Source organism: Pseudomonas azerbaijanoccidentalis (assembly GCF_019145495.1).
GTDB lineage: Bacteria > Pseudomonadota > Gammaproteobacteria > Pseudomonadales > Pseudomonadaceae > Aquipseudomonas > Aquipseudomonas azerbaijanoccidentalis.
Genome location: NZ_JAHSTU010000008.1, coordinates 54293 through 167848, shown reverse-complemented (window position 1 = coordinate 167848; position 113556 = coordinate 54293). Strand labels below are relative to the sequence as shown.

Below are 113556 nucleotides of genomic sequence, written 5' to 3'. Positions count from 1 at the left end.
AGGTGCAAGGGGTTTGCTCAGGGTCGCTGACATGGGGGCGTCAATCAGTCAGGGACGACTTCAGGGGCTTCCCGGGGAGCGGGCGCCGTCAATGAAGTGATCTTGATCAGCAGGCCGAGGTGGCCATTGTCGAGGAAATTCAACTGGCCGTTTTTGGTGTGGCTTTCCTGTTTCAGGCGTTCGCTGGCAGTCACGGTGCCATTGGCATCGAACTGATTGACCCAGAAATCGGCGTCGACGTCGGTAAAGCGTCCCAGCTTCATGCTCAGTGTGCCCTCGATCGGGAACTGACCATACTGCTCCTTGCCGTCGCTGATCGCCACTTTGCTGGCATTTTCACCGAGGGTCTGTTGCCAGGCTTTGTGCAGCAACACGGTGTAGTCGGCGCTGCTGGTAAGCTTTTCTACTTCGCCATTCAGGCTTGGCGTGCGCAGGCTGTCGGGGCTGATGGGCTGCGCGCCGGCATTCCAGTCTTCCGGTGCGGCACGGCTGACAATCGCAGGCACGGCGTTCTGCCGCACCAGAATCATTTCTACCTGATACAGATCATCGGCAAATACCGATGGGGCGACCAACGTCATCAACAAGGTCAGTGAGCGAAACAGGCGCATGCGGCGTCCTTCAAGCAGTTTTCGGAATGAGGCGCTCGAACAGCGCCTCTACAGTATTAAAGCGCTCTTCCGAGCGCTCCATCGGAACCTGGAATTTAAACATCGTGGCGCCTTCGAATTTGTAGCGTTTAGGCTGGCTCTGGATCAGTTTGATCAGGGTCAGCGGATCCACCGGTGTTTGCGCCGCGAACTCGATGCGTCCGCCTTGCGGGCCGCCATCGACTTTCTTGATGCCCAGCAACTCGGCCTGTAATTTCAGGGCGGTGATGCGCATCAGGTTCTTGGTCGGTTCCGGCAGCAAGCCGAAGCGGTCGATCATCTCCACCTGCAAATCCTTGAGGCCTTCCTCATCGGTGGCCGAGGCAATGCGCTTGTAGAGAATCAGCCTGGCGTGAACGTCCGGCAGATAGTCTTCGGGAATCAACGCCGGTACGCGCAAGTTGACTTCCGGGCCACCGCCCAAAGGCTGATCGAGGTTTGGCTGTTCGCCCTTGCGGATCGACTTCACCGCGCGCTCAAGCATTTCCATGTACAGCGTGAAGCCGACGGCCTGGATCTGGCCGCTCTGGCCATCGCCGAGCAATTCACCGGCGCCACGGATTTCCAGGTCGTTGGTGGCGAGCACGAAGCCCGCGCCGAGGTCCTGGGTGTTGGCAATCGCTTCGAGGCGCTTTTCCGCGTCCGTGGTTATTTGCTGGCGCGGAGGCGTCAGCAGGTAGGCGTAAGCCTGGTGGTGACTGCGCCCGACCCGGCCGCGCAACTGGTGCAGCTGCGCCAGGCCGAACTTGTCGGCGCGCTCGATGATGATGGTGTTGGCGCTCGGCACGTCGATGCCGGTCTCGATGATGGTCGAGGCGATCAGTACGTTGAAACGCTTGTGATAGAAGTCGCTCATCACCTGTTCGAGTTCGCGCTCACGCATCTGCCCGTGGCCGATGCCGATCCGCGCTTCCGGGACCAGTTCAGCCAGATCGGCGGCGCATTTCTCGATGGTCTTCACGTCGTTGTGCAGGTAATAGACCTGGCCGCCACGCAGCAACTCACGCAGCAGGGCTTCCTTGACCGTGCTCTTGTTCTGCTCCATGACGAAGGTGCGCACCGACAGGCGACGGGCCGGCGGCGTGGCGATGATCGACAGGTCGCGCATGCCCGACACCGCCATGTTCAGCGTACGCGGGATCGGCGTGGCGGTCAGCGTAAGGATGTCGACTTCACTGCGCAGAGCCTTTAACTGCTCTTTCTGGCGCACCCCGAAACGGTGCTCTTCGTCGATGATCACCAGCCCGAGGTTTTTGATCTTCACGTCATCCTGCAGCAGCTTGTGCGTGCCGATGACGATGTCGATCTTGCCTTCCGCCAAGTCGGCAACGGCTGCGTTCACTTCCTTGGTCGACTTGAAGCGGCTCATCACTTCCACGGTTACCGGCCAGTCGGCGAAGCGGTCGCGGAAACTGTTGTAGTGCTGCTGGGCGAGCAGGGTGGTCGGCACCAGAATCGCTACCTGGCGACCGCCATGCACGGCGATGAACGCCGCGCGCATCGCCACTTCGGTCTTGCCGAAACCCACGTCGCCGCACACCAGTCGATCCATCGGTTTTGGCGCGAGCATGTCTTCGCGCACGGCTTCGATGGTGGTCTGCTGGTCGGGGGTTTCTTCGAACGGGAAGCCGGCGCTGAACGTGGCGTAGTCGGCTTTCGGGTCGGCAAAGGCATAGCCTTCGCGCGCGGCGCGGCGTGCATAGATGTCGAGCAACTCGGCAGCCACGTCACGCACCTGTTCGGCAGCTTTGCGCTTGGCTTTCTGCCAAGTCTCGGAGCCGAGGCGGTGCAGCGGGGCCAGGGCGTCGTCGCTGCCGGTGTAGCGCGCGATCAGATGCAGGTTGGCCACCGGCACGTAGAGCTTGGCGCCCTCGGCATACTCCAGGGCGAGAAATTCGGCGGCCTGGTTGTCGATCTCCAGCGTGGCGAGACCGAGGTAGCGACCGACACCGTGGTCGATGTGCACCACGGGCGCGCCTTCGCGCAGCTCGGTGAGGTTCTTGATGACGGCGTCGTTGTTGGCGTCGGCGCGTTTTTCGCGGCGACGGCGTTGCATCACGCGCTGACCAAACAGCGGGCTTTCAGCAACCAGCGCCAAGGCTGGATCATCCAGCAACAAACCTTCATCCAGCGGTGCGATGGTGATCGCCAGGCGTTCTTTGCCGGCGACGAAATCAGGCCAGCTGTCGACGGTTTTCGGCCGCAGCTTCAGGCGCTCCAGCAATTCCAGCAGTACTTCGCGACGGCCTGCGGATTCGGCGGTGAACAGCACCCGGCCGGGGAACTGGTCGAGGAAGTCCGCCAGCGCTGCCAGTGGTTGGGTGGCCTTGGCTTCGATCGCCAGATTGGGCAACTCACGCGCCGGGAAGCGCTCGCGACCGCCGCCGCTTTCTACATCCTGTTGGCTGGCCACCACGCGTGGCCAGCTTTTCAGGCGCGCGAAGCAGTCTTCCACCGGCAGGAACAGCTCGGCGGGCGGTAATAAAGGACGGGACGGGTCGACGCGGCGTTCTTCATAGCGATTGCGTACGTCATTCCAGAAGTTTTCCGCGGCTTGTTCGATGCCGGGCAACGAGAACACTTGCGTGTCCTGGGGCAGGTAATCGAACAGCGTCGAGGTTTCCTCGAAGAACAGCGGCAGGTAGTACTCGATGCCGGCCGGGGTAATCCCGCTGCTCAAGTCCTGGAAGATCGGGCAGCGACGGAAGTCGACGTCGAAGCGCTCGCGAAAACGCGCCTTGAAGCGGGTGACCGCTTCTTTTTGCAACGGGAATTCCTTGGCCGGCAACAGCTTGACCGAATCGACCTTGTCGATGGAGCGCTGGTTCTCGGGGTCGAAGGTGCGCAGGGTTTCGATTTCGTCGTCGAACAGGTCGATGCGGTACGGCAGCTTGCTGCCCATCGGGAACAAGTCGATCAGCGAACCGCGCACGGTGAACTCGCCGTGTTCGTACACCGTGTCGACATAGCGATAGCCAGTGGCTTCAAGCCGCGTGCGCATTTGCTCGACGTCGAGTTTTTGTCCGACATCCAGCACCAGGCTGCTGCCGAGCAGGAACTTGGTCGGCGCCAGGCGGTGCAGGGCGGTGGTGATCGGCACCACCAGCACGCCATGGCTCAATTCCGGTAGCCGATACAGGCTGGCGATACGCTGGGAAATGATGTCCTGGTGCGGCGAGAACAGGTCGTAGGGCAGGGTTTCCCAGTCGGGGAAATGCAGCACGGGCAAATCCGGGGCGAAGAAACCCAGCTCCTGTTCCAGCCGTTCGGCACTTTGGCTGTCGGCTGTAAGCAGCAGGGTAAAGCGCTTGGCAGCGCTGGCAGCCTCGGCGATGGCCAGGCTCAGGGCGGCACCGGGCAGGTTGCCCCAGTGCTGTTTACCTGCCGCGGCAGGGAGAATCGGTAGACGCAGAACGGGCACGGAAGGTTGAGCTCCAAGCGTTGCGACAAAGTCGGTAATTGTAGCGGTCCGGAGTGCCGCCTGTCAGTTGCTGACTGTGTCTATTACGCAGGTTTGGCGAAATGTAGTGGTAAAGATAAAAAACCGCTGTTTTTTACCTGAAAAAGCCGATTATGTAGTGGTAAAACGAACGAGTGTTACGGAGGGTTACGGATAAGGTAGCGATGTCTCCAAAAAATTGACTCTTCTGGAAGCCCCGGTTTTACTGGGCTTTAGCGAGGCGTAATTTTTTTGAACGAGAAATTGTTACGGATCGCACGACAGGCGCGCATTGCTACACGCGTCACTCGGCGGCATAATGTAGCCCCTTTTTTCTGCCCCTACATGTGGAAGGTTCCCGTGACTCAGAAGCCCGACCAGTGTCTTGGTGAATGGATCGACCGTGAAGCACTCGCAGAAGCGATGATCCCGCTTATCGGTCAGCTCTACCGCAATAACAACGTGGTGAGCTCGATCTATGGCCGCAGCCTGATCAATCGTTCAGTCATTGCGATTCTCAAAGCTCACCGCTTTGCTCGTCACCGTCAGTCCGACGATTCCGAGCTGTCCGTCCACGAAACATTCCCGTTGATCAAAGCGATGAGCGAGCTCAAGCTCGGCGCCGCTTCGGTTGACCTGGGCAAGCTGGCGGCCAAATTCAAGGCCGAAGGCAATGGCCGTACTGCCGAGCAGTTCGTCCGCGAAGAACTGGCTGACGTGGTTGGTCAGCAGAACGCTTCCGCCCGCAAAGGCACCGACGTTGTCCTGTACGGCTTCGGTCGTATCGGCCGTCTGCTGGCGCGCATCCTGATCGAGAAAACCGGTGGTGGCGACGGCCTGCGACTGCGCGCCATCGTGGTCCGCAAGGGCGCCGAGAACGACCTGGTCAAGCGTGCCAGCCTGTTGCGTCGCGACTCGGTGCATGGTCCGTTCGATGGCACCATCACCATTGATGAAGCCAACAACACCATCACCGCCAACGGCAACCTGATCCAGGTGATCTACGCCAAGAGCCCGGCCGAAGTCGACTACACCCAGTACGGCATCGAAAACGCTCTGATCGTCGACAACACCGGTGTATGGCGTGACGCCGATGGCCTGGGCCAGCACCTGGCCTGCCCGGGCGCCGCCCGCGTGATCCTCACCGCACCAGGCAAGGGCGCGCTGAAGAACATCGTGCACGGTATCAACCACGGCGAAATCACCGCAGACGACAAGATCATCTCGGCGGCTTCCTGCACCACCAACGCCATCGTGCCGGTGCTCAAGGCAGTCAACGACAAGTTCGGCATCGTCAACGGCCACGTCGAAACCGTTCACTCGTTCACCAACGACCAGAACCTGATCGACAACTTCCACAAGGGCAGCCGTCGTGGCCGCGCCGCGCCGCTGAACATGGTTATCACCGAAACCGGTGCTGCCACCGCAGCCGCCAAGGCGCTGCCAGTGCTCAAGGGCAAGCTGACCGGTAACGCGATTCGCGTTCCTACGCCGAACGTGTCGATGGCCATCCTGAACCTGAACCTGGAAAAGGCCACCACTCGCGAAGAGATCAACGAGTACCTGCGTCAGATGGCCATGCACTCGGATCTGCACAAGCAGATCGACTACGTGAGCTCCCAGGAAGTGGTTTCCACCGACTTCGTTGGCTCGCGCCACGCAGGCGTTGTGGACGCTGAAGCGACCATCACCCAAGACAACCGCGTTGTTCTGTACGTTTGGTACGACAACGAATTCGGTTACAGCTGCCAGGTGGTTCGCGTGATGGAAGACATGGCCGGTGTAAACCCGCCAGCTTTCCCGCGCTAAGCCTTAGCCGCACATGAAACGCCCCGACTTTGGTCGGGGCGTTTTTGTTTGTAACATCAAAAGATCGCAGCCTTCGGCAGCTCCTACAAAGGTACATTCGTATGCAATCCTGTAGGAACTGCCGAAGGCTGCGATCTTTTATCAGGGCATCAGAAAATGTGAGATTGTTTTTGAGCGGATGGAAGTTTTTTTTTCTGGCGCTGATGGGGGTTTTATCCGCCTGCGGCAACGGCGACACGCTGGAAAGCTTCGGCGGCCCGACCATGGGCAGCACTTATTCGATCAAGTATGTGCGCCATGCCGGCCTTCCGGCGCCGGATGAAGTTCGCGTCAAGGTTGAGCAGATCCTCGCCGACATTGACCGGCAAATGTCGACCTACCGCAGCGACTCGGACATCGAACGCTTCAACCAGTTGCCCGCCAATCACTGTCAGAAAATGCCCGCGCCGGTCCTCGAATTGGTTCGCGTGGGTGAGCAACTGGCGGTGCAAAGCGATGGTTCCTACGATCTGACGGTGGAGCCATTGCTAAACCTTTGGGGGTTTGGTCCGCAGGCTCGTGGGGAAAAAATCCCGACAGCCGAAGCGCTCGCCGAAGCCCGCAAGCGTGTCGGTCACCAACACTTGCGAATCGAGGGCGATCGGTTGTGCAAGGACACCGCCGTCGAGGTTGACTTCGACAGCATCGCTGCCGGTTATGCGGTGGACACGATTGCCGCCAGTCTCGAGGCGATGGGCATCCATGACTACCTCGCCGAGGCTACGGGTGAGCTCAAGGCGTCCGGCAAGAAACCCGATGGCTCGCCGTGGCGCATCGCTCTGGAAGAGCCTCGCGACGATCAACAGGTGGCCGAACGCATTATCACCGTCGACGGTTACGGTGTTTCCACGTCCGGTGACTACCGTAATTATTTCGAACAGGGCGGCCGGCGTTTTTCCCACACCTTCGATGCCCTCACCGGTGCACCGGTCTCACACACGCTGGCGTCCGTCACGGTCATTCATCCTTCAGCGTTGATGGCCGATGGCTTATCCACGTTGTTGCTGATTCTCGGCCCGCAGCGCGGCTGGGACTACGCAGAAAAACACGATGTCGGCGCATTTTTTGTGATTCGTGCCGATACAGGTTTCGTCACACGCAGTAATCATGCTTTTGAGCGCCTCAGTGGCAAAAAGACCGAGTGATTGTGGCGATTCAAGCATTGAGAACTGGCGTTGTAGCGCAGGCAAAAGTAGCCTACGACGCGACCAAGGGTTAATGTGCGCGGCGTTGACGCTTCTATAGACTGTGTCCGGGTTCTGCACTGGCCCCAAATTGTTCCTTCACGCCACAGATCGGCGTGATTTAGCCGCAGGTGCCGATGGCGCCGCGGCCTGTTCTGAGGAGTACGCATGGCTGTCTACAACTACGACGTGGTGGTGTTGGGTTCCGGCCCGGCGGGAGAAGGCGCGGCAATGAACGCCGCCAAAGCAGGGCGCAAGGTGGCGATGGTCGATAGCCGTCGCCAGGTCGGCGGCAACTGCACTCACTTGGGCACCATCCCGTCCAAGGCACTGCGTCACTCGGTCCGGCAGATCATGCAGTTCAACACCAACCCGATGTTCCGGGCGATTGGTGAGCCGCGCTGGTTCTCGTTCCCGGACGTTCTGAAAAGCGCCGAGAAAGTCATCTCCAAGCAAGTCGCCTCGCGCACCGGATATTACGCCCGTAACCGCGTCGACGTGTTCTTCGGCACCGGCAGTTTCGCTGACGAGCAAACCATCGAAGTAGTCTGCGCCAACGGTGTGGTCGAAAAACTGGTGGCCAAGCACATCATCATTGCCACCGGTTCGCGCCCTTATCGCCCGGCGGACATCGATTTCCATCACCCGCGTATCTACGATAGCGACACCATCCTCAGCCTCGGCCACACCCCGCGCAAACTCATCGTTTACGGCGCCGGCGTGATCGGTTGCGAATACGCCTCGATCTTCAGTGGTCTGGGTGTATTGGTTGAATTGGTGGACAACCGTGGTCAGTTGCTGAGCTTCCTCGACTCGGAAATTTCCCAGGCGCTGAGCTACCACTTCAGCAACAACAACATCACGGTTCGCCACAACGAAGATTATGACCGCGTCGAAGGCGTGGACAACGGCGTGATCCTGCACCTCAAGTCCGGCAAGAAGATCAAGGCAGACGCCTTGCTCTGGTGCAACGGCCGTACCGGTAACACCGATCAGCTGGGGTTGGAAAACATTGGCGTGAAGGTCAATGGCCGTGGCCAGATCGAAGTTGACGAAAACTATCGCACCGGGATCCAGAACATTTATGGCGCCGGTGATGTGATCGGCTGGCCTAGCCTGGCCAGCGCCGCACACGACCAGGGTCGTTCGGCGGCGGGCAGCATCGTCGATAACGGCAGCTGGCGCTTCGTCAATGACGTGCCGACTGGCATCTACACCATCCCGGAGATCAGCTCGATCGGCAAGAACGAGCAAGAGCTGACCCAGGCCAAGGTGCCGTACGAAGTGGGCAAGGCGTTCTTCAAGAGCATGGCGCGTGCGCAGATCGCCGGCGAGCCGCAAGGCATGCTGAAGATCCTGTTCCACCGTGAAACCCTGGAAGTGCTGGGCGTTCACTGCTTCGGTTATCAGGCGTCGGAAATCGTGCACATCGGCCAGGCGATCATGAACCAGCCGGGCGAATTGAACACGCTGAAGTACTTCGTCAACACCACGTTCAACTACCCGACCATGGCCGAAGCCTATCGGGTAGCGGCGTACGACGGCCTCAACCGGCTTTTTTGACGGGCTCCGGCCGGTGGCCTGAGCCGGCCGGGGAGACCGATTTCAGCAATTCTCGAGCGTGGCAGTGGCCAAACCGGGAAAGTCTGTAATCAGGCTGTCAACGCCGAAGTCGGCGAGTCTGCGCATCAGCGCGGGCTCGTTGACTGTCCACACCGACACATGCAGCCCCTGACGCTGCGCCTTCTGCAGGCGTTCCGGTGTGCACAAGGTCCAGTTCAACGCCAGAATCTCACAGCCATAGCTTTGCGCGACCTTCAGCGGGTCGAGCCAGGCGTACTCGGCTACCAGTCCTCGGGAAACGTCCGGCACCAGGTCCAGCGCCGCCTTCAGCACTTCACGCGAGCTTGAGGTGATCGTCACCTTATCCAGCAAACCATGCCGTTGCGCCATTTCGCGAATCGCCAGTACAGTGGTTGCGGCGCGGGTGCGTGACGCACTTTTGACTTCCAGTTGCCAGTGCTCGAAATCGCATTGCTCGAACAATTGCTCCAGCGTCGGGATCGGGCAAGGCTTGATCCAGCCCGGGCCACCCTTGCGCGCGTCGTAAGTCACCAGCTCCGCCGCCGTGTGTTCGGCGACCTTGCCACGCCGGTCGGTGGTGCGCTTGAGTGTCGGGTCGTGAATGACCATCAACTCGCCGTCCTTGGACAGGTGCAAGTCCAGTTCGCAACGGCGCACGCCGTGCTTGAGACATTCCTGAAAACCGGTCAGGGTATTTTCCGGTGCTTCGCCCTTGGCGCCGCGATGGCCGTAGATGAGGGTCACGGTTCTTCCTTAAATTAATTGCCTGATTCGAGTTGTTCGCGGGCCAGACGTCGTTCCTGGGCCTGCTTCTGCAAGATATGGCGGGCCAACAGTTGCCGCTGGGCGTCGGTCAGGTGCTCGAACTCGGTGCCGACATCAAAGCCATCGCCCTTTCGGTCGCAGTGAGTGACCCGCGCGCGCAGCAACAAACCCAGGGCCTGCGGCATCAGCACCAGTTTGACCGACAGGCGTGAGCCGGCGGCGATAGGGGTGGGGTGCTGAAAGTCGATGCCGCCCTCGGAGATGATCACCGGTTGCGGTTCGCCAATTTGCCCGAGCACCGTCAGCGCGATGACCTGGCTCAGCAGATCGATGCGTTTGTTCTGGGATTTCAAGAATGCGGCAATATTGCGGTCGCGCTCATTGATCTGGCGCAACAGGTGCTGCGACTCGAATTCGCTCAGGTGCAATTCACTGAGCAGGTTGAAGAGGGGGGAAGCATCCTGCAACACTTCCTGGCCTGTGGCTTCGGTAGCGGACAGGGGCCGAATTTCCAGTGCGATCGTGTCCTCGATACGGTAGTATTCGCGGCGATCTTCTTCATCTAATGTCGACATGGCGAACCCATGGTAGCGGCGGTGGTCTGAGTGTAAAGCTGGTTATCAACCCCCGCCACAAGGACGTTCCTTTTCCCTCCGAACAAGCCCCGACATGTTCAGACCTCTCTTCGTATTTATCGGCACGCGTTACACCCGTGCAAAGCGTCGCAATCATTTTGTGTCATTCATTTCCCTGACTTCGATGATCGGGCTCGCCCTTGGCGTGGTCGTGATGATCGTCGTGCTGTCGGTGATGAATGGCTTCGATCATGAGATGCGCACCCGCGTGCTGGGCATGGTGCCCCACGCCACCCTCGAATCCGGTGAAGCCATCAGTGATTGGCAAAGCCTGGCTGCCAAGGTCAAGCAGAACCCGCAGGTGACGGCCGTCGCGCCGTTTACGCAAATGCAGGGGTTGCTGACCAATAACGGCAAAGTCTCCAAAGTGCTGCTCAATGCCATCGACCCGGCGCTGGAACGCCAGGTCTCGATCATTGATAACTTCATGACGCAGGGCAAACTCGACGATCTGGTGCCGGGCGAGTTCGGTATCGTGATCGGTGACAAGGCAGCGGCGAAGCTCGGTGCGGCGATCGGCGACAAGTTGACGTTCGTGGCGCCGGAAGTCACCGTGACGCCGGCCGGGATGTTCCCGCGCATGAAGCGCTTTACCGTCGTGGGCATCTTCCACGTTGGCGCGGGCGAGCTCGATGGCTACCTGGGTGTTACCAACCTTCAGGACCTGGCCCGTTTGCATCGCTGGAAACCCGATCAGGTCCAGGGCCTGCGCCTGAAGTTCGATGACCTGTTCCAGGCACCGCGTACGGCGTGGAATATTGCCCGGGATCTCGGCGAGGATCATTTCTACGCCCGCGACTGGACGCGCACCCACGGCAATCTGTATCAGGCGATCCGCATGGAAAAGGCCATGATCGGCCTGTTGTTGCTGCTGATCGTTGCTGTCGCCGCCTTCAACATCATTTCCACGCTGGTGATGGTGGTGAACGACAAGAAGGGCGACATCGCGATCCTGCGCACACTGGGCGCCACGCCGGGCACGATCATGCGCACGTTCATGGTGCAAGGCACGGTGATTGGCGTGGTCGGCACGGCGATCGGTGCCGTGGTCGGCATCTTCGCCGCGTTGAACGTCAGTGCCGCGATCTCGGCCCTCGAAGGCTTGATCGGGCACAAATTCCTCAACGCTGACGTGTACTTCATTGATTACCTGCCGTCGCAAGTGCAGAGCCAGGACGTTGTGATGGTCTGTTCTGCGGCGTTGGTCCTGAGTTTCCTCGCCACCCTGTATCCAGCCTGGCGTGCTGCGCGCACCCAGCCTGCGGAGGCGCTACGTTATGAGTGAGTCGGGCATGAGTGAAAAAGCAATCCTGAGCTGCCGCAGCCTGGGCAAATCCTACGAGGAAGGCCCGGAGTCGGTGGAAGTGTTGGCCGGTCTTCAACTGGAGTTGCACCCGGGTGAGCGTGTGGCGATTGTCGGCAAATCGGGTTCGGGCAAAAGTACCTTGCTCAACCTGCTGGGCGGTCTGGACACACCGACCCAGGGCAGCGTCTGGCTCGACGGCGAAGAACTCTCGGCACTGAGCGAGAAGAAGCGTGGCCTGCTGCGTAACCGCGCCCTCGGCTTCGTGTACCAGTTCCACCACTTGCTGCCGGAATTCACTGCGCTGGAAAACGTCTGCATGCCGTTGCTGATCGGCAAGACGCCGATTCCAGAAGCGCGCCAGCGTGCCACGGCGTTGCTGGAGCGGGTAGGGCTGGGCCATCGCCTGGAACACAAACCGGCTGAACTGTCCGGTGGCGAGCGTCAGCGTGTCGCCATCGCCCGGGCGCTGGTGAACAATCCTGGCCTGGTGATGCTCGACGAGCCGACCGGCAATCTCGACTCCCACACCGCCCAGGGCATTCAGGACTTGATGCTGGAACTCAGCACCTCAATGCGCACGGCGTTCCTGGTGGTGACCCACGACATGAACCTGGCCCGCCAGATGGACCGCGTCCTGCATTTGCAGGAAGGCTGCCTGACTCCTATCTAACGGATTGAAACCCGAGGCCTGAAAAGGCCTCGGGTCTTTTATTTTTATACGGTGCCCCAGCGAATGTTCAGACCGTTATCGATCTTTATCGGCACGCGCTATACCCGCGCCAAGCGCCGCAATCGCTTCGTTTCCTTCATCTCGATGACTTCGATGATCGGCCTCGCCCTGGGTGTGCTGGCGATGATCGTGGTGCTGTCGGTGATGAACGGCTTCCAGCGTGAAATGAGCTCGCGGATCCTCGGCATGGTGCCGCATGCGACCATCGTCGGTGTAAACCCGATTGATGACTGGCAGCCTGTCGCGGCGGCTGCGATGAAAAACCCCGAAGTGACCGCGGCCGTACCGTTTACCGAGATGGAAGGCATGCTGTCCTACAAGGGCACGATGCAGCCGATCCAGGTCAGCGGCGTTGATCCGGCACTGGAAGGGCAGGTGTCGATCGTCGCCAAGCACATCGTCCAGGGGCGTCTCGATGCCTTGAAACCGGGTGAGTTCGGCGTGGTGATCGGCGAGATCACGGCGCGCCGCTTCCGCTTGAACGTGGGCGACAAGATCACCCTGATCGTGCCGGAAGTCAGCACTGCGCCAGGCGGTATTACGCCACGCATGCAACGCTTGAACGTGGTCGGTGTGTTCAAGGTGGGTGCCGAGCTCGATGGCAGCATGGCGCTGATCCACATGGCCGATGCCGCGCAAATGCAACACTGGGAACCGAACCAGGTACAGAGCGTGCGCTTGGCGGTGAAGGATTTGTACGCGGCACCAAAGGTGTCGAGTGACATCGCCACCGGGCTCGGCGCGGCTTACAAGGCGGATGACTGGACCCACACCCAGGGCAGCCTGTTCAGCGCGATGAAAATGGAAAAAACCATGATCGGCCTGCTGTTGCTGATGATCGTTGCCGTGGCGGCGTTTAACATCATCGCCACCCTGATCATGGTGGTGAACGACAAGGGCGCGGACATCGCGATCCTGCGCACCATCGGCGCCACGCCACGGCAGATCATGGCCATCTTCATGGTGCAGGGCACAGTGATCGGCATCGTCGGCACCTTGATTGGCGGGGTGCTCGGCGTGATCGCAGCGCTGAACGTCAGCGAGATGGTAGGCTGGGTGGAGCGGGTCACCGGGCAGCACATTTTCAGCTCCGACGTGTATTTCGTCAGCAACTTGCCGTCTGAGCTGCAGGGTGCGGATGTGGCGTTGATCTGCTCGGCAGGGTTTATCTTGAGCTTCCTGGCGACGGTTTACCCGGCATGGCGGGCGGCGAAGATCGAGCCGGCTCACGCGTTGAGATATTCATAAGCCTCTCGACCGCAATCGCTAGCAGGCTAGCTCCTACAGGGTTTTGAGTTGTTCACACAGGTGAGATTCAACCCGTACATTGTGGGAGCTAGCCTGCTAGCGATGAGGCCGGAGCGGCTGGCCTCAATCCTTCTTGGGTAACTCCATCACAAACCGCGTCCATCCCTCAGCCGATTCGCAACGAATCTGCCCGCCATGGGCACGGATGATCGACTGAGTAATCGCCAACCCCAACCCTGCATGTTCACTGCTACCTTCCTGCCGCGCGGGATCAGCTCGGTAAAACCGATCGAACAACCGTGGCAACAACTCCGCTGAAATGCCCTTGCCGCTGTTCTGCACCGACACGCTCACGCCTTTTGGCTGATCGAGAATGGATACGCTCACATAGCCCTCAACCGGGGTAAACCGAAGCGCGTTATCCAGTAAGTTCGACAAGGCCCGGCGCAACATGCTGCGATCACCCTCGATCCGTGCATTGCCGTCACGGCTCAGTTTTACCTGCGCGTCTTCCGCCAACGGCGCAAAGAACTCCAGCAAAAGGTCTGCTTCTTCCGCCAGTTGTAGCGGCTCGCATTTGGGCATCAACAAGCCGTGATCGGCTTTCGCCAGATAAAGCATGTCATTGACCAGTTGCGCCATCCATTGCAGCTCTTCGAGATTGCTGTGCAGTGCTTCGCGATAGTCTTCGATGGGCCGGGGGCGGGTGAGGGTGACTTGAGTGTGGGTCAGCAGGTTCGACAGCGGCGTGCGCAGTTCATGGGCGATGTCGGCGGAAAACGCGGACAGCCGTTGGAAAGAGTCGTCGAGGCGTCCGAGCATGGCGTTGAAGTTGTGGGCCATTTCCGCCAACTCCGGCGGCATGTTTTCTTCCGGCAGGCGCGCATTGAGCGATTGTGCTGATACGCCGCTGGCAACCGCACTGATGCGCCGCAATGGGCGCAACCCGCTGCGCGCCGCCCAGGCACCGAGCAGGGCAGTGGCCAGGGCCGACAGGCCAACGGTCAGCCAGATCAAGTGCTGCATGCGTTGCAGGAAATGCTGGTGATGGGTGATGTCCAGCAACAGCGTCAGTTGCGGCGAATCGGGTTTGTCAGCGAGCAGCGGTGCGTTGAGCACGCGGTAATCGGTGCCGTCGTCGTTGAGCTTCGACAGGCCTGGTGTTTGCGGGAGTTTGTCCGGCAGCTGCGGCGAGCTGTCGTACCAGCGCCGACCGTCGCTGCCGGTGATGCGCAACGAAAGATCCGCTTGCCGGCTCAACTCATCGGCGAGTTTGACTTGGCTGTCGCTCGATTGAAGATCGTGCAATGCCCGCCGCAGGCCCAGTAGCTTGCTGTCCAGCAGTTGCTGATCAAGCTCAATGAAATGCGCCTCGCTGGCGCGGCTGAACAACACCCCGGCAAACAGTGAAACAACGGCGGTGCAGGCCGCAAACAGCAACGCCAGGCGACTGCTCAAGGACAATCGGCGCATCAGGCGGGGCGCTCTTCGAGCACATAACCCATGCCACGCACGGTGTGGATCAGTTTGTTGGGGAACTCGTCGTCGATCTTCAGGCGCAATCGGCGGATCGCAACCTCGATGACATTGGTGTCGCTGTCGAAATTCATGTCCCAGACCTGGGAGGCGATCAACGATTTGGACAGGACTTCGCCCTGGCGACGCAGGAGCATTTCCAGCAGGGCGAATTCCTTGGCCGTCAGATCGATGCGCTGGCCGTTGCGTTCTACCCGGCGGCGAATCAGATCCAGGCGCAGGTCAGCCAGTTGCAGGCTGGTTTCCTGGGGCGATGCGCTGCCTCGGCGCAATAGGCTGCGCACCCTCGCCAGCAGCTCGGAGAACGCAAATGGCTTGACCAGATAGTCGTCGGCGCCCAGTTCGAGGCCGTGAACCCGGTCTTCCACCGCGTCCCGCGCGGTGAGGAACAGCACCGGCGTATCAAGGCCCGCATTGCGCACGGCTTGCAGAATCTGCCAGCCATCGCGGCCAGGCAGCATCACGTCGAGGATCAGCAAGGCGTACTCGCCGCTCAATGCCAGTTGCTGGCCGGTGTTGCCGTCGGCCACCAGTTCGGTGTTGAACCCGGCCTCAGCCAGGCCCTGGCGCAAGTAGTGGCCGGTTTTCGGTTGGTCTTCGACGATCAGCAGTTTCATGGGCGGCTCGGGGCAATGGAACGAACGCTTTATACCGTGGGCGCCGACGGTGCGGGCCAACCTGACAAAGTTGTAATCTGGCTGTCAGGTTACGGGCAGTGATCGCAGTTTAGAGTTTTCCACAGGCTGAACCTTATCTTGTTGGAGTACGACTATGTTTTTGCGCAAATCGCTGGTGACCATCGCGTGTCTGTTCACGCTGAGCTCGCCTGCATGGGCTGACCCGGCGCACACCTACGACTTTGGCCAGTCAGCCCCGGCCACCAAGGCAAGCCGCAGTGTCGAAGTGGTGATGGGCGACATGTCGTTCAACCCCAAGGCCATCGAGATCAAGGCCGGTGAAACCGTGCGTTTCGTGCTGGTGAACAAAGGCCAATTGCTGCACGAATTCAACCTGGGTGACGCCGCGATGCATGCCCGGCACCAGCAGGAAATGTTGCAGATGCAACAAAGCGGCATGCTGACGCCGACAGGCGTGAAGGCAATGGACCACGGCGCCATGGCCGGTATGGATCACGGTTCAATGGGGCACGACATGAAACACGATGACCCTAACAGCGTACTCGTCGAACCGGGTCAAACGGCGGAACTGACCTGGACCTTCAGCAAGGCCACCAGCCTTGAATTTGCCTGCAACATCCCCGGCCATTATCAGGCGGGCATGGTTGGCAAATTGACTGTCAGTCAGTAAGCACTCAAAGGCGGGCACAAAGGCTGATAGAATCCGCTGATTCTTCAGTCAGGTTTCCGCCATGCATCCCGCAGCCGAACACTCGCCGCTGGGCAAATCCAGCGAATACATCGCCACTTACACGCCGTCCTTGCTGTTCCCGATCCCGCGTACCGCGAAGTGGGCAGAGCTGGGCCTGACGGCTGAAACCCTGCCTTATAAAGGCGTCGACTTCTGGAATTGCTTCGAGCTGTCGTGGCTGTTGCCTTCGGGCAAGCCGGTGGTGGCGATTGGCGAGTTCAGCATCCCGGCGGACTCGCCGAACATCATTGAGTCGAAGTCGTTCAAGCTGTACCTCAACTCGTTGAACCAGACGCCGTTTGCCGACACTGCCACCCTCGAAGCGACGCTGGTCAAAGACCTGTCGGCCGCCGCCGGCAAACCGGTTGGCGTACGCATTCGCAGCCTCAAGGATGTCGAGAACGAAGGCGTCGTGGCCTTGCCGGGCTTATGCATCGATGAGCTGGATATCAGCGTCAGCAACTACGAGCATCCACGGCCGGAACTGCTGCGTTGCGATGATTCGCGCATTGTCGAGGAGAGCGTGCACAGCCATTTGCTCAAGTCCAACTGCCCGGTCACCAGCCAGCCAGACTGGGGCAGCGTGGCGGTGGAATACCGCGGCGCGGCACTGGATCACGCCAGCCTGCTGGAATACATCGTCAGCTTCCGCCAACACTCGGACTTCCATGAGCAATGCGTGGAGCGGATTTTCCTCGATCTGCAGCGGTTGCTGAAACCGGAAAAGCTGACCGTGTATGCACGTTACGTGCGCCGTGGCGGGTTGGATATCAACCCGTATCGCAGCACTGAAAACGTACAGCTGCCGAACCATCGACTGGTCCGCCAGTAACATCAAAAGATCGCAGCCTTCGGCAGCTCCTACTCTGCATTTCTCAGGTAGGAGTTGCCGAAGGCTGCGATCCTTTTCTAGTAAATGAAAAAGCCCCGCTATCGCTAGCGGGGCTTTTTGTGTCTGGCGGGTTCAGATTCCCATGCTGTGCAGGGCCGTGCCAATACGGCGCAGGGCGTCGGCGAGGGTAGGGTGTTCGAGTTCGAAGCGTTCGACGGCAAGGTTGACGTTATCGGCGAGGTTGGTGTCCTTGGTTCTGTTTTCGAGATCAAGTTCCAGTTCGATCTGCTGCATCAGTAGGTGCAGTTCTTCGCGCTCGGGTTCGGACAGCGGAGGATTCTTATCCAATTGCTCGCGCAGGGCATTGAGCTGTTCTTGCAGTTCGCGGGCAGGCATGGCGTTCTTCCTTCTCTCGATTGGCACTGGCATAGACCGCAGCGACACGCCAAAGGTCTATGGCTGACCTTAAGATTAATCCACTCCTGCATAACCTGCATGCTTGATAAGTGCGAAGCCGCGATCAGGGCTTTTCACCTTTGAGCCGGCGCAGGCTGATGTCCGCCAGACAGGTGTCGAGTTCACCGAGGTGATCGATCACTGAATGCACGCCCAGGCCGAACAGCTGCACGGTGGCCTTGCCGCGTTTGATGTCTCTTTCCTGCGGCGAAAGGGCTTGCCATTGCGCAGGCGACAAACCGCACAGCGAACCGCAGGACGCCAGGCCGATGGTCCACAGGCCGGCGTTGAGTCCCGATTGCAGCAGGCGCGGTTCGCCACTGACCAATACGCAGCCATCGAGGCGGGCGACGTTCAGGGCCATCAAGGCTTGCCAGCACGCATGGGGTGCCGGCCAAGGAATGTTTGTTGCAAGGTGTTGCGAGGGTCTGATCCATTCCGGCAAAGCGACTGCCAGGGATTGGCTGACGGCAGGCGGCAGTTCATCGAGCCATGCGCACGGTATTTGCTGGCGCTGCAAGCTGTGCAGGCTGTCGAGAGCGCCCGGGGTGGCCTCGCTGTGCTCGGCCGAATGAGCGCCGTTCAGACGCGTGTGAGCGCCGAAATCCACCAGGCAACCACTGAGCCCGAACAGCACGGCAGTCAGGTTTGGCGTAGTTTGAGGCTTGGTTTCGGCGTGCGGCATGTCAACGTCCCTGAAATAGCCTCGAGGCTAGTGGGTGGCGATGACAGTTGAGTGACACGGATGTGAACCGATCACAAACAGCCAAATCCCGAATCAGCCCTTGGGGGCATGCTGCCTAAAGCGACCTTTCCGTCTTATACTATCGGTCTTTGCGCCAGGCTCAGCGCCCGGCAACGGAACAATCCAAGGAGTTTTTATATGCGCTGGAGCAATCATTTCGCTCAGCTATGTGTGTGTGCCAGCGTGTTGCTGGTTCCGTTCGTTGCCCAGGCAGCGTCGGAAGACGATCCTTGGGAAAGCATCAACCGTCCGATCTACAAATTCAACGACGTGCTCGACACCTATGCCCTGAAGCCATTGGCCCAAGGGTATCAATTCGTGACGCCGCAGTTCCTTGAAGACGGCATCCACAACATGTTCCGCAACGTCGGCGATGTCACCAACCTCGCCAACGATATCTTGCAGGCCAAGCCTGCGGCGGCCGGTGTCGACACCGCGCGTTTGATCTTCAACACCACCTTCGGCCTGCTGGGCTTCTTCGACGTCGGGACCAAGATGGGCCTGCAGCGTAACGACGAAGACTTCGGCCAAACGCTCGGTTACTGGGGTGTCGGCAGTGGTCCGTACGTGATGCTGCCACTGTTGGGGCCAAGCACCGTGCGTGATGCACCTTCGAAATTCGTCGACGGTTACACCGGCCCGTACCGCTACATCAACGATGTGCCGGTGCGTAACTCGATCTTCGCCCTGAACATTGTCGATACCCGTGCGAACTTGCTGTCGTCCGAGAAGTTGATCACCGGTGACAAGTACACGTTCATCCGAAACGCTTACCTGCAGAACCGCGAATTCAAGGTGAAAGACGGCCAGGTTGAAGACGATTTTTAATCTTTAGCGGTCAATAAAGAAGGCGGCCATCGGGCCGCCTTCTGCATTTTTCGAGGGTGGCGGTCCTTACATTGAGTTTCTGTTTTGCCGGTTCTTATAACTCCCGGTGATTTGACACAGATGGATGTCAAGCGACCATCGGCGTGAGCTTGAAACGCCTCGCGGATGGGAGTACCGTCTGCGCCTTAGAAGGGCACCTCTGGTGTACATGTGTGTAGGGCAAATGCTCGATAACAGTGCGACAGAGAGGCTAGAAAGCGAATCCAGTAGTGTGAGCCGGGCGAAAATCCGGGCCCCTACGCCAACCTAATTCTGGCGCCGTTTGCCCACATGCCAAAAACCAGTGCCACGCTGCTGATAATCGATGATGACGAAGTAGTGCGCGCGAGCCTCGCCGCCTATTTGGAAGACAGTGGTTTCAGCGTCTTGCAGGCCAGCAATGGTCAGCAGGGTCTTCAGGTATTCGAGCAAGACAAGCCCGACTTGGTCATCTGCGATCTGCGCATGCCGCAGATGGGCGGACTCGAACTCATTCGCCAGGTCACCGAACTGTCGCCGCAAACGCCGGTGATCGTTGTTTCCGGTGCCGGCGTGATGAACGACGCGGTCGAGGCCTTGCGCCTGGGGGCGGCGGATTACCTGATCAAACCTCTCGAAGATCTGGCTGTGCTTGAGCACTCGGTGCGTCGGGCCCTGGATCGAGCGCGCCTGCTGCTGGAAAACCAGCGTTATCGTGAGAAGTTGGAAAAGGCCAACCGCGAGCTCGCCGCCAGCCTGAACCTGCTCCAGGAAGACCAGAATGCCGGTCGCCAGGTGCAGATGAACATGCTGCCGGTCAGCCCCTGGACCATCGACGAGTTCAAGTTTGCTCACCAGATCATCCCGTCGCTGTACCTGTCGGGTGATTTCGTCGACTACTTCCGTGTCGATGAGCGTCGGGTAGCGTTCTACCTGGCGGACGTTTCCGGTCATGGCGCCTCTTCAGCCTTCGTCACGGTGCTGTTGAAGTTCATGACCACGCGCTTGCTGTTCGAATCCAAGCGCAGCGGCACATTACCGGAATTCAAGCCTTCAGAAGTCCTTGGTCATATCAACCGGGGCCTGATCAGTTGTAAGCTGGGTAAACACGTCACAATGGTCGGTGGAGTCATCGACGAGGAGACAGGTTTGTTGACCTATAGCATCGGTGGTCATTTGCCGTTGCCAGTGTTGTACACACCCGACAGTGTTCGTTATCTGGAAGGGCGTGGTTTGCCGGTTGGCCTCTTCAACGAAGCCACCTACGAAGACCACGTGCTGGAATTGCCGCCGACGTTCAGCCTGACGCTGATGTCTGATGGCATTCTGGACCTTTTGCCAGAACCCACACTCAAAGAAAAAGAAGCTGCGTTGCCCCAACGGGTCAAGGCAGCGGGCGGCAGCCTGGATGGTCTGCGGCAGGTTTTTGGATTGGCCACGCTAGGGGAGATGCCGGATGATATCGCCCTGTTGGTGTTGAGCAGGAATCTTCAATGAGTACCGGTAGAATCCAGTTCGCCGAGCAGGACGGCACCTTCGTCCTGAAGTTCGTCGGTGAAGTTCGCCTGACCCTGTGTTCGGCGTTGGATGCGACTATTGATCGGATCTTCACCGCGTTGAATTTCAACGCCATCGTGATCGACCTGACCGAAACCCGCAGCATCGACAGCACCACCCTTGGCCTTTTGGCCAAGTTGTCGATCCTTTCGCGGCAAAAGGTCGGCCTGTTGCCGACTGTCGTCACCACCCACGAAGACATCACCCGTCTTCTGCAATCGATGGGTTTCGAGCAGGTGTTCAACATCGTTGACAAGCCTGTGCCGTGCCCGGAGTGCCTGGACGACCTGCCAGACCAGGACCAGTCCGAAGAAGTGGTGCGGATCAAAGTGCTCGAAGCGCACAAGATCCTCATGGGCCTGAACGACTCCAACCGGGAAGCGTTCCATGACCTGGTGAATGCGCTGGAGCGGCATTGATTTCCTCAGGTGATGGGATGGCCGTAAAGGCCCCATCGCTAGCAGGCTAGCTCCCACCTTTTAAGACGCTATCCCTTGTGGGAGCTAGCCTGCTAGCGATGGCGTCGGCAATGACAGCACATTACCCGGCAGCCACAAAAAAGGGCGAACCCACCAAGGTTCGCCCTTTTTGCGTTTCGAATCAGATCACAGCTTGGCTTGCAGCAGCGCCTCAAGCTTTTCCTGATCACGAGCGAACTGACGAATGCCTTCGGCCAGTTTCTCGGTTGCCATGGCGTCCTCGTTGGACAACCAGCGGAACTGCGCTTCGTTCAGGTTCAGGCGCGCTTCACCGGTGTGCCCCGGAGCCAGTTTGCGTTCCAGCTTGCCGGTATCCGCTGCCAGTTTGTCGATCAGGTCCGGGCTGATGGTCAGGCGGTCGCAGCCGGCCAGTTGTTCGATCTGGCTCAGGTTGCGGAAGCTGGCGCCCATGACCACGGTTTTGTAGTCGTTGGCCTTGTAGTAGTTGTAAATGCGCGTCACCGATTGCACGCCCGGATCTTCCGCGCCGGTGTAGTCGGTGCCGTTGGCTTTCTTGTACCAGTCGTAGATGCGGCCCACGAACGGCGAAATCAGGAACACCCCGGCGTCAGCGCAGGCGGCGGCCTGAGCGAAGGAGAACAGCAGGGTCAGGTTGGTCTGGATGCCTTCTTTTTCCAGGATCTCGGCAGCGCGGATGCCTTCCCAGGTGGAGGCGATCTTGATCAGTACGCGGTCGCGGCCAATGCCGGCCTTTTCATAGAGCTCGATCAGGCGGTGCGCACGCTTGAGCACGGCGTCGGTGTCGAACGACAGGCGTGCATCCACTTCAGTGGAAATACGTCCCGGGATCACCTTGAGGATTTCTTGCCCTACCGCGACGCCAAAACGGTCGCTGGCCAGGCCGACATCGCCCTTGCAGTCGTTGACACACGCGTTCAGCAGCTCGGCGTAAGCGGGGATGGCTGCGGCCTTGAGCAGCAGGGAAGGGTTGGTGGTCGCGTCTACCGGCTTAACGCGGGCGATCGCTTCGAAGTCGCCAGTGTCGGCAACCACGGTGGTCATTTGTTTGAGTTGTTCCAGCTTGGAAGTCATGGGCGTGCTCTGTCCTATGGGTCTGATGACATTACCCGAGCGCTGACAGCCACTCAAGGGTGTGTACGTGTATCGATGGCCCCTGCGGCAACAACCTGAAAACGATTGTTTGAAAGGTGGGGCGCGGTGTCGATGAATACGATGCCAAAACAGCTCACAGGTTCAAAGCAACCGACCTGCGCACAGATCGGTTGAGCAGGCTTACTCTGCATTGAATTGACTTTCGACGATGATTCTTGCCGGTTTTGGCTGCCCGTCGGAGGTCAGCAAACCGAAATTCTTCTCCCGGTCGTTGCTGCCCGAGTCGCTGTTTTTCCATTCATAAATGGAGGTCAGCGGGATGTTGAGCTTTTTCACATCGGCAATAAATGTACCGATTTTGCTGGCTTGTCCTTCGGCGCCGCCATTGGAGGCGAGCGCCGAGACGCCCCATTCACTGATCACGCCAGGCAGATGGAAGTTCTGCTGGATAAACGCCTGCGCGTTGCTGATCTGTGTGCTCGTCATGCCATAGGGGTGGTAGGAAATGGCGTTCAGGCATTTGGGGTATTCGCTGACGATGCGGTTCAGCGCCACGGTCGATGCAGAACCGGCCGTCGGTGGGCGGGCGAAGCCGAAGCCCACCCGGGGCGTCGCTTGCGGTTTGTCTTGCAGCGACTTGCACATGGCGCTCATGAACGGCACGAAGGTCGTGTCGAAATTGCGCGTCGGCCAATAGGTTTCGAGATCCGGTTCATTCCAGATTTCGATGGCCACGAGTTGAGTGCTGTAGGAGGTTTCCAGCTTTGTCACGGTGTTGGCAAAGGATTCGCCAGCGGTTGCCAGTTCACTGATGTTACCTGACGCGGCCATCAACGGCTTGATGGCGCGCACGGTCAGCAGCACCGGCAGGCCAGCCGACTTGGCCGTCGCAAAGGCATCGCTGACCTGTTTCTGATACTTCGCGCTGCCCAGGCTGTCGCTCCATACGCCGAAGCGCACAAAACTGAAACCGGCCGCTTTGATCTGCCCGGCGTCGGCGGCGGAAAAGTTCTGAATCTTGACCTGGATGCCAACGGTCCGGGTGGGGAGGTTAGGGAACAGTTCGCTGGCTTGAAGCTGTGTCGTCGCACCCAGCGCTATCAGTGTCAGCGCGCCGAGTCCTTTGAGATGTGCTGATTTCATGTCTGCTCTCCTGATGAGACGTGACAACTGCGAATAGATATCTCTTTACTCATCTTTCGATAATGGCGAAGGCATGAAGTGCACGAATGTTATTTTTTGTCGGAAAACCATCAGCCGAAAATCACAGTTATTTTTAGTCCGGTAATTGTGGTTGGGGGGCTTTTAAACGCTGTGGTACTTAATGCTTCGGTACTAACAGGGCGAATCTATTTCTGAGTGCAGGAAGATCTTGAGGGTTCATTAAAACCCTCTCGGCATGTTGGCTGTTTGACATTACACGGGAAAGTAAAACCTTGTTCAGAAAGATCCTTGTCGTCTGCGTAGGCAATATCTGCCGAAGTCCGACAGCAGAGCTTTTGCTGCGTAACGCGCTGGACTCTTCGGCGATCACAGTGACCTCCGCAGGCCTGTCCGCAAGGGTGGGTGAGTCCATGGAAGCGTCGGCCCGGCAGATTCTCGAAGACCGCGGGCACTGTGCAGAAGCCTTCAAGGCGCGGCAACTGACACCGGACATCGTTAATGAATCAGACCTGATTCTGGTCATGGAAAAAGAGCACGTTAAACAAGTGCTGAAGATTGCTTCGCACGCGCGGGGCAAAGTGTTTCTGCTCGGCAAGTGGCAAAGCGAGCGAGAAATACAAGACCCTTATCGTCAAGGCAAGGCCGCTTTTATTCATGCCCATGCATTGATTGAAGATGCTGTTAGCTCATGGGCGCAACGCCTCGCGCGTTGATGAATATTCTTCAGATCAATGAATGGTAAGAACAGACTTATGCAGTTACCGTCAGTAATCGGCACCCGTGACAACGATCAAGACAGTATTGATCTTCTCGGTATATTCGGCAGTTTGATTGACCAGAAATGGTTGATCGGCGCGCTCACCGGTGCCTTCATGGTCACCGGCGTTGCCTATGCGGTTTTGGCGACACCGGTATACCTGGCGAATGCGCTGGTGCAGGTCGAACCGAAGAAGAACGACATGCTCGGGTTTTCCGACCTCAACAGCATGCTCGGTGGGCAATCGCCCTCGGTGACCGAGATCGGCATCATCAAGTCCCGCGCAGTGATCGGCAAAACCGTCGATGACTTGCGCCTTGATATCGATGTCACCCCCAACACCTTCCCGATCATTGGCGGCTTTCTCGCCCGGCGTTATCGCGGCGAGACCGAGTTCAGTGTCGCGCCGCCGCGCCTGGGCCTGAACAGCTACGCCTGGGGCGGTGAGCGTCTGGAGATCAGCCGGCTCAATCTGCCAAAAGAGCTGCTGGGCAAAAAGCTCACGCTGGTCGCCGGCGAGCAACATCGCTTCCAGTTGTTCGATGAAAACGACAACGTGCTGGCCGAAGGTGTCGCGGGCGAAGCGTTCAAGCAAGACGATGTAGAAGGGCTGATCACTCAGCTGTCGGCCAACCCCGGCACCCGTTTCGAGGTAGTGCGCAACCCGCGGATCGTGACCATCCAGAGTTATCAGGACGCGCTGGATATTTCCGAGCAGGGCAAGGAATCGGGGATCATCCGTTTGGCCCTGGCCAGCTCCGATGCGGCCGAGGCAGTCAGAATCCTCAACAAGATTGCTGCGTTGTATGTGCAGCAGAACGTGCAGCGCACCTCGGCGGAAGCGGCGCAGAGCCTGCAATTCCTGCAAGGTCAGTTGCCGCAGGTGAAACGCGATCTGGCCAAGGCCAGCGATGCGCTCAACGGTTATCAAACCCGTGGCAAGACGGTCAATATTTCCCTCGAAACCCAATCGGTGCTCGAGCAGGTTGTCAGCCTCGACACGCGTATCTCTGAACTGAAGATGCAACAGGCGGAACTCGACCGCAAGTTCACCAAGCAGCACCCGGCGTACCGCGCGCTGATGACCCAGCTCGGCGAGCTGACCCAGCAACAGAAGGCGCTGGAGAGCAAAGCCCAGGACTTGCCCGCCACGCAACAAGAGTTGCTCAACCTGACCCGCGATGTCGAAGTGGCGTCGCAGATCTACACGCAACTGCTGAACAAATCCCAGGAGCTGGACATCGTCCGCGCTGGCGCCGTGGGTAACGTGCGCTTGATCGACACTGCGGACGTCGACCTGACCAGCCCGGTCAAACCGAAAAAAGCCCTGATCGTTCTGATTGCCACGTTCCTCGGTGCCTTTTTCGGGGTCGCGCTGGTGCTGCTGCGCAAATCCCTGAGTCGCGGTCTGGAGGGGCCGGAAGCCATCGAGCAACTCGGTTTGCCGGTGTACGCGTCGATTCCCTACAGCGCCTTGCAACAGGAAGAGGACAGCAAAAAAGGTCGCGCCCGGGACGGCGTGGACAAGCCTGCCTATCTGCTGGCCCTGCGCAACCCGACAGACCTGTCCATCGAGTCGATTCGCAGCTTGCGTACCTGCCTGCACTTTGCCGGGCTCGACTCGACCAACAACCGCATCATGATTTCCGGGCCGAGCCCGCAGGTCGGCAAGACTTTCGTTTCTTCCAACCTCGCGGCGGTCATGGCGCAAAGCGGACAGCGCGTGGTGCTGATCGATGCCGACATGCGCAAAGGCCATCTGCACAAAACCCTGAACACGCCGATCACCAACGGTTTGTCGGACCTGCTGGTCAAGCGCTGCAGCATCGAGCAGGCCATCAACAGGGTCGAAGTCGACAACCTGCACTTCATCAGCCGCGGCCAGGTTCCGCCCAATCCTTCCGAGCTGTTGATGCACGCCAACTTCCGCGAGCTGCTGGCGCAACTCAGCGAACTGTATGACCTGGTGATCATCGATACACCGCCGCTGCTGGCCGTGACCGATGCAGCGATTGTCGGTCGTGAAGCGGGCATCAGCCTGATTGTCACGCGCTTCGGGGTGAACCCGGCCAAAGAGATCGAACTGACGATTCGTCGCTTCGCCCAGAACGGCATCGAGTTGAAAGGCGCGGTGTTCAACGGTGTCGAGAAGCGCGCGGCCAGCTACTACGGCAACGGCGGCTACGGCTATTACAACTACGAATACGCGTCCGACAAATCCTGAGTGTCAGCGATTTTTCTTTCATGTTTGAAGTGGGTGACTTGTGAAAAAAATATTGCACGTGGCAGAGACGATCAAAGGTGGCGTCGCGACGGTTATCCGCACGATTTCGGCTTCTCCCGAAGGCGACGCGGCCAACTATGAGCTGGTCTATCTGGTCCCGCAGGACCAGGAAAAGGAACTGCACGGGATTGCCGGGCAGCAGATCCGAACTTTCCCCCGGACCGGGCGCAATGTGCCTTCGTTGCTGCGCTTCGCCTGGCGACTGACCCAGGTGATGCTCAAGGAAAAACCCGATGTCGTGCATTTGCACAGCACCTTTTCCGGCGTTATCGGGCGTAGCGTGTGTGTACTGTTGCGACCTTGGCGCAAGCCGCAAATCGTCTACTGCCCCCATGCCTTTTCGTTCCTGATGGAAAGCTCGCCGATCAAGCAGAAAGTCTATGCGGGGATTGAGCGGGTGTTGCAGAAAGTCACCGACGTGATCATCTGCGTCAGCCAGTACGAGCTCGACAAGGCCGCGCGGTTCGGCATTCAGCGCAAGCGTATGAAGCTGATCTACAACGGCATTCATCACAAGGATGACGCGCCGAAAGTGAACAGTCCCGAGCCGATTCATCTGCTCTTCGTCGGCCGTCTCGATTATCAGAAAGGCTTCGACGTGTTGCTCAAGGCATTCGCCAAAGTCCAGCGCAGCGACCTGAAACTGACGGTGGTTGGCAGTGCCGTGAACGAGGATTCAGTCGAGTGCCCGCCGATGGAAGGGGTTGAATACCTGCCGTGGGTAACGCCCAGCGAGGTCCAGGCGCTGTACCGCAAAGCCGATGCGCTGATCGTCCCGAGTCGCTGGGAAGGCTTTGCCATGGTGCCGCTCGAAGGCATGGCCATGGGCTTGCCGGTGATTGCCAGCAACTGCACGTCGTTGCCCGAATTGGTCACCAACGAGGTGTCCGGCTACGTCTTCCCCAGCGGGGATCACCAGGCGCTGGCCGATGTGCTGAAGAAAATCCAGAAGCCACGGTTGCTCGACCTTGGCAGCGAAGGGCGCAGCATCGTCCGCGAGCGCTTCAGCGCCGCGTTGATGATCCGCCAGACCTATGACCTGTATCGCGCCCCCTCTTTTTAAGTAGAACTCAAGCTTATGAACGTAACGATTTTGCATGGCTACAGTGCGTCCAATTCCGGTGACGGTCTGCTCGTCGATCTGGCCATTGCCTTGGTACAGCGCAATTTTGGCGATGACACTTCGATCAGTGTCGTGGCCTCCGATCCTGACTCCTTCAGCTATCTGCCGCATCCGCGCTTTGATGCGCCGGTGATGGCAGCCAAGGGTTTGGGCCGGGTCAAGCAGGCTGTGTTTCTCAATCAGTCATACGCCGGACTGGCTGACCTGTTGAAGAAAACCGATCTGATCGTCGGCGTTGGTGGCGGCTACATGCGCTCCAAAAGTGCCTTTGAACACATCAAGCTGAAACTCGGCCACGCCAAGCAACTGGAAACGGCGATCCTCAGCAAAGTGCCGTCGGTGTACCTGCCGCAGAGCATCGGGCCGTTCCACGGTGAGAGCAGCAAAATCGTTGAGCATTACGCCAGCGCCGATGCGGTGTTCGTGCGTGACAATCGCTCCTCAGCGATTTTCGATGCCTGTGAAAACGTCTACCGCGCGCCCGATCTCGCAGTGCAGTCGCTAGCAAGCAAAATCCTCCAGCAACCCAAGTTCACCCGCTGCGCCTCTTCGCCGGCCACGGTGTGCGTGGTGCTGCGCAAGCCGCCGGAGTGGAGCAAGGAAAAGAAGGTCGCCTATGTCGCCAACTTGAAGTTGCTGCTGCAGCGCCTGAAGAACAAAAGCAAAGTGGTTTGCGCGGTGCAGAGCGCGGTTCGCGGCAACGATGACGGCGCGTTCTATCGCGAGCTGGGCATCACCGAAGACTTGCTGCCGTTGAAAGCGACGCTGGCCAAGTATCAACCGGACCTGGTGATTTCCGTGCGCCTGCATGGCGCCATCGAGTCGCTGCTGTCCGGCGTCCCGGCGTACCACATCAGCTACGAGCGCAAAGGCTTCGGCGCCTATCAGGACATGGGCGTGGAGGACTGGGTGATCAATGGCGGCGATATCGATGTCGACACCATCATCAACACGGTCTATGCGCCGAATGCGCTGTCGAATTTCGGCAAACGCCTGACCGACACCTGCCGTGAGATCGAGGCAAAAACCGTGGCCATGGACGACATCATCAAAGGGATCGTTCGATGATATTTCGGCTGTTGCTTCGCGGCGGGGCATTGGGCGCGAAGTTTTTGCTGGTGTTGGCCATCACCCATTACCTGGGTTATGAGGCGTTGGGTTTTTACGGCGTGGTGGTCGCGGCGTCGTTGATCGCATCGAAGTTCTACAGCGTCGGTTTCAGCTCCGAGATCAATCGGCTGATCAGCGTTGGCGGCAGTTCGCGCCGGGTGGTCGATAAGGTCCTGCTGCTGTATCTGGCCGTGGGGCTGCTGTTGTCGGTGGTGACGGTACTGGTGTATTCGCTGTTCCAGGCGGTCGAAGCGACGACTGCGCTGATCCTCTGCGTGACCCTGGTCTTGCTCACCGAGCACCTGTCGTTCGAAATCAATTCCTTCGTGTTTTCCGCGCAGAAAGCCACGGCGGGTGCGCTGCTGTTTTTCATCAAGACCGGCCTCTGGGCGGTGTTGGCGGTGGGCGGGATGATGCTCGGCTGGGTGTCGGGAATCGCCAGCGTGTTGTGGCTCTGGGTGGCCGCTAACGTACTGGTGATCGTCGCCGGTTACCTGATTGTGGTGAGCGTGCACAAAGGTCGGGTCAGTGGCACGCTGGCCACGGCAACCGTGTGGAAGGCCGGATTGCCGTTCTATCTCGGTACAGGGCTGATCGCTTTGAGTCAGTACGCCGAGCGCTTTCTGATCATCGACCTGGAACCCTACGCCAGCCTCGGTAAATACGTGTACGCGTGGTCGGCGGCGAACACCTTGCAAGCGCTGTCCTACGCGGTGGTGGCAGTGGTTGGAATTCCGGTGCTGGCCAAGCGTTTCCAGGCAGATCAACAGCCGTTCACAGTCCGGCAATTGTTCGTCAATAAATGGGTCATGCGCTCGCTGGTGGTGTCTGCTGCGGTGGCGGTGCTGATTTATCTGTTCTTCAACGTGGTGCTCGATTATGTCGGCGCGGCCGTTCCGCGACCGGACAATGCAATCCTCGCTGTGCTGATTTTTTCGTTTGCGCTGCGTGCGATTGGCGACATCGTCTGGGGCGGTTTGATTGCCTCGAAAAACAGTCGCGTGTCACTGGCGAGCGCGGTCATTTGCTTGCTGGTTTCGGTGCCGGTCAGTTACCTGTTGATCAAACACTATTCGATTTATGGCGCCGCCTGGGGCAACGTTTTTGCGATCATCGTGCAGCTGGGCGTGATTGCCGTGCTGACCCGTGTGACCCGGCCGAAAGGGGCACTGGCATGGGGTTGAAGCTGCCCTGCATCGAGTTTCGCGGCAAGAAACTCGACTCGTCGATCTCGTTCCTGATTTTATTCACCGGGTTGTTTCTGTCGGTGGCCATGCCGCTGTTGATCCCCCGTGATCCAGGCCCGGATGCCATGACCTTGTGGTCGTCCTACGCGCGAGCCGACAACTGCAATTTCTGGAACCCGTTCTCGCCGGATCGCTCTTCCTATGAGTGTTCGGCGTTCCTGCTGCGGCCCACCGGGATCAATCTGACCAACGCCTGGGCCTACGGCATGTTCTGCAATTTTTTCCTCACAGCGATTCCGGTGGTGGTCTTTCGGCGCATGCCGTTGGCGATCTTCGGCACGCTGTGTCTATGGGGCATCGTCCGCTCGTTTTTCCTTGAGAACCTGACCAAGGAAATCATTGTGTCGGTGGCGGTGTTGAGCATTTTGCTCAGCTCGCTGACGCACAAATATCGCGGCGGCTTTTTCCTCTCGGCGGTGATCTACGGCGTGCTGATCCGGCCTTACTGGATTCTGTTTTCACTGTCCTGGGTCGGCGTCTGCGTGATGAAGAAGTACGTCTCGCGCTTCACTTTCTTCCTGATGCTGTTCCTGTTCTACCTGGCGGTCGCCATGGCGATCCAGGTGGCGCTCGGCTTTCCGGTGTCATCGATTCGCGCCAGCAACAACGAACTGCGCACGGCGGGCGAGGAGGGGTCGAAGTCGTTGATCGTTTCGTGGCTCAGCGGCAGTGATTTTGTCTCGCAAGCCCTGGACTCGATGATCATTTTCTTCCGTCTGTCGTTTCCCGTGGAGCTGATCCTGCTCTCCGGGCCGGGCCAGGTGATCTTCGTCGCGTTGATGATCATGACCGCGTTGCTGCTGTTCAAAGTCATCACCTCGACCGATTACAAAGGCGCACCGATCCAGACCAAACCCAAGGAACTGATTGCGATCCCGCTGGCGTTCCTGCTGGTTCAAGGCCTGTTCGAACCGGACTTCGGCTCCTTCGCACGGCACTTCTCGATGGTGGTACCGGTGTTGTTCGTGGGCCTGGGATTGATGTTGCGGGCAAACAAACCGGTGCAGGTTGAATCAAGAATTCTGAATTGAGGCAGGTGCTTTATGTCGAGCAAAAAAAAGTCCCTGGAGATAGAAACCCTGCGTGGCCTGGCGTGCCTGTTGCTGGTGCTCTACCACGTTATCGGCCCGTTGGGCGGCGGTTTGAAAATTGACCTGGGCTCGCCGTTCCGGGTGATCGCCGACTCGATGGTGTACGTGCGCATGCCGCTGTTCACCTTCATCTCGGGCTATATCTATTCCATCTACAAAATCCGCGGCAATGACTTTTCGACGTTCTTCAGCGGCAAGGTGCGACGGTTGATCGTGCCGCTGTTTTGCGTGGGCGTGCCGTTTTCCGTATTGCAAGCGGTTGGCCCGGGCGTGAACAAGGACGTCGGGGTGATCGACGCTTTGTTGTCGTTCTGGGTGCCGATCAACCACTTCTGGTTCCTGCAGGCGGTGTTCATCATTTTCATGTTCGTCGGCTTGTTGGAGTGGCGCGGATTGCTTCGGTCGGCGACACGCTTGTACCTGTTGTTTGCCTTTGCGGCGGTGGTGTTCCTGCTGCCGCCGTTCAAGGTCGATGCATTCGGCATCAACGGCGCGATCTACCTGCTGCCGTTTTTTGTGGCGGGGATGATTGGCCAGGAAAACGTCGACGCACTGAAGCAGCGGTTCAAGGTGATCGGTCCGCTGGTGTTCGTGGTGATCTCGCTGACGCTGCTGTACGTGGCGGCTGTGGATCGCGAGCTGATCGTCGACCGTCGCAGCCTGATCGGTTTGACGGTGGGTTGCGTGTCCTGCATTGCGCTACTGTCGAGTGACATGCGCTCGAAAGCGCTGACCTGGCTGGGCGGCTATTCCTATGCGATCTTCCTGTTCCATGTACTGTTCGCGGCCACGTCGCGGTTTGTCCTGGGGCGGTTGGGCGTGAAGGATGAAAGCCTTCTGGTGTTCGGTGGCGTGGCCTGTGGTTTGCTCGGACCGGTGGTGTTGTCGATGATTTTCAGTCGGTTCAACTTCACTTCCGTGCTGTTTCTCGGTGAGCGCGCAGCGACTAAAAAAGCCCCGGCGAACATCGCTCCGGTGGCGCAGACTTAATGATTGTCCGAGGGAAGGAAGCAGCGCATGTTGGCAGTTGATGACGTCCAGCCTGTTGCGGCGTCGGTGGTCGAGGTGGGAGACGCCCGCGAGCGTTTTGCTCAGTGGCGCGAAGGCAAGGCCGGTAAGGTTCTGTCGATCTCGGTGATCGGCGACAGCTACAGCGCCGGGCAGGATTTCTATCTGAATAAGCTGGTGCAGCGCGTGTCCGGGGAGGTCGGTTTTGCCGGCCCTGGCTACGTAGGCTTCAACCACGGTGCGGCCCTCGGTGGTACGCATTTCAAGTACACGCGCAGCAGCGAAAAGTACTTCGGCGGTGACTGGCAGGTGTCCGGCCTCGGCCAGGCCAGCCCCGACAGCCGCACGGTGACGGGGCGGCCGGGCGCATGGCTGCAGATCGATGCCAGCCCGACGCCGGCCATCAACACCGCTGTGACCCAGGCAAAACTGCTTTACCTCGGCAACGGCGAGCCCAGTGAAATTCGCTATCGCTGGACGCCATCCCAAGACTGGCGACCATTGACCCTCGGCGGCTCTGGGGTGCAGGAAGTGCCGTTGCCCGGCGCATCACAGGCGACGGATTGGACATTCAGGCTGGAGGTGGTGAAGGGCGCGCCGACCCTGTTCGGCCTGTGGATGAGCAACGATCAGGGCGGTGTGCGGGTATCCAAACTGGCGGCGTCCGGTGCGGCATCCGCTGACTTCTACCACAGCGACAGCCTTTGGCAGACGCAGTGGAAAGCGGCGGTGTCGAAGATCCCGGCGGATATCTATCTGATCATGCTCGGTGGCAACGATCAGGGTTTCGGCGTGAAGCCCGAGCAGTATCTGAAGAACGTTCAAGGGCTGGTGGGGATGATTCGCGAGATCCAGCCGGCGGCGAGCGTTAACCTGATCCTGCGTCAGGAAACCACACGCTCCAGTGCGTATCCGATGTCGGCTTATGCGCAGGTGTTGGCGCCATGGGCGAGCGCGGAGCATCTCGGTTACGCCGATCTGCAATGCGCGTTCGGCAGCGACGTCAAACGCTACGCCGCCTCCATGATCGGTCCGGACAAGATTCATCCGGTTCCGGCCACGGGTGGGCGAGTGATTGCCGACTACTTCTATCGCTGGATGGTGGGCGGGCAGCAAACCGTTTCGCCCCAGGGCCGTTGTGGCGCGGCACCGTCTTTGTAGGCGCTGTCGAGTGAAACGAGGCGGCGATCCTTTGATTTTTTAAGAGCAACGTCAAAAGATCGCAGCCTGCGGCAGCTCCTACAGGGAGCTGCGGCAATTTTCGAAAGATTCCAGATGACCCAGCAGCTCTGCGGTTTTGAGCGGCATCAACTGCGTTGCACAACGGGTTTCGACATTGATGATGATGGCCGGGTCGTTGCAGCAAATGCGCACCCGGAATCGCCAGTCGCTGAAAATCACTTTCAGGCCGTCACGGTCATCCATTTCCAGCGCCTGCCCGCGATAAAGCCTTTTCAGGTGTGCGAGCAGGGGATAGGGGTCGAGCATTGGCCGGCGGATGTCTCCCGAAGAGGGAAACATACCGATTCGTTCCACCAGCAGAGTGGGGCCGAGCCAGGATTCGTTGGCGCTCGGCAACCGCTGATGACGCGAAAGCGAGGACATCACTCCGAGGTTGCCCACCTCCATTGCAATGTATGCCGAGAGTTTTCCAATGTTCATGGTTGGCCTGCCTGAATGAAAAGTGGGCGTTGGGTGTATGAGGTGTCTCAGAGACCCTTGAGGTACACGTTGTCGTAGCAAAAATTGGTCGCTTCGAGATAACCCTCTGCGCCGCCGCAATCGAAACGCATGCCCTTGAATTTGTAAGCCAGCACGCAGCCGTTCTGCGCCTGTTTCATCAGGGCATCGGTGATCTGGATTTCGCCACCTTTGCCGGGTTGGGTATCGGCGATCAGGTCAAAGATGTCCGGCGTCAGGATGTAGCGGCCGATGATCGCCAGGTTGGACGGGGCGTCTTGCGGGCTGGGCTTTTCCACCATGTTGTTGACCCGGTAGATGCCGTCCGAGATCAGCTCGCCGGCGATCACGCCGTACTTGTGGGTCTGGTCGCGGGGCACTTCCTGAATGGCCACGATCGAGCAACGGAATTTCTTGTAGAGCTGGATCATCTGCGTGAGCACGCCGTCACCTTCAAGGTTCAGGCACAGGTCATCGGCCAGCACCACGGCGAAAGGTTCATCGCCAATCAACGGGCGGCCGCTGAGGATCGCGTGGCCCAGGCCTTTCATTTCAACCTGGCGGGTGTACGAAAACGTGCAGGTGTCGATCAGCTCGCGGGTGCCTGCCAGGAACTTCTCTTTTTCGGTGCCGCGAATCTGGTGTTCGAGTTCGTAGCTGATGTCGAAGTGGTCTTCCAGTGCGCGTTTGCCCCGCCCGGTCACGATGGCCATGTGTTGCAGGCCGGCGTCCCGCGCTTCTTCAACGGCGTACTCGATCAACGGCTTGTTGACGATCGGCAGCATTTCCTTGGGCATGGCTTTGGTCGCCGGCAAGAAACGCGTGCCATAGCCCGCAGCGGGGAACAAACATTTACGAATCATAAAGTATCCTGGACAGTCACGGCACGCCGTTAACGGCTGCGCGCAATAACGAGTGATTGCAAGTTTCAATGAATATTGAAGGCGTACTTTAATACCCGAGTCAGGTTGTTAATGGCAATTAGTAGTGTGGCCAGAAAGCGTCAATGTTATGAGATGTCGGTTTGATACTTGTTAGTTATTTTTAGTCGGTATCTGTTGATAGTGAGGAAAGCATCGGAGTGCTAATAAGTACCGGGCAATACAGTTTGACCTGCAAAAATATTTATTGCCAGTCGTTGAACTAAATTTGTTTTAGGTTGTTGTCGCCCTTGTTTGTGTGGTGCATCACGCATCTTCAATACATGGGGCTTGACACGCTACTGAGTACTTATCTCTCAATGGACCGCACTATGAAAATTCTGGTAACGGGTGGAGCCGGATATATCGGCTCGCACACCACACTCGCGCTGCTTGAAGCAGGCTATGAAGTTGTAGTGCTGGATAATCTTTGCAACAGCAGCGATGCGGCCTTGCATGCGGTGGAAGCCATATGCGGCAAGCGTGCACTGATGATTCGCGGCGATGTGTGCGACCGGGCTTTGCTGGACCGGATTTTTCGGGAGCACGCAATTGATGCGGTCCTGCATTTTGCCGGGCTCAAGGCGGTGGGTGAGAGCGTGCGCAAGCCGCTTGAGTATTACGAGACTAACGTCAGCGGCAGCATCACCCTGTGCCAGGCGATGGCCGCTGCGGGGGTGTTTCGCCTGGTGTTCAGCTCGTCGGCCACGGTCTATGGCGCGCCAGAGCAGATGCCGATCCGCGAAGACTTCCCGACCGGTAATCCGACCAACCCCTATGGCCAATCGAAGCTGATCGTCGAAAACGTGCTGCGCGACTTGAGCCAGGCGGAGCCGCGCTGGAGCATCGCCCTGTTGCGTTACTTCAACCCGATCGGCGCTCATGACAGTGGTCACATGGGTGAAGACCCCAACGGCATTCCCAATAACCTGGTGCCTTATATCAGCCAGGTGGCGGTCGGCAGCCTGCAGGAGTTGTCGATCTTCGGCGACGATTACCCTACGGTCGACGGCACTGGCGTACGCGACTACATCCACGTCGTGGACCTGGCGGATGGGCACATCAAGGCATTGCAGTCCATCGCCGGGCGCACCGGTATCCATACCTGGAACCTCGGTACGGGCGATGGCTACAGCGTGATGCAAGTGCTGCGGGCATTCGAGGAGGCGAGTGGGCAACCGGTGCCGTTTCGCATGATGCCGCGTCGTTCGGGTGATGTTGCGCAATGTTGGGCTGACCCTTCCAAGGCGGCGAAAGAACTGGGTTGGAAGGCAACGCGCAATTTGCAGGAAATGATGACTGACACTTGGCGCTGGCAATCGAATCATCCCAAGGGTTATCTCGGATGATGTCGTTTTGGCCTAATGTTATTTCCAGTCAGGTTGTTAGATATCGTCGGGAAAATACACTGGAAATGCCTTTTGCATATCCGTAGATATAAACCTGCCGTTTGACGTTTATCAGTCAGGTAGGACTGTGAATGAATGACGGATCTTGTTCGCACTTTTCGCGACTTGAACTCTACCAACTCTAACGGAACATCCGGTTTTAATCGGGTCGAATGTTAGAAAGGAGTTGATATGAAAAAAGTGATGGCGATTGCCTTGTTGACGATGTTGAGCAACTGGGCTGCCGCAGCTGAAACGCCGCTGACTGCGGTGACCAATGTTGGTGGCAGTGTAGCGGCTTCTCAAGCCCCTGCAGCCAGTACTGCCATGGTTGCCAGTGCAATAGCGGCGTCCAATAGTGGTGGCAGTGCCAACGGCGGTACCACCGGTACGACCGGTACCACCGGCACCACCGGCACGCATAACTAACAGACGTTTTTGTTAGTGCAGTACAGGGTCGCCCGACGCAAGTCGGGTGACTTCTTTTTTAGATTCGCCCTTGAATAGCGTAGTGCCATTATGACTCGTAGTTTTTCTCTTTTAATGTTGGCAAGTCTCGCTTTACAAGGTTGCATGTTTTCCCCCGGCCAATACCTGAGCACCAGTGATATCACCCGCCAAGGGGCCAGTGAAAGCAGCCGGGTCGAGCTGATCCCGATTACCCCCAAGCTGATTTCCACCACCCGCACCACGCAAAAGCGTGAGTCGCTGCCGGCGGAACTGTTGGCGACTCCGGCCGAGTACCGCATCGGTAACAACGATGTCTTGTACATCACGGTCTGGGATCACCCTGAGCTGACAGCCCCGTCCGGCGCGCAACAACAGATCGATGCCAACGGCCGGCTGGTGCGCTCCGACGGCACGCTGTATTACCCGTACATCAAGGAAGTCCAGGCCGCCGGGCGTACGATCCAGCAACTGCGCGCTGACATCGAGCAACGCCTGTCGGCGTTCATCGCCGAGCCGCAGGTAGATGTCGCGGTGCTGCGTTTCGCCAGTCAGAAAGTCGTGGTGACCGGCGCCGTGGCCAAGGGCGGTCCGCAAGCGATTTCCACCAATCCCCTGAGCGTGGTCGAGGCCCTCGGTTCCGCTGGAATTGATACCAACAACGCTGACTTGTCCGGCCTGACGCTGACGCGCAACGGACGGGTGTATCCGCTCAATCTCGACTCGCTCAACCAGCAGGATTCCGAGTTGCAGGGCGTTTATCTCAAGGGTGGCGATCAGTTGTATCTGCCATACAACGACAACAAGCGCATCTACGTCATGGGCGAGGTCAACCAGCCGCGCGCATTGAGCTTCAAGACCGCCACCATGAACCTGTCCGATGTCCTCGGCTCGGTTGGCGGCTTGAGCCAGACCACTTCCAACGGCAACGCGGTGTACGTCATCCGCGGGGTTGAAAACCTGGACGTGGAGCCGGCGAAAATCTACCAATTGAACGCTGAATCGCCGACCGCCATGGCGCTTGCCACGCACTTCGAAGTGCGCCCCCAGGACGTTGTCTATGTCGGGCCTGCCAATGTGACTCGCTGGAACCGCTTCATCAGCCAATTGGTGCCATCGGCGTCGATTGTCGGTACGGGTGCTTCCGCTGCGAAGAACTGGAGCGAATACAGTAACAACAGCAAATAAGGTCGCCGACTGTGAACACGTTGAAAGTTGGCGTCTGCCTGAGCGCGGCCCTGTTGTTGTGTGGCTGCAACCCGCTGATGAGCGCTTCGTTGAACAACCTCAAATCGGCGGTGATCGGACCGGATGAGGTGGACGTGACTCCAGCCCAAGTGGCCGAGGTCAACTATCCGCAGATCAAACTGACCACGCCGACCGGCTCCGGGGTGTTGGCGCTGGTGCGCGAGCGTGAAGACCTGCAGTTCTGGGTCGCTTCCGGCAAACAAGTGCTGTTGCTGCGCGATGGCCTTGCCGTGCGCAGCATCGGCCTGGGCCTGGAGGGTGACCTGGACGGCACGCGTCTATCGGATACCTCACCGTTCAAGCAAGGCCTTCATCAAGTCGCCGATGGCTACACCTCCCGGCGCTGGATCGATCTCTACAAGGGCCAGGAAGTGGGGGTGATCGTTAACAGTCGCTTCTCCCGAAAATCCATGGACACCTTGACCATTCTCAACAAGGAATACAGCGTGCTGCGTGTCGATGAGCAGATTGATGCCCCGGCCATCGGCCTGCGGGCGACCAATCGTTATTGGGTCGATCCCGTCGACGGTTTCATTGTGCAGAGCGAGCAACAGCTGACGTCGCAGTTGCGCGTCAGGATCGTGCAATTGACCCCCAACCGCAGGCATGTCCCGTGAAGCGCTTGGGAACGCTATCGGCGTGTTTACTGTTGATCACCAGCTTCAGTCAGGCCGCTGTCACTGTCAGCGGTGACGTCGCCAACCCCGGGCCGGTCGAGTTGCCGGCTGGCGGGCGCTTGCTCGATGTCATCAACGTGGCCGTGCCCAATGCCGAAGGGTATTGGCTGGCGGGTGTCCTGTTGCGTCAGTCGTTGCTGGAAAAGCAGGCGCGACTCAAGGCGGGCGTGTTGTTTGATCTGGACGTTTTGCAGCGCATGGCTTCGCTCTTCGACAAACCAAGCCGTGCAGCGCTGGCACTGCGTTTGTCTGAGCAAGTACGGCAGATGCCCGTTACCGGGCGTCAGATCGCCAATCTCGATCCGGTCGCGGTGGAAGTCGGCTTCGCGCGCAACATTCGTCTCGACGATGGCGACCGCCTGATTTACCCGAAACGTGTCGATGAAGTCGAAGTGCTCGGTGCTGTCGCTGAAACCTGCCACTTGCCATATCAGCCGTTACTGGAGGCTCGCGAGTATCTGCAAGGTTGCACACCGCTGGCCGATGCCGAGGCCGATTACCTGTGGCTGATTCAGCCTGACGGTGGGGTCCGGCGAGTCGGTATTGCGCACTGGAATCGCGAGAGCGGGCACTTTCCCGTTGCCGGCAGCAAGATTCTGGTACCGGTGAAAAATGATGATCTTGATCCGCCTGTCCCTGAGCTGAATCAGCAGTTGGCCGAATTTATTGCCACGCAACTGGCTGAGGTGGTTCGTTGAATTTACGTTTTGCAGCCGTATTGTTATTGCCGTGTGGCCTGGCCCATGCAGAGCCACGCATTACTCAAAATGATTTCGGTGGCGCGGGTCTGTGGCAAACCCCGACGGCGCGGATGGCGCCGGCCGGTGAGATAAGCGTGAATGCCAACCGCACCGATCCTTACAGCCGTTATAGCGTGTCGCTTCAGCCGTTTGAATGGCTGGAAGGCTCGTTTCGCTATACCGCCATTACCAACCGACCTTACGGCCCTGACTCGCTGAGTGGCAGCCAGAGCTATAAGGACAAGGCGGTCGACCTCAAGGCCCGTTTGTGGGAAGAGAGCCATTGGGCGCCCGAAGTAGCGCTGGGCTTTCGAGACATTGGCGGTACGGGTTTGTTCTCCAGTGAATTTGTGGTCGCCAACAAGCGCTACGACAATTTCGATTTCAGCGCCGGTATTGCCTGGGGCTACATCGGCAATCGCGGCGACTTCGATAACCCGCTGGGTGCGCTCGGTGATCGCTTCAAGACCCGACCTGAGAGTGAAGGTACCGGTGACGTCAACGCCGGGTCGTACTTTCGCGGCAAGCCTTCGTTGTTCGGTGGCGTGAGCTACCAGACGCCATGGGATCGGCTCAGCCTGAAACTGGAATACGAAGGTAACGATTACAAGCACGAACCGAAGGACAACGAGATCAAACAGGACTCGCCGATCAACCTCGGCGCGGTGTTCAAGCTGACCGACTCGATCGACGTCAGCGCGGCGTGGGAGCGCGGCAACACCGCGATGTTCGGCGTCACCTTCCACACCAACTTCGTCAGCCGCAAAGCACCGGCAAAAAACTTCGACCCACCGGCCGAACCGCTGCCGGCGAAGTCGCCAAGCACGAATATGGAGGAGGTCAACTGGCCCGATGTGTCCCGTCGCCTGCAACAAAATGCCGGCTATAAAGTCGAGCGCATCAGTCAGCGCGGATCCGAGTTGTTTGTCTATGGCGAACAGCAGCGGTATTTCCATTCGGCTAAAGCGGTGGGCCGTGCGAGCCGGATTCTGGACAACAGCGTCAGCGACGATATCGACTGGTTCACCGTGGTCAACAAGCGCTACGACCTGCCGCTGGAAGAGACCAGTGTGCCGCGGCAAACCTTCCGTGAAGTGATCAACAACGAGGAGCCATTGCAATCGTTGCACCGCACCACCGAGATCAATCCGGCGATGCCGCACAACGAAAAAACTCTCTACACCGAAGCGCCACAGCCTTTCAGTTACGGCGTGGGGCTGGGCTTCAAGCAGAACGTCGGCGGCCCGGATGGCTTGCTCTATCAATTCAGTGCCGACGCGGACGCCGAATACCGCTTCAACCGCAACACCTGGTGGAACGGTTTGCTCAGCGCCAACCTGGCGAACAACTTTGACAAATTCACCTATGACGCACCCAGCGGTTTGCCCCGTGTGCGAACGGATTTGCGTCAATACCTGACGACCTCCGAAGTGACCATGCCGCTGTTCCAGGTCAGCCACGCCGAGCAGTTGGACAAAGACCTGTACGGCATGGTTTACGGTGGCTATCTGGAGTCGATGTTCGCCGGGGTTGGGGGCGAGGTGCTATTCCGTCCGACTGGCCAGCGCTGGTCGTTGGGGGCGGACCTGAACTACGTCCGTCAGCGTGAATTCGACCAGGGTTTTGGCCTGCGTGATTATTCGGTCGTCACCGGCCACATCACCGGCTACACCGACTTGCCGTTCGATACGCTCGCGGCGGTCAGCGTCGGGCGTTACCTGGCTGGGGACTGGGGCGGCACGCTGGATATCTCGCGGGAGTTTTCCAACGGTGTGCGGTTTGGCGCCTGGGCAACGATCACCACCGCCAGCGGCAACGAGTATGGCGAAGGTAGTTTCGACAAAGGCATCTACCTGTCCATCCCGTTCGACGAGTTGATGAGCATGTCGACCATGCGCCGCGCCAACCTCGTCTGGTCGCCATTGACCCGAGACGGCGGCGCACGCCTGAATCGCAGCTTCCAGCTGCATTCGATGACCGACAGCCGCGACGACGACATGTTCTATCGCAACTTCGAGAAGATCACCGAATAACGACCGACTCGTACCTTGGGAGCAAGTTTGCTCGCGCTAGCGTCAGTACATCCAGCCTCAATGCCGGCTGACCTGACGCCATCGCCTGCAGGCTGGCTCCCACCCCTGATCAGCATCGAACCCAATACCAAACCCAACCCAAATCCCTTATGGGGTCCAGCAGGCTGGCTCCCACCCTGATCAGCATCGAACCCAATACCAAACCCAACCCAATCCCTTGTGGGAGCCAGCCTGCTGGCGATGGCGTCAGCCCAGTCAATACACCTGTGTCTGGCACTCCGTCGTCCCCAAATCGCGCCCACAAAAAAGGGGACTTGCGTCCCCTTGCGGTGTTGCGTCGTGCAACGCTAAACCCTCAGTAGATGTCCTTCGACAGCAACGTGAACGGTGTCTTCACCAAGATCTTCAGGTCCAGCCACAGTGACCAGTTGTTGATGTACTTCAGATCGATCTCTACACGCTTCTGCATCTTGTCGATGGTGTCAGTCTCGCCGCGGCAGCCGTTGATCTGCGCCAGGCCGGTGATGCCCGGTTTGATTCGGTGACGTGCCATGTAGGCGAGGATTTTCCCGGAGTAGTAGTGGTTGTGCGCGATGGCGTGAGGTCGCGGGCCGACCAGTGCCATGTGCCCTTGCAGCACGTTGAACAATTGCGGCAGTTCATCGAGCGAAGTGCGGCGGATAAAGCGACCGACTGCGGTGATGCGAGAGTCATTGCGGCTGGCCTGTTTCACCTCCTTATCATCGTGCACACGCATCGAGCGGAACTTCCAGACCTGAATCACCTTGCCGTTCCAGCCATGGCGGTCTTGCTTGAAGAACACCGGGCCAGGCGAATTGAGCTTCACGGCCAACGCAATGACCAGCAACACCGGGCTCAGCAGGATAATGGCCAGCAGCGCCACGCTTTTTTCCACCAGGCTTTTGCTCAGTGCCGCGGTCGGGCGGCTGGTCAGCGGACTTTCGTTCAAGTAGATCGCCGGCAGGCCGTCCACGACTTTCACCGAGTGATTGAGCAGCGTCAGACTGTTCAAGTCCGGCACCCACACCACGTCAACGTTGGCACCGAGCAAATCGACGTACATGGCTTCGATTTTTGCCGCTTCCGACAAGGGCAGGGTGATGTACAGACGACGGATGTCATGGGTTTTGATCAGATCGAGCAGGTCTTCCTGAGCACCGACGATGCGCGGCGCACCTGGCTCAAGCGAGGGCACGCTGCCGTTACTGACCAGGCCCACCAGTGGCAGGTTTTCCAGATGACTCAGCTTATTTGCCAAACCCAGGGCCAGTTCGCCAGTGCCGACGATCAGGGTTTTATGCTCGCTTTTACGAGAGCGCTGATAGAACTTGGAGAACGCGTGCAGCGGCGCGTACAGGAGTGCCTGACCGAGGAAACCGTACACCGCCCAGCCAAGAATCACTTCCCGGGAAAACAACGCATCGGCCTTGCAGATAAATGCGATGCAAGCCAGCGCAGCCATGGTCATGGACCAGCCCATGAACAAGCGTCCCAGACCCGTCAGATAGTTGTCTCTTTTTCGATAAACACCACTGAAGGTGTAAGCCGGAACCGAGGCCAGCACCGCCAGCGTTGCGCACATTCGATAGTAGAACTCGACCGAGCCCGTTTGCCGTTCAGCGAGTATGAACAGCAATGAAACAACAAAGCCCTGTGCCAATGCCCATTGGCCCCAAAAGGTCAGTCCCTTGAGGCCGGTGTTTCGATTGATACGAAGAGAAAGATCCATACGAATATCCCCAAAAGACGTCCATTCAGGTTTCGACAGTTGAAATCCGAGTTGTTAATAGACTTATTGTTGTTATTAGAGCGAGTGTCCTGAGGTAACAACGCCGATATGCGGAACTGTCGTCAGTCAATAGACTAAGTTATTGCCGGGGATGCTGTCTGACGAGTTCTAACAAGATGGCAAAGTGCCAACTTATAAAAAATACAAGCAGTTGAGTTGTTAGAAATGGTCGATCAGCAGGGGGTGAATATTTGATGTTGTATTGGGTATTGTAGGAGGGGAGGGGCAGGAGGGTTCTAGCGAAGGGAGGATACAAACAAAGTGCTTTTTTATTGTTGTTGTCGCACTGTTGATGTTTGCATTGTTTACCGGAGACAGGCGTTCAGCACACCACTTCCTGGATCAGGCAGTAGCCACGGTTTCTTACCGCACGAAACAAGCGTTCACCATTGCTGGCACTTTTGAATTTGTCTTGCAGGCGACTGAGGCACATCTCCAGACCGCGGTATTGTTCCGGTTCCCTGCCGATACTGAGGATCAGCTCATCTCGACTGACGACGCGTTCTTCATGGTTCAGCATTTTCCTGACGAGTGCAGTTTCCAGTCCGGTCAGGTTTATCTCGATACCTTCTTTAACCAGAGCGCCTTGATGATCGTCGAGTTGCCAGACTTCGCTGCAAGGAGCGTCACCTTCGATTGTTCGGGCGCTGTTACTGGCATCCGCAATCATGGCGGGTTTGCTGTGAAATGGACTTTCTGATTGCGCGGCCAGCCATTCGGATTCGAGGGTGGCCAGTATTCGCTGCGTATCATGTTCGATACTTTGCGCAACTTTTTTCCTTGTCACGCTTGGGTAAGTGAACTCCATCAGCACGGGGGGCGACGAGGGCGAGGCAACTCCTTCAACAAACATTTGTGCCTGGGAGGTCCCAAATGAGTTGAAACGCTCACTGGACAGAATGGTCTCTAGTTCACGTTGCGACGTTGTGCTGTGGGTGACGACAACGAAGTATTTCCTTGGGAGGGTTGTACTAATTTCCATGTCTCTCTCCTGAAGTACGCACCAAATTTGGCAAAAAAATGATCGGCAGGGGAGTAGAGACTCCCTCGGAAGTAATCGAAAAGGCAGGGTCTGGGCCCAAATTGGCCCTCGATAGGTTCCACACGATCTGCTATAGACTATCTTTTTATTGTTATGGTTCAGTGTTGCCACGGTCATGGAATCGATAAATTGCCAGCAAGTATAAAATACAAATCAAACGATGAAACCGATATCTTTGTATAGTTGAAAAAACATTCCGTTAGATGATGCCAAAGCGCCTGTAAGGCGCTGAGTCAGACGGTCGAAATCAACCCTCTCATCAGGCGGTATCCATACCCCCGGATGCTCTGGATCGCGTTAGTACCGTACATGTCTTTGATTTTACCGCGCAAGCGGCTGATTGATTTTTCCAGCGCCCGAGGGTCGTAGAAATTGGTGTTAAGCCCCATGATACCGGCGATTTCATCATGGCTTAGTATGTGATTACTGGTTTGCGCAAAGGCCTCCAGAATCTTCATTTCGGCAAATGAAATGTCCAGTTTTTTACTGGTGCCCAATAAGCAGATACGAGTCGGGTCCAATATCAGATTGATATCTCTTTGCCATTCTTCACTGCTGAAAAAGTCGGCCAGCAACTCAGAGCTTTCGTCGGAGAGGGTATTGAACTTGATACAAAAGTCGGCTCCGGCAAGATAGTACTTCATCTTGTTGAACGCGCCGCGGCCGGTAATGACCGCACATATGATGGGCTTTAGATGGACATTGCGCAGGTTTTCCACCACCGCGAGGCTTTCCTCGAGCGCCTGTGGGCTATCGATGATGATGAAGATGGCCCGATAGGAGCCTTGGTACTCATTCTTCTTATATGAATGAGTGTACGAGCTGGCATCAAGTGCTATATCGGCCCGCACGTGCCTTGCGACTAGGGCTCTAAAATGTTCAGCCACGCCACGCGTCCGACCCAGGGTGAGTACACCCGGTTCGTCGTTTGTCTGGCGCTGGCTTCTAGTCGCTAAGTTCCCTGTAAGCATCATGCATTGACTCGAATAGGTGCTGACATCGGGATGTTAAAGCACCGGTTCTCGTCTGTGACTGACAATTGGTAACATTCACGCGGATTTTAGACGTGGCTCCCGAGTTTTCTAACAATAATTAAGCTTTTCAAGCTTTTAGTTGATTTTCTCAGCGCAGTGAACTAGTGAAAATAACTGCGTTAGATGGTGGCAATATGGAATTGTGCCACTATTTTGGGGCTCTGACGATGGTTATTTAATGTCTTTTTGCCACTGTTTGTACGCTGGTTTGTGATTTAAGGAATTTAGTCCTTTTGCGTAGAAATATAAATAGTGTGCGGTGGGTCACGTTTCATTGGGCGCGAAAGCGCTCGGGACTCGCTGTCCAAATCCTATCTCGATTAGTTATCCAGTCGGACGATTATTAACATGGCTTGAGTGTGATGTTTGATAAGACCTATTCTCCGTCGCTGGGTCGGGTAAAGGCTGTCAATTTGCCAGTTGCGTTTGGTCCAGTTGCTCAATACCTGAATAGTAGTTAACGGAGCGCTCTACCAGGGTGGTCTGACGGAGGATTAATGGATTTCTTGACCCTTATAAAGGTGTTGATCTTAGGTGCGGTAGAAGGTCTTACAGAGTTTTTGCCCATCTCCAGTACGGGGCATCAGATTATTGTTGCAGATTTATTAGAGTTTGGCGGTGAACGCGCCATGGCGTTCAACATAATTATCCAGCTGGGCGCCATTCTTGCCGTCGTATGGGAGTTTCGTCCCAGAATTATCGACATCGTCAAAGGACTGCCCACCCAACGCAATGCACAGCGCTTCACCCTCAACCTGCTGATCGGTTTTCTGCCGGCTGTGGTTCTGGGGGTGTTGTTTGCCGACAAGATTCACGAGTACCTCTTCAACCCGATCACCGTGGCCATTGCATTGGTTGTCGGTGGCATTGTCATGTTGTGGGCAGAACAGCGCGACCATGTGGTGCACATTGAGCATGTGGACGATATGCGCTGGACGGATGCGCTAAAGGTGGGATTCGCACAGTGCCTGGCGATGGTGCCGGGTACTTCCCGTTCCGGGTCGACCATCATCGGTGGCTTGCTGTTTGGCCTGTCGCGCAAGGCCGCCACCGAGTACTCGTTCTTTCTGGCAATGCCAACCATGGTCGGCGCGGCGGTGTACTCAGGCTACAAGTACCGCGACTTGTTCCAGAACAGCGATCTGCCGGTTTTCGCCCTGGGCTTTGTGACTGCTTTCTTTTTCGCGATGATCGCTGTGCGCGGGCTGCTCAAGTTCATTGCGAACCACAGTTATGCCGCATTCGCGTGGTACCGGATCGCCTTCGGACTGCTGATCCTGGCGACCTGGCTATTCGGTTGGGTGAACTGGACGGCGGCCGCCGCTGCGGGCTGACAGTGACGCCAGGCGGTGGAAACCGCCTGGCTGGATGACTTTCCGAATAGTTAACGCCCTTCAAGCAACTCAGCGGCTTGATCCAGCAACGCCAACGGGTCTTTGGCCTTGTGAATATCCACCGACAACAACTGGCGAAACTTGCGCGCGCCCGGAAACCCGGTGCCCAAGCCCAGCACGTGCCGGGTGATGTGGTGCATGGCGCCGCCCGCCGCAATATGCGCGGCAATGTACGGCCGCAACTGCGCCAGCGCTTGGGCCCGCGTGATCACCGGCGCGGTGCTGCCGAACAGTTGCTGATCCACCTCAGCCATCACATACGGGTTGTGATAAGCCTCGCGGCCCAGCATCACACCGTCGAAAGTCTGCAGATGTTCATGGCAGGCTTCCATCGTCTTGATCCCGCCGTTGAGGATAATCTCCAGCTCTGGAAAATCCGCTTTCAATTGCGCCGCAACGTCATAGCGCAACGGCGGAATGTCACGGTTCTCCTTCGGCGACAACCCCTCCAGAATCGCAATCCGCGCATGCACGGTAAAACTGGTGCAGCCGGCATCCCGCACCGTGCCGACGAAGTCGCACAACGCTTCGTAACTGTCGCGCCCATTGATGCCGATACGATGCTTGACCGTCACCGGAATCGACACCGCATCGCGCATCGCCTTCACACAATCGGCTACCAACTGCGGATGCCCCATCAGGCACGCGCCGATCATATTGTTCTGCACCCGATCACTCGGGCAGCCGACATTCAGGTTCACCTCGTCGTACCCATGCTCCTGCGCCATTCGCGCACACGCCGCCAAATCCAGCGGAACACTGCCCCCCAACTGCAACGCGAGCGGGTGCTCGGCTTCGTTATGCCGCAGAAAACGCTCGTGATCACCATTGAGCAAGGCACCCGTGGTCACCATCTCGGTGTAGAGCAGGGCATTTTTCGACAGCAGGCGTAGGAAGAAGCGGCAGTGGCGGTCAGTCCAATCCATCATCGGCGCAACCGAAAACCGGCGGGACAGCGGGGCGGGTGTAGCGTTGTTTACGGACATGGGGGATCTGGAATCGGTGAGGCTGGGAGGTGGGGGAGTTTATCAGGAATGGGCTTGTGGGTGCGGACGTGTCCCAAGGCGCTGTTTTCAACACTTCCTGAACCGGCGCTGTCGCAGAGTCAGGTTTCATCCTGCATGACCGAACTCCGGCATAGGATCAATCCCAACCCCTCTCCAAACTGCATCCAACTCCACAGGAATACGCAAAATGATCGCAAACCTCATCAAAGTCTCGCTGATCGCGGGTGCTGTGCTGTTGAGCGCTTGTTCCGGTGTGAGTACCGATCACCGTTATGTGGATGACTCGCAGTTGTCCAACGGCTTTGGCCCGGGGCCAACCCGTAGTGCCAGCCAGTTGAATTTCCATGGCAGTGCGCTGGGCAATAGTTTTGGTGAGTACAGTTCGGGGTTGCTGCATGACGATTGATCGGTGCAGGACGGCGCGATGATTGCGCCGTTCTGCATTCGGGGTGAAGGTCAGAGCATCCTCAAGCCTTCAAAAGGGTTCCAGCCTTGTGAGCCTTTGACCTGTTTCAGGTAGTAGGCGTAGTTGGCGCTCAGGCCGTACATCAGGGCGAAGACGACATTCAGGCCGGTGTTTACGGCTTTGGGTCCTTCGTCGTAACCCAGCAGAGTGAATACCAGTGTCAGAATAAAAGAGGTGGCGATGATGATCGCGATGATTGCCAGGTTCTTTTTCCACAGTCCAAGTACGAATAGGTAGATGGGTCCGAAGAAAAACGCGATGAAGTTGAGGTTGATCAGAATGCGTTTGCGCGCTGGCAATTGTTTGAACGCGGCTTTGAACTCCGGTGTTTTTGGGGAGCCGTGTTGATCAAAGAAAGCGAAACGTTCTTGCCATTTCGGGCTGACGTTGTAGGTTTGCAATTCATCCGTGCTGCTCATGATCTGTCCTTTTTTGAGGGTTTTGCTCGGTCGAGGCATCGACCGAATGATTGTTCGGTGCGCTTGTCAACGCGTCTTGCGTGCGGCCGGACTGCTACCGGCGCGAGCGCAGTTTCCTGCATGTAACAGGATTTAACAAGCCATGACAAAGTGCCTCGACAGGCTGTACGTCACGGCTTGCAGGTATTAAACGGGCAGGCAGTCGGTTACTTGCTCTCAGGCAACGCCAACCATTGGCCGAGCACTTTCTGGTAATTACCCGTCACCTTGGCCAAGTGCAGCCACTGGTCCACATAGGCTTTCCAGGTGCTGTCATCGCGGGGCAGCAGGTAGGCTTTCTCGCCATATTGCATGTACTGCGTCGGGTTCACCGCGCACAGTCCCGGTTTCAACTTTTGCTGATAGAGCGCTTCAGACGCGTCGGTGATCATCACGTCGGCGTTGTTGTCCAGCAGCTCCTGAAAGATGGTCACGTTGTCGTGCAACTTCAGTTGCGCCTTGGGCAGGAAGGCGTGAACAAAGGCTTCGTTGGTGCCGCCCGCGGGTTCGACCAGGCGGACCGAAGGCTGGTTGATTTGCTCGAGGGTCTGGTACTTCGCCTGGTTTTCACAGCGTACCAGCGGGATCTTGCCGTCGACGTCGAGGGTGGTGCTGAAGAAGGCTTTTTTCTGCCGGTCGAGGGTCACCGAGATGCCGCCCATGCCGATGTCGCATTTGCCGGCCAGCATGTCGGGCATCAGGGTTTTCCAGGTGGTTTGCACCCATTCGACCTTAACGCCAAGGCTGTCGGCGAGGGAGCGGGCCATGGCAATGTCGATGCCGGAGTATTCGCCGTCCTCGGCTTTGTAGGTGTAGGGCTTGTAGTCGCCGGTGGTGCACACCCGCAGTTGGCCTTGTTGAATGACGCTGTCGAGATGGGACGGGGTTTGCTGTGCGTGGACGCCAAACGACAGGGCGAGCAGGCCACCGAGCATCAATGTGCTTTTGCTGTTTTTCATTGTTATAGGGCTTTTGTGATTGAGTGGCTTGGAGCAGGGAGTGTAGTGAAAACTCCGCTCGACTCAAAAACGGGTGATGGTTACGACTCGCCCATTTGTGGGCTCAGCGTTCCTAGCCACGCCACCAACCCGACAATCAACACCGCGGCAAACAACTCCACCCTGACGCTGCGGCGAAATGTATTCGCCGCCACGCTGTACTGCCCGTCTCGCAATGATTGCTGCAGCAGCGGCCCCAAGTGGAAACGGTTCAGTGCGGCCAGTGCGAGCATGCCGGCGAACAGCGCGACTTTGATCAACAGCAAAATCCCGTAGGTACTTGGAAGCACGTCGTCGAGGTTTGGTCCGGCAATAAAGAGGTAGTTCACCACGCCGGTGACGACGATGATCGCCACGATCAGTGCGCCCACGAATTCAAATCGCATGACCGCACGGGCCAGCAGGCGGACGTGGTTTTCCGATTGCAGGTTTCTGCTTTGCGACATCAAGGTGAACGCGATCAAGGCTCCCAGCCAGGCGCCTGCGGCCAGCAGGTGCAGGATATCCGCGGCGAAATGCCAGATGCCTTCATCCATGGCGCCATGCCCGCTCCAGGCCAGGGAGGCGAGGGCAATGCCGCCAGCGGTGGCCGCCACCCATAAGGCAAGTTCAGGTGCGCGAGTGCTGAACAGCATCACCAAGGCTGCGATGAACAAGGCAATGAGCCGAGTCATCCAGGCCATCCCCATGTCCGTTTCACGCAGCATCATTGTCAGGTGCGGGCGCAGTTCGCCAAGGTTCGATTCGCCACTCATGGCACTGACCATCAGCACCATGCCAACGACGGACAGCATCACCCCGCTAATGGCCGAACCGATCAGCAAGGCTCTTAAGGGCAGGACGGCGTCCGAAATCCGTTCCTGCTTTTTAAGGCCGTACAACCCGAACAGCGCGATGCCAAACAGCAGCATCAAATCCACGTACAACAAAAAGCGCAGAACGATGTTGGCCGAGTCGCTCATCAATCACTTCACTTTGAATGAAACGTTGCCGGTGATTGGGTGGGTGTCCGAAGACACGGCGCGCCACTCGACTTTATAGGTGCCGGCGGGCAGCGGCGACAGTGGGGTAATGAGCATGGTTTTCGGGTCGCTGCCGCCGCTGACTTTGGCTTTCATGGGCATGGGCGAATGCGCCATGCCAGGCATTTCGGTCATGACCAGTTTTGCCCCGGAGAACTGCGTGACCAGGTTCTCGGAGAAGTGCAGTTCGATGGTGCCCGGCGCCGCACCTTGCGCACCTTCGGCGGGGCTGGAGGAGAGCAATTTCGGATGGGCTTGAACGAGGGTGCTGAGCAGCAATCCGGCAGACAGCAAGACAGTTGAAACGCTGGTTTTGATGATGTGCATGCAAGGCCTCTTGCCGCTCAATGCGGCTGTTTTTTTAGTGTAGGTATCGGGGTTCAGAACCACAGGCGTACGCCGAGAACCAGCCGCGCCTCGCTGCGGACCTCGCCTTCAGCCATGGCGTAATCGGCGGTTTTGCCGTAAGTGCGGTTCCAGGTGACGCCCAGGTAGGGCGCAAACTCCCGGCGGATTTCGTAGCGCAGGCGCAGGCCGGCTTCGCTGTTCGACAGGCCTGAACCGATCCCTCGTTGCGGGTCGTTCTTGCCGTAGACGTTGAGCTCTGCGGTCGGTTGCAGGATCAATCGGTTGGTCAGCAGGATGTCGTAGTCGCCCTCCAGCCGCATGGCGCTTTGGCCGCCTTCGCCGATGAACGCCGTGGCCTCGGCTTCGAAGTTGTATAACGCCATGCCTTGCACGCCGAGCGCGGCCCAGGTTTGCGCAACGCCGGGTTTGAAGTCCTGACGAATGCCGCTGACCACGTCCCACCATGGGCTGATTGCGTGGCCCCACAGCGCCTGGATTTCGGCGTCTTCAGTCTTGCCGTTGCTGCGTTCGCCTTCGGAGCGCAGCCATAGGCGATCGATGTCCCCGCCGATCCAGCCGGACAGGTCCCATGCCAGGGCGCTGCCGTCGTCGGCGTCCTGCCATTCGAGTTTGTCGGCGAGGAAGTATGAGTTGAGTGCGCTGTCATGCACGCGGTGCCCGGCCGGGTCGACGTACACAGCGGCGCGGTCTGCATCGGTCAACGGTGCGATGGGTGTACGACTTTCGGTCGGGGCCGCGGGCTGCATCTGGCCGTCGTCCATGCTCTGCATTTGGCCGTGATCCATGCCGCTCATCTGGCTGTGATCCATGCCCTGCATGTCGTCAGTGGCGGCCAGAGCGTGAGAAAACGGCAGGCCGGTAATCAAGGCCATGGCAACGGAGGTAAGTCTGATCATGATGGGCGCCTCATTCTTCCACGCGAACTTCACGGAACATGCCCATTTCCATGTGGTACAGGAGATGGCAGTGATAGGCCCAGAGTCCGAGCGCATCGGCGGTCACCCGATAGCTGCGGTGTGTGCCCGGCGGCATGTCGATGGTGTGTTTGCGCACCATGAAGTCGCCGTTCTCGTCTTCCAGGTCGCTCCACATGCCGTGCAGGTGGATGGGGTGGGTCATCATGGTGTCGTTGACCAGCACCACACGAACGCGCTCGCCATACTTGAGGCGCAGGGGCTCGGCGTCGGAGAACTTCACGCCATTGAACGACCAAGCGAATTTCTCCATGTGTCCGGTCAGATGCAACTCGATCGTGCGCCCGGGATCGCGGCCGTCCGGGTCGTCGAAGGTGCTGCGCAGATCGGCGTAGGTCAGCACGCGGCGGCCGTTGTTGCGCAGTCCGAGGCCGGGGTCGTCGAGTTTTGGGGTGGTGGACATGGCTTGCATGTCCACCAGCGGGTTGTCGGTTTCCGAGGCGGGATGCGACTGCATCCCGGGCATGGCCATGTTGCTGTGGTCCATGCCGGCCATGTCGCCGTGATCCATTGCACCCATGCCCATGTCGTCCATGCTCACCAACGGGCGTGGGTCCAGCGGTGGCACCGGTGCAGACAGGCCCGTCTTCAGCGCCAGGGTGCCGCGGGCATAACCCGTGCGGTCCATCGATTGGGCGAAGAGGGTGTAGGCGCTCGCAGTCGGCTCGACAATCACGTCGAACGTTTCCGCCACGGCGATGCGCAGCTCGTCGACGCTCACCGGTTTGACGTGCAGGCCGTCGGCCGCGACCACGGTCATTTTCAGGCCTGGAATGCGCACGTCGAAGTAGCTCATGGCCGAGCCGTTGATGAAGCGCAGCCGCAGTTTTTCGCCGGGACGGAACACTCCGGTCCAGTTCGCGTCCGGTGGCTGGCCGTTCATCAAGTAGGTGTAAGTGGCGCCGCTGACGTCGGCAAGGTCGGTGGGGTTCATCTTCATTTCGGCCCACATCTTGCGATCGGCAACGGTCGCGCGCCAACCGTTGTTGCTGACGTCGTCGATGAAATCGCCAACCGTGCGCTTGTGGTAGTTGTAGTAATCGGACTGCTTTTTCAGCGTCTTCATCAGGCTGGCCGGGTCTTCGTCGGTCCAGTCGGTAAGCATCACCACGTAATCGCGGTCGTACTGGAAAGGCTCAGGCTCCCGGGCGTCGATCACCAACGGCCCGTAGACACCGGACTGTTCCTGCAAACCCGAATGGCTGTGATACCAGTAGGTGCCGTTTTGCCGGACCTGGAATTGGTAGACATACACTCCGCCCGGTTCGATGCCTTTGAAACTCAGCCCGGGCACGCCGTCCATGTTGGCCGGCAGCAGAATGCCGTGCCAGTGAATGGAGGTGCTGTCCTTGAGTTTGTTTTTCACCCGCAAGGTGACCGTATCGCCTTCGCGCCAGCGCAGAAGCGGGCCGGGAAGACTGCCATTGATGGTCAGGGCGGTGCGTGCAGTGCCGCTGAAGTTGACCGGGGTTTCGCCGATGAACAGCTCGAAATCGCTGCCGGTGAGCACGTGCGGTTCGCCGGGGCTAGTGACTGCCCAGACAGGTGGCCGCCATAACCCGAGGCCGCCCAGCAGCCCGCCAGCGGCCAGGCCTTTGACGAAGGTGCGTCGTGAAGTGTTGGAGTGCATGCCGATGATCCCGTCCGTCAGCCTGGTGAACTTGTTGACGAGGCTAACGGGCGGTTGCTTTCAGCAGGCTGAGGCGGGGATTACAGTTTTGACAGGTAGGCGTTGTTTACTGGCGCTTGGTAGGCTTGTCGGACGAGGCGACGGTGCCACCGCTGCAGTTAATGTAGGAAGATGACTTCAGCCAGCGTTGATCCGGGTAGTAGGAAAACAGCAATTGGCCGTCCTTCATCGAGTCGATCAGGCGATGGGCGATCGCCGGCCTGACTGCGGGGCAACCAAGACTTCTGCCGATCCGGCCATTGGCCCTTGCCAGAACGGGACTGACGTACGGCGCGCCATGGATGACGATTGCGCGGTCGTAGGCGTTATCGTTGAAGCCCGGTTCAAGGCCTTCCATGCGCAATGAATAGCCGTTTTGGCCGCGATAGCTTTGCTGGGTGCGGAACAGGCCCAGGCTGGTGGCGAAGCTTTCATTCTGGTTGGAGAACTGCGTGGCCATGTTTTCGCCGCTGTTGCGGCCATGGGCGACGAGTTCGTGGAACAGCAATTTGCGCTTTTTCAGATCGAACACCCACAGGCGTTGTTCGGTCGAAGGCAACGAGTAATCGATCACTGCTAGTCTCTGTGCCGGGGCTGCGCCCTGGACGCGGGTGCACTGGGTGGCACGGACCGCCAGGGCAATGACCTTGGCATTGGCGTTTGGAGCAGCTTTGGCCAGCGCGACTTCAAGCGAATCGGCGTAGGCTGTGGATAGGGAAGCCGACGTCAACAGCAGAGCTGTGTATAGAAAGCCAAAGCGGTGTAGCGCCATAAAAATGTCTCATCAGGAATATTTCGAGTCTAGCAGCGAGTTGGACGCTAGCCCTTTGATTGCGGGAGATTAAGGATTATCCATGGGTCAATTAACAAGGTTATTCGTCATAAGCCGTGCTTTTTTTATGGTCTTTCTGATCAGCGGCACTGCGTTGGCAGAAACTTCGCCGATCATGCCGGTAACTCCGCCAACCAGTCCATTGGCCGCCGCGCCGGACGATGTCGTCGGTCAGGCCATTCAATCAGTGCTGGAACCCCTGCAATCTTCGTTCCCGCCGTTGCTCACCTCGCGCAAGCATCAGCGCGTGGACGTCGGACGGGTGGTCATGGATTTTTATTCCCATCGTAACTTTCGCGCCGCCTGGACAGACGGTCGTGATGTCACCCAATTACTCAAAAGCCTGAACGAAACGGAAATCGATGGCTTGGTCCCGGCGGATTTCCGCGTGGCGGAATTGGCGCAGGCACAACTGGCGATGCAGGCAACCGCGCCGACACCTGCGCAATCGGCGGCGTTCGATCTGGCGGCAACCCGCACCTACATCACCGCGCTATTGCAGTTGCGGCGTGGCAAAGTCGATCCGGCACGGTTGGACTTTCACTGGAATTTCGACCCGGTCGGCGTTGATCCTCGTGAGGACGTGAACAGTTTCTTTACCGCCCTGGATGATCACGATGTGGCTCGCGCATTTGCCCAGGCACCACCGCAGGAGGCGGTTTATCGCAACATGCGTGTGGCGTTGGCGCAGTTGCGCCAGGTCAGGGATACCGGTGGCTGGCCAAAAGTGACGGAGGGGCAGTCGCTCAAACCCGGCATGGACGGGGTGGCGGTGACGCAATTGCGTGCTCGTCTGGTGGCGGGGGGCTACCTGGAACCGCACAACGGCAAACGCACGGACTACGACGACAAAGTCATCGCGGCGGTGAAGAAGTATCAGGCTGAGCAGTATCTGGGCGCGGATGGTGTGGCCGGGGCGGCGACGCTCGCGGCGTTGAATGTGCCAGTAGAAGCGCGGATCGATCAAGTCCGGGTGAACATGGAGCGGGCGCGGTGGTTGCTGTACAAACTGCAGGGGACTTTTGTCGTCGTTGATATCGCCGGCTACAAGGTCGCACTGTACCGCGACGGCCAGCCGATCTGGCGCTCCCGGGTACAAGTCGGCAAACCGTTTCGCAGCACACCGGTGTTCCAGTCCGAAATTACCTATGTCACGTTCAACCCTACATGGACGGTGCCGCCGACGATCCTGGTCAAGGACATGTTGCCCAAGATTCAGCAGAATCCGGGTTACCTGGCCGCCAACCGAATCAGAGCCCTCGACCGCCAAGGCAATGTGCTCGATCCCGCCGGCATCGACTGGTACAACGCGCGTGGCATCACATTGCGCCAGGACGCCGGCCCCGAAAATTCCCTGGGCCAGGTGGTGATTCGCTTCCCCAACGATTACGCCATTTACCTGCACGACACGCCGCATCGCGAGTTGTTTGCCAAGTCGATGCGCGCCACCAGTTCGGGCTGTATTCGGGTGGAAAATCCATTGCAACTGGTGGAGCTGCTGTTCAACGATCCGGTGCGCTGGAACAGCGAAGGCATTCAAAAGCAATTGGCCAACGGCAAGACCGAAAACATCAAACTCCCGGTCAAGGTGCCGGTGTTGTTGGCGTACTGGACGGTAGATATGAGCCACGACGGACGGGTGACGTTCAAACCCGATGTTTATGGCTATGATTCTCCGGTGTTGCGCCGGTTGAACATGCCGACGGAGTTGCCTGCAGTGGACTTGCAGCCGGCAGGAGCGCCATTGGTCGTGACGGGGCAAAACAACTAACGACCCGGAAAAAGTGGGTTTGCATTGGTTGAATCAACGCTGGTTTTTCCGTTAGACAATTGGCCGACCGCTCTATGTCGGCCTTTGCGCTCCGTCGCAATTTTGCGAACTGGCAGCGCATGGCGGTTGGCGCATGTGTTGAAAACTATCACAATGAAAGTTGGTCATAGGTGACCGAGCTAAAATGGGATAGGGAATTCAAGATGGATGTTGTGCATAGAAATTCGTCAATCACCGCAGGTCCACTTCATGTGCATGACCTCGATGAGTGCCGCAACATTCGAAAAGGAACGGTATTTATTGTTGCCTCGGGAGCATCCGCCAAAGATTTTCCACTGGAAAAATACGCCGACGTTCCCATGATCACCATGAACGGTGCGATCTCGAAGTTCACAGGAACAGGGATCAAACCGTTTTTTTATGTGTGTACCGATCAGGGTTTTCCCCTGCAACAACCTGGACTGTTTTCTCACGCCATGGGTATCAGCGAGCGGGTCGCGCTGTGGGAAGACCATGTCTGGGGTAAACAGGCTGAACCCCAAGGTGAGTTGTATTTGTTGGGGCGGGCGCCCAAGCAGTCCTGGAGCGATCTGTTCCGGGCGGACCCTGAGCTGGTCAGAAGTCGCAAGTTGGGCACTGGTCGTACTCGAACCCTGGGTTTCAGCAAAAATCTCAAACGCGGTTTTTTCGACGCTCGTACGGTGGCCTATCTGGCATTACAGCTTGCCTACCACGTTGGCTTTACCAAAGTGTTCCTGGTGGGCGTCGACTTGAATCAATCGATAAGCCGCTTCTACGAAGAACCAGGCGACATGGCTTCTCCCTGCCGGCTTGATCAGCATTTTGATACGAGAATCCTGCCGTCATTCGAGATTCTGTCGAAGTACGTCATGAACAAAGACTTCCAGGTCTACAACCTGTCTGACTGCTCGAGGATTTCAGCGGAGCTTGTCCCCCGGGTAACGATGGATCAACTCGATACGCTGATCTGAGTAAACCCTATACGGGACCGATGGGAACCACTTGCCAAGCGGTTCCCATTTTTGCTTTGTAACCCCGTAGACTTGGCGCCCGGAACCAAGGGATATGGCGCTCCGCCCATGCCTTACCCTATTCAGGACGCGCTTTTGCCCACACGCCACGACGACCAGTACCACGCCCCCGGCGATGCATTGAAACGCCTACCGTTGCGCAAGGCCGCGGTGCTGTTCATTGCTACGGTGTGCCTGTGCCTGTGTGCCTTGCTTTATCTACAGCTGGAGCAATCCCGGCGTCACGACCTGAATCAGGCCCGGGTGGCATCGTCGAATCTGACACGCGCCATGGCGCAGCAAGCCGAAGACACCTTCATGAAGGCCGATCTGGTGCTGACCAGCCTGGTGGACTGGATTCAAGTCGACGGGTTTGGCCCACCCCTCAGATCGCGGTTGCAGAAGACCTTCGCCCGACGGGTGCAGTCGCTGGATCAGTTGCACGGCATTTTGCTGTTCGATCAAAAAGGCCAGTGGATCGTCACCTCGTTCGAGGATTTGCCCCGCGGTCCCGGCGTGGCGGATCGCGAATACTTCAAGTTCCACCAGCAGAATGTCTCGTCCGTGGCGCACATCGGCGCAGCCATTCGCAGCCGCGAAAATGGCGAGTGGATCATTCCGGTTTCCAAACGGGTGAACGACAAGAACGGCGAGTTCCAGGGCGTATTGCTCGCTGGCATCAAAATGTCGTACTTCGATCAGTTCTTCAAAAGCTTCAGCATCGATGACAAAGGCTCGATGTTCCTCGGGTTGACCGATGGCACGCTGCTGGCGCGGCGACCGTTCGTGGAGTCGCAGATCGGTACGTCATTGGCCAAGGGTGAAGTCTTCCAGAACCTCCTGCCTCGGGCGACCTCCGGTGAGGCGATGTTCACCTCGCTGGTGGATGGAGTCGTGCGCTTGTATGGCTACCGGCAACTGGACGCGTACCCCTTGGTGGTGTCGGCGGCCTCATCCAGGGATTCGATTCTGGCGGAGTGGCACGACACGGCGTTTCGCTCCAGCCTGATCGTTGCGCTGGTGATGTTGGGCGTCGGGCTTTTTGGCTGGGTGTTCATCCGTCAGCTGCGGGTTGGTGAACGGGTCGAAGCGGATTTGCGCCAGGCTCAGGAAGCGCTTGAGCTGATTGCCACCCACGACAGCCTTACCGGTCTGGCCAACCGTCGCTTGTTCGAACGGGCGCTGGATGTCGAGTTCGGACGCGGCGCCCGTCAGCACAGCCCGCTGAGCCTGATCATGCTCGACATCGATTTTTTCAAGCGCTACAACGACACTTACGGCCATGTGGTCGGTGATCATTGCCTGGCTCAGGTCGCGCGTGCGGTGAAAGATTGCTGCCACCGCAAGGCTGATCTGGCGGTGCGTTACGGCGGGGAAGAGTTCGCCGTATTGCTGCCGGACACTGACATCCATGGGGCCATGACCATTGCCGAGCAGATCCGCCGCAGTGTCATGGCCAAGAACATCAGCCATACCGGATCGCCCACCGGTTACGTGACGGTCAGCCTCGGCTGTTACTCGTTCATGCCGACAGGGCGTGACAGCATGGACGTGTTCATCCAGCGAGCGGATGCTGCGCTGTATCAGGCCAAGCATTCCGGCCGTAACCGTTCGGCGGTGCTGTCGCTGGAGGGCGGCATCGCTGAACTGATGCGTTCAGATCGTTGAAGCGTTTTGCCGGGCCGTATCACCCCCGAAACACCCCCGGAGACCCGGCTGTCTGCCTGTCGGAAGTTGTCGTCAGGTTGCAAACAGTTTTAGTGCTTTAGCCGTGGAACGCAGCCGATGACTTACCGTCATCGGCTGCGCTTGTTCGTTCAGCTGCCTGTCCCGCCGCCAGCGCCGCCACTGCCTCCGCCTGCCGAACCAGTGCCGCCACCCGCGCCGGAACCACTGGCGCCACCCGCACTGCCGGACGAAGAACCGGTCGCGCCGCCGTCACCGGCATTGCCGCCCGAAGGCGCGGAGGGGGTGTTGTCGGGTGGCATCACAGGACCGCTGGTAGCACCGGATTTGGTGCCCGTCGCATCCGTGCTTTCGCCGGATTCTGCGAAGGCATTCAAGGACGCCGCCGATAACAAACCGGCTAGCAACAACGAAGTGATTTTGATGTTCAACATGGCACGTCTCCAAAAAAGTGAGTCGCTACCTGATGTTGGTGTGAGGGGCGGCGGGGTTGGTGCCGGTTGGGTGACGAGTGGCATCTCTTGCGGCAACCCCAAATCCCTGTGGGAGCGAGCAGGCTCGCCCCCACAGTGGTTTGGTGTTAGCGCCGAGCGATATCAGACAGCTTGGATTCCAGCGCCTGCCGCACCTGCGGCCATTCCTCATCAATAATGCTGAACCGCACTGAATTGCGCTTGCGCCCGTCGGGCATGATCCGTTCGTGGCGCACGATGCCTTCCTGTTGCGCACCCAGCCGCAGGATTGCCTGGCGCGAGGCCAGGTTGTTTTCGTCGGTGGTGAACTGCACCCGCACGCAGTTCAGCATCTCAAAGGCATGGCGCAGCAGCAGGTATTTGGCTTCGGTGTTGACGAAGGTTTTCTGCCAGCGGGCTGAGATCCAGCTGCTACCGATTTCCAGCTTGCGGTTGAGCCGGTCGATTTTCCACAGGCGCGTCGAACCGATGACCTCGCCGCTATCCTTGAGCACAATGACAAAGGGCAGGACCGTGCCGGCATCGCGGCCATCGAGGGCTTTTTTCAGGTAGCTGCCGACGGTGGTCGGCGAGGGCACGACGGTGACGGTGAGGCTCCACAACTCGCCGTCTGCGGCGGCGTGGACCAGGGCGTCGGCGTCGGCGTATTGCAACGGGCGCAGGCTGATTCGCTCGCCGTGCAAGGTGGTATCGATCATTTGGCGCGTACTCGGCAGGCATGTCAGGCGTGGGGCGTCTATTACGCCGCAGATGAGTCGGCCGACGCAACCACTGGCAGGCCCGTGAGGTCACAGCCAGGACAGGCAGGCAAATGGAGTGTGGGTCATGAAAAAACTGCGGATCGCGACGTTCAACGTCAACGGCATGCGCGCACGGCTGCCGAACCTGTTGGCCTGGCTCGAACGCGAACGTCCGGACATCGCCTGTTTGCAGGAGCTCAAATCAGTCGACAGCGCATTTCCGGCGGCAGAACTTGAAGCCATCGGCTATGGCGCCCTCTGGCAGGGGCAAGCCTCGTGGAACGGGGTGGCGATTCTGGCGCGGGATGCGCAGCCCCTGGAAAGCCGTCGGGGGTTGCCGGGTGATGACAGCGACACGCACAGCCGCTATCTGGAAGCCGCCGTGCATGGGGTGCTGGTGGGCTGCCTGTACCTGCCCAATGGTAATCCGCAACCGGGGCCGAAGTTCGATTACAAACTGGCCTGGTTTGAACGGCTGATTCGCTACGCGCAGACGTTGCAAGTCAGTGAACACCCGGTGGTGCTGGCCGGCGACTACAACGTGGTCCCGACCGATCTGGACATCTACAACCCGCGCTCCTGGCTCAAGGATGCGTTGCTGCAACCCGAGAGCCGCGAGTGTTATCAACGATTGCTGGAACAGGGCTGGACCGATGCCATACGCCACCTGTATCCGCAGGAACGGGTCTACACCTTCTGGGATTATTTTCGCCAGCATTGGCAGAAGAATTCCGGGTTGCGCATCGATCATCTCCTGCTCAACCCGGCCTTGAGCCCTTATCTGGAAGAGGCCGGCGTCGATGCCTGGGTGCGCAATGAACCCCGTGCCAGTGACCATGCGCCGACCTGGATTCAGCTGGGTTCGCGCAAGCGTCGATGAAGTGTCTTACGGGTCGATTGGCTAAATCAATTGTCATGCGCAGCGGTTCATCCCTTATACATAGCGGCCATTGGCGGAGCGATCCGCCGCTTGCGTGCACAAGGACTGAACGATGAGCGAACCACGCCTGACGAATCGCGCGCTGTACCTGCAACGGCTGGGTTTTGATGCGACTCCGGCGCCGACCCTGGATACCTTGCGTCAACTTCAATTACGCCACACCGGCGCTTTCCCGTTTGAAAACCTCACCACCTTGTCCGGCGAACCGGTGCTGATCGACCTGGCGTCGATCGAACAAAAAGTCCTGCATCAGGGACGCGGCGGTTACTGCTACGAACTCAACTATCTGTACCTGGTCTTGCTGCAAGAGCTGGGTTTCGATGCACGTGGCATCACCGGGCGCGTGGTCATGGGCCAGCCGGAAGGTGCCTGGACTGCCCGCACGCACCGCTTGAGTCTGGTGACCGTGGACGGCGTGCGCTACATCAGCGACGTCGGCTTCGGCGGCATGGTGCCCACCGCGCCTTTGTTGCTCGACAGCCCTGCCGAGCAAGCCACGCCTCACGAGCCCTATCGCATTGAGCAGCATATGGACGGCTACACGCTTCGCGCCAAGGTCGGCGAAGAATGGCGAGCGATGTACATCTTCGATCTGCAACGCCAGGAAGACATCGATTACAGCGTCGGCAACTGGTACGTCTCGACTCATCCGCAATCATCTTTCGTCAAACAACTGATGGTGGCGCGGACCGGCGAGGGCTGGCGGCGCACACTCAATAACGGCAGCTTTGCGATTCACACCATCGGCCGCGACAGCGAGCGACGCCAAGTGGCGGATGTGCAGGAGCTGCTGGAAGTGCTGGAGCTTGAATTCGGGATTCAGGTACCGGCGAGTGCAACGCTAGGCAGAACCCTGGCACGCTTGATCGAGCCGCAGTAACGGCCAATGTCGTATCCATTATGAGGGGCAGATTGAATCAATCTGTCCCTTTCGTTTTTTGGCTTATGGACGGGCATCGGGCTCCATCACTCGATGGATTTCGTTAAGGGCTTCCAGCAGTTTTTTCTCCAGGCTTTTCAGCTCTGTCGCCGTAATGCCCGGTTTTAAATGCCCGGTCGCTTTCGCTTCAGCCGCTTTGCTCATATCGGGCAGCAACGTGCGCCGCAGGATGTTGTTGATTGCCGTCTGGTAGCCGTACCCCTCGCTTTCTGCCAACGCGCGTGCGGCCTCAATGACCACTTCATCGAGCATGATGGTGATTCTTTTTTTGCCTTTTTCCGAGGCAACTGCCCCGCGCTTGGCATTGCTGAAGTCGTATTCGTCTTTCATGGATCAAGCCTCCAGATACTGGCGCCGCTCGTTTTTGGTCGCGAGGCGCGCAGAAATGATTCGAACGAAATTCGGGTCACGATAGGTGTATGCAACGACCAGCAAACGCCCTTTGCCATCCAGCCCGATCGTGATCCAGCGTTGTTCATCATGGTGTTCGTCCTGAAAGGTCAGGGCGCGTTCGTCATGGAACACGGGTTCGGTCTCGGCGAGGCTGATGCCTTGGTGCTTGAGTTTGTTGGCTGCGTTCTTGGCCTTGTGATACTGAATTTCGAATGACTTCATTATGCATACTTTATATGTATATGGAAGAAGACAACATCGACCGACTGTCGCCACGAATTCAAAAGACTAGTGGGTGCAGGAGAATGGCCCGAAGGGATGTATTTCAAGGTTTTTGGCGCGATTGCGCTTGCTGGCAAATGGCCGGGATGACTAACCGTTCATAATTTGACGAGTAAGTTGTATACAACTCTATAGACATTTGTCCTGAGTCTTGCATACAGTGTGCGCATAACAAAAACCAGGGAACCCCCTAACATGAAAACGCCCCATGTTTCACACCAACGGCCTGAAGATGAGAATCTCGGGATCGGCGCGAATATGGCTTACGGCCTGCAACATGTTCTGACCATGTACGGTGGCATCGTCGCGGTGCCTTTGATCATCGGTCAGGCGGCCGGCCTTTCGCCGGCGGACATTGGTTTGTTGATTGCTGCTTCATTGTTTGCGGGGGGGCTGGCCACGTTGCTGCAAACCCTGGGTCTACCGTTTTTTGGCTGTCAGTTGCCGCTGGTGCAGGGCGTGTCGTTCTCCGGCGTCGCAACCATGGTGGCGATTGTCAGCAGCGGTGGTGAGGGAGGGTTCCAGTCGATTCTGGGGGCGGTCATTGCGGCATCGCTGATCGGGTTACTGATCACGCCGGTGTTCTCTCGAATCACCAAGTTTTTCCCGCCGCTGGTCACGGGCATCGTGATCACCACCATTGGCCTGACGCTGATGCCAGTGGCCGCACGCTGGGCCATGGGCGGTAACAGCCATTCCCCAGAGTTCGGCAGCATGGCCAACATCGGCCTGGCTGCGATGACGCTGGTGTTGGTGCTGTTGCTGAGCAAGATCGGCAGCGCGACCATCTCCCGTCTCTCGATCCTGCTGGCAATGGTCATTGGTACGATTGTCGCGGTGTTCCTGGGCATGGCGGATTTCTCGTCCGTCAGCGAAGGTCCGATGTTCGGCTTCCCGACCCCGTTCCATTTCGGCATGCCGACGTTCCACTTCGCGGCCATTTTGTCGATGTGCATCGTGGTCATGGTGACGCTGGTGGAAACCTCGGCGGATATCCTGGCGGTCGGTGAAATCATCGAGACCAAGGTTGATTCCAAACGCTTGGGCAATGGTTTGCGCGCCGACATGCTGTCGAGCATGATCGCGCCGATCTTCGGCTCCTTTACCCAAAGCGCCTTCGCCCAGAACGTCGGGCTGGTGGCGGTGACCGGGATCAAGAGCCGTTACGTGGTCGCCACCGGCGGTGTGTTTCTGGTGCTCCTCGGCCTGCTGCCGTTCATGGGCCGGGTCATCGCCGCCGTGCCGACTTCCGTTCTAGGCGGCGCCGGTATTGTGTTGTTCGGCACCGTCGCGGCCAGCGGCATTCGGACGCTGTCGAAGGTCGACTACCGCAACAACGTCAACCTGATCATCGTCGCCACCTCGATCGGTTTCGGCATGATCCCGATCGCAGCGCCGAACTTCTACGATCACTTCCCAAGCTGGTTCGCCACGATTTTCCATTCCGGTATCAGTTCCTCGGCGATCATGGCGATCGTGCTCAACCTGACCTTCAACCACCTCACGGCCGGTAACTCCGACCAGCAGTCGGTGTTTGCAGCGGGCACCGAGCGGGTCCTGCGCTATCAGGATCTGGCAGCATTGCGCGAAGGGGATTACTTCAGCGACGGCAAACTGCATGACTGCGACGGCAAGGAAATCCCGGTGGTTGAGGTGGACCACGGGCATGGCGAGCCACGCCCGGTGCATGCCAAAAGCAGTGAGCATGTCTGACGTTTCAAACGCATGAAAAAAGGCCGATCTGTTGAATGACAGATCGGCCTATTTTGCATTCATGCAGTTGCTATTGTTCGCTTTGTGTCCAGCGCCCCATCAAGGTGTTGGACGGCAGTTGTTCATCCAATAGCTTTCTCGCCGTTTCCACCCCGGCCACCGGCAGCCCTTCAGGGTTCAGCAAGCCAATCTGCACCAGTACGCTGGCCTGATCCCAATAGATGTGCTCGTGGTACAGCTTGTCTCCCCGAAACTTGATCACGCCCAGCATTGGAATCTCGACGTATTTTCCGGTCGGCGCCACGTTGGGCAGCATCCAGTCGATTTCGGTGCTGTGGGTGAAGCACATGATGAATTCGTCGACGATCTGCAGTGCGCCGATGGTGCGCGAGATCGGGATGAGCTTCATGTCCGGCGGGTTGCCGTGGACAAAATGGTGTTGGTAGAAGCGGCTGAGTTGCTTGGCGCCGACGCCGCCGGTCATGGTGGGAATATGGTTGACGTAAGGCTCGGCGACCATGGTCGCCATGGTGGCCGGTACGTCGCGGGTCTCGAACTCGTGGCGGATGTGGTCTTCCCACAGGGCTGACAGGTTGAAGTGGGGGCCGATCTCGCGCTTGAGGGCGGCGATGCTGCGCTCATGGGCCATCAGCGAGGCCGGTTTGTCGTAGTGTGAACTCCCGGCCCGGGCGAAGGCGTGGTCGACGCCCGGGTACACGTAGATTTCGGCCTTGTCGTTGGCAGCCAGGTGTTGACTGATCTGGTCGCGGGCACTGGCGTCGCAGTAGCCATCGTTTTCGGCAAAATGCAGGACCAGGCGGCCCTTGAGGTTTTCCGATTCGTGCAGCAAATGTTCGATGCCCATGCCGTAGTAGCCGACGGCGCAGGCTACATCGGTGCGCGTGGCGGTCAGCCAGGCCAGCTTGCCACCCATGCAGAAGCCGACATAACCCAGGCCCGCGCCTTCGACTTCAGGCAGTGCCCGCAGGGCGTTAAAACTGGCGTCGATATCAGTGACGGCCTTGTCCACATCCAGGCGCTGGAACAGGTCGATGGCCCGCGCGAAATCGGCTTCGGTGTAGCCCAGGTCAATCCCCGGTTGCAGGCGCCAGAACAGATCCGGTACCAGCGCCACATAGCCTTCTTCGGCATAGAAGTCGGCCACGGCGCGCATGTTGGCGTTGATCCCGAAAATCTCCTGGCCGATCACCACGCCGGGGCCTTTGCCGCTGGCCGGCAGGGCCAGGTAACCGCTGAACGTGGCGTTGCTGTCCGTTGCCCGGATCTCAATCATCTTGCCCATGTCATCTACCTCATTCGGTTATCAGATTTATTGGCTGTCACGGTGCTGCTGGAACCATACGCGCGGCGACACGCCACGGTCTGGCCCGAGTATTGAAAAGCCGCCATCCACGGGCACGTCGACACCGGTCATCCAGCCGGCACCGGCGCTGCACAGAAACGCCACCACGCTGCCGACCTCATGGCCCCGGCCGATGCGCCCGAGCGGATGAAACGGCGCCCCGACCCGATCGGCCAGTTGCGGGTCGTTGTCGCTGAACTCGGCGACGCTGGGCGACCAGGTCCAGGCCGGGGAAACGCTCAGCACGCGGATTTGCTCCGGGGCCAGGGTCATGGCCAGGTTTTTCGTCAGTTGCAGGATGCCGGCCTTGGAAGCAGGGTAGAGCGCGCGCCCGGCCGCACCGAATTTGCCACCGGTACTGCCGATGTTGATTACCACGCCTCCGCTGGGCAGGTGCACGGCGGCTTTCTGGGTAAAGATCGCCGCCGACACCAGATTGACATTGAGGGTTTTCAACCACTGCGCGCGATCCGAAGCCAGCCCCTGGTCGGCATACAGGCACGCGTTGTTGACCAAGATGTCGAGCCTGCCGAAGCGGGCCAGGGTGGCAGCGATGCATGCGTCGATGTCTTCGTCGCGCTCCACATCGCACGCTGAAAACCCGCAATCGAGTTCTTCCGCCAACGCCTGACCACTGTCAGCGTTGCGCCCCACCAGCATCACCCGGGCACCCTCCGCCAACAGCTGCCGAGCGATGTCCTGCCCCAGCCCCTGAGTGCTGCCGGTCACAATCGCCACTTTGCCTTCGAGCATCATGCCAAGTCCTCCAGTGCTTCGTTGACGTGACTGATACCGGCGATCAGCGCCATGCTCGCCAGCGAGCTTGTGTGTGCGCCGCTGTCCGCGCTGGCGCAGGCATCCGCCGCGACCGTCACTTCGAAACCGCAGTCCACGGCATGACGCACCGTGCTTTCCACCACCGAGTGGGTCGCCACGCCAGCGATCAACAAGTGCGAAGGATTGAACTGGCGCACCAGGCTTTCCAGCGGTGAGCCATAAAAGGCATTGATCCGGTGGTGGGTGACGACGAACTCCTGGCGGCTGACCTTTGGTGCCAGAGCGCTGTAGAACTCCGCGCCCCAGCTGCCTTCCCGGACAGCACCAAGGCTGGCGACAGCGCGCAGGATCGGCGCGTTCTGGATCAGGTCGGCGTAGTCCGGGCGGAACGCCACACGCACGTGGACAATCGGCCAGCCCTTGGCGCGTGCGCCAGCGAGCAATCGACCGGCCGCATCGAGCAGCGCGGCGCGCTTGCTGTCATCGGCACCCAACCCGACTTGAATCTTGCCTTCAGGGTGCAACACGTCGTTTTGATAGTGCAGGGCGATCACCAGGGGCGTGTCCATCACACGAACACCTCAAGGTTGGCGAACACATCGTTGCAGTTGATGAGGTCCACGCGCTTGAGCTGGATCTGCCAGCCACCACCCTCCTGAGCGGCCAACTTATAGGTGTAGCGACCGGCGAGCTGGCGTTGTTCCAGGCGCCATTCGCTGTACTGGAAGCTGGCGCTGACCACCAGCAAGCCCTGGGCGTCGAGACCTTCAACCATCACGTTGCCGACCAGGTGGGCGGTTTGGGTTTGCGGTTGCTGCGACCAGTTGCGGGCGTTTTCCACCCGGCGGATCCGCACTTCGCGCAGCATGCGGTTTTCCCAGAACAGCGAGATATGGTCGAACGGGTTGGCTTGCTCGTGCTTGTGCGGTACCCAGTACATGCCGGTGTCGGTGAACAGCTTGTCCCACTCCCAGAAACGCCGCTCATCCAGCAGGCGCGCCTCCTGATAAAGAAACTGTTCGATCTGGCGCAGGGTCTCGGCGGGAACCTGGGCCGGGGTCAATTGGCGAGTGTCGACGTCGATTCGGCGGTCAAGCAGCATGGGTGCTCTCCTTGGCAATCAGGGTGGCAGTCATGAACTGTTTCCAGGCGGCGAATTGGTTGCGCATCGGCAGTTCGCTGGTGCCGTTGGTGGACACTGCGCCGTCCTCCAGTGGCTTATCGGTGCCCACGTAGCGGTGCATGCTGATCCACTCGCCACCACGGGTCATGTTGCCTTCCTGGCAGCGAGCATAGACTTCGACGTCGTCGGGCATCACGTTGGAGGAGGGTGAGTTGATGACGTTGGCGTAAGTGAGTGCGCGGTCGAACACGGCATCCGGAGCCCCTTTGCAGCGGAAGGTCTGGATCTCGACCATGGTCTGGTCCACGGCGATGGGACGGATCACCCGGAACTGCATGAACACCGTGTGCGGCGATCCGCTGCCGTAAATCACCGTGTTGTGGCGATTCATGCCCAGGATCTCTTTGGCGCGCTGCTCGCCGTAAGCCTGGCTCAGGCATTCGAAGTGGGCGCGGGAGACCTCGTCGCGCTCGGCGGCGGCCGGGTCGAAGATCGCTTCCATGTAGCCATGGCCGTTGTGGTAGGCGCGCAGTTCGAGTTTTTCCCAGAAGTCGTAGGGTTCGCCGTTACCGTCCATGATCAGCAGTTCGAAGGGCATTTCACCGATGGCTTGGGCTTCGTCACGCGCAGCATCGACTGACGATTCGTGGGTGACGCGGGCGTGCATGGTGTCGTGCAGGTTCTCGTAGAACACTTTCCAGTTCGAGCGCTGTTGAACACGGAAGATGCCGCCGGCCACCTCGACCTCACCGACGGGCGAACGGTCGCACAGGTTGTCGATGGAAGTGATGACGCCGCCCAAGAATGTTTTCAGATCCGGTCCGAACGCTGCCTGGCTGGCGAACACAAAGCCGCGATAGGCCTCGACGCGGGCGACGCTGACCATGGAAAAATCCGGGTGCTTGGGGTCGTAGCAGGTGCCTTCGAAACCGCTCTTGAGTGGCGCCGAGAGATGCTGGCCGTCGAGTTTGAAGGTCCAGGCGTGGTACGGGCAGCGGAAGAATTTGCCGACACTGCCGTCACCGTCGGCCACCAGTTTGGCGCCTTTGTGCGGGCAGCGGTTGTACAGCACGCTGACCTGCTGGTTGGCGCCGCGCACCATGATCACGTCCTGATCGCCAATGCGCGTGGTGTGATAGTCGCCGGGGTTCTTGACCTGGCTTTCATGGCCGACGTAGATCCAGGCGTTGCCGTAGATGCGTTCCATCTCCAGCTTGAACAGGGTCGGGTCGGTGTAGACGCTCTTGTGTACGCTGTCCTCGCGGATCAAGGCAGCGATTTGCTCGTTGGTCGGTATCACGGGATGTCCTCGGCTTGTCACAAATCGAGCACCAGCAGCGCGCTGCTGGCACGGGAGACACAGGTACAGAAACTGCCGCTGGCGCGGTCGCGCTCCGACAGGCAGATGTCGCGGTGATCGGGCTGGCCGTCGATGACCTGGGCGACGCACACGCCGCAGTCACCTCGTCGGCAGTCGAACATCGGGTCCAGCCCGGCCTGGAGCATGGCGTCCAGTACGCTTTGCCCGGCCGCCACTTGCAGGTTCACGCCGCTTTCGCGCAGGTGCACCTCAAAGCCGTTGTCGCCGGCCACTTCCAGCGCACCGCTGAACAGTTCGTAATGCAGGTGATCTTCTGCCCAACCCTGTTCGCGAGCGCAGGCCAACACGCTGTTGAGCATGGCGCTGGGGCCGCAGATGTAGAGGTGCAGGCCGGGGCTTGGCGCGGCCAGAATCGCAGCTGCAGGCAAGCGCTTTTGCGGGTCGCCGCCGCTGATCCAGCAGTGGTTGTCCTGGCAGGCGCGGGCCTCTTGCAGGTAGGCCATCTGTGCTTCATCGCGACCGGCGTAGTGCAGGGTGAACGGCTTGCCCGCCGCGTGCAGCGAGCGGGCCATGCCCAGCATCGGCGTGATGCCGATACCACCGGCGATCAGCAGGGCATGCTCGGTTTTTTCACACAGAGGGAAGTGGTTGCGTGGTGCATCGGCCCGCAGTTCATCGCCGACCTTGAGTGAGTGCACCCAGCGCGATCCACCGGTGCTCGTTTCTTCGAGCTGGACGGCGATTTCGTAGTGTTCGCCGTCGGGCAGGTTGACCAGCGAATAGGCACGGCGTTGAGCGCGGCTGCCCGGTACATGCAGCTCCAGATGGGCGCCTGCGGTGAAGTCCGGCAACGGTTGGGCGTCGCTGGACACCAGCAGCACGCGGCGGATTCTGGGGGTCAGAGGGTCGATTTGTTGGACCCTGAGCGAGAGGCTGGGCATACGCAATTCCTGTCTGAATTCGTAGCCACTGTATGAAGCTTGAGGGGGTCAAAAAAGCCGCAAACGGCAAACCGGTATCCACTTCTGGCGAGAGTGATTACGGTGCCGATCTTCCCAGCCACACCGGAACCTGTAGCAGCTGGCGAAGCCTGCGTTCGGCTGCGTAGCAGGCGCTGGGTCAGGCAGCGCGGTGCATCAAGTAAACCGAGATTTCAGTATTCACGACTGCTACGCAGCCGAACGCAGGCTTCGCCAGCTGCTACGAGGATCGCGTTTTGACTTCGGGGATCGGCATCAACGCAATCAGATCAACGCTTCAAATAGGCGAGCAGGGCGCGCAACTGTTTACCATCCGCCCGGGCCAGATCGTCCAGCACTGCAAAGTGATGACACCCCGCAAGCTCGACAAGGCTCACGGTCTGCCCGGCCTCGCGACAGGCACTGGCGTACTCGCGTGAATGCCTAATCAACTCCGGCAATTCATCCCCGCCAACGGTCACCAGCAACGGTGCGCCATCGCCGATCAGCCTTTGCGGGCTGAACCGACCGATCTCCTCTTCGCTCAATTGCAGCTTGTCGTTGAGCCAGCAGCGGCTGATGGGTTCAAGTTCCATCAGGCCGCTGATCGGCATGGCCAGGGTCACCAGCGGATGTCGACGATACAGCGCAGTCAGATGGCCGCCCGCTGAATGCCCGCACAGCACCACCTGATGACCGATGTTCAAGGCTTCGCGATGCGCCAACAGGTAATCCAGTGCCTTGCCAATCTGGCCGACGATGGTGCTCATGCTCGCTTCGGGTGCGAGGGTGTATTCCAGCAAACCGACATTGAAGCCGGCCTCAATCAGACCCTCGGCGATAAAGGCGTAGTCGTCCTTGTCCGAGGCCTGCCAGTAACCGCCGTGAATGAACAGCAGCGTCGGCGCCCCGGCATTCCCCTGGGCGTACCAGTCGAAACGCTCGCGCATGGCATTGCCATACGGCACATCACGCTGCCAGGCGTGGCTCGCATAGGTCTCGGTGCTGCGCTGGCGAAACCGCTGCATGATCTGCGGAAAATTGCCCACGGCGGCAACGTTGTTGTAAGCCTGATTGAGGTCCATGGCTGCTCACACTCCCAGGTAGCGTTGCGACAGTTCGGGTTGAGCGGCCAGCTCCAGCGGTGTGCCATCCCAGACCTGTCGTCCCTTCTCGATGATGTGATGGCGGTCGACCACCCGCGCCATTTCCTTGAGGTTTTTATCGATCACCAGAATCGTCTCGCCCTCGGCCTTGAGGGTGGCCAGGCAACTCCAGATCTGCTCGCGAATGATCGGCGCCAAACCTTCAGTGGCTTCATCGAGAATCAGCAGGCTAGGGTTGGTCAGCAGTGCGCGGCCGACCACCAGCATCTGCTGTTCACCACCCGACAGCGTGCGTGACAGTTGGTCCTGACGCTCCAGCAGGCGGGGGAACAGTTCATAGACCCGCGCCAGATCCCATTTGCCCCGCGTAGCGGTGGCCAGCAGATTTTCCCGCACGCTCAAGGTGCCGAAGGCGCGGCGGCCTTCCGGCACCAGACCCAAGCCAGCCTTGGCGATGCGATAGGGCGCGGCACCGCGCATTTCCGTGCCGTTGATGCGGATGCTGCCGGCACTGGGCTTGAGCAATCCCATGATCGATTTGACCGTGGTGGTCTTGCCCATGCCGTTGCGGCCGATCAGCGACACCACTTGGCCCTGCTCGATGCTCAGGTGCATGTCGAACAACACCTGGCTCAAGCCATAACCCGCTTTTAAACCCTGAACTTCAAGCATGTTCTTCTCCCAGGTAAGCGGCCCGCACTTGCGGGTCGTTGCGCACTTGTTCGACGCTGCCGGTCAGCACCGTCTGGCCGTACACCAGCACGGTGATGCGGTCGGCGAGGGCGAATACCGCATCCATGTCGTGCTCGACCAGCAGGATCGCGTAGCGGCCCTTGAGGTTGTGCAGCAGCTCGGTCATGCGCGCGGATTCGTCGGCGCCCATCCCGGCCATCGGCTCGTCGAGCAACAGCACCGAAGCTTCCTGCGCCAGGGCCAGGGCGATCTCCAGTTGCCGCCGTTCGCCGTGGGACAGCGCCTGCACCGAGTCTTGCGCGCGAAGGCCCAGCCCCACCTGCTGCAAGTAACCCATTGCCGGTTCCAGCAGACGGGTGTCGCGGCTCAACGGGCGCCACATGCCGAATGCCTTGCCCTCGCGGGCGGCAATGGCCAGGGCGACGTTCTCCAGCAGGGTGAACTCGGTGTAAAGCTGGCTGACCTGGAAAGCCCGTGCCAGCCCCAGTCGCGGCCGTTGCCAGCCCGGAACGCGGGTGATGTCCTGGCCGTTGAGATGGATTTGGCCCTGGTCAGGGAAAATCTCGCCGGCGATCTGCGCGATCAAAGTGGACTTGCCGGCGCCGTTGGGGCCGATGATGGCGTGCAGTTCTCCTTTGAGCAGTTCAAGGCTGGCGCCGTTGGTGGCTTTCACGGCACCGAAGGCTTTGTGCAGATCACGGATCGACAATTGTGCGCTCATGGGCGTGCCTCCACGGCGGCGTTGGGTTTGACGGCAACCACCTTCGGCTTGCGCTGTAACAGGCTCAGCAGCAAACCGTAAACGCCTTTCTTGCCGAACAGCACCACCAGCAACAGCAGGGGGCCGAAGATCAGCATCCAGTGCTCGGTCCACTGGCTCAGCACTTGCTCAAGGCCCAGGTAAGTGGCCGCGCCCAGCAGGGGGCCGAGCAGGGTGCCGACGCCGCCGAGAATCACCATCGCCATCAGCTCGCCGGACTTATGCCAGGCGCCCATGTCGGGGCTGACAAACAACGCGTAGTTGGCCCACAGAATCCCTGCCAGGCCACCGCCGGTGCCGGCGATCACAAACGCCGTAAGGCGATAGCGCAAGGGTTTGAGACCGAGGCTGACGGTGCGCCGCTCGCTTTGCTTGAGCCCACGCAGGACAAAACCGAAGCGCGAATTGACCAGTCGCCGACACAGCAGCAACCAACCGGCCAGCAAGGCCACGCACAGGTAGTAGAAGTGGTTGGCGTCAGCCAGATCCAGTGCGCCGAGGGTGTTGCGCTCGTTGAGCAAAATGCCGTCGTCGCCGCCGTACAGCGACAGCGAACCGAGCACGAAATACAGCATCTGGCCGAACGCCAGGGTGATCATGATGAACTGCACGCCGCTGGTGCGCAGCGACAGATAACCCACCAGCAGCGAGAACAGCGCGCACACCAGCAGGGCCAACGGCCAAACCACCAGCGCGCTGTTGCTGCCTTCCCAGCCCCACAGCGGCAGGCCTTGGGACGTGTGAAAGGCAATGACGCCAACGATGTAACCGCCCAGGCCGAAGAACGCGGCATGGCCGAAGCTGACCATGGCGCCGTAGCCGATCAGCAAGTCCAGACTGATGGCGGCCATGCCGTAGATGGCAAGGCGGGTGAAGAAGCTGACCAGATAAGGTTCGTGCAACCAGTGGGCCAGCAGCGGCATGCAGGCGAAGGTCGCCAGGCACGCAAGGTCGATGATGAGGCGTGGTGACATAGCGTTCTCCTCAGGCGCGGGCCGGCAGCAGGCCGCGCGGGCGCACCAGCAGCACCAGGGCCATGACGATATAGGCGCTGGCGGAAATCAGTCCGGCGCTGAGGGTGCCGCTGGTTTCGCTGGGCAACAGTTGGTCCAGCAGCGGCGGAATGTAGGCACGGCCCAAACTGTCCACCATGCCGATCAGCAAAGCCCCCACCAACGCACCGCGCACCGAGCCGACACCGCCGACGACGATGACCACGAAGGTGGTGATCAGGATCTTCTCGCCCATGCCGATTTCCACCGACAGCAGCGGTGCCGCCATGAAACCGGCCAAGCCGCACAGCACGCAGCCGAATACGAACACCAGGGTGTACAACCGGGCGATGTTGACGCCCAGCGCGCCGACCATTTCGTGGTCGTCGGCACCGGCGCGAATCAGCATGCCCAAGCGCGTGTGGTTGATCAGCAGCCACATGCCGACCGCCACGATCAGTCCGGCGGCGATGAACAGCAACCGGCTGACCGGGTACATCAATCCGGGCAGCACTTCGACAAAACTGGAATACCACTCGGGCGTGGGCATCGCCGGTGGGCTGCGGCCGAAGATCAGGGTCAGCAGTTCGTTGCTGAAAAACACCACGGCCAACGTCGCCAGCACCTGATCCAGGTGGTCGCGATTGTAGAGGCGGCGCATGATCGAGGTTTCGATCAGCGCGCCGTAACAGGCCGAGCCTATCAATGCGGCCAGGCCGCCGAGCCAGAACGAACCGGTGGCCATGGCGGTGTAGGCGGCGCAGAAAGCGCCGACCATGTAAAAGGCGCCGTGGGCCAGGTTGATCACGCCCATGATGCCGAAAATCAGGGTCAGGCCTGAGGCCAGCAGAAACAGCAAGGCGCTGTATTGCAGGCCGTTGAGAATCTGTTCGAGCAATAACATTGCTGCGTTCCTCAGGAAAACGCCCCGCAGTTGTGCTGCAGGGCGAGGACGGGAGTCAGGTGCCGGTCAGATCGCGCATTGAGCGGCGTAGCTGTCGACATGGCGGGTCGCCAGGGTCTTGATCGGTACTTCGATCAGCTTGCCGTCGGCGCCGGCCTGCACTTGCAGCAGGTACCAATCGATCACCGGGTGCTGGTTCTGGGCGAAGCTGAAGTCACCGCGAATGGAGTCGAACTTGACGTTCTTCATCGCCGAACGGAAGGCCGGCTGGTCTTTGAGATTGCCCTGGGAGGTTTTCAGGGCAGCGCCGATCAGCCGGGCCGTGTCGTAAGTCTGGGCGGCATACACCGTCGGGACGCGCTTGTATTTCTCGGTGAACGCCTTGACGAAGGCCTGGTTGGCCGGGTTGTCCGATTGCGGGTTCCACAGGGTGACGATGTTGGTGCCCTTGGCCACGTCGCCAGTGGCGGCGAGCATGCGTTCATCCATGGAGAACACCGGCACCACCATCGGAATTTGCGCCGACAGGCCCGAGCCGCCGTATTGCTTGGCGAAGTTGATACCGCCGCCACCCGGGTGAAACTGGAAAATCGCATCCGGCGTCAGTGAACGAACGCGAGCCAGTTCCACCGAGAAATCCAGCTGGTTGAGCTTGGTGTAGATCTCGGTCACTTCGCCCTTGAAGGTGCGTTTGAAACCGGCCAGTGCATCACGGCCGCCCTGATAGTTGGGCGCCAGGATCACCATCTTCTTGTAGCCCAGTTCATTGGCGGCGACACCGGCCATTTCGTGCGGGGTGTCGTTCTGGTAGGAGCCGACGAAGTAGTTGGCCATGCACTTTTCACCGGCAAGGGTCGACGGCGCGGTGTTGTTGCTGACGTAGAAACCGTCCTTGGTGGCGGTGTTGATCACGGCCGCCAGCACGTTGGAAAAAATCACCCCGGTGTACAGCGAGATACCGTCCAGGCTCATGCGGTCGGCGATCTGCTTGGCCTTGGCCGGTTGCAGGCCATCATCTTCCACGATGAGTTGCACCGGCACGCCGCCGAGCTTGCCGCCTTCCTGATCGATCGCCAGCTGGAAGCCGTCTCGCGAGTCTTCGCCCAGATAGCCGGCGGGGGTGGAGAGGGTGGTGATGAAGCCGATTCGGACAGGCTCCACGGCCTGGGCAGCCGTCGCTGCGCAGAGGGAGGTTGCCAGACATGCACGCAATACCAGGTTTTTCATGAGGCGGCCTATGAAGTAGGTCGTGCCAACGCACGGTAGATGTCGATGAGGGCAGTGATTCAGTGTTCGGTCGGGCCGATTGATTGTTGTTATGGGGGCGCTGTGTCAGCTGTTGCTCTCGGTGAACTTCTCCAGGTAAAGGCGGCTTTGATCCAGGCCTTGCTGCTGGCGCCAGTCCTTGATCGACTCGACCATTGGCGGCGGGCCGCACAGGTACAGGTCGAATGGCTGGTCACGCAGCTCGGCCAACTCCAGGTGTTCGGCGATGTAGCCGGTCTTGCCCGGCCAGTCGGGGTTGGGATTACTGACCACGGGCGTAAAACGGAAGCCCGGGATCCTGGCGGCATAGGCCTCGATGCGTGAGATTTCACACAGGTCCGCGGCCTCGCGCACGCCGTAGTAGAGGTGTACCGGGTGACCGCAGCCTTGTTGCTCGGCGATCTGCTCGAGCATGCCGAGGAATGCCGACAGCCCGGTGCCGCCGGCCACCATCACCAGCGGGCGGTCGATATGCCGCAAGTAAAAGGCACCCAGTGGAGCCTCCATGTGAATCACATCACCGACCTGGCAGCGATCGCGCACGTAGTCGGTCATCACGCCGCTGGGCAGCAGGCGAATGAGAAACTGCAGGTTGCTGCTGCCCGGCGCGCAAGCAAACGAATACGAGCGTCGATGCTCGGTGCCTGGCACTTGCAGGCGTGCGTACTGGCCAGGCAGATAGTCCAGCGCCGCGCCCGCCGCGCCGACTTCCACGTGCACGATGGCGGTGGTCGGGGAGACCTGTCGCACCTCGCTAACGGTGCCTTGCAGGCTGCTCGGGCCGCTGCTGCCGCAGAGGCTCGAGTCGAAGTCGAAGTAGAACGCGGCATCCGACTGCACGCGTGTCTGGCAGCTCAGCACCTTGCGTTCAGCCAGGTCGCTGGCCGACAGCGCTTCCTCGTCCACATAGTCTTGGGTGTATTGCCCGGATTCACAGCGGCCCTGGCAGGTCGCGCAAACCCCTTCGCGGCAATCCAACGGAATCTTGATCCCGCTGCGCAGGGCCGCGTCGAGCAGGATTTCATTGTTCTGCACGTTGCAGAAGAGTGTTTTGCCGTCGGCGAAACTGAAGGCGACCTTGTACGTCATGGGCGTTAATCCGCAGGGTTCAGAGGTGGTAGAAATCGAGTACGGAATTGATCGTGTCGTTGAGCAGCACCACGTGTTTGCGGGCGATCTTCCAGCTCTCTCCGTCGGGGCGCAGGCGGTAAGTGGCGCGGCCGAAGAATTGTTCGGCGGTTTGCATGCGGTAATACAGGGTGCTCCAGTTGACGCGCACCTCCAGCTCATCGTCCTGCAGCGGCGCGATGCGCACGTTGCTGATCAGGTGCAGGGTGCGCGGCATCGGTATGGTCGACGCCGCCTTGCCGGTGCGAATGCGGAACACCCGGTCTTCCAGGCCACCCCGGTTGGGGTAATAGATCAGCGACATGCCTTTTTTCGGGTCGGTGGTGTAGACGTGCTCCGAATCCCATTGCGGCAGGTGGAACTCGCTGTCGTCGCTGAACATGGCCAGGTAAGCGTCCCAATCCTGGGTATCGCAGGCCTCGGCGTTGCGGTAGAGAAATTGCTCGACGCGGTATTGCAGTTGCGAATTCATGTTCACACCTCACGCAGTTTCAACGGTTGTTGTTCGGCCGCCTTGCGCGCCAGGCCTTCGAGCAAAAAGCGCTGCCAGTTGGCGTGCTGGTTGACGTACAGGCCTTCATGGGTGAACTCGGTGCCGGTCAGCGCCGGCGCGATGCCAATGGCTTCGCTGTTGCGGGTGGCGCCTTTGACCCACTTGCCTTCGCCGCGGGAAATGTCGCTCCAGCGTTCCAGTCGGGCCTGGAAACCGCGCTGGGCTTCACGAAATTCCACCAGGTCATCGGGCGTGCCCATGCCGGACACGTTGAAGAAGTCTTCGAACTGGCGAATGCGGTTTTCCCGATCGGCATCCGACTCGCCGACCACACCCAGGCAGAAGCTGTTGATCTCGGTTTTGTTCCAGGCCAGCGGGCGGATGATCCGCAGTTGCGAGCTGATCTGGTCGAGAAAGAACATGCTCGGGTAGACGTTCAAGTTGCGCAGGCGATGCATCATCCACTCGGCCTTGCCTTGGCCGTGTTCCTTGACCAGGCGCGGCATGATGCTGGCGTAACCCGGGCGCACGGCCGGGTTGGGCATGTCGCTGAACAGCACGCTGTGGCCATTGTGGAAGGCGAACCAGCCGTCGTCGGTTTCCTTGTCACCGGCACCCAGCTTGCTGTAGTCCAGGGTGTCGCCGGCGCTCAGGCCTTTTTCGGCGTTGACCTGCTGACGATGCTGCACGGTGGCCACGTAGTTGTAGTGGACGGTGCTGACGTGATAACCGTCCAGGCCGTTCTCGTTCTGCAGTTTCCAGTTGCCGTCGTAGGTGTAAGTCGATTTGCCCGGCAGCACTTCGAGCTGACCGGTTGGCGATTGCGCCACCATCATGTCGAAGAACACTTTGGCGTCACCGAGGAAGTCTTCCAGGGTGTCGGTGCCCTCCACGTTGAGGCTGACGAACACAAAGCCGTTGTAGCTTTCGATGCGGGCCTTTTTTAGGCCGCGGGTGGCCTTGTCGAAGCCTTCGGAGTATTCGCCCGGCGCCTTGACCTTCACCAGTCGACCGTCGCTTTTGTAGCACCAGGCATGGAAGGGGCAGGTGAAGGTTGACTGGTTACCCTTGCCAACGCGGGTGAGGGTGGTGCCGCGGTGTTGGCAGGCGTTGATCAGCGCGTTGAGACGACCTTCACCGTCGCGGGTGATGATCAGCGGCTGGCGCCCGGCGCGCATTGTCATGAAGTCGTGATTATTGGCGATCTCGCTTTCGTGGCAGGCGTAGATCCAGTTCTTCTCGAAAATCAGTTCCATTTCCAGATCGAACAATTCCGGGTCGGTAAACATATCGCGGGCAATACGATAAACACCGTCTTGCGGACGGAAGTCCAGGCAACTTTCGATATAACTTTTCCACTGTTCGACACTTCGTGCAGTTGTCATTTCCCGGTCCTCGGCCAATGGGCTAATTCATGGGTTCATTTAATGCCTTGGTGGCGGGCAGGGTCTATCCGCTTATTAGTGGAAACCCATCCGGAAAATAAGCCCCGTTCTTCTGTCGTTGGCGGCTTATCCCCGTAAACACTGGCTTTTGTCGCGCTTGTCGGCTGAGCAAAGGCTGAGCAAATGGCTATTTGTCGTTCAGTAACGGGATAGCCGCTGACGAACTTGTTACGGCTTAATTTCAATCGAAGCACCATCAGAGTGTCTCGCTGCAGGTCGCTGGAAACTGCCATTGCTCATGGCCTTGGGTTCCGTACCAAAAGTGCCTTCTATTCATGTGCTGCTAAATAAGCGGCAGGGGGAAGAAATAATATGTTGCATAAAGCGTGGTTAGTTCGGGGAGTTCAAACAGTTGGCTTGTTGACGCCATTGTTGGCGCAGGCAGATGTGGTCAATGACAGCAAGCTGACGCTGGGTACGCGCAACTTTTACATCGATCGGGATTACAAAGAAAACAACCCGCCCCATTCGCGAGTGGGCAGTTGGACCCAGGGTTTCGATCTGCGTTTCGCCTCCGGCTATACCGAAGGTCCGGTGCAGTTCGGCCTCGATGCCGAGGCGCAATATGCGTTTCGCCTGGACGGCGGTGGCGGGCGCGGCGATGACACCATCATCCCTTACAGCCAGAGCCGTCAGGAGCAGGCCGATGAATACGGCCGTGGCGGTGTGACGCTGAAAATGCGCTATTCAAAAACCGAGCTGAAAGTCGGTGAGCTGCGGCCATTTCTACCCGTGGTGATCATCGACGATTCGCGCCAACTGGTCACGACCTACCGCGGTGCGTTGCTCGAATCCAAGGAAGTCGACCGCCTGACATTGACCGCCGGCCGGCTGACGGAGATCGGCGCGCGTAACTCCTCCAACTACGAAAAACTGTATCTGCAGACCGGCTCCGGCGTGCGCCATGGCAGCGACGGCCTGAACCTCGCCGGCGCCAGTTACGCCTTTACCCCTTCGCTGACCGGCACCTACTTCTACGCGCAACTGGAAGATATCTACCAGCAGCACTACCTGGGTATCACTCATCTGGCGGATCTGGGCGACGGTTATGGGCTGAAGACCGACCTGCGTTACTTCAACAACAGCGAAGACGGCGACGCCCTTTACGGCGACATCGACAACCGTTCCTACGGCGCCATGACCTCGCTGAAAAAGGGCGGGCACCGCTTCGGCGTGGGCTACCAGCGCATGCTCGGCGATAGCAACTTCCCGACTCTGGGCGGTTATGTCCCGCAGCCGTTTCTGGTGAACTGGTCGCGGGTGGGGTTCATCAAACCCAACGAAAAATCCTGGCAACTGCGTTATGACTGCGACTTTGCCGCCCTCGGCGTGCCGGGTCTGAACTTCATGACCCGCTACTTCAAGGGCACGTCGGTGGACCGTGGCGACAACCTCAGCCAGGCAGCGGAACAGGAGCGCAATCTGGTGTTGTCATATGTGGTGCAAAGCGGGCCGCTCAAAGGCGTGGGCGTGGAGGCGGGCAATGTCGTCGCCAAATTCAGCCACGGCAATGACTGGGTGGAGAACCGCCTGATCACCACTTACACCTGGAAATTTTGGTAACGTCCTGCCCCCAAATCGAACGCGGTTGTGCGCTGAAGTGACGCCTTGGGTAGCGCATTACCCAGGGCGTTGACCCTTGCCGGCACCGTTGCTGTGCGCGCCAACGCCGCACAGCGCGTTCGATATCCAGATAGTTTCCGATTACTAGCCAAAAAATGCGGATATCGCCTGTTCGCAGCGGCTGGGCATAGCCCTTGCAAACGTAATGAGAATACGCGCCGAAGAGCGTGTCGATGTCCATTGCCGTGGGTGTACTGAGATGACCGAACCAAACGTTGCCCAGTTTCGAGATATCCGCATAGATCGCTACGACCTGGCTGGTGCCCGTGCCTGGATGGCCGGTATTTGTGGGCCACACGAACTGCAGACCAGCCAGCCAAACCGGATTCAGTTTCACCACAAGGCCAATGTGTTCAAGTCCATGTCCACGACCTTGGGCCGGATGGAATACGGCACCGACGTGACCATTGGCGTCGAGGATGCCGAACACCTCAATTGCTACAGCCTGAGCTTGCCGATTCGCGGCGAACAGGAATTGCTCAAGGACGGTCGCCGGTTGCACTCCAGCCAGGACCAGGGCCTGATCGTGACCCCGCACGAGACCCAGGCACTGACCATGGCCGGTGACTGCCACAAGATTTCCGTGGTGATCACCCGCATGGCCATGCGCCAAACCCTGGAAGGCATGCTCCAGCGCCCGTTGGAAATGCCGGTGAAGTTCGAGCCAGTGATGGACGCGGTCAACGGTGCCTCGGCCTCCTGGTGGCGGCTGGCCCGTTATTACATCGATGAGCTGGAGCGCGGCCAGGATCTGTTCAATCAGGTGTTCTTCACCCGCGATATCGAAAGCGCGTTGATCAAGGGCCTGATCCTTTCCCAGCCCAACAATTACAGTGCCGAGTTGCGTGACCAACTGGGCGCCAAGTTGCCGTACTACCTGGTGCGCGCCAAGGACTTCATCGAAAGCAACGCTCGCGAAGACATGCATCTGGAAGACATCGAGGCGGCAGCCGGGGTGTCCCGCTTCAAATTGTTCGAAGGTTTTCGCAAGTACTTCGGCGTCTCGCCCATGGCTTACCTGAAAAAGTATCGCCTCGGCGCGGTGCGCCAGGAAATCCTCGAAGACGCATCGGTGCGCAACATCTCGGTGATCGCGATGTGCTGGGGCTTCTCGCACTTGGGCCGGTTTGCCAGCGAGTACCGCAAGCTGTTCAACGAAACGCCCAGCGCCACTCTGCAACGCAGCGAAGCCCGTCGCAATCGGTCGCTTTGAGATGACGACCTTGCAAGCCGCCACCGCTAACAGTGTGGGCCTGAATTTGTCGTTGATGTGCCGCGAGCCGGTTTTCACCAGCCGCTCGGCGCAGGAAACCCAGCGCTTGATGGGACAAGCGCTGGTGGAGCATGAGTTGGATTGGCCTCGGGGCGGCGTCGACACGGCGTTCTATCGCGGCCAGGTGGCCAGCTGCGAACTGTATGCGCTGCGCTACGGTGGCCAAGTAGAAATCCGCCCGCAGCCTTTCGAGGATTTCGTGCTGGTGCAGATGCCGTTGCGCGGCAATGCCACCCTTGAGTCCGATGGCATGGGCTATGGCGTCAGCCCCGGAGAAGTGGCGATCCTGTCCCCGCGTGAACACGCGCGAGTGGTGTGGGAGGAGGGGTGCGAGCAACTGATCCTCAAGCTGCCACGGGCACTGATCGAGGCGAGCCAGCAAGCGTTGGCCGATGACTTGCCGTCAGGCTTCACCTTGGCGCCGGTCAGCCGCCTGCAACGGCCACTGGCGATGCGCTGGTTTCGTCTGGTCAGCGAGTTGCTGGAGCACTTGCCCGAGGGCGAGGCGAGCGCAACGCCTTCGCGCTGGCTACAGCATCTGGAGCAAAGCCTGCCGCTGTTTCTGCTCAGCCATTGTGGCGTTGCGCAGCAAGACTCGCCTTCGCCGCGTCAGCCCACCCGCCAGTTGCAAAAAATCGACAGCTGCATGCGCGAACACCTTGCGCAGGGCATCAGCCTGGCTGAACTGGCGGTTGCCGCCGGGGTGAGCATTCGCAGTCTGAACACCTTATGCCAGCGCGAATACGGGCAAAGCCCGATGGACCGTTTGCGCGGATTACGGCTTGAGGCCGCGCGGGAATACTTGCTGGCGCGACCGCAAGCGAGTGTGACGGAGGTGGCGCTGGAATTCGGGTTTGGGCACGTGGGGCGATTTGCCAATTACTATCGGCAGCGGTTTGGAGAGTTGCCCAGGCAGACGATGAAGTCTCAGGCATGAGCCGGAATCGCGAGCACAAAAAAACCCGCCATAAGGCGGGTTTTTTTTTGGCCGGAGATTTTGATCTCCGAACCGTGTCTGGCTCCACGACCTGGACTCGAACCAGGGACCCAGTGATTAACAGTCACTTGCTCTACCAACTGAGCTATCGCGGAATGGCGCCTATGTTACTGATTCAAAAAGAGAAGTCAAGCACCTGATGGCAACTCTGCAGATTCCTCGGGACGGACGGTGGTTTATCGTTGATTGGCGGTTACCAGAATCGCCGGCGAGGTCTACCATGGCTGCCCGGAAGTGGTTACACGCGCTACCGGCCATTCGCCGAAAAGGTACGCGCCATGTCTCGCTTGACCCGCAAAACGTCCGAAAACACAGAGGTGCTCGCATGAGCATCGCACAGATCAGCCTGCCCAAAGGTGTCGGCCCCCACGCCGAAAAACTCTTCGACGCGATCACCCAGGCCAGCAGCGCTGATGAGTTGAATCGCGCCGGTGGCAAGGCCGAAGGGTTTGTCCTGGGCCTGGAAAGCACCAAGGCGATCAAGAGCCAGGTGGCTGAATCGCTCTACGTCGCCTATGACGACGCCGCCAGCCAACGTGCGACCGAGTTGGCTTAACCGCCGAAGGTGATCGTGCCCATCATCAGTTTGGCATAGAGCGCCGTGGCGCCCAGTTGCACCAGCCACAGGGCCAGGCCGCCGAGGAACACACCAGCAGCGACTTGCATCACCAGGTTGTTGCCACGTTTGGCCGGGACGCGGGGGACGAAGCGATCCAGCTCATCCAGGTCATCGCGATCAGCGCGAAGGTTGTCGTTTTTCATGTGGGTTCTCGTGGAATTCCAGGGGCTACACAATACCTGTAGGAGCGGGCCTGCTCGCGATGGCTGCCGCACATTCACCACAAACGGTGGCTGATAGATTGCTATCGCGAGCAGGCTCGCTCCCACATTTTGATTTGTGTGCAGTTTAGAGGGCTGAGCTTCGGCTTTGAGATTTATCTGTGACAAATAAAAAACGGGAAGCCCAATGGCTTCCCGTTTTTCGTATCACGGAGCGCTTCAGATCACCTGAACAATCGCATCCGTAACGGCCTTGATGTTGCTCTGGTTCAGCGCAGCCACGCAGATACGACCGGTGTCCAGCGCGTAAATGCCGAATTCGTTGCGCAGACGGTGAACCTGCTCAACGCTCAGGCCGGAGTAAGAGAACATACCACGCTGACGGCCGACGAAGCTGAAATCACGCTGCGGAGCGTTTTTCGCCAGGGTCTCGACCATCTGGGTGCGCATGCCGCGAATGCGCAGGCGCATTTCGGCCAGTTCGGCTTCCCACTGGGCGCGCAGTTCCGGGCTGTTCAGCACAGCGGCGACGATGCTTGCACCGTGGGTCGGCGGGTTGGAGTAGTTGGTGCGGATCACGCGTTTGACTTGCGACAGCACGCGTGCGCTTTCTTCTTTCGATTCGCTGACGATCGACAGGGCACCCACACGCTCGCCGTACAGCGAGAACGACTTGGAGAACGAGCTGGACACGAAGAAGGTCAGGCCCGATTCAGCGAACAGGCGCACAGCAGCGGCGTCTTCGTCGATGCCGTCGCCGAAACCTTGATAGGCCATGTCGAGGAACGGCACATGGCCTTTGGCTTTGACCACTTCCAGGACGTTGTTCCAGTCCGCCGGGCTCAGATCCACACCAGTCGGGTTGTGGCAGCACGCGTGCAGCACAACGATCGAGCCGTTTGGCAGGGCGTTCAGGTCTTCCAGCAAGCCAGCACGGTTTACGTCGTGGGTCGCGGCGTCGTAGTAGCGGTAGTTCTGCACCGGGAAACCAGCGGTTTCGAACAGTGCGCGGTGGTTTTCCCAGCTCGGATCGCTGATCGCCACGACGGCGTTCGGCAGCAATTGCTTGAGGAAGTCGGCACCGATTTTCAGTGCGCCGGTACCACCAACAGCCTGGGTGGTGAGGACGCGACCGGAAGCGATCAGCGGCGAATCATTGCCGAACAGCAGTTTTTGCACGGCCTGATCGTAGGCAGCGATGCCATCGATTGGCAGGTAGCCACGGGAAGCGTGTTGAGCGACGCGAATGGTTTCGGCTTCGACAACGGCGCGCAGGAGTGGAATTCGCCCCTCCTCGTTGCAATAAACACCGACCCCCAGATTGACCTTATTGGTACGGGTATCGGCGTTGAATGCTTCGTTGAGGCCCAGGATTGGATCGCGTGGTGCCATTTCGACAGCGGAGAACAGGCTCATTTTTGCGGCGGCTCTGAATGGAGAATGGAGGGACGTGTCGCGCTCCAGCCGAATGCACTAGAGCGGTGCACAAACGGGGAGCTAGTATAGAGGCCATCTGCGACACATGGCGACAGACGAATCGGCTTTTACGGTAAGTTTTTCCGATTATTTTTCGACCGTTAGTCGATTGATGTCGTCAAAGGCTTTATGCGTTGTAGGACGTTTGCCTTGAAAGCGATGGCAATCGGCTCCACATTGAGTGCAATCCAGTTTTTTCCTCGGGCGACATCGGTCGTTTGCGGTCTTTCTCGTTCATGCCGGTTTTGCCGGCAAGAGTGATCCCAGAGGTTTTACATGTCTGAATTTCAGCTAGTCACCCGCTTTGAGCCCGCCGGCGATCAACCGGAAGCCATCCGTCTGATGGTCGAGGGCATAGAAGCCGGGTTGGCGCACCAGACGTTGCTCGGTGTAACCGGCTCGGGCAAGACCTTCAGCATCGCCAACGTGATCGCCCAGGTGCAACGCCCGACGCTGGTGCTGGCGCCGAACAAGACCCTGGCGGCGCAGCTGTACGGCGAGTTCAAGGCGTTCTTCCCGAACAACGCCGTGGAGTATTTCGTTTCCTATTACGACTACTACCAGCCCGAAGCCTATGTGCCGTCTTCGGACACCTTTATTGAGAAGGATGCCTCGATCAACGACCACATCGAGCAGATGCGACTGTCGGCGACCAAAGCGCTGCTGGAGCGCAAAGACGCGATCATCGTCACCACCGTGTCGTGCATCTACGGTCTGGGCAGCCCGGAAACCTACCTGAAAATGGTTTTGCACGTGGATCGCGGCGACCGGCTCGATCAACGCGAGTTGCTGCGACGCTTGGCCGACCTGCAATACACCCGCAACGACATGGATTTTGCCCGTGCGACCTTCCGGGTGCGCGGCGACGTGATTGATATCCACCCGGCGGAATCCGATTTCGAAGCAATCCGCATCGAATTGTTCGACGACGAGGTGGAAAGCCTGTCGGCGTTCGATCCGCTCACCGGCGAAGTCATCCGCAAATTGCCGCGCTTCACTTTCTACCCGAAGAGCCACTACGTGACGCCCCGGGAAACCCTGATGGGTGCCGTGGAAGGGATCAAGGAGGAATTGAAGGAGCGTCTGGAATACCTGCGCTCTAACAACAAACTGGTAGAAGCCCAGCGACTGGAGCAGCGCACGCGGTTCGATCTGGAGATGATCCTCGAACTGGGCTACTGCAACGGCATCGAAAACTACTCACGCTACCTGTCCGGTCGCGAAGCCGGCGCACCGCCGCCGACCCTTTACGATTACCTGCCGGCGGATGCCTTGTTGGTGATCGACGAATCCCACGTCAGCGTGCCGCAGGTGGGCGCGATGTATAAAGGCGACCGTTCGCGTAAAGAGACGCTGGTCGAGTACGGCTTCCGTCTGCCATCGGCGCTGGACAACCGGCCGATGCGTTTCGATGAATGGGAAAGCATCAGCCCGCAGACGATTTTCGTCTCGGCGACGCCGGGCAACTACGAAGCCGAGCACGCCGGGCGCGTCATTGACATGGTGGTGCGCCCGACCGGGCTGGTGGACCCGCAAATCGAGATCCGTCCGGCACTGACCCAGGTCGACGACTTGCTGTCGGAAATCACCAAGCGCGTTGCTCTGGAAGAGCGGGTGCTGGTCACCACGCTGACCAAGCGCATGGCCGAGGATTTGACCGATTACCTGGCCGACCACGGCGTCCGCGTGCGTTACCTGCACTCGGACATCGACACCGTGGAACGGGTGGAAATCATCCGCGATCTGCGCCTGGGCACCTTCGATGTGCTGGTGGGGATCAACCTGCTGCGTGAAGGCCTGGACATGCCGGAAGTGTCGCTGGTGGCGATCCTAGATGCCGACAAGGAGGGCTTCCTGCGTTCCGAGCGTTCGCTGATCCAGACCATTGGACGGGCGGCGCGTAACCTCAATGGCCGGGCGATTCTGTATGCCGACCGCATCACCGGCTCCATGGAACGGGCGATCGGCGAGACCGAGCGTCGGCGCGACAAGCAGATTGCCTTCAACCTGGCCAACGGCATCACCCCGAAAGGTGTGTTCAAGGACGTTGCCGACATCATGGAAGGCGCCACCGTGCCGGGCTCGCGCAGCAAGAAGCGCAAGGGCATGGCCAAGGCCGCCGAGGAAAACGCCAAGTACGAAGCGGAACTGCGCTCACCGGGCGAGATCGCCAAACGCATCAAGGCTCTGGAAGAGAAGATGTACGCGTTGGCGCGTGATCTCGAGTTTGAAGCGGCGGCGCAAATGCGCGATGAAATTGGCAAGTTGCGCGAGCGATTAATCACAGTCTGACCGCGAACGAATCCCCTGTAGGAGCTGCCGAAGGCTGCGATCTTTTGATCTTGTTTTTTAAAAATCAAATTCAAAAGATCGCAGCCTTCGGCAGCTCCTACAGGGGGTTAATGTGCTTCCCCGGCCTTGAGCCCCTCCGGCAGTTTCTTGGTCAACAACACCGCCAGCATGCTGATCCCCAGCGCAATCCCGACAAAGTGAAACGCATCGTTGTAAGCCATGATCGACGCCTGCTGATGCGCGATCTCACTGAGCTTGCCCAGTGCCGCGTTTTCGTTGCCCAACCGATCCGTCAGTGATGCAAGGCGCTCGGCCACCTGCGGGTTGCTCGGCACGATGGATTCGCGCAAGTAATCAAAATAGGTCTTGGTTCGCGCGTCCAGCAGCGTGGCGAGGAGGGCGATGCCGATGGCGCCGCCGAGGTTGCGCAGGATGTTGAACAGGCTCGACGCCGAACCCGCGTCCTGCGGCAGGATGTACGCCGTGGCGATCAACGAAATGGTGACCATGATCAGCGGCTGGCCCAGCGCGCGGATGATCTGGATCTGATTGAACTGCGGCCCGGCAAAATCCGGGTTCAACACACCCGAAGAAAAACTCGCCAGCCCGAACAATCCAAAGCCCAGCGTGCACAGCCATTTCGGCGACACGTACTTCATCAGTTTCGGCACCAGCGGAATCAGAAACAGCTGCGGCACGCCCATCCACATGATCACCTCACCGATCTGCAGGGCGTTGTAGTTCTGGATCTGCGCCAGGTACAGCGGCAGCAGATAGATAGAACCATACAAGCCGACCCCCATGCCGATACTGGAAATGCTCGATAGACCGAAGTTGCGATTACCGAGGATGCCGAGGTTGATCAGCGGATTGGGCTTGGAAAATTGCACGATCACGAAGGTGATCAGGCTGATCAGCGCAATGCTGCCGAGCGTCACGATCAGGCTCGATTCCAGCCAGTCCTTGCGATGGCCTTCCTCCAGAAACACCTGCAAGCAACCGAGGCCGACGCCAAGGGTGACGATGCCGGCGTAGTCGGTGCTTTTCAGCAATTCCCAGTGCGCTTCTTTCTTCTCCAGGCCGTACATCAGGCCGGCAATCATGATCAGGCCGGGTGGAATGTTGATGTAGAAGATGTATTCCCAGCCCCAGTTCTCAGTCAGCCAGCCGCCCAAAGTCGGGCCGATGGAGGGCGCGAAGGTGGCCGTCATGGCGAACATCGCCATGCCTTTGGCGCGGTGATGTTCCGGGAGTTTGATCAGCGTGAGGGTGAATGCCAGCGGAATCAGCGCGCCGCCGGTAAAGCCCTGCAAGGCGCGAAAGACGATCATGCTTTCCAGGCTCCAGGCCATGGAGCACAGCAAGGACGCGACCAGGAAGCCAAGGGACACCCACACCGCCAGCCGTCGCGCCGACAGCAACTGAACCAGCCACGCGGTCAGCGGGATCATGATGATTTCCGCCACCAGGTACGAGGTGGAAATCCATGAACCTTCTTCCAGCGTTGCCGACAGCGCGCCCTGAATATCCTTGAGCGACGAGTTGGTGATCTGGATATCCAGCACCGCCATAAAGGCGCCGAGCATCACACTCATCACCGCAATCCAGTCCCGCCGCGTCGGTTCCCCGACCGGGCGGATCAATTGATCACCGGCCATCGTCAGCGGCGTCTTTGCTGCTCAATTTGGCGCGTTCGTTTTCCGGGGCGTCCTTGATGTTTACCTTGGCAGTGACCGACATGCCCGGGCGGATCTTGCCGCGCAGCGGGTTGTCGGCGGCGAAGGTCAGTTTGACCGGAATCCGTTGCACGACTTTGGTGAAGTTGCCGGTGGCGTTGTCCGGCGGCAACAGGCTGAACTGCGCGCCCGAGGCGGCGAACAGGCTGTCGACCCGTGCTTCGATCGGCGTGTCGCCATAGGCGTCGAAGGTCAGTTCGGCTTTCTGGCCGGGCTGCATGTGGCCGATCTGGGTTTCCTTGAAGTTGGCCTGAATCCAGATGTCTTCATCGGGCACAATCGACAGCAGGTAAGCGCCGGCCTGCACATATTGGCCATTGCGCGCGGCACGCTGGCCGATCAGACCGCTGATTGGCGCATGGATATCACTGCGGGTCAGATTCAGTTCGGCCTGGGCCAGATCAGCCTTGGCATTGGCTATCTGCGCGTCAAGTCGTTTGATTTCAGCGGTCAATGCATTGACTTGCTGGCGCTGCCCCTGAGCATCCGCCTGGGCTTTGGTCAGTTGCGAGCGGGCGATGTGGTTGTCGGCGGAGAGGGTGGTCACCCGTTCTTCCGAGACATAGCCAGGCTTGCGCAGGGTTTCGGCGCGGTTCAGGTCGATCTGGGAGCGACCGAGGCTGGCCTGGCTGGAGGCGACTTGCGCGTCACTGGCGGCAATCAGGCTGGCTTGTTGGGTCAGCTTGCTCTGGGCTTGCAGGCGTTCGGCCTCGCGGGTGGCGAGGGCGGCGTTAGCGCGGTCGACAGCCAGGCGGAAGTCATCACCTTCGAGCCGGATCAGCAACTGGCCTTTCTCGACATGCTGGTTGTCCTGCACCAGCACCTGATCGATACGCGCGCCCAATTGACTCGACACGCGAGTGATCTCGCCCTGCACGTACGCGTTGTCGGTGCTTTCATAAAACCGTCCTTTAAAGAACCAATGGGCAAAGAAGCCCCCGGCAATCAGCAGGACGAGCAGCAGGAATATGGACAGGCGACGCTTGAGTTGGGCAGGCATGGGGCAAACTGTAGTCGAGAATATGTAAGGAAAGTTATCAGCAGGCGAATCTGGCATACAGCCGATAAACGGTAAATGCCATCGGCTGATATTCGGCCATTCACCGCGCCATACGGGCGTTGTAGACGCAAAGTTGGCTTAAATGCCCTGTTCACTGGAGCCGGACTGGGTCCGCCTGTTACCATTCGCCCCTTATTTGTTCTTCGCTTTTTATTCTTTCGAGACATGCCATGACCACCGTCCGCACTCGCATCGCGCCATCGCCTACCGGGGACCCCCACGTAGGTACCGCCTACATCGCCTTGTTCAACTACTGCTTTGCCAAGCAGCATGGCGGTGAGTTCATCCTGCGGATCGAAGACACCGACCAACTGCGTTCGACCCGCGAGTCCGAACAGCAGATTTTCGACGCTCTGCGCTGGTTGGGTATCGACTGGAGCGAAGGCCCGGACGTTGGCGGCCCGCACGGCCCGTACCGCCAAAGCGAGCGCGGCGACATCTATCAGAAGTACTGCCAGCAACTGGTCGACCTGGGCCATGCCTTCCCGTGCTTCTGCACCGCCGAAGAGCTCGACCAGATGCGCGCCGAGCAAATGGCTCGCGGCGAAACTCCGCGTTACGACGGCCGTGCGCTGTTGCTGTCCAAGGAAGAAGTGGCCCGCCGCCTCGCCGCTGGCGAACCGCACGTAATCCGTATGAAGGTGCCGAGCGAAGGCGTCTGCGTGGTGCCGGACATGCTGCGTGGCGACGTTGAAATCCCGTGGGACCGCATGGACATGCAAGTCCTGATGAAGACCGACGGCCTGCCGACGTACTTCCTGGCCAACGTGGTCGACGACCACCTGATGGGCATCACTCACGTATTGCGTGGCGAAGAGTGGCTGCCATCGGCACCGAAACTGATCCTGCTTTACGAGTACTTCGGCTGGGAACAACCAGAGCTGTGCTACATGCCGCTGCTGCGTAACCCGGATAAGAGCAAGCTGTCCAAGCGCAAGAACCCGACCTCGGTGACCTTCTATGAGCGCATGGGCTTCATGCCTGAGGCAATGCTCAACTACCTGGGCCGTATGGGCTGGTCGATGCCGGACGAGCGCGAGAAGTTCTCGCTGCAGGAAATGGTCGGCAACTTCGACCTCAAGCGTGTGTCCCTCGGTGGGCCGATTTTCGACATCGAGAAGCTGTCGTGGCTCAACGGTCAGTGGCTGCGTGACCTGCCAGTCGAAGAGTTCGCTGCGCGCGTACAGAAGTGGGCACTCAACTCTGAATACATGATGAAAATCGCGCCGCACGTACAGGGCCGAGTTGAAACCTTCAGCCAGGTTGCACCGCTGGCCGGGTTCTTCTTCGCCGGTGGCGTGAACCCGGATGCCAAGCTGTTCGAATCGAAGAAGCTCTCGGGCGATCAGGTTCGTCAGTTGATGCAGTTGATCCTGTGGAAGCTCGAAAGCCTGCGACAGTGGGAAAAGGACAGCATCACCGCGACCATTCAGGCCGTAGTGGAATCCCTGGAGCTGAAGCTGCGTGACGCCATGCCACTGATGTTCGCCGCGATCACCGGCCAGGCCAGCTCGGTCTCGGTGCTCGATGCGATGGAAATCCTCGGGCCGGACCTGACCCGTTTCCGTCTGCGCCAGGCCATCGACTTGCTCGGTGGCGTGTCGAAGAAAGAAAACAAAGAGTGGGAAAAGCTGTTGGGTGCAATCGCCTAAACGCTTTTGATTTTCTGTAGGAGCTGGCGCAGCCTGCGATCTTTTGATCTTGTTTCTAAAAACCAACGTCAAAAGATCGCAGCCTGCGACAGCTCCTACAGGGCGCGTATGTTGTAAACCTCTTGATTTTCGGGGGAAGGGCGGTAAGTGATTGTTATGCCGACAAAAAATTTTAATTTTTTTTAAAAATAAGTTTGACAGGCTTTCGATACGCCCTTAAGATTCGCCCCGTCCTCAGCGATGACATCAACGATGAGGGGCTATAGCTCAGCTGGGAGAGCGCTTGCATGGCATGCAAGAGGTCGACGGTTCGATCCCGTCTAGCTCCACCAATTTACACTTCAAGGCCTGGCCACACCGGCCTTGAAGCGATCAACACTCAGCGTTGATCAGTTGTATAGAAGGGTTTGCGTCCCCTTCGTCTAGTGGCCTAGGACACCGCCCTTTCACGGCGGTAACAGGGGTTCGAGTCCCCTAGGGGACGCCAGTTTTACAGAAGCGATGTTGCAAGATGTCGCTCCGCCGCGAGGCGAAAAATCCGGGGCTATAGCTCAGCTGGGAGAGCGCCTGCATGGCATGCAGGAGGTCAGCGGTTCGATCCCGCTTAGCTCCACCAATTTACAGTTCAAGGTTTGGCCACACCGGCCTTGAATCGATCAGCTCTCAGCACTGATCAGTTGTATAGAAGGTTTGTGTCCCCTTCGTCTAGTGGCCTAGGACACCGCCCTTTCACGGCGGTAACAGGGGTTCGAGTCCCCTAGGGGACGCCACGATTACCCGCTTTGCGGGATTTTATAAGGGTCATTCAATTATTGAATGGCCCTTTTGTTTGTCTGGCGTTCGGCCAAATCTCCCCCCATTCTTTCAAACTGTTCTTCAGACCAGCGGTCACATCCACGACTTGCAGAAAATTATTATGAGAATAATATTCTAGTCGTAATATTCGGAGGCAACGATGAACGATAAAAAAGCTCAAACCCGCGAACGCATTCTCAAGGCCGCTAGCGCAGCGCTGATTCAGCGCGGCCCGGCCGAACCGAGCGTGGGCGAAGTGATGGGCGCAGCGGGCCTGACGGTCGGCGGCTTCTACGCGCACTTCGAAAGCAAGGACGCGATGATGCTGGAGGCGTTCAAGCAATTGCTCGGCCACCGTCGTGGCCTGATTGCCGATATGGATGCCGAGCTGACCGGCGAGGAGCGTCGCGCATTGGTGGCAGCGTTTTACCTGTCGCGCAAACACCGTGACTCGTCTGAATCGGCGTGCCCGATCCCGGCGTCGGTCGGTGAACTGGGGCGACTGCCGGAAGCGTTTCGCATCGCACTGAATGAACATGTGGAAATGATGGTCGCGCAGTTGGCGGCCAGCCCGGAAGACACCGACAAAGCCCTGGCTGACATGGCGTTGATGGTGGGTGGTCTGGCTCTGGCGCGGGCGCTGGGACCAGGAGAGTTGTCCGATCGATTACTGCGCGCCGCCAAATCTGCGGTGCTGTGACCTGAAGGCTGCGGCCTGGGGAGAATGCGATGAGCACGTTGAAGTGGGTTCGTGGCGTGAATGGCACCTTGGGCTTGTTTGCACCGAAACTGGTGGCAAGAAAAATGCGATTGGCGTTCATGACGCCAAGGGACTTACCGCCGCGTGACTGGGAGCTGCCATTGCTGGCGAAGTCCGAGCGGATCACTTTGCGCTTCGGCCTGTCGGCGTTGCGCTGGGGCCAAGGCCCGGCGGTTTTGCTGATGCACGGCTGGGAAGGTCGGCCGACGCAGTTTGCCAGCCTCATCACTGCGCTGGTCGACGCCGGTTACTCGGTGGTCGCCCTGGACGGCCCGGCTCACGGTCGTTCGCCCGGCAGTGAGGCGAATGTGGTGCTGTTCGCCCGCGCCATGCTTGAAGCCGCCGCTGAATTGCCGCCGTTGCAAGCCGTCATCGGGCATTCAATGGGTGGCGCCAGTGCCATGCTGGCCGTGCAACTGGGCCTGCGCACCGAAACACTGGTCACCATCGGCGCCCCGGCGCGCATTCTTGGCGTATTGCGCGGGTTTGCCCGGTACGTGGGTCTTCCGCCCAAAGCCCGTTCGGCGTTCATTCGCCAGGTCGAGAAAGATGTCGGGATGCGCGCCGCAATGCTCGACGTCGCCCACTATCAACTCGACATGCCCGGCCTGATCGTCCATGCCGAAGACGACGACTTTGTTTCGGTCAAGGAATCGCAACTGATCCACGAAGCCTGGTTTGACAGCCGTCTACTGCGCCTGCAAGAGGGCGGTCATCAGCGGGTGCTGGCTGACCCTCGGGTGATTGATGGTGTGTTATCACTGCTGGCGGGCCGCAGTCTGCAATCGCGCCAATCGGCCTGAGCTTCCGTTACACTGCCCCGGTCGAAATAATCTGACCGGGAGTGGGGCATGGGCTGGGATCGGACAACGCCATTTATCATTGATCTGCAAGTGGGCGCCGAGGACATTGACGGCTTGGGTCACGCTAACAATGCGGTGTACGTGACCTGGCTCGAACGTTGCGCTTGGCGCCATTCCCAGCGCCTGGGCCTGGATCTGGTCGAATACCGTCGACTGGACCGGGCCATGGCCGTGGTGCGGCACGAAATCGATTACCTGGCCGCCGCCTATGAAGGCGACGAACTGCAATTGGCGACCTGGATCGTCGATTGGGATCAACGCCTGAAAATGACTCGGCACTTCCAGTTGAAGCGCCCCAGTGACAATTCGACGTTGCTGCGCGCGCAAACCACATTCGTTTGCATAGAGCTGTCCACCGGCAAGCCCAAGCGCATGCCGACCGAATTCATAGAAGGCTACGGCCCGGCGTTGCAAACTCCGGCCTGACACAATTTGTGTAGGAGCTGCCGAAGGCTGCGATCTTTTGATCTTCAAGAAGCAAAATCAGAAGATCGCAGCCTTCGGCAGCTCCTACGGAGTTTACCTTTTCAAGAGTGAAAACCAGTAAACTGCCGCACGTTTTTTCCTTGAGTAGTGTTTTCCCCATGCAAATTGCTTTGGCGCCCATGGAGGGGTTGGTCGACGACATCCTGCGCGACGTGCTGACCCGAGTGGGCGGCATCGATTGGTGCGTGACCGAATTCATTCGGGTCAACGACCAGTTGCTCACCCCGGCCTACTTCCACAAGTTCGGCCCGGAGTTGCTCAACGGCGCCCGCACCGCGTCAGGTGTGCCGCTTCGTGTGCAATTGCTCGGTTCCGATCCGGTGTGCCTCGCGGAAAACGCGGCGCTGGCCTGCGAGCTGGGTTCCGAAGTGATCGACCTGAACTTCGGTTGCCCGGCCAAGACCGTGAACAAATCCCGTGGGGGAGCGGTGCTGCTCAAAGAGCCTGAGCTGCTGAACCAGATTGTCGAGCATGTTCGTCGCGCAGTTCCGGCACACATTCCCGTCACCGCCAAAATGCGCCTGGGCTTCGACAGCCCGGATGGTTCGCTGGTTTGCGCCACGGCTTTGGCCGAAGGCGGCGCTGAACATATCGTGGTTCATGCCCGCACCAAAGTGGACGGCTACAAGCCGCCAGCACACTGGGAATGGATTCCGCGTGTGCAAGAGGTCGTCAAGGTGCCGGTGTTCGCCAATGGCGATATCTGGAGCGTCGAAGACTGGCGTCGATGCCGGGAGATCAGCGGCGTCGAAGACATCATGCTCGGTCGCGGCCTGGTTTCGCGCCCCGATCTGGCGAAGCAAATCGCCGCCGCGCGGGCCGGTGAAGAGGTCGTGGAAATGTCTTGGGCCGAGCTGTTGCCGCTGATCCAGGACTTCTGGCTGCAAGCCAAGGCGCAGATGACAGCGCGGCAATCGCCGGGTCGTTTGAAGCAGTGGCTGGCGATGCTGACCCGCAATTATCCCGAGGCCGTAGAACTGTTTACCGTCCTGCGTCGCGAGACTGAACTGGATAATGTCTCGCGTTTACTGGGCTTGCCGGTGGCGGAAGCGGCTTGAAATAATCTCTTCCAGCGCAACAAGAAGGGCGCCAATGGCGCCCTTTTTTGTACCCGCGAATTAACGTTGGCCGTTGAACGTCGCTGATTCAATTGCACGGGGATGTCGGGACGAAAACAACAAGCCGCCAGCGATTTGCCAGATCACCGCAAACGCGCCGACCAGGAACACAATGTCGCCGAACGTGCGCACCCAGCGTAGGGTTTGCAGCAGGTCTTGCTGCATGAACGCTTCGCTGCGGGCGTACCACAGGCCTTGGCTGGCACTGGCGTAGAACTGCAGGATGCCGATCGGCAACAGGCTGGTGACGATCATCAGCATCAGGCCGCCGTTGAGCCACCAGAAGCCGGTGTTCATCAGTCGGTCGTTGAATTGCAGGTTCGGTCGCAGGTAACGCAGGATCAGCAGGCTGAAGCCCAGCGCCAGGCAGCCATAGACCCCGAACAACGCCGCGTGCGCATGCAAGGGTGTGGTGTTCAAACCCTGGATGTAATACAGCGCAATCGGTGGGTTGATCAGGAAGCCAAACACCCCGGCGCCCAGCATGTTCCAGAACGCAGTAGCGATGAAAAACTGTAACGGCCAGCGCAGCCGTGCCATCCATGGCGCGCGCTCTTTCAGGCGCCAGTTTTCCCAGGCTTCATGCCCCAGCAGAATCAGCGGCACCACTTCCAGAGCGCTGAAGGTTGCGCCCACAGCCATCACCGGCGTGGTGGTCCCGGCGAAGTAGATGTGGTGGAACGTGCCGGGTACGCCGCCGAGCATGAACAGCGAGGCCGAGCCGAGGGTCGCGGTGGTGGCCAGGCGTTTGGAGACCAGCCCCATGCTGGTGAAAATGAAAGCCAGGGCCGTGGTGGCGAACACTTCGAAGAAACCTTCGACCCACAGGTGCACGACCCACCAGCGCCAATACTCCATGACCGACAGGTTAGTGCGTTCGCCGTAGAACAAGCCCGCACCGTAGAACAGGCCGATGGCAATGACGGACGCGGCCAACAGCGCCAGCAGGTTCTTGTCGCCTGGCTGACGCAGGGCAGGGACCATCGCGCGCAACATCAACACCAGCCAGAACACAATCCCGGCAAATTTGGCGATTTGCCACAGGCGGCCCAGATCTACGTATTCGTAGCCTTGGTGGCCCAGCCAGAAACTCCATTGCGCCGGCATCAACTGTGCGATGGCGAGGAAGTTGCCGGCATACGAACCGACCACCACCAGCACCAGCGCCCAGAACAGCACATCCACGCCGATCTTCTGCCATTTCGGGTCTTTGCCGCCGTTGATGAACGGCGCCAGAAACAGTCCCGCCGCGAGGAACCCGGTGGCGATCCAGAACATCGCACTCTGCAAATGCCAGGTCCGGGTCAGCGAGTAGGGGAACCACTTCGAGAGCGGCAAGCCATAAAAGTCCTGGCCTTCGACCGTGTAGTGCGCGGTCAGGCCACCCATCAATACCTGGAAACCGAACAGCGCGCCGACCAGCAACAGATACTTGCCCAAGGCTTTTTGCGAAGGCGTGAGTTTGATCAGGCTCAGGGGATCCTGAGCCGGAACCTTGGGCTCGCCTTCTTCGTGATTGCGCAGGAACGCCCAACCCCAGACCAGGAAACCGATCCCGGCAAGCAGCACGACGATGCTGACAATCGACCAGACCATGTTTTCGGCGGTCGGGTGGTTGTCGATCAACGGCTCGTGGGGCCAGTTATTGGTAAATGTCGCGCTCTGGCCATCGCGTTCGGTGGCGGCAGCCCAGGCAGTCCAGAAGAAAAACTGCGTCAGCTGCTGGCGCCGGGTGGCGTCGGGCAGGGTGTTTTCTTTCATGGCAAAGCTTTCGCGGCTGTGGTGCAGCGAAGCGTCGTTGCCGAACAGCGCGTGGTAATACGCGGCGGTTTGCGCAATGGCCTGAATGCGACGATCACTGAGCACCAGCGTGCCGTTTACCAGCCGATTGCCACGGTACTCGCGTTTGAGTTGATGGCGCAGCAGGGCCTGCTGATCGTCATCGATGTCCTGATAAACCTTGCCGTAATTCTGCTGCGCCGCCAGGTCGAGCCACGCGAGCAATTCTCGGTGCAGCCAGTCGGCGGTCCAGTCTGGCGCCTGATAGGCACCGTGGCCCCAGATCGAACCCAACTGCATGCCGCCGATGCTCTGCCAGGCGGTTTGGCCATCGAGGATGTCGTCGGCACGGAACAGCGTCTCGCCGTCGACGCTTTGTACCTGTGCGGGAATCGGTGGCGCTTGTCGATAAATCTCGTGGCCGAACCAGCCGAGCAGGCAGAAGGTCACGCCGAGGACGCCAATCAGCGACCACCATAACTTGCGGTATTCACCCATGGATCACCTCAAAGTCAAAAAAAAGCGCCCGCATAACGAGTATGCGGGCGCAGAAAACCCGGCCGTGTGATCGGGAAGAGACGCCGGGGTGTTGCTCAGGGAAATGATCGGTTGCTGCGATCATTCATCAGCGGTGCGGGACGTTTGTCCGCAGACCGAATGCGTGGCTTCAATGTAAGGCGCACCCGCCACCGCGTCACTCCTACACAAGGTCAGTGCCGTCACGTCTGGGTTTTAACGATTCATACGAAGGTATGGCGTCGCGATAGCTGAAAGGTAGGAGCTGCCGAAGGCTGCGATCTTTTGATCTTTTTTTACAATCAAAATCAAAAGATCGCAGCCTTCGGCAGCGCCTACAGGGGCGCGCGCTATCGCAGCAGTTTTTGAAACTCCTCCACCGGCAACGGCTTGCTATGCAGATACCCTTGATAAAAATGGCAACCCAGCCCCTGCAAAAACTCCAGTTGCTCGGCGGTTTCCACGCCTTCGGCAATCACTTTCAATTCCAGGCTGCGGGCCATGGCGACGATGGCGCGAATGATCTCGGCGTCGTTGGGGTCGGTGGTGGCATCGCGGATGAATGACTGATCGATTTTCAGCGTGTCGACCGGCAGGCGCTTGAGATAAGTCAGGGATGAATAGCCGGTACCGAAGTCGTCCATGGCGAAACTGACGCCGAGTTTCTTCAGGCGACGCATTTTGCTGATGGTGTCTTCCAGGTTCTGGATGACGATGCCTTCAGTGATTTCCAGTTTCAGCAGCGAGCAGGGCAGGCCGTAGCTGGCGAGGCTTTCTTCGACGCGTTCGACGAAGTCGGCCTGGCGGAACTGCCGCGGGCTGATGTTCACGCACAGGCTGAAATTCAACGGGTCCACCAGACCATTGGAGATCAGTTGGCGGCAGGCCTTGCAGGCTTCGTCGAGAATCCAGGTGCCCACTTCCAGGATCAGGCCGCTGTCTTCCAGCACCTTGATGAATTCGGTGGGCGATTGTGCGCCGAGTTCCGGGTGATTCCAGCGCACCAAGGCTTCGGCGCCGACGATGCGGTTATCCCGGGCATCGAGTTGCGGTTGGTAATGCACACGGAATTCGCCACGGGACAGGGCCAGGCGCAGATCGGTTTCCATGCGCAGGCGCTCGCTCGCGGCTTTCTGCATGGTGTTGTGGTACATCTGCGCGGTATTGCGCCCCGAATCCTTGGCGCGATACAGCGCAATATCCGCCCGCTTGAGCAGGTCGGTGGGCGTGGAACCGTGATCGGGAATCAGCGCAATGCCGATACTCGGCGTCACTTGCAGGCGCTGGCCGTCGAGGAACATCGGCTCCGACAGCAACTCACGCAAGGTGTCGGCCAACTGCCGCACTTGCAGGCTGACGTCGTTTCGAGAGCCTTCAAGACCGCTGAGCAGCACCACGAATTCATCGCCACCCAAGCGCGCGACGGTGTCTTCCATGCGTACGCTGGCTTCCAGGCGTGCGGTGATGATTTTCAGCACGGTATCGCCCACCGGATGGCCGAGTGAGTCGTTGATGTGCTTGAAGTGGTCGAGGTCGAGGAACATCAGCGCGCCACGCAAATTATGGCGTTTGAGCAGGGCGATTTGCTGGCTCAGGCGATCCATCAGCAGGGCGCGGTTGGGCAGGTTGGTCAGCGGGTCGTGGTAGGCGAGGTGACGGATCTGCGCCTCGGCGTTTTTCAGCAGGCTGACGTCTCGCGCAGTCAGCAGCAGGCACGCAGTTTCGTTGAGGGTGATCGGCTCAACCGACACTTCGACGGTCAGCAACTCGCCGCGTTTGTTGCGCCCGAGCATTTCCTGATGGTGCACCCGGCCCTTGATCTGCAATTCGGCCAGCAATGCCGAGCGTTGTTTTTCTTCGGCCCAGATCCCGACTTGATACACCGTGCGGCCAATCACTTCATCGGCTCGGTAGCCGGTCAAGCGGCAGAAGCCGTCGTTGACCTCCAGATAACGCCCGGTGTCGCGCTCGGTGATGGTGATGGCGTCTGGGCTGGAATGGAACGCCTTGGCGAATTTCTCTTCACTGGCCTTGAGCGCCGCTTCCGAGCGTTGTTGCTGGGTGATGTCGCGCAGGGTGGTAACGATGCAGGGTTGGTCGCCAACGCTGATCTGGCGGCTGGAAATCACGCAGGTCAGGGATTGCCCGTCCTTGTGCTGGACGACAATCGCAACGTTGTTCAGGCCTTGTTCGCGAATCACCTGTTCGATGCGCTGCAAGCTTTTTGCCGAGGCGTCCCACAGGCCGATTACGTCAGCGCTGCGCCCGATTACATCGGCAGCGGTCCAGCCGAAGGTCTGGGTGAAACTGGAGTTGATCTCGATGAATTGGCCGGTGTCCTGACGGGTCACGCAGATCGGGTCGGGGCTGACCTGAAACAGCGTGGCGAACTTCTCTTCGGAGGCCACCAAACGTTGCTCGCGTTCGACCTGATCGGTGATGTCGAGCAGGGTGCCGGCCATCCGCAGCGGCAGGCCGTTTTCGTCGCGGTAAAGGCGGGCGCGGCTTTCTAGATAGCGCGAGCTGCCGTCCGGCAATTGCACGCGATAAGTCAGTTGATAGTTGCCGGCCGGGCCTTCGCGCAGGCTGCGGTAGGCGTCGCGCATGGTGTCGCGTTCTTCGCCGGGCACGCCTTCGAAGAATTCTTCGAAGGACTCGTGAAAAGGCTTGGCTTCCAGACCGTGCAGCTGCGCCGCGCGGGCCGAGCCGTAGAGCATGCCGCTGGGAATGTGCCAGTCCCAGGTGCCCAGCTGCGCCGAGTCCAGCGCCAGATCGAGGCGTTCCTGGCTGTCTTTTAAAGCGTGCTCGGCGGCTTTGCGTTCGGTGGTGTCGAGGAACGTGCTGAGTAAATAGGGTTGGCCTTCGAGCTCGACTTTTTGTGCGCTGAGGATGCCATCGTGGATCTGGCCGTTGCTGGCGCGAAATTGCACCTCCATGCTGGTCAACTCGCCTTTGGCCTTGGTCGCCTTGACCAGCTCCGCTCGCTGCTCGGGGTGCACCCACAGGCCCAGTTCCAGAGTGGTGCGGCCGATCGCATCTTGCACCGGCCAGCCGAACAGGCTTTCAAAGTATTGGTTGGCTTCGGTGATCAGACCGTCTTCCTGGCGGGTCAGCAGGACCATGTTCGGGCACAGGTGAAACAGCGTGGCGAAGCGTTTTTCCGAACTGCTCAGTGCCTGTTCGCGCTGGCGCTGGTGGGTGATCTCACGGATCACGCCGATCATCCGGGGGCGGCCGTGTTTGTCCGGCAGCAGGCTGCCGTTGATCTCCAGCCAATGCAAGCTGCCATCGGGCCAGCGAATGCGGTGGTGCATCGCTTGCTCCAGCGGTGCTCCGGCGATCACCGCGTGGAAGGCGCGAACGGTTTTCGCCCGGTCCTCCGGGGGTAGCAAATCGAGGTATTCCAGGTCGGCCGGTAACGGTTGTCGCGGATCGAAGCCGAATAGCGCCTGCGTGCCCCGCGACCAACTGATTTGCCCGCGTTCGATATCCCAATACCAGGCACCCAAACGTGCACCGTTCAGGGCTGCCAGCAATTGCGGGGCACTTTCCCAGCTCTGCTCGGAGCTTCTGGGGTCAATTGCCTGAATACGTGGCATCGGCGGAATACGGTCAACAGATTTCGGCATTGGCAAGCCTTGGGCTGAATTGAGCTTTGGACGCAGGGTTTCGCGGCTCTATAGGAGTAGCACAAGTTAGCCTGGAGTCCCTGGCAGATCGATTTGAGCATCCAGCAAGGCCATGAAGGCGCGTGCCGCATTCGATAACGTCCGTTCTGTGTGCAGGATATAGCCTAGCTGGCGTGAGAGCTGTATGCCCGGCAAAGGTATCCGCGCCACTTGATCGTCGAGCATGGTGCGCGGGAGCACGCTCCAGGCCAGGCCAATCGACACCATCATCTTGATGGTTTCCAGGTAGTTGGTGCTCATGGCGATGTTTGGCGTCAGGCCCTGGGCTTCGAACAAACGCTGGACGATGTGGTGGGTGAAGGTGTTTCCACCAGGGAACACCGCTGGGTGCCGGGCGATATCCGCCAGGTTCACCGCGCCGGTGTTCAGCAACGAATGTTCCGGGGCGACTACGAAATCCAGGGGGTCGTCCCACACTGGCGTGGCCTTTACCAGTGCGTGGGGTTCCGGCGCCAGGGTGATGACCGCCAGTTCAGCGCGACCGTGGAGAATTTCTTCGTAGGCCACTTCCGAATCGAGAAACTGAATATCCAGCGCGACCTCGGGATAACGTCGCGTGAACTCCCTTAATAAGGGTGGTAAACGGTGCAGGCCGATGTGGTGACTGGTGGCCAGGGTCAGACGACCGGTCACCTCGCCAGTGAGGTTGGTCAGCGCGCGGCGCGTATCATCGAGGACATTCAGAATCTGGTAGGCCCGTGGTAACAGGGCGCGGCCAGCCTCGGTCAGCCCGACCTCGCGGCCCAGTCGATCGAACAGCCGCACCTTCAATTGCTGCTCCAGCCCGGCGATGCGCTTGCTGATTGCCGGTTGAGTCAGGTGCAGCCGTTCACCGGCGCCGGAGAAGCTGCCGGTCTCGGCAATGGCAATGAAGGCATTGAGGTTGGCCAGGTCCATGGTAGTATTCCAGTTGGTTATCCAAAGCATAAAAAATATGAATTTGAGTTATTTAATGTAACCCCATAGGATCAGCCTCACAAGCCAAAGGGTTATTGAAAATCTCAAAATCCAGGGCATAGAAACAAGCTGATGAGGAACCGTCTGATGGCCGGCAAAACGCTCTACGACAAGCTCTGGGATTCGCATTTGGTCAAGCAGCGCGACGATGGCTCTGCGCTGATCTACATCGATCGTCACATCATTCACGAAGTGACCTCGCCGCAAGCCTTTGAAGGTCTGCGTCTGGCCGGGCGCAAGCCATGGCGCATCGATGCCAACATCGCGACCCCGGACCACAACGTTCCGACCACCCCGGAGCGCAAGGGCGGCATCGAAGCCATTGCCGACCAGGTCTCGCGTTTGCAGGTCCAGACCCTCGACGACAACTGCGATGAGTACGGCATCGTCGAGTTCAAGATGAACGACGTCCGCCAAGGTATCGTCCACGTCATCGGCCCGGAGCAGGGCGCGACCTTGCCGGGCATGACCGTGGTCTGCGGCGACTCCCATACCTCGACCCACGGCGCATTCGGTGCTTTGGCTCACGGTATCGGCACTTCCGAGGTCGAGCACGTGCTCGCCACTCAGTGCCTGGTCGCCAAGAAAATGAAAAACATGCTGGTGTCGGTCGAGGGCGAATTGCCGTTCGGCGTGACGGCCAAGGACATCGTCCTCGCGGTAATCGGCAAGATCGGCACCGCCGGCGGTAACGGCCATGCCATCGAATTCGCCGGCAGCGCGATTCGCGACCTGTCCGTTGAAGGCCGCATGACCATCTGCAACATGTCCATCGAGGCCGGCGCTCGTGTAGGCCTGGTGGCCGCTGACGAAAAAACCGTGGCCTACGTGAAGGGCCGTCCCTTCGCCCCGAAAGGTGCGGAATGGGACCTGGCCGTCGAAGCCTGGAAAGACCTGGTGTCCGACGTTGATGCGAAGTTCGATACCGTTGTCCAGCTCGACGCGACCCAGATCAAACCACAAGTCAGCTGGGGCACTTCGCCTGAAATGGTCTTGGCTGTTGATCAGAACGTGCCGGACCCTGCGAAGGAAATGGACCTGGTCAAGCGCGGCTCCATCGAGCGCGCCTTGAAGTACATGGGTTTGACCGCCAATCAGGCGATCACCGACATTCAGCTCGACCGTGTATTTATCGGTTCCTGCACCAACTCGCGGATCGAAGATCTGCGCGCCGCCGCTGTCATCGCCAAGGGCCGGAAAGTGGCCTCGACCATCAAGCAGGCCATCGTGGTGCCGGGCTCGGGTCTGGTGAAGGCACAAGCCGAATCGGAAGGCCTGGACAAGATCTTCCTCGAAGCCGGTTTCGAATGGCGCGAGCCAGGTTGCTCGATGTGCCTGGCGATGAACCCGGACCGTTTGGAGTCTGGCGAGCATTGCGCGTCGACTTCCAACCGTAACTTCGAAGGCCGTCAGGGCGCGGGTGGTCGTACCCACCTCGTCAGCCCGGCCATGGCCGCCGCCGCCGCTGTGAACGGTCGTTTCGTCGACGTCCGTGAATTGATCCAGGGAGCGCAGTAAGCATGAGAGCATTTACCCAACATACTGGACTTGTCGCGCCTTTGGATCGTGCCAACGTCGACACCGACCAGATCATCCCGAAGCAGTTCTTGAAGTCGATCAAGCGCACCGGCTTCGGCCCAAACCTGTTCGATGAGTGGCGCTACCTCGATGTGGGGCAGCCGTACCAGGACAACTCCAAGCGTCCGTTGAACAAGGACTTCGTGCTCAACGCCGAGCGCTATCAAGGCGCCAGCGTGTTGCTGGCTCGCGAGAACTTCGGTTGCGGTTCCAGCCGTGAACACGCGCCGTGGGCGCTGGAAGAGTACGGTTTCCGCAGCATCATCGCGCCGAGCTACGCCGACATCTTCTTCAACAACAGCTTCAAGAACGGCCTGCTGCCGATCATCTTGAGCGATGCCGAAGTCGATGAGTTGTTCAAGCAAGTCGAAGCTGATCCGGGTTACCAGTTGCAGATCGATCTGCAAACCCAGACCGTGACCCGTCCGGACGGCAAGGTTTACAACTTTGAAATCGACGCGTTCCGCAAACACTGCCTGCTCAACGGCCTGGACGATATCGGCCTGACCTTGCAGGACGGCGATGCGATTGCGACGTTTGAAGCCAGGCACCGTGCGAGCCAGCCTTGGTTGTTTCGCGACGCTTGATTGATCCGAGATTGATGTAGGCCACTCCGGCCTCATCGCTAGCAGGCTAGCTCCCACAGGGATTTGTGTACGCCATAGATCCAATGTGGGAGCTAGCCTGCTAGCGATGGCGGCAGTAGAGACACCCCAAGACTCACCCTAAAAAGGAAGTCCCCATGACCAGCACCGCTCAGCACACCCAGGTAGTCCAGAAGCAATTCGGTGAACAGGCCGCGGCCTACCTGAGCAGCGCTGTCCACGCTCAAGGCACTGAGTTCGCGCTGCTACAGGCCGAGTTGGCGGGGCAGGGCACTGCGCGGGTTCTGGACCTGGGCTGCGGCGCCGGACACGTGAGTTTTCACGTTGCCTCGTTGGTGAAAGAAGTGGTGGCCTACGACCTGTCGCAGCAAATGCTCGACGTGGTGGCTGCCGCTGCCGTCGATCGTGGTTTGAGCAACGTGTCCACGGTCAACGGCGCCGCTGAGCGTCTGCCATTTGCCGATGGCGAGTTCGACTTCGTTTTCAGCCGTTATTCGGCGCATCACTGGAGCGATCTCGGCCTGGCCCTGCGCGAAGTGCGTCGGGTGCTGAAGCCGGGCGGCGTGGCGGCGTTCATCGATGTGTTGTCACCGGGTAGCCCGTTGTTCGACACTTACCTGCAAAGCGTCGAAGTACTGCGCGACACCAGCCATGTGCGCGATTATTCCGCCGGCGAGTGGTTGCGTCAGGTCAGCGAGGCGGGGCTGCATACTCGTAGCACCAGCCGCCAGCGCCTGCGCCTGGAGTACAACAGCTGGGTCGAACGCATGCGCACACCGCCAGTGATGCGCGCCGCGATCCGCGAGTTGCAGCAGTCGATGGGCAATGAAGTACGCGAATATTTTGAGATTGAAGCCGATGGTTCGTTCAGTACCGATGTACTGGTGCTGATGGCTGAACGATAGAATTTTTCCGGGTGCGTCCATGGACGCACCGACTGATGACATGAGGAAAGCATGAGCAAGCAGATTCTGATTCTCCCAGGTGACGGTATTGGCCCGGAAATCATGGCCGAAGCGGTCAAGGTGCTGGAATTGGCCAGTGACAAGTTCGCCCTGGGCTTCGAGCTGAGCCACGATGTGATCGGCGGCGCAGCCATCGACAAGCACGGCGTGCCGCTGGCCGACGAGACCCTGGAACGTGCCCGCGCATCCGATGCCGTGCTGTTGGGCGCCGTTGGCGGCCCGAAATGGGATGCCATCGAGCGTGACATCCGCCCTGAGCGCGGTCTGCTGAAAATTCGTGCACAACTGGGCCTGTTCGGCAACCTGCGTCCGGCGATCCTGTATCCGCAACTGGCTGAGGCTTCCAGCCTGAAGCCGGAAATCGTTGCGGGCCTGGACATCCTGATCGTTCGCGAACTGACCGGCGGCATCTACTTCGGCGCTCCACGCGGCACCCGCACCCTGGAAAACGGCGAGCGTCAGTCCTACGACACCCTGCCGTACAGCGAAAGCGAAATCCGCCGTATCGCCCGCGTCGGTTTCGACATGGCGATGGTTCGTGGCAAGAAACTGTGCTCGGTGGACAAGGCCAACGTGCTGGCGTCCAGCCAACTGTGGCGTGAAATCGTCGAAGAAGTGGCCAAGGATTATCCTCAGGTTGAACTGAGCCACATGTACGTCGACAACGCCGCCATGCAACTGGTGCGGGCACCGAAGCAGTTTGACGTCATCGTCACCGACAACATGTTCGGCGACATCCTGTCCGACCAGGCCTCGATGCTCACCGGTTCCATCGGCATGCTGCCGTCGGCGTCCCTGGACACCAACAACAAGGGCATGTACGAGCCGTGCCACGGTTCGGCGCCGGACATCGCGGGCAAAGGCATCGCCAACCCGTTGGCGACCATTTTGTCGGTGTCGATGATGTTGCGTTACAGCTTCAACCAGCAGGCGGCGGCCGATGCCATCGAAAAAGCCGTCAGCCTGGTACTGGATCAGGGCTTGCGCACCGGTGACATCTGGTCCGCCGGTTGCACTAAAGTCGGTACGCAGGAAATGGGCGACGCAGTAGTCGCCGCGCTGCGGAATCTGTAATCTCTCGGGCCCGCTGCCCATTTCACCCCCGAAAGCAGCGGCCCACATTTCAAGAAGGTGTAGTTGCGATGAAACGTGTAGGTCTGATCGGTTGGCGCGGTATGGTCGGTTCCGTGCTCATGCAGCGGATGCTGGAAGAGCAGGATTTCGATCTTATCGAGCCGGTGTTTTTCACCACTTCCAATGTCGGTGGCCAAGGCCCGTCCGTGGGCAAGGACATTGCTCCGCTCAAGGACGCTTACAGCATTGAAGAGCTGAAAACCCTCGACGTGATTCTGACCTGCCAGGGTGGCGACTACACCAGCGAAGTCTTCCCGAAACTGCGTGAAGCCGGTTGGCAGGGTTACTGGATCGACGCCGCTTCCAGCCTGCGCATGCAGGATGACGCGGTCATCGTTCTGGACCCGGTCAACCGAAAGGTCATCGACCAGCAACTGGACGCGGGCACCAAGAACTACATCGGTGGCAACTGCACCGTCAGCCTGATGCTGATGGGGCTGGGCGGTCTGTTCGAAGCCGGTCTGGTGGAGTGGATGAGCGCCATGACTTATCAGGCGGCCTCCGGTGCCGGCGCGCAGAACATGCGTGAACTGATCAAGCAAATGGGCGCGACCCACGCCGCTGTCGCCGATCAACTGGCCGACCCGGCCAGTGCGATCCTCGACATCGACCGTCGTGTGGCTGAAGCCATGCGCAGCGACGCGTACCCGACCGAAAACTTCGGCGTACCGCTGGCCGGCAGCCTGATCCCGTGGATCGACAAGGAACTGCCGAACGGTCAGAGCCGTGAAGAGTGGAAGGCCCAGGCCGAGACCAACAAGATCCTCGGTCGCTTCAAGAGCCCGATCCCGGTGGATGGCATTTGCGTGCGCATCGGCGCCATGCGTTGCCACAGCCAGGCGCTGACCATCAAACTGAACAAAGACGTGCCGATCGCCGATATCGAAGGGCTGATCAGCCAGCACAACCCTTGGGTCAAACTGGTGCCGAACAGCCGCGAAACCAGCATTCAGGAGCTGAGCCCGAACAAGGTCACCGGCACCCTGAACATTCCGGTTGGCCGTCTGCGCAAGCTGAACATGGGCTCGCAGTTCGTCGGCGCGTTCACCGTCGGCGACCAACTGCTGTGGGGCGCGGCCGAACCGCTGCGTCGCATGCTGCGGATCCTGCTCGAGCGTTGATCGATTGATGCAATGAAAGAACCCGTGCCTTGAAAGAGGTGCGGGTTTTTTTATTGGCCGTTAACAGATCGCAGCCTTCGGCAGCTCCTACAGGTGTCCGCATTCCTTTGTAGGAGCTGCCGAAGGCTGCGACCTTTTGCTCTAAATTGCCGAACAGCTACCCACCCGGTAAAGTGCCGCTCCCCCCCGTTTCGCCAGAGGAAAACCCATGAGCCAGTCCATTGATATTGCCGTGATCGGCGCCACCGGTACTGTCGGCGAAACGCTGGTGCAGATTCTGGAGGAGCGTGATTTCCCGATCGGCAATCTGCATCTGTTGGCCAGTAGCGAATCCGCCGGCAGTTCGGTGCCGTTTCGTGGCAAGAACGTGCGCGTGCGCGAAGTCGATGAGTTCGACTTCGGCAAAGTGCAGTTGGTGTTTTTTGCGGCGGGGCCGGCCGTGACCCTGAGTTTTGCTTCCCGTGCCACCGCCGCTGGTTGCTCGGTGATCGACCTGTCCGGCGCCTTGTCGGCCGATCAGGCGCCGCAAGTGGTGCCGGAAGCCAACGCCCAAGTGCTGGCCGGTCTGAAAAAACCGTTCCAGGTCAGCAGCCCGAGCCCGTCGGCCACCACCCTGGCGGTAGTGCTCGCACCGTTACTGGGTTTGCTCGATTTGCAACGCGTCAACCTGACCGCCAGCCTGGCGGTGTCGGCTCAGGGCCGCGAGGCTGTCAGCGAACTGGCGCGGCAGACCGCCGAGCTGCTCAACGTACGCCCGCTGGAACCGAAATTCTTCGATCGGCAGATGGCCTTCAATTTGTTGGCACAAGTCGGCAAGCCGGACGAGCAGGGCCATACGCTGCTGGAAAAGCGCCTGGTGCGCGAGCTGCGTCAGGTGGTGGCACTGCCTTCATTGAAAATTTCTGTCACTTGCATTCAAGCCCCGGTGTTTTTTGGCGATAGCTATAGCGTGACCCTTCAGTCCGCCAGCGAGATCGACCTGGTCAAAGTCAACGCCGCACTGGAAGATGCACCCGGCATCGAACTGGTCGAGGCCGGCGATTACCCGACCCCGGTCGGCGATGCGGTAGGGCAGGATGTGGTCTACGTTGGTCGGGTTCGCCACGGTATCGACGACCTGTCGGAACTTAATTTGTGGTTGACGTCAGATAACGTACGCAAAGGGGCCGCGCTCAATGCTGTGCAGCTGGCCGAATTGTTGATAAAAGACCTGCTGTAAAAGATACTTGGCAACAATTTTCGAATGATTCCGGGTGAGCGCTATGCTTGCCGGAATGCTGAAGGTCAGCCACCCTGCGGGGCTTTCCGGGGCATGCACGAAACAATCGCGCGCGACGACCCTTCGCCGCCGCACGCAATGCCTTACGGCAGCGACTATCAACACCTTCTCGCTGGCCGAGGAATGTTCAAACTAAGGATGAGCTATGGTTCAAGTTCGCAAACTGGTGTTAGCAATAGCGGCCGCCTCGGCGCTGTCCTCCGGTATGGCGCATGCCCTCGGTCTCGGGGAGCTGACCCTGAAGTCGACGCTGAACCAGCCGTTGGTGGCGGAAATCGAGTTGCTGGACGTCAAGGAACTCACTGCTGCCGAAGTGGTGCCGAGCCTGGCTTCACCTGAAGATTTCGCCAAGGCCGGTGTCGATCGCCAGGCGTTTCTCAACGACTTGACGTTTACGCCCGTGCTCAACGCCAGCGGCAAAAGCATCCTGCGTGTGACCTCCAGCAAGCCACTCTCCGAACCGATGGTGAAATTCCTGGTTCAGGTCATGTGGCCCAACGGCCGCCTGCTGCGCGATTACAGCGTGCTGCTCGATCCTTCCAAATTCTCGCCGCAAACCGCCGATGCGGCTGCGCAACCGGCACCGACAGGCACCACGCCGGTCACTGCGGCGACCAAGCCCTCCCAATACACCACCACGTCACGCGATACCCTTTGGGAAATCGCTGCGAAGTCGCGTAACGGCGGTTCGATCCAGCAAACCATGCTGGCCATCCAGGCGTTGAACCCGGATGCCTTTATCGACGGCAACATCAACCGGCTCAAAACCGGCCAGGTATTGCGTCTGCCCGATCAAACGCAAAGCACGACTCTGCCGCAGCCCAAGGCCATTGCCGAAGTGGCGGCGCAGAACACCGCCTGGCGCCAGGGCCGTCGCTATGTCGCGAAGCCTGGCACCGGGCAGCAGCAACTCGATGCCACCAATCGCGGTCGCGGTGACGCGCCTGCCACCCAAAGTGCCCAGGACAAGCTGAGCCTGGTTTCGGCCGAGTCCGGCAAAGCTGGTGGCAAAGGTCCGGCCGGTGATGCCAAGGCCTTGGGCAACAAATTGGCCGTTACCCAGGAAAGCCTCGACACGACCCGTCGTGACAATGCCGAACTGAAAAGCCGCGTGGCCGATCTGCAAAGTCAGATGGACAAGCTGCAACGATTGATCGAACTGAAGAACAATCAACTGGCCAAGTTGCAAGCCGAAGGTGCAGCAGGTGTGCCAGCGGCAGCAGCGGCACCGGCCATCACGGCCGAGCTGGCAGCGAACCCGGCGGCAACACCTGCCGAAGCCGCGCCAGCGCCTGCGGTGGCTGCGCCTGAGGCGGCTCCGGTTCCAGCCGAACAGCCAACGGAGCCGGCACCTGCCGCTTCCGACGAGCAGAAGTTCAACGAACTGCTGACCAATCCATGGTTGCTGGGTCTGGCCGGTGGTGGGGCAGTGGTTGTGTTGCTCTTGCTGTTGTTGCTGGCTCGTCGCCGCAAAGCCCAACAGGAGGCCGAGAAACATCTGCGCATGGCCCGTGCCTTGGCTGAGGAGCAGGAATTCTCCGCTGAGCTCGACCTGCCGGAAAGCAGCTTCGAAGGTCTGGAAGTGCCACCGCCAAGCGTCAAGCTGGCGACCGCTCCGGCACCTGCGCCAACCCCGGCTCCGGTGATTGCGCCGGTTGTGGTCACACCACCGATTGCAGCGCCGCTGGTCGCGCCGGCCGCCGAGCGCTCCGACGATGTGCTGGGTCAGGCCCAGTCGCACATCGCCGCCGGTCGTCTGAATCAGGCGGCTGCATTGCTGGAAGACGGCGTCAAGCAAGAGCCGCAGCGCAGTGACCTGCGTCTGAAGCTGATGGAAGTCTACGGTCTGCAAGGCGACCGCGATGCGTTCGTGGTTCAGGAACGTCAGTTAGTGGCCAACGGCGACAACTTCGCCCAGGTCGAAAAACTGAAAAGCCGTTTCCCTGCGATGGCGCTGGTGGCTGCCGGCGGTATCGCCGCTGCCGCCGTCGCTGCCGAACTGGACGCGCAGTACGTCAAGGACCTGTTGCTCGACGAGCCGCAAGCACCAGAACCAGAGCCCGCGCCGCTTGACGACGATTTCGACAGCGCTTTCGATCTGAGTCTGGATGACCTGGAGAATGTCACGCCGGTCGCTGTTGAACCCGCTCCAGCCCCGGCCGTCGACGACCTCGACAGCGCCTTCGACCTGAGTCTGGATGACCTGGACAACATTACCCCGGTAGCCGACGCTCCGGCACCGCAAGCCGAGCCGGAGCCCCTCGCGACCCTGGACGAGCTGGAAGATTTCCCGCTGGATGACGACCTGAGCTTTGGGTCGGTGTTGCAGCAGCAGACGAACATCAAGGAAAGCCTCGATGACCTGTCGGATTTCGACCTGGACATGGACCTCGGTGCCGAAACGTCTCCGGCCATTCTGGCCGAAGATGATTTCCTGCTGGATCTGGACGATGGCATGAAGGATCTGCCACCGGTTGAAGCGCCCGTAGTGGCTGAGGCACCGCTGGACGACCTGGAGCTGCCGGCGGATTTCGATCTGTCGCTGGCCGATGAGATGGATGCTGCAACGACTCCGGATGCATTCGAGTCCGAGCTGGATGATGTCAACGCCGAGCTGGATCGCCTGTCCCAGAGCATCAGCGAACCAACCTTCACCGTGGACGATGCGCTGGCCACCGTGGACGACGAGCCGGACTTCGATTTCCTCTCCGGCACCGATGAGGTTGCTACCAAACTCGATCTGGCTCAGGCCTACATCGACATGGGCGACAACGACGGCGCCCGGGACATCCTCAATGAGGTGGTGACCGAAGGTGATGACGGTCAGAAGAGCGAAGCCAAGGAGATGCTGTCGCGGCTGGCTTGAGTCAAGTGTTGTAGATAAAACGGCAGCCCGATGAGGCTGCCGTTTTTGTTTATTGAGTCAAAAGATCGCAGCCTTCGGCAGCTCCTACAGAAGGACATGCGACACCTTGTAGGAGCTGCCGAAGGCTGCGATCTTTTGATCTTCAATCGACCAACTCTGGCATCCCCGGGAGAGCACCTTATAATGCCCGCCTTTGCGTACTTCAGCAGGCTGTCCCTCCTTGGCAAATTTAGATAACCCGGCTGCAGAAATGGCCGCCGACGGCTTTTTCCGGATCGCGCTGGGCGTTGAATACAAAGGCTCGCGTTATCGCGGCTGGCAGCGCCAGGCCTCTGGCGTCCTCACCGTGCAGGAAACCCTCGAAAACGCCTTGTCCAAAGTCGCCGACTCACCGGTTTCACTGCTGTGTGCCGGGCGTACCGATGCCGGCGTTCACGCCTGCGGTCAGGTGGTGCATTTTGATACCCAGGTCGAGCGTTCGATGAAAGCCTGGGTCATGGGCGCCAACATCAACTTGCCGCACGATGTCAGCGTCAGCTGGGCCAAGGTCATGCCGGCGCATTTTCATGCGCGCTTCAAAGCCATCGCGCGCCGCTATCGGTATGTGATCTACAACGATCAGATCCGCCCGGCGCACCTCAACGAAGAAATCACCTGGAACCACCGTCCGCTGGACGTCGAGCGCATGGCCGAGGCGGCGCAATATCTGGTGGGCACCCACGATTTCAGCGCCTTCCGCGCCGGTCAGTGCCAGGCCAAGTCGCCGATCAAGGAGCTGCATCACCTGCGTGTTACGCGACACGGCAAGATGATCGTGCTGGACATCCGCGCCAGTGCCTTCCTGCACCACATGGTGCGCAACATTGCCGGCGTGCTGATGACCATCGGTGCCGGTGAGCGCCCGGTGGAGTGGATGAAAGAAGTGCTGGAAAGCCGTATTCGTCGGACTGGCGGGGTCACGGCGCATCCGTTTGGCCTGTATCTGGTGCAGGTCGAGTACCGCGATGAGTTCGAGTTGCCCGAGCGTTACATTGGGCCGCACTTCCTTACCGGTTTCTCCGAACTTGACGGCTGACGCCCTCGAACGCTTTTGTTACCATCCGGGACTTTCTCGGATTTGCCGTGGGGTTTTAACGACATGTCAGCCGTTCGCAGCAAGATTTGCGGGATTACCCGCATAGAAGATGCGTTGGCGGCGGTCGATGCCGGGGCCGACGCCATAGGGTTTGTGTTCTACGCGAAAAGCCCGCGGGCCGTGACGGTGCAGCAGGCGCGCTCGATCATCAAGGCGCTGCCACCGTTTGTCACGACGGTGGGGTTGTTCGTCAATGCCAGTCGCACCGAACTGACTGAAATCCTCGAGGCGGTGCCGCTGGACCTGTTGCAATTTCATGGCGATGAGCCCGTCTCGGAATGCGAAAGCTGGCAGCGTCCTTACATCAAGGCGCTGCGGGTCAAGGCCGGCGACGACATCGCGGCAGCGTGCAACGCCTATCCCAGTGCAAGCGGCATTTTGCTCGATGCCTATGTCGAAGGCATTCCCGGCGGAACCGGCGAAGCCTTCGACTGGTCATTGATACCGC

Annotated in this window: 103 protein-coding genes and 5 tRNA genes (2 of these 108 only partly in view); 56 read left to right on the top strand and 52 right to left on the bottom strand. The window is 59.2% G+C overall.

All coding sequences use genetic code 11. From position 1 onward, the window contains the following. The 3 genes in view from KVG88_RS23745 to mfd are tightly spaced (at most 11 nt apart) and all read right to left on the bottom strand, a layout consistent with a single transcriptional unit that may run on beyond the window. Window positions 1–33, bottom strand: the 5' portion of a protein-coding gene (locus KVG88_RS23745) for a DEAD/DEAH box helicase (RefSeq protein ID WP_150701110.1). The gene continues 2661 nt to the left of window position 1, outside the view; only the first 33 of its 2694 coding nucleotides appear in the window; its start codon is at window positions 31–33; the stop codon falls past the left edge of the window. Between the two features lie 11 nt (window positions 34–44). After that, entirely contained in the window at window positions 45–611 is a 567-nt protein-coding gene (locus KVG88_RS23740) for a CsiV family protein (protein ID WP_217872910.1), read from the bottom strand. A gap of 10 nt (window positions 612–621) precedes the next feature. After that, the gene (gene mfd / locus KVG88_RS23735) at window positions 622–4071 is read right to left on the bottom strand and encodes a transcription-repair coupling factor (RefSeq protein ID WP_217872909.1); all 3450 of its coding nucleotides are present in this window, start codon (window positions 4069–4071) and stop codon (window positions 622–624) included. Window positions 4072–4434: 363 nt separating this feature from the next. On the opposite strand from mfd, the gene KVG88_RS23730 reads away from it, so the two are divergent. The 3 genes from KVG88_RS23730 to sthA all read left to right on the top strand — a co-directional run bounded on the left by KVG88_RS23730 (window position 4435) and on the right by sthA (window position 8684). Then, on the top strand, window positions 4435–5898 hold the full coding sequence (locus tag KVG88_RS23730) for a glyceraldehyde-3-phosphate dehydrogenase (RefSeq protein ID WP_150701113.1): 1464 nt from the start codon (window positions 4435–4437) through the stop codon (window positions 5896–5898). Window positions 5899–6101: 203 nt separating this feature from the next. Further along, window positions 6102–7082 (top strand): FAD:protein FMN transferase, encoded by a 981-nt coding sequence (locus tag KVG88_RS23725; RefSeq protein WP_225934124.1) that lies wholly within the window; start codon window positions 6102–6104, stop codon window positions 7080–7082. Between the two features lie 207 nt (window positions 7083–7289). Then, complete coding sequence (sthA, locus tag KVG88_RS23720; RefSeq protein ID WP_053161582.1) at window positions 7290–8684, top strand: Si-specific NAD(P)(+) transhydrogenase; 1395 nt, start codon at window positions 7290–7292, stop codon at window positions 8682–8684. A 42-nt stretch (window positions 8685–8726) separates the two neighbouring features. Here the strand turns inward: sthA and KVG88_RS23715 are convergent, their stop codons facing one another. Both KVG88_RS23715 and KVG88_RS23710 read right to left on the bottom strand, forming a co-directional pair. Beyond that, window positions 8727–9449: a glycerophosphodiester phosphodiesterase gene (locus KVG88_RS23715; protein WP_217872907.1), complete on the bottom strand. Its 723-nt coding sequence runs from the start codon at window positions 9447–9449 to the stop codon at window positions 8727–8729. Between the two features lie 14 nt (window positions 9450–9463). After that, entirely contained in the window at window positions 9464–10045 is a 582-nt protein-coding gene (locus tag KVG88_RS23710) for a PilZ domain-containing protein (protein WP_056857029.1), read from the bottom strand. Window positions 10046–10139: 94 nt separating this feature from the next. On the opposite strand from KVG88_RS23710, the gene KVG88_RS23705 reads away from it, so the two are divergent. The 3 genes from KVG88_RS23705 to KVG88_RS23695 all read left to right on the top strand — a co-directional run bounded on the left by KVG88_RS23705 (window position 10140) and on the right by KVG88_RS23695 (window position 13389). Then, window positions 10140–11390, top strand: a complete 1251-nt coding sequence (locus KVG88_RS23705) for a lipoprotein-releasing ABC transporter permease subunit (protein ID WP_150701116.1) — start codon at window positions 10140–10142, stop codon at window positions 11388–11390. Window positions 11391–11397: 7 nt separating this feature from the next. Next, complete coding sequence (gene lolD / locus KVG88_RS23700; RefSeq protein WP_191630442.1) at window positions 11398–12081, top strand: lipoprotein-releasing ABC transporter ATP-binding protein LolD; 684 nt, start codon at window positions 11398–11400, stop codon at window positions 12079–12081. Window positions 12082–12144: 63 nt separating this feature from the next. Then, a complete protein-coding gene (locus KVG88_RS23695) occupies window positions 12145–13389 on the top strand; it encodes a lipoprotein-releasing ABC transporter permease subunit (RefSeq protein ID WP_217872906.1) in 1245 nt (414 codons plus the stop codon). A gap of 123 nt (window positions 13390–13512) precedes the next feature. Here the strand turns inward: KVG88_RS23695 and KVG88_RS23690 are convergent, their stop codons facing one another. Next, on the bottom strand, window positions 13513–14862 hold the full coding sequence (locus tag KVG88_RS23690; RefSeq protein ID WP_217872905.1) for a heavy metal sensor histidine kinase: 1350 nt from the start codon (window positions 14860–14862) through the stop codon (window positions 13513–13515). Further along, a complete protein-coding gene (locus KVG88_RS23685) occupies window positions 14862–15542 on the bottom strand; it encodes a heavy metal response regulator transcription factor (protein ID WP_217872904.1) in 681 nt (226 codons plus the stop codon). Before KVG88_RS23685 ends, KVG88_RS23690 begins: the two co-directional genes overlap by 1 nt. Window positions 15543–15696: 154 nt before the next feature. Here KVG88_RS23685 and copI point away from each other — a divergent pair, with 154 nt between their 5' ends. Continuing rightward, on the top strand, window positions 15697–16233 hold the full coding sequence (gene copI, locus KVG88_RS23680; RefSeq protein ID WP_150701121.1) for a copper-resistant cuproprotein CopI: 537 nt from the start codon (window positions 15697–15699) through the stop codon (window positions 16231–16233). Between the two features lie 61 nt (window positions 16234–16294). Next, complete coding sequence (gene queF / locus KVG88_RS23675; protein WP_217872903.1) at window positions 16295–17125, top strand: NADPH-dependent 7-cyano-7-deazaguanine reductase QueF; 831 nt, start codon at window positions 16295–16297, stop codon at window positions 17123–17125. Between the two features lie 132 nt (window positions 17126–17257). Here the strand turns inward: queF and KVG88_RS23670 are convergent, their stop codons facing one another. Next, a complete protein-coding gene (locus KVG88_RS23670; RefSeq protein ID WP_150701123.1) occupies window positions 17258–17521 on the bottom strand; it encodes a DUF4404 family protein in 264 nt (87 codons plus the stop codon). Window positions 17522–17645: 124 nt separating this feature from the next. After that, window positions 17646–18266, bottom strand: coding sequence for an HAD superfamily inactivated hydrolase PcrP (pcrP, locus tag KVG88_RS23665; RefSeq protein ID WP_217872902.1), 621 nt, complete (start codon window positions 18264–18266; stop codon window positions 17646–17648). Window positions 18267–18464: 198 nt separating this feature from the next. Between pcrP and KVG88_RS23660 the strand changes: the two genes are divergently transcribed. The 3 genes from KVG88_RS23660 to rssC all read left to right on the top strand — a co-directional run bounded on the left by KVG88_RS23660 (window position 18465) and on the right by rssC (window position 21148). Next, window positions 18465–19154 carry an MlaA family lipoprotein gene (locus KVG88_RS23660; RefSeq protein WP_150701125.1) on the top strand — a complete coding sequence of 230 codons (690 nt, stop codon included), beginning with the start codon at window positions 18465–18467 and terminating at the stop codon, window positions 19152–19154. Between the two features lie 330 nt (window positions 19155–19484). Further along, on the top strand, window positions 19485–20669 hold the full coding sequence (gene rssB / locus KVG88_RS23655) for a two-component system response regulator RssB (RefSeq protein WP_150701126.1): 1185 nt from the start codon (window positions 19485–19487) through the stop codon (window positions 20667–20669). Then, window positions 20666–21148: an anti-sigma factor antagonist RssC gene (rssC, locus tag KVG88_RS23650; RefSeq protein WP_056857042.1), complete on the top strand. Its 483-nt coding sequence runs from the start codon at window positions 20666–20668 to the stop codon at window positions 21146–21148. The genes rssB and rssC overlap by 4 nt, the downstream gene beginning before the upstream one ends. A 186-nt stretch (window positions 21149–21334) precedes the next feature. Here rssC and tal read toward each other — a convergent pair whose 3' ends face one another. Together tal and KVG88_RS23640 are read right to left on the bottom strand one after the other, a co-directional pair. Further along, window positions 21335–22261: a transaldolase gene (gene tal, locus KVG88_RS23645; RefSeq protein WP_150701127.1), complete on the bottom strand. Its 927-nt coding sequence runs from the start codon at window positions 22259–22261 to the stop codon at window positions 21335–21337. Window positions 22262–22462: 201 nt separating this feature from the next. After that, window positions 22463–23425, bottom strand: a complete 963-nt coding sequence (locus KVG88_RS23640) for a glycosyl hydrolase family 5 (RefSeq protein ID WP_217872901.1) — start codon at window positions 23423–23425, stop codon at window positions 22463–22465. A 293-nt stretch (window positions 23426–23718) separates the two neighbouring features. On the opposite strand from KVG88_RS23640, the gene KVG88_RS23635 reads away from it, so the two are divergent. From KVG88_RS23635 to KVG88_RS23600, 8 genes are read left to right on the top strand one after another with little or no spacing between them, the layout of a single operon-like run. After that, on the top strand, window positions 23719–24159 hold the full coding sequence (locus KVG88_RS23635; RefSeq protein ID WP_150701129.1) for a low molecular weight protein-tyrosine-phosphatase: 441 nt from the start codon (window positions 23719–23721) through the stop codon (window positions 24157–24159). A 39-nt stretch (window positions 24160–24198) separates the two neighbouring features. After that, window positions 24199–26427 (top strand): polysaccharide biosynthesis tyrosine autokinase, encoded by a 2229-nt coding sequence (locus KVG88_RS23630; RefSeq protein WP_217872900.1) that lies wholly within the window; start codon window positions 24199–24201, stop codon window positions 26425–26427. 40 nt (window positions 26428–26467) lie between these two features. Continuing rightward, window positions 26468–27550 (top strand): glycosyltransferase, encoded by a 1083-nt coding sequence (locus KVG88_RS23625; RefSeq protein WP_217872899.1) that lies wholly within the window; start codon window positions 26468–26470, stop codon window positions 27548–27550. 15 nt (window positions 27551–27565) lie between these two features. Further along, a complete protein-coding gene (locus KVG88_RS23620; protein WP_217872898.1) occupies window positions 27566–28678 on the top strand; it encodes a polysaccharide pyruvyl transferase family protein in 1113 nt (370 codons plus the stop codon). After that, a complete protein-coding gene (locus KVG88_RS23615; RefSeq protein WP_150701133.1) occupies window positions 28675–29904 on the top strand; it encodes an MATE family efflux transporter in 1230 nt (409 codons plus the stop codon). The genes KVG88_RS23620 and KVG88_RS23615 overlap by 4 nt, the downstream gene beginning before the upstream one ends. Continuing rightward, window positions 29895–30998 carry a hypothetical protein gene (locus KVG88_RS23610; RefSeq protein WP_150701134.1) on the top strand — a complete coding sequence of 368 codons (1104 nt, stop codon included), beginning with the start codon at window positions 29895–29897 and terminating at the stop codon, window positions 30996–30998. The genes KVG88_RS23615 and KVG88_RS23610 overlap by 10 nt, the downstream gene beginning before the upstream one ends. A 12-nt stretch (window positions 30999–31010) precedes the next feature. Then, window positions 31011–32048 (top strand): acyltransferase family protein, encoded by a 1038-nt coding sequence (locus tag KVG88_RS23605; RefSeq protein ID WP_217872897.1) that lies wholly within the window; start codon window positions 31011–31013, stop codon window positions 32046–32048. A gap of 27 nt (window positions 32049–32075) precedes the next feature. Continuing rightward, window positions 32076–33227 carry an SGNH/GDSL hydrolase family protein gene (locus KVG88_RS23600; RefSeq protein WP_217872896.1) on the top strand — a complete coding sequence of 384 codons (1152 nt, stop codon included), beginning with the start codon at window positions 32076–32078 and terminating at the stop codon, window positions 33225–33227. Between the two features lie 78 nt (window positions 33228–33305). On the opposite strand, the gene KVG88_RS23595 is transcribed toward KVG88_RS23600, so the two are convergent. Together KVG88_RS23595 and galU are read right to left on the bottom strand one after the other, a co-directional pair. Continuing rightward, a complete protein-coding gene (locus tag KVG88_RS23595; RefSeq protein ID WP_217872895.1) occupies window positions 33306–33728 on the bottom strand; it encodes a phosphohexomutase domain-containing protein in 423 nt (140 codons plus the stop codon). Between the two features lie 47 nt (window positions 33729–33775). After that, window positions 33776–34609: a UTP--glucose-1-phosphate uridylyltransferase GalU gene (gene galU, locus KVG88_RS23590; protein ID WP_150701138.1), complete on the bottom strand. Its 834-nt coding sequence runs from the start codon at window positions 34607–34609 to the stop codon at window positions 33776–33778. Between the two features lie 389 nt (window positions 34610–34998). Between galU and galE the strand changes: the two genes are divergently transcribed. From galE to KVG88_RS23560, 6 genes are all read left to right on the top strand, one after another. Continuing rightward, window positions 34999–36015, top strand: a complete 1017-nt coding sequence (gene galE, locus KVG88_RS23585; RefSeq protein ID WP_150701139.1) for a UDP-glucose 4-epimerase GalE — start codon at window positions 34999–35001, stop codon at window positions 36013–36015. 231 nt (window positions 36016–36246) lie between these two features. Then, entirely contained in the window at window positions 36247–36483 is a 237-nt protein-coding gene (locus KVG88_RS23580) for a hypothetical protein (RefSeq protein WP_075945959.1), read from the top strand. 90 nt (window positions 36484–36573) lie between these two features. After that, on the top strand, window positions 36574–37689 hold the full coding sequence (locus KVG88_RS23575) for a polysaccharide biosynthesis/export family protein (protein WP_191630443.1): 1116 nt from the start codon (window positions 36574–36576) through the stop codon (window positions 37687–37689). A gap of 11 nt (window positions 37690–37700) precedes the next feature. Further along, window positions 37701–38366: a YjbF family lipoprotein gene (locus KVG88_RS23570; RefSeq protein ID WP_150701141.1), complete on the top strand. Its 666-nt coding sequence runs from the start codon at window positions 37701–37703 to the stop codon at window positions 38364–38366. Beyond that, window positions 38363–39124 carry a capsule biosynthesis GfcC family protein gene (locus tag KVG88_RS23565; RefSeq protein ID WP_217872894.1) on the top strand — a complete coding sequence of 254 codons (762 nt, stop codon included), beginning with the start codon at window positions 38363–38365 and terminating at the stop codon, window positions 39122–39124. The genes KVG88_RS23570 and KVG88_RS23565 overlap by 4 nt, the downstream gene beginning before the upstream one ends. Then, complete coding sequence (locus tag KVG88_RS23560; protein WP_217872893.1) at window positions 39121–41199, top strand: YjbH domain-containing protein; 2079 nt, start codon at window positions 39121–39123, stop codon at window positions 41197–41199. The genes KVG88_RS23565 and KVG88_RS23560 overlap by 4 nt, the downstream gene beginning before the upstream one ends. 355 nt (window positions 41200–41554) lie before the next feature. Here the strand turns inward: KVG88_RS23560 and KVG88_RS23555 are convergent, their stop codons facing one another. The 3 genes from KVG88_RS23555 to KVG88_RS23545 all read right to left on the bottom strand — a co-directional run bounded on the left by KVG88_RS23555 (window position 41555) and on the right by KVG88_RS23545 (window position 45025). After that, window positions 41555–42949, bottom strand: coding sequence for an undecaprenyl-phosphate glucose phosphotransferase (locus KVG88_RS23555; protein ID WP_217872892.1), 1395 nt, complete (start codon window positions 42947–42949; stop codon window positions 41555–41557). Between the two features lie 382 nt (window positions 42950–43331). Further along, window positions 43332–43991: a winged helix-turn-helix domain-containing protein gene (locus tag KVG88_RS23550; protein ID WP_217872891.1), complete on the bottom strand. Its 660-nt coding sequence runs from the start codon at window positions 43989–43991 to the stop codon at window positions 43332–43334. 293 nt (window positions 43992–44284) lie between these two features. After that, window positions 44285–45025, bottom strand: coding sequence for a winged helix-turn-helix domain-containing protein (locus KVG88_RS23545; protein ID WP_217872890.1), 741 nt, complete (start codon window positions 45023–45025; stop codon window positions 44285–44287). 557 nt (window positions 45026–45582) lie between these two features. On the opposite strand from KVG88_RS23545, the gene KVG88_RS23540 reads away from it, so the two are divergent. After that, window positions 45583–46419 carry an undecaprenyl-diphosphate phosphatase gene (locus tag KVG88_RS23540; RefSeq protein WP_217872889.1) on the top strand — a complete coding sequence of 279 codons (837 nt, stop codon included), beginning with the start codon at window positions 45583–45585 and terminating at the stop codon, window positions 46417–46419. Window positions 46420–46469: 50 nt separating this feature from the next. Here KVG88_RS23540 and dusA read toward each other — a convergent pair whose 3' ends face one another. Then, window positions 46470–47465 carry a tRNA dihydrouridine(20/20a) synthase DusA gene (gene dusA / locus KVG88_RS23535; RefSeq protein WP_217872888.1) on the bottom strand — a complete coding sequence of 332 codons (996 nt, stop codon included), beginning with the start codon at window positions 47463–47465 and terminating at the stop codon, window positions 46470–46472. 208 nt (window positions 47466–47673) lie between these two features. Between dusA and KVG88_RS23530 the strand changes: the two genes are divergently transcribed. Further along, on the top strand, window positions 47674–47892 hold the full coding sequence (locus KVG88_RS23530) for a hypothetical protein (protein ID WP_150701149.1): 219 nt from the start codon (window positions 47674–47676) through the stop codon (window positions 47890–47892). A 50-nt stretch (window positions 47893–47942) separates the two neighbouring features. Here the strand turns inward: KVG88_RS23530 and KVG88_RS23525 are convergent, their stop codons facing one another. The 7 genes from KVG88_RS23525 to KVG88_RS23495 all read right to left on the bottom strand — a co-directional run bounded on the left by KVG88_RS23525 (window position 47943) and on the right by KVG88_RS23495 (window position 54214). Further along, window positions 47943–48371 (bottom strand): DUF2628 domain-containing protein, encoded by a 429-nt coding sequence (locus KVG88_RS23525; RefSeq protein ID WP_150701150.1) that lies wholly within the window; start codon window positions 48369–48371, stop codon window positions 47943–47945. Window positions 48372–48577: 206 nt separating this feature from the next. Beyond that, the gene (locus KVG88_RS23520) at window positions 48578–49369 is read right to left on the bottom strand and encodes a transporter substrate-binding domain-containing protein (RefSeq protein ID WP_217872887.1); all 792 of its coding nucleotides are present in this window, start codon (window positions 49367–49369) and stop codon (window positions 48578–48580) included. An 80-nt stretch (window positions 49370–49449) separates the two neighbouring features. Beyond that, window positions 49450–50370 carry a copper homeostasis membrane protein CopD gene (copD, locus tag KVG88_RS23515; RefSeq protein WP_217872886.1) on the bottom strand — a complete coding sequence of 307 codons (921 nt, stop codon included), beginning with the start codon at window positions 50368–50370 and terminating at the stop codon, window positions 49450–49452. Window positions 50371–50373: 3 nt separating this feature from the next. Then, window positions 50374–50757, bottom strand: coding sequence for a copper homeostasis periplasmic binding protein CopC (copC, locus tag KVG88_RS23510; protein ID WP_150701153.1), 384 nt, complete (start codon window positions 50755–50757; stop codon window positions 50374–50376). Window positions 50758–50810: 53 nt separating this feature from the next. Further along, the gene (locus tag KVG88_RS23505) at window positions 50811–51695 is read right to left on the bottom strand and encodes a copper resistance protein B (protein WP_217872885.1); all 885 of its coding nucleotides are present in this window, start codon (window positions 51693–51695) and stop codon (window positions 50811–50813) included. A gap of 10 nt (window positions 51696–51705) precedes the next feature. After that, window positions 51706–53403 carry a copper resistance system multicopper oxidase gene (locus tag KVG88_RS23500; protein ID WP_217872884.1) on the bottom strand — a complete coding sequence of 566 codons (1698 nt, stop codon included), beginning with the start codon at window positions 53401–53403 and terminating at the stop codon, window positions 51706–51708. Between the two features lie 106 nt (window positions 53404–53509). Beyond that, complete coding sequence (locus tag KVG88_RS23495; protein WP_150701156.1) at window positions 53510–54214, bottom strand: murein L,D-transpeptidase catalytic domain family protein; 705 nt, start codon at window positions 54212–54214, stop codon at window positions 53510–53512. Between the two features lie 82 nt (window positions 54215–54296). On the opposite strand from KVG88_RS23495, the gene KVG88_RS23490 reads away from it, so the two are divergent. The 3 genes from KVG88_RS23490 (at window position 54297) to KVG88_RS23480 (ending at window position 58744) form a co-directional block, all read left to right on the top strand. Next, window positions 54297–56045, top strand: coding sequence for a L,D-transpeptidase family protein (locus KVG88_RS23490; protein WP_217872883.1), 1749 nt, complete (start codon window positions 54297–54299; stop codon window positions 56043–56045). A gap of 203 nt (window positions 56046–56248) precedes the next feature. Continuing rightward, a complete protein-coding gene (locus tag KVG88_RS23485; RefSeq protein ID WP_150701158.1) occupies window positions 56249–57037 on the top strand; it encodes a WaaZ-like lipopolysaccharide core biosynthesis protein in 789 nt (262 codons plus the stop codon). Window positions 57038–57145: 108 nt separating this feature from the next. Next, on the top strand, window positions 57146–58744 hold the full coding sequence (locus KVG88_RS23480) for a sensor domain-containing diguanylate cyclase (protein WP_217872882.1): 1599 nt from the start codon (window positions 57146–57148) through the stop codon (window positions 58742–58744). Between the two features lie 149 nt (window positions 58745–58893). Here KVG88_RS23480 and KVG88_RS23475 read toward each other — a convergent pair whose 3' ends face one another. Next, complete coding sequence (locus KVG88_RS23475) at window positions 58894–59196, bottom strand: hypothetical protein (RefSeq protein ID WP_150701160.1); 303 nt, start codon at window positions 59194–59196, stop codon at window positions 58894–58896. Between the two features lie 146 nt (window positions 59197–59342). After that, complete coding sequence (locus tag KVG88_RS23470; protein WP_217872988.1) at window positions 59343–59930, bottom strand: GNAT family N-acetyltransferase; 588 nt, start codon at window positions 59928–59930, stop codon at window positions 59343–59345. Between the two features lie 130 nt (window positions 59931–60060). On the opposite strand from KVG88_RS23470, the gene KVG88_RS23465 reads away from it, so the two are divergent. Both KVG88_RS23465 and KVG88_RS23460 read left to right on the top strand, forming a co-directional pair. After that, window positions 60061–60855: an exodeoxyribonuclease III gene (locus KVG88_RS23465; RefSeq protein ID WP_217872881.1), complete on the top strand. Its 795-nt coding sequence runs from the start codon at window positions 60061–60063 to the stop codon at window positions 60853–60855. Between the two features lie 112 nt (window positions 60856–60967). Beyond that, the gene (locus KVG88_RS23460) at window positions 60968–61795 is read left to right on the top strand and encodes an arylamine N-acetyltransferase family protein (protein ID WP_217872880.1); all 828 of its coding nucleotides are present in this window, start codon (window positions 60968–60970) and stop codon (window positions 61793–61795) included. A 63-nt stretch (window positions 61796–61858) separates the two neighbouring features. Here the strand turns inward: KVG88_RS23460 and KVG88_RS23455 are convergent, their stop codons facing one another. Both KVG88_RS23455 and KVG88_RS23450 read right to left on the bottom strand, forming a co-directional pair. Next, window positions 61859–62185, bottom strand: a complete 327-nt coding sequence (locus KVG88_RS23455) for a BrnA antitoxin family protein (RefSeq protein ID WP_150701163.1) — start codon at window positions 62183–62185, stop codon at window positions 61859–61861. 3 nt (window positions 62186–62188) lie between these two features. Next, the gene (locus tag KVG88_RS23450) at window positions 62189–62470 is read right to left on the bottom strand and encodes a BrnT family toxin (protein WP_150701164.1); all 282 of its coding nucleotides are present in this window, start codon (window positions 62468–62470) and stop codon (window positions 62189–62191) included. A gap of 255 nt (window positions 62471–62725) precedes the next feature. Between KVG88_RS23450 and KVG88_RS23445 the strand changes: the two genes are divergently transcribed. Further along, window positions 62726–64243 carry a nucleobase:cation symporter-2 family protein gene (locus tag KVG88_RS23445; protein WP_150701165.1) on the top strand — a complete coding sequence of 506 codons (1518 nt, stop codon included), beginning with the start codon at window positions 62726–62728 and terminating at the stop codon, window positions 64241–64243. A 70-nt stretch (window positions 64244–64313) separates the two neighbouring features. On the opposite strand, the gene KVG88_RS23440 is transcribed toward KVG88_RS23445, so the two are convergent. The 16 genes from KVG88_RS23440 to KVG88_RS23365 form a co-directional block, all read right to left on the bottom strand. Further along, complete coding sequence (locus tag KVG88_RS23440) at window positions 64314–65546, bottom strand: dienelactone hydrolase family protein (RefSeq protein WP_217872879.1); 1233 nt, start codon at window positions 65544–65546, stop codon at window positions 64314–64316. A 27-nt stretch (window positions 65547–65573) separates the two neighbouring features. Next, window positions 65574–66362 (bottom strand): SDR family oxidoreductase, encoded by a 789-nt coding sequence (locus tag KVG88_RS23435; RefSeq protein ID WP_217872878.1) that lies wholly within the window; start codon window positions 66360–66362, stop codon window positions 65574–65576. Beyond that, complete coding sequence (locus tag KVG88_RS23430) at window positions 66359–66952, bottom strand: cysteine hydrolase family protein (protein WP_217872877.1); 594 nt, start codon at window positions 66950–66952, stop codon at window positions 66359–66361. The genes KVG88_RS23435 and KVG88_RS23430 overlap by 4 nt, the downstream gene beginning before the upstream one ends. Continuing rightward, window positions 66952–67485 carry an aromatic-ring-hydroxylating dioxygenase subunit beta gene (locus KVG88_RS23425; protein ID WP_150701169.1) on the bottom strand — a complete coding sequence of 178 codons (534 nt, stop codon included), beginning with the start codon at window positions 67483–67485 and terminating at the stop codon, window positions 66952–66954. The genes KVG88_RS23430 and KVG88_RS23425 overlap by 1 nt, the downstream gene beginning before the upstream one ends. Continuing rightward, window positions 67475–68806 (bottom strand): aromatic ring-hydroxylating dioxygenase subunit alpha, encoded by a 1332-nt coding sequence (locus tag KVG88_RS23420; protein WP_217872876.1) that lies wholly within the window; start codon window positions 68804–68806, stop codon window positions 67475–67477. Before KVG88_RS23420 ends, KVG88_RS23425 begins: the two co-directional genes overlap by 11 nt. Window positions 68807–68823: 17 nt before the next feature. Continuing rightward, window positions 68824–69768: a PDR/VanB family oxidoreductase gene (locus KVG88_RS23415; protein WP_217872875.1), complete on the bottom strand. Its 945-nt coding sequence runs from the start codon at window positions 69766–69768 to the stop codon at window positions 68824–68826. A gap of 308 nt (window positions 69769–70076) precedes the next feature. Continuing rightward, window positions 70077–70871, bottom strand: coding sequence for an alpha/beta hydrolase (locus KVG88_RS23410; RefSeq protein ID WP_217872874.1), 795 nt, complete (start codon window positions 70869–70871; stop codon window positions 70077–70079). Between the two features lie 6 nt (window positions 70872–70877). Further along, the gene (locus KVG88_RS23405; protein WP_075945923.1) at window positions 70878–71564 is read right to left on the bottom strand and encodes an ABC transporter ATP-binding protein; all 687 of its coding nucleotides are present in this window, start codon (window positions 71562–71564) and stop codon (window positions 70878–70880) included. After that, the gene (locus tag KVG88_RS23400) at window positions 71557–72306 is read right to left on the bottom strand and encodes an ABC transporter ATP-binding protein (protein WP_217872873.1); all 750 of its coding nucleotides are present in this window, start codon (window positions 72304–72306) and stop codon (window positions 71557–71559) included. Before KVG88_RS23400 ends, KVG88_RS23405 begins: the two co-directional genes overlap by 8 nt. Next, window positions 72303–73319, bottom strand: coding sequence for a branched-chain amino acid ABC transporter permease (locus KVG88_RS23395; protein ID WP_150701175.1), 1017 nt, complete (start codon window positions 73317–73319; stop codon window positions 72303–72305). The genes KVG88_RS23400 and KVG88_RS23395 overlap by 4 nt, the downstream gene beginning before the upstream one ends. Window positions 73320–73329: 10 nt before the next feature. Next, a complete protein-coding gene (locus tag KVG88_RS23390) occupies window positions 73330–74241 on the bottom strand; it encodes a branched-chain amino acid ABC transporter permease (RefSeq protein ID WP_151213217.1) in 912 nt (303 codons plus the stop codon). 66 nt (window positions 74242–74307) lie between these two features. Next, window positions 74308–75468: an ABC transporter substrate-binding protein gene (locus KVG88_RS23385; RefSeq protein ID WP_217872872.1), complete on the bottom strand. Its 1161-nt coding sequence runs from the start codon at window positions 75466–75468 to the stop codon at window positions 74308–74310. Window positions 75469–75573: 105 nt separating this feature from the next. Next, window positions 75574–76596, bottom strand: coding sequence for an anthranilate 1,2-dioxygenase electron transfer component AntC (antC, locus tag KVG88_RS23380; protein ID WP_217872871.1), 1023 nt, complete (start codon window positions 76594–76596; stop codon window positions 75574–75576). A 19-nt stretch (window positions 76597–76615) separates the two neighbouring features. Next, window positions 76616–77107 (bottom strand): anthranilate 1,2-dioxygenase small subunit, encoded by a 492-nt coding sequence (antB, locus tag KVG88_RS23375; protein WP_150701179.1) that lies wholly within the window; start codon window positions 77105–77107, stop codon window positions 76616–76618. Window positions 77108–77109: 2 nt separating this feature from the next. Further along, window positions 77110–78513, bottom strand: a complete 1404-nt coding sequence (gene antA, locus KVG88_RS23370) for an anthranilate 1,2-dioxygenase large subunit (protein ID WP_150701180.1) — start codon at window positions 78511–78513, stop codon at window positions 77110–77112. A 35-nt stretch (window positions 78514–78548) separates the two neighbouring features. Beyond that, window positions 78549–78806 carry a hypothetical protein gene (locus KVG88_RS23365; protein ID WP_217872870.1) on the bottom strand — a complete coding sequence of 86 codons (258 nt, stop codon included), beginning with the start codon at window positions 78804–78806 and terminating at the stop codon, window positions 78549–78551. 79 nt (window positions 78807–78885) lie between these two features. On the opposite strand from KVG88_RS23365, the gene KVG88_RS23360 reads away from it, so the two are divergent. The 3 genes from KVG88_RS23360 (at window position 78886) to KVG88_RS23350 (ending at window position 82406) form a co-directional block, all read left to right on the top strand. Next, complete coding sequence (locus KVG88_RS23360) at window positions 78886–80136, top strand: OprD family porin (RefSeq protein WP_217872869.1); 1251 nt, start codon at window positions 78886–78888, stop codon at window positions 80134–80136. 259 nt (window positions 80137–80395) lie between these two features. Continuing rightward, window positions 80396–81409: an AraC family transcriptional regulator gene (locus KVG88_RS23355; RefSeq protein WP_191630444.1), complete on the top strand. Its 1014-nt coding sequence runs from the start codon at window positions 80396–80398 to the stop codon at window positions 81407–81409. A 1-nt stretch (window position 81410) separates the two neighbouring features. Next, window positions 81411–82406: an AraC family transcriptional regulator gene (locus KVG88_RS23350; RefSeq protein WP_217872868.1), complete on the top strand. Its 996-nt coding sequence runs from the start codon at window positions 81411–81413 to the stop codon at window positions 82404–82406. Between the two features lie 79 nt (window positions 82407–82485). On the opposite strand, the gene KVG88_RS23345 is transcribed toward KVG88_RS23350, so the two are convergent. After that, window positions 82486–82561 (bottom strand) — tRNA-Asn (locus tag KVG88_RS23345). A 230-nt stretch (window positions 82562–82791) separates the two neighbouring features. Here KVG88_RS23345 and KVG88_RS23340 point away from each other — a divergent pair. Next, window positions 82792–83022 carry a hypothetical protein gene (locus KVG88_RS23340; protein ID WP_020795513.1) on the top strand — a complete coding sequence of 77 codons (231 nt, stop codon included), beginning with the start codon at window positions 82792–82794 and terminating at the stop codon, window positions 83020–83022. Here KVG88_RS23340 and KVG88_RS23335 read toward each other — a convergent pair. Next, the gene (locus tag KVG88_RS23335) at window positions 83019–83228 is read right to left on the bottom strand and encodes a hypothetical protein (protein ID WP_150701183.1); all 210 of its coding nucleotides are present in this window, start codon (window positions 83226–83228) and stop codon (window positions 83019–83021) included. The two genes, KVG88_RS23340 and KVG88_RS23335, sit on opposite strands and share 4 nt — an antisense overlap. A 237-nt stretch (window positions 83229–83465) precedes the next feature. Then, window positions 83466–84662: an amino acid aminotransferase gene (locus KVG88_RS23330; protein ID WP_217872867.1), complete on the bottom strand. Its 1197-nt coding sequence runs from the start codon at window positions 84660–84662 to the stop codon at window positions 83466–83468. Between the two features lie 336 nt (window positions 84663–84998). On the opposite strand from KVG88_RS23330, the gene uvrB reads away from it, so the two are divergent. Beyond that, window positions 84999–87014 (top strand): excinuclease ABC subunit UvrB, encoded by a 2016-nt coding sequence (uvrB, locus tag KVG88_RS23325; protein ID WP_150701185.1) that lies wholly within the window; start codon window positions 84999–85001, stop codon window positions 87012–87014. A gap of 107 nt (window positions 87015–87121) precedes the next feature. Here uvrB and KVG88_RS23320 read toward each other — a convergent pair whose 3' ends face one another. Both KVG88_RS23320 and KVG88_RS23315 read right to left on the bottom strand, forming a co-directional pair. Beyond that, a complete protein-coding gene (locus KVG88_RS23320; RefSeq protein ID WP_225934122.1) occupies window positions 87122–88672 on the bottom strand; it encodes an MDR family MFS transporter in 1551 nt (516 codons plus the stop codon). Continuing rightward, on the bottom strand, window positions 88662–89750 hold the full coding sequence (locus KVG88_RS23315) for an HlyD family secretion protein (protein WP_150701187.1): 1089 nt from the start codon (window positions 89748–89750) through the stop codon (window positions 88662–88664). The genes KVG88_RS23320 and KVG88_RS23315 overlap by 11 nt, the downstream gene beginning before the upstream one ends. A 230-nt stretch (window positions 89751–89980) precedes the next feature. On the opposite strand from KVG88_RS23315, the gene gltX reads away from it, so the two are divergent. The 9 genes from gltX (at window position 89981) to KVG88_RS23270 (ending at window position 95424) form a co-directional block, all read left to right on the top strand. Next, window positions 89981–91462 carry a glutamate--tRNA ligase gene (gltX, locus tag KVG88_RS23310; RefSeq protein WP_217872866.1) on the top strand — a complete coding sequence of 494 codons (1482 nt, stop codon included), beginning with the start codon at window positions 89981–89983 and terminating at the stop codon, window positions 91460–91462. Between the two features lie 256 nt (window positions 91463–91718). Next, window positions 91719–91794 (top strand) — tRNA-Ala (locus KVG88_RS23305). A 79-nt stretch (window positions 91795–91873) separates the two neighbouring features. Beyond that, window positions 91874–91949, top strand: a tRNA-Glu gene (locus tag KVG88_RS23300). Window positions 91950–92002: 53 nt separating this feature from the next. Continuing rightward, window positions 92003–92078, top strand: a tRNA-Ala gene (locus tag KVG88_RS23295). Window positions 92079–92156: 78 nt separating this feature from the next. After that, window positions 92157–92232 (top strand) — tRNA-Glu (locus KVG88_RS23290). Window positions 92233–92417: 185 nt separating this feature from the next. Further along, window positions 92418–92957: a TetR/AcrR family transcriptional regulator gene (locus KVG88_RS23285; RefSeq protein ID WP_056853720.1), complete on the top strand. Its 540-nt coding sequence runs from the start codon at window positions 92418–92420 to the stop codon at window positions 92955–92957. A gap of 29 nt (window positions 92958–92986) precedes the next feature. Then, window positions 92987–93820 (top strand): alpha/beta fold hydrolase, encoded by an 834-nt coding sequence (locus KVG88_RS23280; protein ID WP_150701189.1) that lies wholly within the window; start codon window positions 92987–92989, stop codon window positions 93818–93820. Window positions 93821–93868: 48 nt separating this feature from the next. Beyond that, complete coding sequence (locus tag KVG88_RS23275; RefSeq protein ID WP_217872865.1) at window positions 93869–94306, top strand: acyl-CoA thioesterase; 438 nt, start codon at window positions 93869–93871, stop codon at window positions 94304–94306. Window positions 94307–94464: 158 nt separating this feature from the next. Further along, window positions 94465–95424 (top strand): tRNA dihydrouridine synthase, encoded by a 960-nt coding sequence (locus KVG88_RS23270; protein ID WP_150701191.1) that lies wholly within the window; start codon window positions 94465–94467, stop codon window positions 95422–95424. Between the two features lie 60 nt (window positions 95425–95484). Here the strand turns inward: KVG88_RS23270 and KVG88_RS23265 are convergent, their stop codons facing one another. From KVG88_RS23265 to KVG88_RS23255, 3 genes are all read right to left on the bottom strand, one after another. Then, window positions 95485–97761, bottom strand: coding sequence for a nitric-oxide reductase large subunit (locus tag KVG88_RS23265; RefSeq protein WP_217872864.1), 2277 nt, complete (start codon window positions 97759–97761; stop codon window positions 95485–95487). A 368-nt stretch (window positions 97762–98129) separates the two neighbouring features. Next, complete coding sequence (locus KVG88_RS23260; protein ID WP_150701198.1) at window positions 98130–101408, bottom strand: PAS domain S-box protein; 3279 nt, start codon at window positions 101406–101408, stop codon at window positions 98130–98132. A gap of 66 nt (window positions 101409–101474) precedes the next feature. Continuing rightward, a complete protein-coding gene (locus tag KVG88_RS23255; RefSeq protein WP_150701199.1) occupies window positions 101475–102365 on the bottom strand; it encodes a LysR family transcriptional regulator in 891 nt (296 codons plus the stop codon). A 147-nt stretch (window positions 102366–102512) separates the two neighbouring features. Here KVG88_RS23255 and leuC point away from each other — a divergent pair, with 147 nt between their 5' ends. The 9 genes from leuC to KVG88_RS23210 all read left to right on the top strand — a co-directional run. Continuing rightward, entirely contained in the window at window positions 102513–103943 is a 1431-nt protein-coding gene (gene leuC / locus KVG88_RS23250) for a 3-isopropylmalate dehydratase large subunit (protein ID WP_217872863.1), read from the top strand. A gap of 2 nt (window positions 103944–103945) precedes the next feature. Next, window positions 103946–104590 (top strand): 3-isopropylmalate dehydratase small subunit, encoded by a 645-nt coding sequence (gene leuD / locus KVG88_RS23245; RefSeq protein ID WP_150701201.1) that lies wholly within the window; start codon window positions 103946–103948, stop codon window positions 104588–104590. A gap of 155 nt (window positions 104591–104745) precedes the next feature. Further along, entirely contained in the window at window positions 104746–105513 is a 768-nt protein-coding gene (locus tag KVG88_RS23240) for a class I SAM-dependent methyltransferase (RefSeq protein ID WP_217872862.1), read from the top strand. 51 nt (window positions 105514–105564) lie between these two features. Further along, window positions 105565–106647, top strand: coding sequence for a 3-isopropylmalate dehydrogenase (leuB, locus tag KVG88_RS23235; RefSeq protein ID WP_150701203.1), 1083 nt, complete (start codon window positions 105565–105567; stop codon window positions 106645–106647). 68 nt (window positions 106648–106715) lie between these two features. Continuing rightward, a complete protein-coding gene (gene asd, locus KVG88_RS23230; RefSeq protein ID WP_007975660.1) occupies window positions 106716–107828 on the top strand; it encodes an aspartate-semialdehyde dehydrogenase in 1113 nt (370 codons plus the stop codon). A gap of 208 nt (window positions 107829–108036) precedes the next feature. Further along, window positions 108037–109047, top strand: coding sequence for an aspartate-semialdehyde dehydrogenase (locus KVG88_RS23225; RefSeq protein ID WP_217872861.1), 1011 nt, complete (start codon window positions 108037–108039; stop codon window positions 109045–109047). Window positions 109048–109252: 205 nt separating this feature from the next. Next, on the top strand, window positions 109253–111973 hold the full coding sequence (locus KVG88_RS23220; protein WP_217872860.1) for a motility hub landmark protein FimV: 2721 nt from the start codon (window positions 109253–109255) through the stop codon (window positions 111971–111973). Window positions 111974–112223: 250 nt separating this feature from the next. Continuing rightward, the gene (truA, locus tag KVG88_RS23215) at window positions 112224–113048 is read left to right on the top strand and encodes a tRNA pseudouridine(38-40) synthase TruA (protein WP_150701221.1); all 825 of its coding nucleotides are present in this window, start codon (window positions 112224–112226) and stop codon (window positions 113046–113048) included. 63 nt (window positions 113049–113111) lie between these two features. Next, window positions 113112–113556, top strand: partial view of a phosphoribosylanthranilate isomerase gene (locus KVG88_RS23210; protein ID WP_150701206.1) — the 5' portion only. It continues 173 nt past the right edge of the window; only the first 445 of its 618 coding nucleotides appear in the window; it begins with the start codon at window positions 113112–113114; its stop codon lies off the right edge, out of view.

Excerpts from the sequence above, each read along its gene's own strand:
- KVG88_RS23270 (WP_150701191.1), top strand. The coding sequence starts at position 94,465 with ATGCAAATTGCTTTGGCGCCCATGGAGGGGTTGGTCGACGACATCCTG.
- KVG88_RS23410 (WP_217872874.1), bottom strand. The coding sequence starts at position 70,871 with ATGGACCTCAATCAGGCTTACAACAACGTTGCCGCCGTGGGCAATTTT.
- KVG88_RS23335 (WP_150701183.1), bottom strand. The coding sequence starts at position 83,228 with ATGAAAAACGACAACCTTCGCGCTGATCGCGATGACCTGGATGAGCTG.
- KVG88_RS23730 (WP_150701113.1), top strand. The coding sequence starts at position 4,435 with ATGTGGAAGGTTCCCGTGACTCAGAAGCCCGACCAGTGTCTTGGTGAA.
- KVG88_RS23595 (WP_217872895.1), bottom strand. The coding sequence starts at position 33,728 with ATGAACATTGGAAAACTCTCGGCATACATTGCAATGGAGGTGGGCAAC.
- KVG88_RS23670 (WP_150701123.1), bottom strand. The coding sequence starts at position 17,521 with ATGCCTGCCCGCGAACTGCAAGAACAGCTCAATGCCCTGCGCGAGCAA.
- KVG88_RS23225 (WP_217872861.1), top strand. The coding sequence starts at position 108,037 with ATGAGCCAGTCCATTGATATTGCCGTGATCGGCGCCACCGGTACTGTC.
- antC (WP_217872871.1), bottom strand. The coding sequence starts at position 76,596 with ATGACGTACAAGGTCGCCTTCAGTTTCGCCGACGGCAAAACACTCTTC.
- KVG88_RS23405 (WP_075945923.1), bottom strand. The coding sequence starts at position 71,564 with ATGCTTGAAGTTCAGGGTTTAAAAGCGGGTTATGGCTTGAGCCAGGTG.
- KVG88_RS23330 (WP_217872867.1), bottom strand. The coding sequence starts at position 84,662 with ATGAGCCTGTTCTCCGCTGTCGAAATGGCACCACGCGATCCAATCCTG.
- KVG88_RS23555 (WP_217872892.1), bottom strand. The coding sequence starts at position 42,949 with ATGGATCTTTCTCTTCGTATCAATCGAAACACCGGCCTCAAGGGACTG.
- copI (WP_150701121.1), top strand. The coding sequence starts at position 15,697 with ATGTTTTTGCGCAAATCGCTGGTGACCATCGCGTGTCTGTTCACGCTG.
- KVG88_RS23260 (WP_150701198.1), bottom strand. The coding sequence starts at position 101,408 with ATGCCGAAATCTGTTGACCGTATTCCGCCGATGCCACGTATTCAGGCA.
- KVG88_RS23440 (WP_217872879.1), bottom strand. The coding sequence starts at position 65,546 with ATGGGCAAGATGATTGAGATCCGGGCAACGGACAGCAACGCCACGTTC.
- KVG88_RS23695 (WP_217872906.1), top strand. The coding sequence starts at position 12,145 with ATGTTCAGACCGTTATCGATCTTTATCGGCACGCGCTATACCCGCGCC.
- KVG88_RS23580 (WP_075945959.1), top strand. The coding sequence starts at position 36,247 with ATGAAAAAAGTGATGGCGATTGCCTTGTTGACGATGTTGAGCAACTGG.
- KVG88_RS23725 (WP_225934124.1), top strand. The coding sequence starts at position 6,102 with ATGGGGGTTTTATCCGCCTGCGGCAACGGCGACACGCTGGAAAGCTTC.
- KVG88_RS23340 (WP_020795513.1), top strand. The coding sequence starts at position 82,792 with ATGAGCATCGCACAGATCAGCCTGCCCAAAGGTGTCGGCCCCCACGCC.
- KVG88_RS23610 (WP_150701134.1), top strand. The coding sequence starts at position 29,895 with ATGGGGTTGAAGCTGCCCTGCATCGAGTTTCGCGGCAAGAAACTCGAC.
- KVG88_RS23400 (WP_217872873.1), bottom strand. The coding sequence starts at position 72,306 with ATGAGCGCACAATTGTCGATCCGTGATCTGCACAAAGCCTTCGGTGCC.
- galE (WP_150701139.1), top strand. The coding sequence starts at position 34,999 with ATGAAAATTCTGGTAACGGGTGGAGCCGGATATATCGGCTCGCACACC.
- KVG88_RS23360 (WP_217872869.1), top strand. The coding sequence starts at position 78,886 with ATGTTGCATAAAGCGTGGTTAGTTCGGGGAGTTCAAACAGTTGGCTTG.
- KVG88_RS23505 (WP_217872885.1), bottom strand. The coding sequence starts at position 51,695 with ATGATCAGACTTACCTCCGTTGCCATGGCCTTGATTACCGGCCTGCCG.
- KVG88_RS23615 (WP_150701133.1), top strand. The coding sequence starts at position 28,675 with ATGATATTTCGGCTGTTGCTTCGCGGCGGGGCATTGGGCGCGAAGTTT.
- galU (WP_150701138.1), bottom strand. The coding sequence starts at position 34,609 with ATGATTCGTAAATGTTTGTTCCCCGCTGCGGGCTATGGCACGCGTTTC.
- KVG88_RS23275 (WP_217872865.1), top strand. The coding sequence starts at position 93,869 with ATGGGCTGGGATCGGACAACGCCATTTATCATTGATCTGCAAGTGGGC.
- KVG88_RS23705 (WP_150701116.1), top strand. The coding sequence starts at position 10,140 with ATGTTCAGACCTCTCTTCGTATTTATCGGCACGCGTTACACCCGTGCA.
- KVG88_RS23390 (WP_151213217.1), bottom strand. The coding sequence starts at position 74,241 with ATGTTATTGCTCGAACAGATTCTCAACGGCCTGCAATACAGCGCCTTG.
- KVG88_RS23460 (WP_217872880.1), top strand. The coding sequence starts at position 60,968 with ATGAGCGAACCACGCCTGACGAATCGCGCGCTGTACCTGCAACGGCTG.
- KVG88_RS23455 (WP_150701163.1), bottom strand. The coding sequence starts at position 62,185 with ATGAAAGACGAATACGACTTCAGCAATGCCAAGCGCGGGGCAGTTGCC.
- KVG88_RS23660 (WP_150701125.1), top strand. The coding sequence starts at position 18,465 with ATGCGCTGGAGCAATCATTTCGCTCAGCTATGTGTGTGTGCCAGCGTG.
- KVG88_RS23220 (WP_217872860.1), top strand. The coding sequence starts at position 109,253 with ATGGTTCAAGTTCGCAAACTGGTGTTAGCAATAGCGGCCGCCTCGGCG.
- KVG88_RS23280 (WP_150701189.1), top strand. The coding sequence starts at position 92,987 with ATGAGCACGTTGAAGTGGGTTCGTGGCGTGAATGGCACCTTGGGCTTG.
- KVG88_RS23435 (WP_217872878.1), bottom strand. The coding sequence starts at position 66,362 with ATGATGCTCGAAGGCAAAGTGGCGATTGTGACCGGCAGCACTCAGGGG.
- KVG88_RS23710 (WP_056857029.1), bottom strand. The coding sequence starts at position 10,045 with ATGTCGACATTAGATGAAGAAGATCGCCGCGAATACTACCGTATCGAG.
- antB (WP_150701179.1), bottom strand. The coding sequence starts at position 77,107 with ATGAATTCGCAACTGCAATACCGCGTCGAGCAATTTCTCTACCGCAAC.
- KVG88_RS23240 (WP_217872862.1), top strand. The coding sequence starts at position 104,746 with ATGACCAGCACCGCTCAGCACACCCAGGTAGTCCAGAAGCAATTCGGT.
- KVG88_RS23265 (WP_217872864.1), bottom strand. The coding sequence starts at position 97,761 with ATGGGTGAATACCGCAAGTTATGGTGGTCGCTGATTGGCGTCCTCGGC.
- rssC (WP_056857042.1), top strand. The coding sequence starts at position 20,666 with ATGAGTACCGGTAGAATCCAGTTCGCCGAGCAGGACGGCACCTTCGTC.
- KVG88_RS23640 (WP_217872901.1), bottom strand. The coding sequence starts at position 23,425 with ATGAAATCAGCACATCTCAAAGGACTCGGCGCGCTGACACTGATAGCG.
- KVG88_RS23630 (WP_217872900.1), top strand. The coding sequence starts at position 24,199 with ATGCAGTTACCGTCAGTAATCGGCACCCGTGACAACGATCAAGACAGT.
- KVG88_RS23465 (WP_217872881.1), top strand. The coding sequence starts at position 60,061 with ATGAAAAAACTGCGGATCGCGACGTTCAACGTCAACGGCATGCGCGCA.
- KVG88_RS23355 (WP_191630444.1), top strand. The coding sequence starts at position 80,396 with ATGACCGAACCAAACGTTGCCCAGTTTCGAGATATCCGCATAGATCGC.
- KVG88_RS23385 (WP_217872872.1), bottom strand. The coding sequence starts at position 75,468 with ATGAAAAACCTGGTATTGCGTGCATGTCTGGCAACCTCCCTCTGCGCA.
- KVG88_RS23255 (WP_150701199.1), bottom strand. The coding sequence starts at position 102,365 with ATGGACCTGGCCAACCTCAATGCCTTCATTGCCATTGCCGAGACCGGC.
- truA (WP_150701221.1), top strand. The coding sequence starts at position 112,224 with ATGGCCGCCGACGGCTTTTTCCGGATCGCGCTGGGCGTTGAATACAAA.
- KVG88_RS23415 (WP_217872875.1), bottom strand. The coding sequence starts at position 69,768 with ATGCCCAGCCTCTCGCTCAGGGTCCAACAAATCGACCCTCTGACCCCC.
- KVG88_RS23490 (WP_217872883.1), top strand. The coding sequence starts at position 54,297 with ATGGGTCAATTAACAAGGTTATTCGTCATAAGCCGTGCTTTTTTTATG.
- KVG88_RS23545 (WP_217872890.1), bottom strand. The coding sequence starts at position 45,025 with ATGATGCTTACAGGGAACTTAGCGACTAGAAGCCAGCGCCAGACAAAC.
- KVG88_RS23475 (WP_150701160.1), bottom strand. The coding sequence starts at position 59,196 with ATGTTGAACATCAAAATCACTTCGTTGTTGCTAGCCGGTTTGTTATCG.
- KVG88_RS23550 (WP_217872891.1), bottom strand. The coding sequence starts at position 43,991 with ATGGAAATTAGTACAACCCTCCCAAGGAAATACTTCGTTGTCGTCACC.
- copC (WP_150701153.1), bottom strand. The coding sequence starts at position 50,757 with ATGCACATCATCAAAACCAGCGTTTCAACTGTCTTGCTGTCTGCCGGA.
- KVG88_RS23620 (WP_217872898.1), top strand. The coding sequence starts at position 27,566 with ATGAACGTAACGATTTTGCATGGCTACAGTGCGTCCAATTCCGGTGAC.
- dusA (WP_217872888.1), bottom strand. The coding sequence starts at position 47,465 with ATGTCCGTAAACAACGCTACACCCGCCCCGCTGTCCCGCCGGTTTTCG.
- KVG88_RS23600 (WP_217872896.1), top strand. The coding sequence starts at position 32,076 with ATGTTGGCAGTTGATGACGTCCAGCCTGTTGCGGCGTCGGTGGTCGAG.
- tal (WP_150701127.1), bottom strand. The coding sequence starts at position 22,261 with ATGACTTCCAAGCTGGAACAACTCAAACAAATGACCACCGTGGTTGCC.
- rssB (WP_150701126.1), top strand. The coding sequence starts at position 19,485 with ATGCCAAAAACCAGTGCCACGCTGCTGATAATCGATGATGACGAAGTA.
- KVG88_RS23430 (WP_217872877.1), bottom strand. The coding sequence starts at position 66,952 with ATGGACACGCCCCTGGTGATCGCCCTGCACTATCAAAACGACGTGTTG.
- leuD (WP_150701201.1), top strand. The coding sequence starts at position 103,946 with ATGAGAGCATTTACCCAACATACTGGACTTGTCGCGCCTTTGGATCGT.
- KVG88_RS23485 (WP_150701158.1), top strand. The coding sequence starts at position 56,249 with ATGGATGTTGTGCATAGAAATTCGTCAATCACCGCAGGTCCACTTCAT.
- KVG88_RS23395 (WP_150701175.1), bottom strand. The coding sequence starts at position 73,319 with ATGTCACCACGCCTCATCATCGACCTTGCGTGCCTGGCGACCTTCGCC.
- KVG88_RS23525 (WP_150701150.1), bottom strand. The coding sequence starts at position 48,371 with ATGAGCAGCACGGATGAATTGCAAACCTACAACGTCAGCCCGAAATGG.
- KVG88_RS23495 (WP_150701156.1), bottom strand. The coding sequence starts at position 54,214 with ATGGCGCTACACCGCTTTGGCTTTCTATACACAGCTCTGCTGTTGACG.
- KVG88_RS23690 (WP_217872905.1), bottom strand. The coding sequence starts at position 14,862 with ATGCGCCGATTGTCCTTGAGCAGTCGCCTGGCGTTGCTGTTTGCGGCC.
- KVG88_RS23350 (WP_217872868.1), top strand. The coding sequence starts at position 81,411 with ATGACGACCTTGCAAGCCGCCACCGCTAACAGTGTGGGCCTGAATTTG.
- KVG88_RS23540 (WP_217872889.1), top strand. The coding sequence starts at position 45,583 with ATGGATTTCTTGACCCTTATAAAGGTGTTGATCTTAGGTGCGGTAGAA.
- KVG88_RS23450 (WP_150701164.1), bottom strand. The coding sequence starts at position 62,470 with ATGAAGTCATTCGAAATTCAGTATCACAAGGCCAAGAACGCAGCCAAC.
- KVG88_RS23315 (WP_150701187.1), bottom strand. The coding sequence starts at position 89,750 with ATGCCTGCCCAACTCAAGCGTCGCCTGTCCATATTCCTGCTGCTCGTC.
- sthA (WP_053161582.1), top strand. The coding sequence starts at position 7,290 with ATGGCTGTCTACAACTACGACGTGGTGGTGTTGGGTTCCGGCCCGGCG.
- KVG88_RS23575 (WP_191630443.1), top strand. The coding sequence starts at position 36,574 with ATGACTCGTAGTTTTTCTCTTTTAATGTTGGCAAGTCTCGCTTTACAA.
- KVG88_RS23365 (WP_217872870.1), bottom strand. The coding sequence starts at position 78,806 with ATGGCAGTTTCCAGCGACCTGCAGCGAGACACTCTGATGGTGCTTCGA.
- gltX (WP_217872866.1), top strand. The coding sequence starts at position 89,981 with ATGACCACCGTCCGCACTCGCATCGCGCCATCGCCTACCGGGGACCCC.
- leuB (WP_150701203.1), top strand. The coding sequence starts at position 105,565 with ATGAGCAAGCAGATTCTGATTCTCCCAGGTGACGGTATTGGCCCGGAA.
- pcrP (WP_217872902.1), bottom strand. The coding sequence starts at position 18,266 with ATGCCGCACGCCGAAACCAAGCCTCAAACTACGCCAAACCTGACTGCC.
- KVG88_RS23520 (WP_217872887.1), bottom strand. The coding sequence starts at position 49,369 with ATGAAAAACAGCAAAAGCACATTGATGCTCGGTGGCCTGCTCGCCCTG.
- uvrB (WP_150701185.1), top strand. The coding sequence starts at position 84,999 with ATGTCTGAATTTCAGCTAGTCACCCGCTTTGAGCCCGCCGGCGATCAA.
- leuC (WP_217872863.1), top strand. The coding sequence starts at position 102,513 with ATGGCCGGCAAAACGCTCTACGACAAGCTCTGGGATTCGCATTTGGTC.
- queF (WP_217872903.1), top strand. The coding sequence starts at position 16,295 with ATGCATCCCGCAGCCGAACACTCGCCGCTGGGCAAATCCAGCGAATAC.
- KVG88_RS23320 (WP_225934122.1), bottom strand. The coding sequence starts at position 88,672 with ATGGCCGGTGATCAATTGATCCGCCCGGTCGGGGAACCGACGCGGCGG.
- lolD (WP_191630442.1), top strand. The coding sequence starts at position 11,398 with ATGAGTGAAAAAGCAATCCTGAGCTGCCGCAGCCTGGGCAAATCCTAC.
- KVG88_RS23500 (WP_217872884.1), bottom strand. The coding sequence starts at position 53,403 with ATGCACTCCAACACTTCACGACGCACCTTCGTCAAAGGCCTGGCCGCT.
- KVG88_RS23425 (WP_150701169.1), bottom strand. The coding sequence starts at position 67,485 with ATGCTGCTTGACCGCCGAATCGACGTCGACACTCGCCAATTGACCCCG.
- KVG88_RS23530 (WP_150701149.1), top strand. The coding sequence starts at position 47,674 with ATGATCGCAAACCTCATCAAAGTCTCGCTGATCGCGGGTGCTGTGCTG.
- KVG88_RS23480 (WP_217872882.1), top strand. The coding sequence starts at position 57,146 with ATGCCTTACCCTATTCAGGACGCGCTTTTGCCCACACGCCACGACGAC.
- asd (WP_007975660.1), top strand. The coding sequence starts at position 106,716 with ATGAAACGTGTAGGTCTGATCGGTTGGCGCGGTATGGTCGGTTCCGTG.
- KVG88_RS23445 (WP_150701165.1), top strand. The coding sequence starts at position 62,726 with ATGAAAACGCCCCATGTTTCACACCAACGGCCTGAAGATGAGAATCTC.
- KVG88_RS23740 (WP_217872910.1), bottom strand. The coding sequence starts at position 611 with ATGCGCCTGTTTCGCTCACTGACCTTGTTGATGACGTTGGTCGCCCCA.
- copD (WP_217872886.1), bottom strand. The coding sequence starts at position 50,370 with ATGAGCGACTCGGCCAACATCGTTCTGCGCTTTTTGTTGTACGTGGAT.
- antA (WP_150701180.1), bottom strand. The coding sequence starts at position 78,513 with ATGACAACTGCACGAAGTGTCGAACAGTGGAAAAGTTATATCGAAAGT.
- KVG88_RS23285 (WP_056853720.1), top strand. The coding sequence starts at position 92,418 with ATGAACGATAAAAAAGCTCAAACCCGCGAACGCATTCTCAAGGCCGCT.
- KVG88_RS23605 (WP_217872897.1), top strand. The coding sequence starts at position 31,011 with ATGTCGAGCAAAAAAAAGTCCCTGGAGATAGAAACCCTGCGTGGCCTG.
- KVG88_RS23685 (WP_217872904.1), bottom strand. The coding sequence starts at position 15,542 with ATGAAACTGCTGATCGTCGAAGACCAACCGAAAACCGGCCACTACTTG.